The organism is Enterobacter sp. GER_MD16_1505_Eko_090, from assembly GCF_003331015.1.
GTDB lineage: Bacteria > Pseudomonadota > Gammaproteobacteria > Enterobacterales > Enterobacteriaceae > Enterobacter > Enterobacter roggenkampii.
The window spans coordinates 1-112,628 of the sequence record NZ_PUQF01000006.1; the positions used below are offsets into that span (position 1 = coordinate 1).

The window sequence follows — 112,628 nt, forward strand, 5'->3', positions numbered from 1 at the left end:
TGTGGTGTGTGTGTGGTTTTTTTATTTGTGGTGGTTGTTTTTTTTTTTTTCCCTTTTTTTTTTTTTTTGGGGGGGGTGTTGTTTTTTTTTTTTTTTTTTTTTTTTTTTTGTTTTTTTTTCCCCCCCCCCCCCACCCGACAACATGCCTGCACATAAAACAAAGCCCGGTTTCCCGGGCCTTGAACGCAACTGCACACTCAGTAATACGCTTGCAGCGTGCGCTGGCAGAGCGCCGAGCGCACGCAATCCTCTTTGGTGAAGCGTACCACCCCAATCATCTCATCTTCCTCAAAACGTGACATGGCGTCGCTTAATCCGGATTTCACGCCGGACGGCAGGTCGCACTGGGTAATATCGCCGTTAACGATAACCGTCACGTTCTCCCCGAGGCGCGTTAAAAACATCTTCATTTGCGCAGCGGTCACGTTCTGAGCCTCGTCAAGAATGACGACCGCATTTTCAAATGTACGTCCGCGCATATAGGCGAACGGCGCGATTTCCACCTTGCCAATCTCTGGCCGCAGGCAGTACTGCATGAAGGATGCACCCAGCCGCTTCACCAGCACGTCATAGACGGGCCTGAAGTACGGGGCAAACTTCTCCGAAATGTCACCGGGCAAGAAGCCGAGATCTTCATCAGCCTGCAGTACCGGACGGGTAACAATGATTCTTTCCACGTCCTTATGGATCAGCGCTTCCGCCGCTTTGGCTGCACTGATCCAGGTTTTCCCGCATCCGGCTTCACCGGTTGCAAAGATGAGCTGTTTACTCTCGATAGCATTCAGGTAGTGCGCCTGAGCCTCATTGCGCGCCACAATTGGAGAATTATCACGGCTGTCACGGGCCATGCCAATTGCTTCTACGCCACTCATCTGCACAAGCGAGGTGACCGATTCTTCTTCACGCTGTTTATGGCTACGTGAATCCCGTCTCAGCACACGTTTTGCTTCGCGACGAGCTTTGATCACTGCTTTTTGTCTTCCCATGGATAGCACCTTGAGTTGTTGGTATTCATCACACGCGCCAGCGTCGGCACGATTATGCGCACGAACATCAGAGGGTTGGCTTCCTTGTAAGCCATTGCTTGCACTATCGGATGACGATACGGAACAGCTACGCGCACCGTTCTGCACGTCGGTCGAATCAGATTCTTGAGGGAGGGGGGAAAATTTAGTGGTGAGGAAATCGCTGCCGGAGTCTGAGCCTCCGCGCCGGGTGCTGCGGTTGTTATGTTTACCTTGTCCAGTACAGGACGCAACCATTCGCGATCTCCATAGTGATTCAGCATCACTGCCGGGAACTACCGCTGTCTTATCTTAAGTACATCAGGAGTTATCATAAATGCAACATTTATTTTACCTGAATGCAACTTTTAGGACTGTCCCTACAGTTGAAATCAGTCTCATATAGAAATATTACAGAAATATAACAGCAGGATAGTCATATGAAAAAATAATGTCCCCGCGAACGGTTGCGGGGACAATTATCAGGCTTCAATAAGACCCTGCGCGAGATACGCGTTGCTGTCGCGCACGCCTGGCAGGGCAAAGAAATAGCCGCCGCCGATAGGTTTAATGTACTCTTCCAGCGCTTCGCCGTTTAAGCGCTTCTGTACCGTCAGGAACCCCTTCTCGAGATCGTGCTGATAGCAGACGAACAGCAGCCCCATATCGAGCTGACCGGAATTGGTCACGCCGAGCGAATAGCTGTATCCCCGACGCATCATCAGACTGGACTGCGTCTCTTTGGTACGCGGATTGGCCAGACGAATATGGCTGTCCAGCGCAATCACGTCGCCATTCGGATCGCGGGCGTAGTCAGGCACATCATGCTCGTTCTTCATGCCGAGCGGTGCCCCGCTTTGCTTATCGCGACCGAAGATCGTCTGCTGCTCTTTGAGCGGCGTGCGGTCCCAGAACTCCACGTGGAACTGAATAATGCGCACCGCCTGATAGCTACCGCCCACCGACCATGCCGGTTCGCCCTGATCGGCAGTGACCCACACCACCTCCTTCATGAGCGCGCTATCGTGGCTGTCCGGGTTGGCCGTGCCGTCCTTGAAGCCCAGCAGGTTCACCGGGGTCTCTTTCCCTTTGCTGCGGGCGGCGTGGTCAGAGATAAACCCTTCCCGCTTCCAGCGCACGCTCAGCAGATCCGGCGTGTGCTTAATGATGTCGCGCAGGGCGTGGATTACCGTGTCCTGCGTATTGGCGCAAATCTGCAGAAGCAGATCGCCGTGGCAGAGGGCGGCGTCCAGGGAATCATTCGGGAAACGCGTCATTTTTTGCAGCGCTTTCGGCTTCTGTTTTGCCAGCCCGTAGCGCGCGTCAAACAGCGATTCTCCCAGCGAAACGGTTATGGTCAGGTTATCCGGGGCAATGAATGGCCCCAGAATGCCGGAGTCCATTGGCGGCAGACGCGGGTTCGGCGTATCGGGCGCCGGTCCACCGGCGGTCAGAAACGCGATGCGCGTCGTCAGCAGGCGGAACAGGCGTTCCAGATCGGCTTTATCGCTGGCCAGCGAATCAAAGGCCACCAGCATCATCGACGCCTGCTGCGGCGTCAGAATGCCCGCCTGATGCTCGCCATAAAACGGCTGCGTCTCCATGCGGGCGTTGGGTGACAGCGTGCCGGGCGCGCTTTGCGGTTTCGCCGCGTGCGCCACCGGACACCCGCCAGCCAGAGCAAGCGCGCCCCCGAGCGCCCCCACCCCTTTTAACAACCGACGACGGGAAGGCTCAGCCACGTCGTTCTCGTTATGCTTATTCATCGTGCTTAGTCCAGACCCAGTACGCCACGCAGCAGGGAGAGATCTTCCGCCAGGGCGGTAATCGGGCCTTTCAGCGCGTTACGGTCGGCATCGGTCAGCTTATCGTAGGTCTCAAACCCGTCTTTGGTGCGGTACTTCGCCAGGATGGTGTCGACTTTTTTGAAGTTGGCGTCCACCTTGGCCAGCAGCTCGCCGTTCTCTTTCTGCAGCTGAGGACGCAGCAGGTTAACAATTTTCTGCGCGCCGTCGACGTTTGCCTGGAAGTCCCACAGGTCGGTATGGCTGTAGCGATCTTCTTCGCCGCTGATTTTGCTCGCGGCCACTTCTTCAATCAGACCGGCCGCGCCGCCCACCACTTTAGACGGCGGGAAGGCCAGCTCGCTGATGCGCTTTTGCAGCTCCAGCACGTCGCTGTTCAGCTGCTCAGCGTATTTCTCCATCCCTTTGGTGGAGTTGTCGCCAAACAGGGCTTTTTCCAGTCGGTGGAAGCCGGTAAATTTCGGATCGGCGGCCTTCTGCTCGTAATCGTCCTCACGGGCATCGATGCTGCCATCGAGGTCAGAGAACAGCTCGGCAATCGGCTCGATGCGCTCGTAGTGCTGACGGGTTGGCGCATAGAGGGATTTCGCTTTTTCGATATCCCCGGCCTTCACCGCATCGGTAAAGGCTTTGGTTGCCGTCGCCAGCTCCGCCGTCTCTTTCGTGACGTACGCCTTATACGCGGTAATTGCATCGCCCAGGCTCAGCACCGCAGCGCCTTTCGCCGCATCGGCCGTCGCTTCACCTTTGACGATGAGCTTCCCTTTCGGGTTGGTCAGCAGGCCGCAGGTCATCTCATACTCGCCCGGCTGCAGGTTGGCGGTCATCTTCTGGCTAAAGCCAGGGGCGATATTTTCACGCTCTTCCACCACCAGAACGCCTTTCAGGATCTCCCACTCCAGCGCCTTCTGGCTGTGGTTCTGAATAATAAACTGGGTTTTACCGCTGTTCACCGTGAGGGTCATCGGCTCACACTGCTTGTCGTTGACGGTGACCTTAACCTGTGGAACATCCGCGCCCCAGGCGGAGAAAGCAGAAGCGAACAGCGCGGCAATGCCTGCGCATAACGCACTACGACGGAACTGAATTGCCATGACTCTTCCCTTTAAAAGTATGTTGTCACTAAATCAAAAATTACGGCGCAACGCGCGACGCCTGCGTGCCGGTACGCGGCGGCATTGCGAACAGCACCAGCGCCGGAACCAGATAAATAAAGTACATCGCCACTTCGCTGACGCTCGGCGTTTCCTGATAGCCGAAGATACCTTCGAGCAGGGTGCCGGTCAGAGAGTGCGTGGAGAGAACGTTGCTGAGGTCAAACGCCACGTCCTGGAAGTGGTTCCACAGGCCCGCTTCATGGAAGGCGCGAATCGCCCCCGCCGCCAGACCCGCGGCCACCAGCAGAATAAACAGGCTGGTCCACTTGAAGAAGGCGCCCAGATTCAGGCGGATACCGCCCCAGTACAGCAGGAAACCGAGCACCACGGCCGTGGCGAGGCCCAGCACGGCCCCCAGCGGCGGCCAGATCCCCACATCCTGCTGAAACGCCGCCAGCAGGAAGAAAACAGACTCCAGCCCTTCACGCGCGACGGCGAAAAAGACCATCATAATGAGCGCCCAGCCGTGGTTGTTCCCCTTCTGCAGCGCGTTATCCACCGCCTGCTCCAGCTGCACCTTCACGTTACGCGAGACTTTACGCATCCAGAACACCATCCAGGTGAGGATCACCACCGCAATCACGGCGACGATACCTTCAAACAGCTCCTGCTCTTTCTGCGGGAACTCGCCGGTGGTTTCGTTAATGAGAATGCCCAGGCCCAGGCAGAGCGCCGCGGCAAGGAATACGCCGACCCACATGACGCCAATCCAGCGCCCGCGCTGGGTTCGCTTCAGATAACTGGCGATGAGGCTCACGATAAGGGCGGCTTCGAGCCCTTCACGTAACATAATGAGAAATGGAACAAACATGCCGACACCTTAAATGTTTATCGCGGTCAACTGATGCAAAGAAAGGTAAATTCTTGTGATAGTGATTATCATTACGACGGAAAGAAAAACAAGCGAAATGTGCGGTGTTTTGATGACGAGTTGTAAACGCAAAGCCTGATAATAGTGACGTACGTAACGTTCAGGTTTATAAGTTATAACGAAAATGCCCATTTACGCTGATTCAGGGCTGTGGCTAAATATCCGCCTCACAACCTAACTGAAAATAAACCATGTTTAAAATTGTCCATTTCCTGCTGGCGCTGGTGATTATTCTTGCGCTCGCCTGGCTTACGAGTTTTGACCGCCGGAAAATTCGGGTTCGTTTTGTTTTACAGCTGATTGTTATTGAAATTGCGCTGGCGTTCTTTTTCCTGCACGCCGAAAGCGGGTTATTCCTGATTAAATACGTCTCAGGATTTTTTGAGTCACTGCTCAAATTTGCTGGCGAAGGCACCAATTTCGTCTTTGGCGGTATGGGTGAAAAAGGGCTGGCGTTCATTTTCCTCGGCGTGCTTTGTCCGATTATTTTTATTTCCGCGCTGATCGGTATTCTTCAGCACTGGCGGATCCTGCCAATTTTTATTCGGGTAATCGGTACGCTGCTGTCAAAACTGAACGGTATGGGCAAGCTGGAATCCTTTAACGCGGTGAGCTCGCTGATCCTCGGCCAGTCGGAAAACTTCATTGCCTACAAAGGCGTGCTGGGCGATCTCTCCTCGCGTCGTCTGTTCACCATGGCGGCCACGGCCATGTCGACAGTCTCCCTGTCGATTGTCGGGGCGTATATGACCATGCTCGACGCCAAATATGTCGTCGCGGCGCTGATTCTCAACATGTTCAGCACCTTTATTATCCTCTCAGTCATCAACCCGGCGCGCCCGGAAGCGGAACCGGATGTTAAGCTCGAAAAACTGCATGAATCCCAGAGCTTCTTCGAGATGCTCGGCGAGTATATTCTGGCCGGTTTTAAAGTAGCGATGATTATTCTGGCGATGCTGATTGGCTTTATCGCGCTTATTAGCGCCGTTAATGCCCTCTTCTCCAGCGTATTTGGCATGAGCTTCCAGCAGATCCTGGGCTATGTATTTTATCCCCTGGCGTGGCTGGTAGGGATTCCGCTGAGCGATGCCTTAAACGCGGGCAGCATAATGGCGACCAAGCTGGTGGCGAATGAATTTGTGGCGATGATTGAGCTGCAAAAAATAGCGCACCAGATGTCCCCGCGCGGGCTGGGGATTTTATCCGTCTTCCTCGTCTCGTTCGCGAACTTTGCCTCCATCGGCATCGTGGCCGGGGCGATTAAGGGCCTGAACGAGCAGCAGGGTAACGTGGTATCGCGTTTCGGGCTGCGTCTGGTGTACGGCGCGACGCTGGTGAGTTTGCTGTCGGCGAGCTTTGCGGGGTTGGTGCTCTGATGCAATGCCGGGTGGCGCGCAGCGATCCCGGCCTACAAAACAACAACGGCGGGAATTCCCGCCGTTTTCATTAAAACTGCACGCACACCGGCTGATCGACACGCATCACCGACTCCTGCGCGAAGCGGGACTTATAAATCCCGCGTAACGCTTCGATGTTCTTCTCGCTCTGCGCATCTTTACCGTGGATCAGCATCAGCGCCTTGCTCGGCTCGCGCGCCACTTTTCCGTCGTTCCCCAGCCACTGCCCGCGGGCATCAAACACCGTTAAGCCATCGCGAAAGCGCGGCGTCACGTCCTGGTCAACAAACTGCTGCCACTCGTTGCTGGTAATCTGCGCCCCGGCAGGACGGTTTAAGCCGAAATAGAGCGTGGTTTGCTGCATCTGGCTATCCGCTTTGCAGGTCTCCACCGCCGCGTGTTGCGATGGCGCGCTGCAGCCCGCCAGCATCAATAATGCCGCCGCCATTAACCCTGTTTTGATTGTCATGCTTCGCTATCCTCATTGTTATAAGCACATGGATATCACAGGAAAAGACAGATTTTGGCAAGAAAAAAGCCGGGTGCGCTTGCGCTTACCCGGCCTACGGTTTTCCGTGGGAAAAATTATTCCGGCTGCAGCTTAGACGGCGGCGCGGAGTGGTAATGCGCGTCGGCTTCCGCAAAGCGTTTCTGCATGGAGGCAGACGGTGCTTTACCCAGCAGGCTGAAGACCACGATACCGATGCTGCCGAAGATGAAGCCAGGAATGATTTCGTACAGGCCCAGCCAGGCGAACTGTTTCCAGACGATAACGGTCACCGCACCGATAATCATCCCCGCCAGCGCGCCGTTACGGGTCATACGGGACCACATGACGGAGAACAGGACGACCGGACCAAACGCCGCACCGAAGCCCGCCCACGCGTAGCTCACGAGACCCAGCACGCGGTTTTCCGGGTTGGCCGCCAGCGCAATCGCCACCAGCGCCACCAGCAGCACCATAAAGCGCCCTACCCACACCAGCTCTTTCTGGCTCGCGTTTTTACGCAGGAAGGCCTTATAGAGATCTTCAGTGATTGCACTGGAGCAGACCAGCAGCTGACAGCTCAGGGTGGACATCACCGCCGCCAGGATCGCAGAGAGCAGAATACCGGCAATCCACGGGTTAAACAGAATCTGCGCCAGTTCGATGAACACGCGCTCGGCGTTCTGGTTCACCGCGCCCGCCTGCGCCGGGTTGTTATTAAAGTAGGCGATACCGAAGAAGCCGACCGCACACGCGCCCGCCAGACACAGAATCATCCACGTCATGCTGATGCGACGCGCATGAACGATGGTGTGATGAGAATCCGCCGCCATAAAGCGCGCCAGAATGTGCGGCTGACCGAAGTAGCCCAGACCCCAGCCCATCAGGGAGACGATGGCGACAAAGTTCAGCCCTTTCAGCATGTCGACGTTTTCAATGCTCTTCTGCTTGATCACTTCCAGCGATTCGCCAAAGCCGCCAACGGTGAAAATCACAATCACCGGGGTCAGGATCAGGGCAAAGATCATCAGACTCGCCTGCACGGTGTCGGTCCAGCTTACCGCCAGGAACCCGCCCACGAAGGTATAGAGGATGGTCGCCGCCGCACCGGCCCACAGGGCGGTTTCATAGCTCATGCCGAAGGTGCTTTCGAACAGGCGCGCGCCCGCCACGATGCCGGAGGCACAGTAGATGGTAAAGAACAGGAGGATAACCACGGCAGAGATAATGCGCAGAATGCGGCTGTTATCTTCAAAGCGTCCGGTGAAGTAGTCCGGCAGCGTCAGGGCATTATTGTTAGCCTCGGTATGCACGCGCAGACGGCCCGCCACCAGCTTCCAGTTGATCCACGCGCCCACGGTCAGACCGATGGCGATCCAGCTTTCCGAGATACCGGAGATAAAAATCGCACCCGGCAGACCCATCAGCAGCCATCCGCTCATGTCCGATGCGCCCGCGGAGAGTGCGGTCACCATCGGGCCTAAACTGCGTCCGCCCAGAATGTAGTCGTCAAAGTTTTTCGTGGAACGCCACGCCAAAAACCCTATCAGGATCATGCCAAAAATATAAACGAGAAATGTCACCAGCATCGGTGTGCTAATTGCCATTCAAATTCTCCAAAAGTGTCGAGCGACAACCATCCGGGTTGCCTTGTTATATGATCACCGGAACGAGGTGACGGTATCTTGTGTTTCGGTTGGGCGCGCTATCCTGCCGTATGCGCCCTCCGCTGACAAACGATTTAACACTGCATTTACATCAATTTCATCCCCGGTTTGATACGAGTTTCCTATAGGTTGCACTCGCTCACGCTTTTACGGGTTGCACCTTTGAAAAGTGTTAACTCCCGCATAAAACCAGGCTTTCCGCGACAAAGCCAGCACGTTTTTCCAGCTAACCATTCGTTAACAATCCATTCATTTTCTGGGTTGCAAACCAGGTCACATTTAACACGGTTGCACAAAGTTGCAACATGGTGGATATTTCACGCTAACGACCAAACACGATGAAAGCACAACAGGAGCTTTGGCATGGGTATGACCACCATGGGGGTTAAGCTGGATGACGCGACCCGCGAACGGATTAAGACCGCAGCAACCCGCATTGATCGCACGCCGCACTGGTTAATTAAGCAGGCGATTTTTAACTATCTCGAAAGACTCGAGAGCGACGAGGGCCTGCCGGAGCTGCCTGCCCTGCTCGCCGGTGCCGCCAATGAAAGCGAAGACGCGCCAGCCGCTGGCGACGAGAGCCATCAGCCGTTCCTCGAATTCGCCGAGCAGATCCTCCCGCAGTCCGTCAGCCGCGCCGCCATCACCGGTGCGTACCGTCGCGCCGAAACCGACGCCGTACCGATGCTGCTGGAACAGGCCCGTCTGCCGGAAGCTATTGCCGCACAGGCGCACAGCCTGGCGTACCAGCTGGCTGACAAACTGCGTAACCAGAAAACCGCCACCGGCCGCGCCGGAATGGTCCAGGGTCTGTTGCAGGAGTTTTCCCTCTCCTCACAGGAAGGCGTGGCGCTGATGTGCCTGGCGGAAGCGCTGCTGCGTATTCCGGATAAAGCCACCCGCGACGCGCTGATCCGCGACAAAATCAGCAACGGCAACTGGCATTCGCACATTGGCCGCAGCCCGTCGCTGTTCGTCAACGCCGCGACCTGGGGCCTGCTGTTCACCGGCAAACTGGTCTCGACCCATAACGAAGCCAACCTGTCCCGCTCCCTGAACCGCATCATCGGCAAGAGCGGCGAGCCGCTGATCCGCAAAGGCGTGGACATGGCGATGCGTCTGATGGGCGAGCAGTTCGTCACCGGGGAAACCATTGCCGAAGCGCTGGCGAACGCCCGCAAGCTGGAAGATAAAGGTTTCCGCTACTCCTACGACATGCTGGGCGAAGCGGCGCTGACCGCCGCCGACGCGCAGGCCTACATGGTTTCTTACCAGCAGGCGATCCACGCCATCGGTAAAGCGTCCAACGGTCGCGGTATTTATGAAGGCCCGGGCATCTCCATTAAGCTTTCCGCCCTGCACCCGCGCTACAGCCGCGCGCAGTACGATCGGGTAATGGAAGAGCTCTACCCGCGCCTGAAGTCCCTGACCCTGCTGGCGCGCCAGTATGATATCGGCATCAACATCGACGCCGAAGAGGCCGACCGTCTGGAGATCTCCCTCGATCTGCTGGAAAAACTGTGCTTCGAACCGGAGCTGGCGGGCTGGAACGGCATTGGCTTCGTGATCCAGGCCTACCAGAAGCGCTGCCCGTTCGTCATTGATTACCTGATTGACCTGGCCAGCCGCAGCCGCCGTCGCCTGATGATCCGCCTGGTGAAAGGGGCCTACTGGGACAGCGAAATCAAACGCGCCCAGATGGAAGGGCTGGAAGGCTATCCGGTCTACACCCGCAAGGTCTACACCGACGTCTCTTACCTCGCCTGCGCGAAAAAGCTGCTCGGCGTGCCGAACCTGATCTATCCGCAGTTCGCCACCCACAACGCCCACACCCTGGCGGCCATTTACAGCCTGGCCGGGCAGAACTACTACCCGGGCCAGTACGAATTCCAGTGCCTGCACGGCATGGGTGAACCGCTGTACGAGCAGGTGACCGGTAAAGTGGCGGACGGCAAGCTTAACCGCCCGTGCCGCATTTATGCCCCGGTAGGCACCCACGAAACCCTGCTGGCATATCTGGTGCGTCGCCTGCTGGAAAACGGCGCGAACACCTCCTTCGTTAACCGCATCGCCGACACCACGCTGCCGCTCGACGAGCTGGTCGCCGATCCGGTGCAGGCCGTTGAGAAGATGGCGGCGCAGGAAGGCCAGATTGGCCTGCCGCATCCGAAGATTGCCCTGCCGCGCGAGCTGTACGGCAAGGGTCGCGTCAACTCGGCGGGGCTGGATCTCGCCAACGAACACCGTCTGGCGTCCCTCTCCTCTGCCCTGCTCAACAGCGCGCTGCAGAAGTGGCAGGCGAAACCGATGCTGGAGCAGCCCGTTGCTGACGGCGACATGCAGCCGGTCATCAACCCGGCGGAGCCAAAAGACATCGTCGGCTACGTGCGTGAAGCCACCGATGCGGAAGTGGATCAGGCGCTGGACAGCGCGGTGAATAACGCCCCTATCTGGTTCGCCACCCCGCCGCAGGAGCGTGCCGCCATTCTGGAACGCGCGGCGGTGCTGATGGAAGACCAGATGCAGTCGCTCATCGGCATTCTGGTGCGCGAAGCGGGTAAAACCTTCAGCAACGCCATCGCCGAAGTGCGCGAGGCGGTCGACTTCCTGCACTACTACGCCGGTCAGGTGCGCGATGATTTCGACAACGAAACCCACCGTCCGCTCGGCCCGGTCGTCTGTATCAGCCCGTGGAACTTCCCGCTGGCGATCTTCACCGGCCAGATTGCCGCCGCCCTGGCCGCTGGCAACAGCGTGCTGGCAAAACCGGCAGAGCAGACCCCGCTGATTGCCGCACAGGGCATCAACATTCTTCTGGAAGCCGGCGTACCGGCGGGCGTGGTCCAGCTGCTGCCGGGCCGCGGTGAAACCGTGGGCGCCAAACTGACCTCCGATAACCGCGTGCGCGGCGTGATGTTTACCGGTTCGACCGAAGTGGCCTCGCTGCTGCAGCGCAATATTGCCACCCGTCTGGATGCGCAGGGTCGTCCTACTCCGCTCATCGCGGAAACCGGCGGCATGAACGCCATGATCGTTGACTCATCCGCGCTCACCGAGCAGGTGGTGGTCGACGTGCTGGCCTCCGCGTTCGACAGCGCAGGTCAGCGCTGCTCCGCCCTGCGCGTGCTGTGCCTGCAGGATGACGTGGCGGACCACACCCTTAAAATGCTGCGCGGCGCGATGGCCGAATGCCGCATGGGCAACCCGGGCCGTCTCACCACCGACATCGGGCCGGTGATCGATGCGGAAGCCAAAGCCAATATTGAAAACCACATTCAGGCCATGCGCGCGAAAGGCCGTCCGGTGTTCCAGGCGGTGCGAGACAACAGCGAAGACGCCCGCGAGTGGCGTTCCGGCACCTTTGTGCCGCCTACGCTTATCGAGCTGGCGAGCTTCGACGAGCTGAAAAAAGAGGTCTTCGGTCCGGTGCTGCACGTGGTGCGCTACAACCGTAACAACCTCAACGAGCTGGTTGAGCAGATCAACGCCTCCGGCTATGGCCTGACGCTCGGCGTGCATACCCGTATCGACGAGACCATCGCGCAGGTGACCGGCAGCGCCAAAGTAGGCAACCTGTACGTCAACCGCAACATGGTGGGCGCGGTCGTGGGCGTGCAGCCGTTCGGCGGTGAAGGCCTCTCCGGCACAGGTCCGAAAGCGGGCGGTCCGCTCTACCTGTACCGTCTGCTGGCGAACCGTCCTGAGAACGCGCTGGGCGTTACCCTGGCGCGTCAGGATGCGGAGTATCCGGTGGATGCGCAGCTGAAAACCGTGCTGACCCAGCCGCTGGACGCGCTGATTAAGTGGGCTGATAATCGTCCAGAGCTGCGTGCGATTGCGCAGCAGTATGGCGAGCTGGCACAGGCCGGTACGCAGCGTCTGCTGCCGGGGCCGACCGGCGAGCGCAATACCTGGACGCTGATGCCGCGCGAGCGCGTTCTGTGCGTGGCGGATAACGAGCAGGACGCGCTGGTACAGCTGGCCGCCGCGATGGCCACCGGGTGTGAAGTGCTGTGGCCGGACGATGCGCTGCATCGCGATCTCACCAAACAGCTGCCGAAAGCGGTCTCGGCCCGCATTCACTTCGCGAAAGCCGATGCGCTGCTGACGCAGCCGTTTGATGCCGTGATTTATCACGGTGATTCTGACCAGCTGCGCGAGCTGTGCGAGCAGGTTGCGGCCCGCAGCGGGGCGATTGTTTCGGTGCAGGGCTTCGCGCGCGGCGAAACCAACCTGCTGCTGGAACGCCTGTACGTGGAGCGCTCGCTCAGCGTCAACACCGCTGCAGCGGGCGGTAACGCCAGCCTGATGACCATCGGTTAATCGTGTAAACTCTCCCCGGTGGCGCTACGCTTACCGGGGCTACAAAACAACCGTAGGCCGGATAAGCGCAGCGCATCCGGCTTTTTTACACGGAGGGGATGATGAAAAGAGTATTTTTCGCAGGCGCAGCGCTGCTGCTGAGCGCCAGCGCGCTGGCCGACGAGTGCGACAAAGCGACCACCCAGCTTGAGCTGAATACCTGTAGCGCGCAGCAGTATCAGGCTGCCGACAAAAAGCTCAACCAGACCTATCAGGCCGCCGTCAAGCGTGCGGAAGCCCCTCAGCGCGAGCTGCTGAAAAAGGCGCAGCAGGCCTGGATTGCCCTGCGCGACGCGGACTGTGCGTTTATCGGTTCGGGGACGGAAGGCGGCAGCGTTCAGCCGATGATCGTGAATCAGTGCCTGGCGGAGAAAACCGTGGAGCGCGAGGCGTTTCTGGCCTCGCTGATGCAGTGTGAAGAGGGCGACTTAAGCTGCCCTCTCCCACCAGGGAACTAGCGCAAGCGGATCCCTTCGATAATCATCCGCTGCACGTTCTCCAGGGTGCTGTGGAAAAACGCTTCGTCCTGGAGCGTTTTACCGGTCACCGCCTCGACCTGGGCCGCAAAGTCAGCGTAATGCTGGGTGGAGGCCCAAATCATAAAGATCAGATGATGCGGATCGACCGGGGCCAGCTTTCCGCTGGCCACCCATCCGGCAATAATGGCCGACTTATCGTCCACCAGCTGTTTTAAATCTCCGGTCAGCTCCGCCTGCAACAGCGGCGCCCCCTGCAGCATCTCAAGACAAAACAGCCGTGATGCCTGCGGGTAATCGCGCGACACCTCCAGCTTCAGGCGTATGTACTCTTTGATCGCCACCAGCGGGGCCAGCTCCTCGCGGAACGCTTTCAGCGGCGCCAGCCAGATATCGAGGATCTGCTGCATCACCGCGACATAGAGCGCCTCTTTCGACGGGTAATAGTAGAGCAGATTGGTTTTGGATACCCCGGACTGCTCCGCCACCTGCTCCAGGCGCGTGCCGTGAATGCCAAACTGCGAAAAGGTCTCCAGCGCCGCGCTGAGGATCGCCTGCTTCTTGGCGCTCACCGCCTGCGAACGTTTACCTGGTGTTTTCACTGCGCCTTGTGTCATTCCCGCTCTCCTTATTCTGCGTTGCCCTCAGCATAGCAAAACCCCCGTCTCGCCACGACATCCTGCACCCCGATCGCGCATGAATGCCTGTTTTCTGTGCAATGTTTTTGACCAGTTAGTCCACATTTAATCACATCAAACCACCAACCTCTGATTAACACATTAATAATACTGCCATTTTCAAAACTGGCACTGCCTTTGCAAAAACACCGTTACACCTGCGACGTAATGAAGAGAGGTTCGTGATGAAAATTGGCGTATTTGTACCCATCGGCAACAACGGCTGGCTTATCTCGACCACTGCACCGCAATACATGCCGACCTTTGAGCTGAATAAAGCCATCGTGCAGAAAGCGGAGCACTACCATTTCGACTTTGCGCTTTCGATGATCAAGCTGCGCGGCTTCGGCGGCAAAACCGAATTCTGGGATCACAACCTGGAGTCCTTCACCCTGATGGCCGGGCTGGCCGCGGTCACCTCGCGGATCCAGATCTACGCCACCGCAGCCACCCTCACCCTGCCCCCGGCGATCGTGGCACGCATGGCCTCCACCATCGACTCCATCTCCGGCGGACGCTTTGGCGTCAACCTGGTGACCGGCTGGCAAAAACCGGAGTACGAGCAGATGGGTCTCTGGCCGGGCGACGATTACTTCTCTCGCCGCTACGACTACCTGACCGAGTACGTGCAGGTCCTCCGCGACCTGTGGGGTACCGGTAAAAGCGATTTCAAGGGCGACTTCTTCACCATGAACGACTGCCGCGTCAGCCCGCAGCCGTCGGTGCCGATGAAGGTGATTTGCGCCGGGCAGAGCGACGCGGGAATGGAATTCTCGGCGAAATACGCCGACTTCAACTTCTGCTTCGGTAAAGGGGTTAACACGCCTGCCGCCTTCGCCCCGACCGCCGCGCGCATGAAAGAGGCCGCCGACAAAACCGGGCGCGACGTGGGCTCCTACGTGCTGTTTATGGTGATTGCCGACGAAACCGACGACGCCGCGCGCGCGAAATGGGAGCGCTATAAGGACGGTGCCGACGAGGAGGCCCTGAGCTGGCTCACCGAGCAGAGCCAGAAGGACACCCGCTCCGGGGCGGATACCAACGTTCGCCAGATGGCCGACCCGACCTCCGCCGTCAATATCAACATGGGCACGCTGGTCGGCTCGTACGCCAGCGTCGCCAGAATGCTCGATGAAGTGGCGGCCGTTCCCGGTGCAGAAGGCGTCCTGCTGACCTTCGACGATTTCCTCACCGGCGTGGAAACCTTCGGCGAGCGCATCCAGCCGCTGATGCAGTGCCGCGCCCACATCCCTGTCGTCACGAAGGAGGTAGCGTAATGACAACCCTTAACGCACGCCCGGAAGCCATCACCTTCGCGCCCCAGCAAAGCGCACTGATCGTGGTGGACATGCAAAACGCCTACGCCAGCCAGGGCGGCTATCTGGATCTGGCGGGGTTCGACGTCTCCGCCACCCGGCCTGTGATTGAGAACATTAAAACCGCCGTCGCCGCCGCGCGCGCTGCGGGCATGCTTATCATCTGGTTCCAGAACGGCTGGGATGACCAGTACGTTGAGGCCGGTGGCCCCGGTTCACCGAACTTCCACAAGTCGAACGCCCTGAAAACCATGCGCAAGCGTCCCGAACTGCAGGGCAAGCTGCTGGCAAAAGGCGGCTGGGATTATCAGCTGGTGGATGAGCTGGTCCCGCAGGCGGGTGATATCGTCCTGCCGAAACCGCGCTACAGCGGCTTTTTCAACACCCCGCTCGACAGCCTGCTGCGCAGCCGGGGCATTCGCCATCTGGTCTTCACCGGCATTGCCACCAACGTCTGCGTGGAGTCGACCCTGCGCGACGGCTTTTTCCTCGAGTATTTCGGCGTGGTGCTGGAAGACGCGACCCATCAGGCCGGGCCGGATTTCGCCCAGAAGGCGGCCCTGTTCAATATCGAAACCTTTTTTGGCTGGGTCAGTAACGTTGCGGAGTTCTGCGACGCCCTGACTCCTCCGCTCGCCCGTATCGCCTGAGGAGACGCACGATGCCGAAATCCGTAATCATCCCGCCGGGCACCAGCACGCCCATCGCCCCGTTTGTTCCCGGCACGCTCGCCGACGGCGTGGTGTATGTCTCCGGCACGCTGCCGTTTGATAAAGACAACAACGTGGTGTTTATCAACGACCCAAAGGCGCAAACCCGCCACGTGCTGGAGACGATCAAAACCGTGATCGAAACGGCGGGTGGCACGATGGAAGACGTGACCTTCAACAGCATCTTTATTACCGACTGGAAAAACTACGCCGCGATTAACGAAATCTACGCGGAGTTCTTCCCCGGCGATAAGCCGGCCCGGTTCTGCATTCAGTGCGGGCTGGTGAAGCCGGACGCGCTGGTTGAGATCGCCACCGTTGCGCACATCGCGAAGTGAGGCAGGCATGAAACTTTCCGTCTCACCGCCCCCGTATGAGGGTGCGCCCGTGGTGGTCCTTATTGCCGGTCTCGGCGGCAGCGGCAGCTACTGGCTGCCCCAGCTGGCCGCGCTGGAACCGGAGTATCAGGTGGTGTGCTATGACCAGCGCGGAACGGGCACTAACCCCGACGCCCTGCCGGAAGGCTACAGCCTGGCACAGATGGCGGACGAACTGGCCCAGGCGCTGGCTGACGCCGGGATCGCGCGCTACAGCATCGTCGGCCACGCGCTGGGGGCGCTGGTCGGCCTGCAGCTGGCCCTCGACCGCCCCGACGCCCTCACCGCGCTGGTGTGCGTCAACGGCTGGTTGACCCTCAACGCGCATACCCGCCGCTGCTTTCAGATCCGCGAGCGCCTGCTGCATTACGGCGGCCCGCAGGCGTGGGTTGAGGCGCAGCCGCTGTTTCTCTACCCGGCAGACTGGATGGCCGCTCGCGCCCCCCGTCTGGAGGCCGAAGAAGCGCTGGCGCTGGCCCATTTCCAGGGAAAAGCCAACCTGCTGCACCGGCTCAGCGCCCTGAAAAAGGCTGACTTCAGCCGCCATGCGGCGCGCATTCGCTGCCCGGTCCAGATCATCTGTTCCGCCGACGACATGCTGGTGCCCTCTGTCTGCTCGTCTGAGCTGCAGGCGGCCATCCCGCACAGCCACAGCGCGGTGATGCGTCAGGGCGGCCATGCCTGCAACGTCACCGAGCCGGAAACCTTCAACACCCTGCTGCTGAACGGGCTGGCCAGCCTGCTGCACAGTCATGAACCCGCTTTATAAGGAGCCTTAATGAGCGAAGCCATTACCCCCGCCGCGCTGGAAACCCTGTTCACTGGCGCCCGCACCCATAACGGCTGGCAGGATATTGCCGTCACCGACGAGACGCTGCGCGAAATCTACGACCTGATGAAATGGGGGCCAACCTCGGCCAACTGCTCCCCGGCACGGATTGTGTTTGTGCGAAGCGCGGAGGGAAAAGAGAAGCTGCGCCCGGCGCTCTCCAGCGGCAACCTGGAGAAAACGCTCACCGCTCCGGTCACGGCGATTGTCGCCTGGGACAGTGAATTCTACGAGCGCCTGCCTGAACTGTTCCCGCACGGCGATGCCAGAAGCTGGTTTACCGCAAGCCCCGCGCTGGCGGAAGAGACCGCCTTTCGCAACAGCTCGCTGCAGGCCGCGTACATGATTTTCGCCTGTCGCGCGCTGGGGCTGGACACCGGCCCGATGTCGGGCTTTGACCGACAAAAGGTCGACGAGGCCTTTTTCACCGGCACGACGCTTAAAAGCAATCTTCTGATCAACATTGGCTACGGCGACCCGGGCAAACTTTACGGGCGCCTGCCGCGCCTGACCTTCGACGATGCCTGCGGGCTGGCGTAAGGAGCGATCATGACGACACCGGATAAGCAAACCTTTCGCGACGCCATGGCCTGCGTTGGCGCGGCGGTGAATATCATCACCACCGACGGTCCGGCGGGGATGGCAGGCTTCACCGCCAGCGCGGTATGCAGCGTCACAGATTCACCGCCCACCCTGCTGGTGTGCCTGAACCGCGGCGCGTCCGTCTGGCCGACGTTCAGCGAGAACCGCACGCTGTGCGTCAATACCCTCAGCGCCGGACAGGAGCCGCTCTCAAACCTGTTTGGCGGCAAAACGCCAATGGAAGAACGCTTCGCCGCCGCCCGCTGGCAGGCGGGCGACACCGGATGTCCGCGTCTGGAGGATGCGCTGGCCTCGTTTGACTGCCGCATCAGCCAGGTGGTGAGCGTTGGCACCCATGACATTTTGTTCTGCGACATCGTTTCGATTATTCGCCACCCGGCGCCGCAAGGGCTGGTGTGGTTTGACCGCGGCTACCACGCGCTGATGCGACCCGCCTGTTAAGGCGCTCTAAGGAGACAGACCATGTTCGGATTTCCCCACTGGCAGTTGAAATCGACCTCCACAGAAGCTGGCGTGGTCGCGCCGGATGAACGCCTCCCGCTCGGGCAGACGATGGTGATGGGCGTCCAGCACGCGGTCGCCATGTTTGGCGCCACGGTGCTAATGCCGATGCTGATGGGACTCGATCCCAACCTCTCGATTCTGATGTCCGGTATCGGCACCCTGCTGTTCTTTTTTGTCACCGGCGGGCGCGTGCCCAGCTATCTCGGCTCCAGCGCCGCCTTTGTCGGGGTGGTCATCGCCACCACCGGGTTTAACGGCCAGGGAATCAACCCCAACCTGAGCGTGGCCCTCGGCGGCATCATCGCCTGCGGTCTGGTGTATACCCTGATTGGTCTGGTGGTGATGAAGATCGGCACGCGCTGGATCGAACGCATGATGCCCCCCGTCGTCACCGGCGCGGTAGTAATGGCGATCGGTCTGAACCTTGCGCCGATTGCGGTGAAAAGCGTCTCCGGCTCGCCCTTTGAAAGCTGGATGGCCGTCGTGACCGTGCAGTGCATCGGTCTGGTGGCGGTCTTTACGCGGGGCATGATCCAGCGGCTGCTGATCCTGGTCGGGTTGATTGTCGCCTGTCTGGTATATGCCCTGCTGGCAAACGTTTTTGGTCTCGGCAAGCCGGTTGATTTTACCCTGCTGCATCAGGCCGCCTGGTTCGGCCTGCCGCAGATCACCTCCCCCACCTTTAACACCCAGGCGATGATGCTCATCGCCCCCGTCGCCGTTATCCTGGTGGCGGAAAACCTGGGTCACCTGAAGGCGGTCGCGGGGATGACCGGACGCAGCATGGACCCGTACATGGGCCGCGCGTTCGTCGGCGACGGGCTGGCGACCATGCTCTCCGGTTCCGTGGGCGGCAGCGGCGTTACCACCTATGCCGAGAATATCGGCGTGATGGCGGTGACCAAAGTCTATTCGACGCTGGTCTTCGTGGCGGCGGCGGTGATGGCGATGCTGCTCGGCTTCTCGCCGAAATTCGGCGCGCTGATCCATACCATTCCGTCACCGGTCATCGGCGGGGCATCAATCGTGGTGTTTGGGCTGATCGCCGTGGCCGGGGCGCGCATCTGGGTGCAGCATCGCGTCGACCTTAGTCAGAATGGCAACCTGATTATGGTGGCGGTCACGCTGGTGCTGGGCGCGGGCGATTTTGCCCTGACGCTGGGCGGGTTTACGATCGGCGGGATTGGCACGGCGACCTTCGGCGCGATCCTGCTTAACGCCCTGCTGAGCCGCCGGAAAAGGGATGTGGCACAAGGGGAAGCCATCACCCCGTCCACCTGATATGTGTTTCACTTTCTTGCCGGGTGACGCTACGCTTACCCGGCCTACAGTTGGAATGTAGGCCCGCGCAAGCGTAGCGCCGCCGGGCGAAACGGGCAGCGTGCGCGTTGTTAGCTATCTGCACCTTGTTCAGCACCTACCCCGGCAATCGCCTTACGTCGTTTTTTTAACTTCAACTCGCTCACCAGCACCCCGGCGACAATAAACGCCGCGCCCACCAGGGCCAGCAGCGGCAGACGTTCCCCGGCGAGTCGCCCGAAAATGCCCGCCCAGACCGGCTCGCCGGTGTAGATGACCGTTGCTCGCGTTGGCGATACGCTGCGCTGCGCCCAGTTCATGGTGACCTGGATAATGGCGCTGAAGATACCGAGCCCCAGCGCCACCACGACCAGGCCCGTGGACATCGGCGGCACGGACTCTCCTGCCGGTACCATGGTCGCAAAGGCCACCAGCGAGGCCGTGGCGAGCTGCACCACCGTCACCCGTTTGACGTCGACTTTGCCCGCCCACGCGCTGATCAGAATAATCTCCGCCGCAATGGCAATCGCCCCAATCAGGGTGATGATTTCGCCCTGTCCCAGCGCCAGAAGATTGTTTTCCGGCCCGGCCAGTAAGATCAGGCCGATAAACGCCAGCACGATGCCAATACAGGACATCAGACCCGGCAGCCGCCCCAGGCACAGCCATTGCAGTAGCGGCACCAGCGGCACATACATGGCAGTGATAAACGCGGATTTGCTGCTGGAGATGGTCTGCAATCCCCACGTCTGCAGGCTGTAGCCCATGGCTATCGCCACCCCAATCGCCACGCCCGCCTTAAGCTCTTTCAGCGTCAGACCCCGCAGCGTTTTAAGGGATATTAGCCCCACGGCTAACGCCGCCGTCGCAAAGCGAAGGCCGACAAAGAAGAACGGATCGCTGAGGGTCACCGCGTACTGAACGGCCAGAAACGTCCCGCCCCAAAACATGGTGATGAGAATGAGGATGGCTTCCTGTGGTTTTACGGAGAATTTAAAGCGTGAGACAGACATGCGGCACCAGCAAATGAGAACAATTCTGTAGTGTGCGTTGCCTTTGGTTACAGTTCAATGTTGCAGAAATAAAAAAACCGCCGGGGGAAACCCGGCGGCAGGGAGTCAACCCGGCGAATTACTTATTACCGCCATGGCTGTTTTTCCCCCCTTTCTTGCCAGCCTCAGATGCGCGCTGAGGGTCATTTTTAAAATTCCCCCCGCTATGCTGGCCACCTTTACGGCCTGCTTCTGATGCTCTTTCACGGTCTTCTGCGAAATTACCTGAACCACCACGATGGTTTGCCATCTCTAACCTCCAGAGTGTGAAACATTAGACATCATATTGCATTCAGTAAAAGAGGATTCTTTCACCTCGCGGCTCAAGGACAACGCCTTTATCTGTGCCGCGTGAAACTAAGCTTAGTGGAATGAGGTTATCCGGCAAGCCGAAGGTAATATCCTGCAACATGATCTCAGTCTTTCGGGTGAGATGACGCGGCGGTAATTCATAAGCCTTTCTTATCATTTTAAAAATCCGCACCGGGAAAGTTGTATCATTTTGCTACAAAGCCATTTTTCTCCTCATGTTGTTATAAATCAAATAAATGGCGTTCATTTTTGCAGTCTGGCTGTGATGACATATCTTTAAAAGAGCGCAGCGATCCGCTGTCAGAGAAACCAACGAGGAGTGAAGCAAAATGGCAAAAGTTCTGGTGCTCTATTATTCCATGTATGGACACATTGAAACCATGGCTCACGCGGTAGCAGAAGGTGCAAACAGGGTTGACGGCGTTGAGGTTGTGGTGAAACGCGTACCGGAAACCATGCAGGCGGAAGCCTTCGCGAAAGCCGGGGGAAAAACACAAAACGCCCCGGTCGCCACCCCGCAGGAGCTGGCGGATTATGATGCCATTATCTTCGGCACCCCAACCCGCTTCGGCAATATGTCAGGCCAGATGCGCACCTTCCTCGATCAAACCGGCGGACTTTGGGCATCCGGGGCGCTCTACGGCAAACTCGCCAGCGTATTCAGCTCTACCGGGACCGGCGGCGGTCAGGAGCAGACGATTACCTCAACCTGGACTACCCTTGCTCATCACGGGATGGTGATTGTGCCAATTGGCTACGGCGCGCAGGAGCTGTTTGATATTTCCCAGGTGCGCGGCGGTACGCCGTACGGTGCAACCACCATTGCCGGTGGGGATGGTTCACGCCAGCCAAGCAATGAAGAACTGTCTATCGCCCGCTATCAGGGTGAATACGTCGCGGGTCTGGCCAAAAAACTCAACGGCTAACACCCAACAGGAGGACAACCATGCCAACTCAAGAATCCAAAGCTCACCACGTGGGCGAATGGGCAAGTTTACGCAACACCTCTCCGGAGATTGCCGAAGCTATCTTTGAAGTCGCGAAATACGATGAAAAGCTGGCAGAGCAGATTTGGGAAGAAGGCAACGATGAAGTGCTGGTGCGCGCCTTCGAAAAAACGGACAAAGACTCGCTCTTCTGGGGTGAGCAAACCATCGAACGTAAAAACGTTTAAGTGTTTCCCCCCGCCATTACGCGGGGGGTTCTCTCTTACTTCGCCGCGTTATTCATCACCGCATTGAATTTATCAACAGGACAGAAGCCGTTCGCATCCACCGGGCAGCCCTTCAGCTCCAGCGTCACGCGCTGCGCCGGAGACTGCAGCGACAGCACGCTGGCGTTGCGCAGCTGCTCTGAGCTCTGATAGACATACTCAATTTTCATCAGCTCCTGGTTGGCATTTTTGTCATGCCAGCGCTGGAAGACAATCTTGCCGCCAATCGGGGTGCGCTCCTGCTGGTCGTGCAGCTGGTACGGTTTGAAATCGAGGGCGGTGAGCAGGGAAGCAATGTTCGAATCATGCCCCACCAGCAGGGTGATCTTAGGCGCTTTCGCCTGCTCGGTGACCAGCGTTTTATCGATATACTTCACCAGCGGTTTCGCCACGTTTTGCGCCACCTCGGTAGAGGTAAACAGCGAGTCCTGATAGCCGTTTTTCAGTTTCGACAGCACGCGCCACTGCTGGTCGGTTTTGATTTCGCCCCAGGCCACCTGGTCGGCCGGGAAGCCTTCGTAATACTGCAGCGTGAACGCGTCCACCAGCGAGTTGCCCACCTTCAGCGGCCCGGATACGCCAGGCTCTTTTTCATAGTCGGCGCTGAAGGTATCTTTCGCGTCCGCCAGCGAGCAGACCTTTTTCTCTTTGCAGGACGGCGAGTCGGCGTAGTTGGTCATCTGCTCCAGCAGCTTGTAGCTTTCACTAAGCTGCATTTTCTGCCGCTCGGACTCCATCGCCTTGAGCGCTTTTTCGCGGAATTCCGGCGAGTTATCGGTAATCACCGGATTGAATGTCGGGTCCATGGTGCCCATTTTTTCCTGATGGTGCACGGGCACATCGCAGCCCGGGAACGCGCCGGTAATGAAGAACTGCGCGGTGGCGACGGTGCGCTGCAGGCTGTTGGCGTAAGCATAAACGCTATCCGCCGGTGGACATTCTCCCGTCTTCACCATCCCCTGCTGCGCCAGCCACTCGCGCATGTAGTGCCCCATATACACCTCCAGCACGCCACCTTTGGTGGTGAGCTGGCCGCCCGGCACCTCCCACTCCGGCCACTGCTTCGGCGTGGACTGCTCCAGCACGCTGCCGTTATTGGCCAGCGGCGCGCGCAGATTGTGACGGCTCATGATTAAAACTTGCTCCAGCTGATACCCTTCCGGCGTCTCTTGCGCCTGTACGCCAAACGTTGCTGAAATGGAACCGGCGACTGCCAGCGCGAGTAGTGCTTTTCTCATCCCTAATTCCTCACTCGTTTTAAAATGTCGCGTTCAGTGTGACAGGTTCGTCACAATTTTCCGGGAAGCATTTCTCAAACTGATGATTAACGTGCTTACGGAGTGTGCCAATTAGTTTTATAATAAAACCACACCCCACCGGAGAATTCGCTGTGAAACGTACCCGCCTTGAAGAGAGCACCTGCCCCGTTGCCCGTTCGCTGGATATCATCGGCGACTGGTGGTCGCTGCTGATCGTTCGAGACGCGCTTCGCGGTATTAAACGCTTCGGCGAGTTTCAGAAAAGCCTCGGTATCGCGAAAAACATGCTGACCACGCGGCTCAAGCTGCTGGTGGACGAAGGCATCCTCCGGCTTCAGCCCGCCTCCGACGGCAGCGCCTGGCAGGAATATGTCCTGACCGACAAGGGACGCGCCCTGCAAACCGTGCTGGTTGCCTTGTCCCAGTGGGGCAATGAATTTTTGTTCGCGGAAAACGAATGCGGCACCGTTCTCGTCGATAGCGAACAGCGCAAACCGCTGCGAAAACTGATGCTTATCGCCGATGACGGGCGCGAACTGACGCCTGAAGAGATCGTGGCCAAACTCCCCTCCTGAGCCCACCCGCCAGGCAAAAGCAAAAAAATCTCGCCAATGTGGTTGCATTATAAAACCAAATGACAGAGAGTTAATTCAGTTTCATATTGAAACCAAATAACCCACTTTGCCTGAGGTAATGCATTATGACTACGCAAATCACCACCGCCCTGATCACGGGTGCCTCTTCCGGGATCGGTGCCGTCTATGCCGATCGCCTTGCCGCGCGCGGTGCCAACCTGGTCCTGGTCGCCCGCCGCGAGGATCGCCTGAAAACCCTCGCCGCCGACCTGCGCGCGCGCTACGGCGTGGCCGTCGATATTCTGGTGGCCGATCTCACCGATGAAGCCGGGATCCGCGCGGTGGAAGAGGAACTGCGCAGCAATACCGCCATTGATACGCTGGTTAACAACGCGGGCACCGCGCAGATGGCGCCGTTCCTCGCGGGCGAGGTGGCGCAGCATCAGGCCATCAATACCCTCAACACCACGGCGCTGATGCGGCTGACCTACGCCATTCTCCCGCGACTGGCGCGGAACAATCGCGGCACGCTGATCAATATCGCCTCGGTGTTATCGCTCCATGTCCGTGCGGGCAGCGCGCTCTACAGCGCCACCAAGGCCTGGGTACTGAGCTTTACCCGCGGACTGCAGGAAGAATTTGCCGACAGCAGCGTGCGCATTCAGGCCGTGCTGCCCGCCGCGACCGCGACGGAGATCTGGAGCCATTCTGGCGTCACGGTGGACGATCTGCCGGAAGGATCGGTGATGACCACCGACGATATGGTGGATGCGTCACTGGCGGGTCTGGATCAGGGCGAACCGATCACCATCCCGCCGATGCATGACGTCAGCCTGTGGGACCGCTACGAAGCGGCACGTCTCGAGCTGTTTAACAGCGCGCGCACCGGCATCCCGGCTCCGCGCTACGTAAAGCAGTAGCCTAACGCTCCAGCTGGTCGCCGTACTCGCTCATCCAGGCGGCCAGCGGAGAGAGTGCATCCTGCAGGGTTAACCCCAGCCCGGTAATCTGATACTCCACGCGCGGCGGGATCTCCGGGTAGACCGTCCGCGTCACCAGCCCGCGCTGTTCAAACAGGCGCAGCTGCTTCGTCAGCTCTTTCTGGGTGATGGGTGCAGCCGCCCGCAGCAAATCGCCAAAGCGGACAGGCGTGTTAATCACAATAAGACGATAAAGGATCGGGATTGCCCATTTGCCGGAAATCAGGTTTACAAACTGCGTCATCGGGCAGGTATAGGCCTCAGATTTTTTTTCACAGCACTCACCCAGCATTTCTGCCATAGCACACCTCTTGCCTCGTTAGTATCCATTTGGTACCTGGTTTCCTTTCTATACTAACGTTTCTATAGTGCTTTCTCCAGTGACATTTCAGGAGAAGAACATGGGTCGTTTAACCGATAAGTATACGTTGATTACCGGCGGCACCAGCGGCATCGGTCTTGCCACCGCGCAGGCGTTTATCGCCGAAGGGGCGCGCGTCGCCGTGACCGGACGCAACCCGGACACCCTCGCTGAAGCTGAGCGCATTCTGGGCGATAAGGCCTGGGTGATCCCGACCGATGCGGGCGATATCACCTCGCAAAAAGCGCTGGCGGAAACCCTCGCCGCCCGCTGGCCGCGCCTGGACGCGGTGTTTCTCAACGCCGGCGACGTGACGCACGCGCCGCTGGAAGCCTGGCAGGAAGAGGCCTGGGACCGTCTGATGAACATCAACCTGAAGGGGCCGTTCTTTTTAATCCAGGCGCTGCTGCCGCTGCTGAATAACCCGTCCTCGATAATCCTCTGCGGCTCCGTGAGCGCGCGCATCGGCCTGCCCACCAGCAGCGTGTATGCCGCGAGCAAGGCCGCCCTGCTGTCGCTGGCGCGCACGCTGTCGGCAGAGCTGCTGCCGCGCGGGATCCGCGTCAACGGCCTGAGCCCCGGTCCGGTGGAGACCCCGGCGTTTACGAAAACGGGCTTAAGCGACGAGGCGCTTAACGCGATGATGGCGGAAATCATCAAGCTGGTGCCGCTCGGCAGAATGGGCTCGACGACGGAGCTGGCAAAAGCCGCGCTCTATCTGGCCTCCGACGAGTCGAGCTACACGGTGGGAACGGAGCTGCTGGTGGACGGCGGAATGGGAAGTCTGTAATTCACAAGGCGCTGATGCCGGTGACCGCGCCGACATACAGCGCCGCCCACGCGCAGGCGGAAAGCAGGCTGACGGCGTAGACTTTGACGGCGTTAAGCCTGAGCATCCCCGCCGCCAGCGGCACGACATAGCGCAACACCGCCAGAAAGCGCGACGTAAACAGGGCGATGACGCCGTTCTTTTGTAGCTGATGCTGGACCCGTAAAAATGTAGCGGCATGCTTTGACGTGAAGCGCGTGACCAGCCGGGTGTGCCCCATCAGCTGGCCGATATGGTAATTCAGCATCGAACCTGCCGTCGCCCCCATCACCACGGCCAGCCACGCCAGCGCCGGGTGCATGTTCCCCTGGCTGACGGTAATGCCCGCCAGCAGCATCACCGAGGCGGGCGGCAGCACGGAGGAGATCAGCACCGTGGACTTGCTCAGCGCCATCACAAATAACAGCGCGAACAGATGTGCCGGATACAGCGCAAAATGATTCAGCAGATTATCAAGCCACGCCATTTTCTCTCCTCCGTTAATTATTTAATCCTCCATTTAAAATGAATAACCTTAAATAAACCCTCAACATTTTATTAATAAGATTTATCTAAACCGTTCTTAAACATTATTTAATTTTCTGAGCGCTAAATTTAAACCGGCGTATTATCCCTCTCGTTTTACAACGATCTCGTTATGGCGAGGCTCCTGTACAAATACACGTTATCGCTCTGGTAGGTTCGAGAGAACCGGCACAGGGTAAAACAGGCACTGTCGAATCAAGGCTTTGTCAGTATAACTTCCCTTGCGGGATACGGTGTACAGTGCTGAACCCAGGACGTGGGGATCTCCTCTTCGACATGCCCTGTCTTGCTCGCCCCTGAGAGATGTTATTATTCAAAGGGAATTCACTATGTCTTACGCTATTCACAACCAAAACCTGGCATTCAATGACAGCGCGGTCGCGCAATATATGAATACCGATTTTATCGTCCTCGATATTGCATTATGCGTGGCGCTGGCGCGCGAGCAATTCTTCAAAAAATTAAAAGACGATGATATTCCGTCGCATATTTTTATTGAAGACAATGGCCGCCTTGCGGGGATGGTTGCCGTGCGCAAACTGCTACAGACCACAGATACCGTACAGCCAATTAAAAGCCTGATGATTTCGCAGTTTTTGCAGGTCAAACCGGAGGATGAACGTGCCGATGTTGCCGGACTGCTGGCGCACGGCGACGCAGATGTCGTGCCCGTGGTGACCCACGGCAAACTCGTCGGCTGCCTGACCGAGCGCGAAATCGCCCATCTGCTGGAAGATGACGTCACCGAAGATGCCCAGCTTCAGGGGGCGACGCTGCCGCTGGAGAAGCCCTATCTGGAAACCAGCGCCTTCAGCCTGTGGAAGAAACGCTCCGTCTGGCTGCTGCTGCTGTTTGTCGCCGAAGCCTACACCAGCTCGGTCATCCAGCATTTTGAAGAGGCGCTGGAGTCCGCCATCGCGCTGGCATTCTTTATTCCGCTGCTGATCGGCACGGGCGGCAACAGCGGGACGCAGATCACCTCCACGCTGGTGCGCGCCATGGCGCTGGGTGAAGTTCATCTGCGCGACGTGGGCCGCGTACTGCGCAAAGAGATGACCACCTCGCTGATGATTGCCGTGACGCTCGGCATTGCCGGGTGTATCCGCGCCTGGATGATGGGGATCGGGCTGGAGATTACGCTCATCGTCAGCCTGACGCTGGTGTGCATTACGCTCTGGAGCGCGATTGTCTCGTCCGTCATTCCGATGGTGCTCAAGCGCTGCGGCATTGACCCGGCGGTCGTCTCCGCGCCGTTTATCGCGACGCTGATCGACGGTACCGGGCTGATTATCTACTTTAAGATCGCGCAATATACGCTGGGGCTGGAGTGATGTGATTCCTTGCCGGGTGGCGCTGCCGCTTACCCGGCCTACCCATCCCGTAGGCCCGTGCAAGCGCAGCGCCGCCGGGCAACAATCAGATAGCACCAAGCGCTCTCACCGCCTGCCCAAATGCCTCAATCGCCAGGGCAACATCCTCAGCCATCACCGATTCCGCCGGATGGTGGCTTATCCCGCCCTTACAGCGCACAAACAGCATCCCCACCGGCCAGCGTTCCGCCAGGGCGATGGTGTCATGCCCGGCGCCGCTGGGCAGAGATAACGAGCGCCCCTGCACCGATTCAACCGCGTCGCCCAGCAGGCGCTGCAAACGCGCATCGCACGGCGTGGCGGCGATCCGGTAAAACTCCTCGGCGCTGAAGCTCAGCCCGCGACGGGCGGCGATCGCCTGCGCCTGCGCCAGCAGTTCAGCGAGCAGCGCGTCCAGCGGGGCATCCTGCGGGCCGCGAATATCCAGCGAGAGCGCAACCTCGCCGGGGATGACGTTGACCGCGCCGGGCAGGCAGCGCAGTTCCCCGACCGTTGCCACCCGGTTGCCGCCCTGCTGCCGGGTGGTGTTTTCAATCAGCACCATCCACTCGGCGGCGGCGGCCAGAGCATCCTTACGATGGTTCATCGGCACGGTACCGGCGTGCCCGGCCTCGCCGGTGAAGCGGCAGTTGAGGCGGCGCGCGCCGTTGATGGCTTCCACCACGCCCAGCGCCAGCCCTTCCTGCTCCAGACACGGTCCCTGTTCGATATGCAGTTCCAGACAGGCGCTGAAATCCTCCTGATGGCGTGCCGCGAGCGCCACGCGAGTGGGATCGAGCCCCGCCTGCACCATCGCCTGCGCCACGCTGATGCCCTGGGCATCGCACGTCTCCAGCCAGCCCTGCGGCCAGGTTCCCGTCAGACCACGGCTGCCCAGCAGGGTGATACCAAAACGGGTGCCCTCTTCGTCGCCAAAGCCGACAATCTCGATGGACTGCGCCAGATGCCGCCCCTGCTTGTGCAGGTTGTCCACCACTTCGATGGCGGTGAGCACCCCGAGCATGCCGTCGTAGCGCCCGGCGTTGCGTACGGTGTCCAGATGCGAGCCGAGCAGCACCGCCTGCGCCCCCTCCTGCGCGCCCTCGTAGCGTCCACAGATATTGCCCACGCTGTCCTGCCAGACGGTCATGCCCGCCTGGCGCATCCACTCCCCAACCAGCTGGTTGGCCTGGAGATGCTGCGTGGAGAGATAGACCCGCGTCAGGCCGTCCGGGGTTTCGCTGATGGCGGCCAGCGCGTCGGCGCGCGCCATCACCCGCTCTGCCGCCGGGCTCATTGCGGCGTCTCGCGACGATAGTGGTCCCACGCGGCCTGCATGGCGGCCCCCTGCGTGGTGGTGAACTTCAGGTAGTTCAGCACCGACTCCAGCGCGCTCAGGGTAGTCATCACGCAGTCCTTGCGCGCGTTGTAGCCCATGGTGCCAATGCGCCACACTTTGCCGTGCAGCGGGCCAAACGAGGTACCGATCTCAATCCCGAAATCCTCCAGCATCAGCTTACGCACCTGGTCGCCGTTGATCCCCTGCGGGATGACCACGCCCAGCACGTTGTTCATCTTGTGCTTCAGGTCGCCGAAGGTCTCCAGCCCCATCGCCTGAATGCCCTTCAGCAGCGCATCGCCGTGCAGCCTGTGGCGGGCGATGCCGTTATCCAGCCCCTCCTGCAGGATCAGCCGCGCGCATTCGCGAGCGCCAAACAGCGCGGTGGTCGCTTCGGTGTGGTGGTTCAGCCGCTCCGGCCCCCAGTAGTCCATCACCATGCCGAGATCGAAGTAGTTGGAGTAGATCATCTCCTCGTCGCCGTCGCGGTGGGCGTCGGTGCGAATGCCCTCCTCCACGCACTTGCGGCGGCGGATTGCCTCTTCCATCCGCGCGCTCAGAGTGATCGGCGACGTGCCGGACGGGCCGCCGAGGCACTTCTGCATCCCGGCCGAGACGGCATCCAGCCCCCAGGCGTCGGTCTCCAGCGCGTTACCGCCGAGCGACGCGGTGGCATCGGTGTAAAACAGCACGTCGTAGCGACGGCAGATCGCGCCAAGCTCGGCGAGCGGCTGCAGCATGGTGGTGGAGGTGTCGCCCTGCACGGTCAGCAGCAGGCGCGGACGAATACGCTTAATCGCATCCTCCACCTGGTCCGGGGTAAACACCTCGCCCCACGGTACTTCGATGGTGTGCACCTCCGCGCGGCAGCGGCGGGCAATTTCGCACAGCAGGTGACCAAAGCGGCCAAAGACCGGCACCAGCACCTTATCTCCCGGGCGAATGGCGGAGACCAGAATGGCTTCAATTCCCGCGCGGGAGGTGCCGTCCACCAGCATCGTCCAGCGGTTCTCGGTGCGAAACACGCCGCGATAGAGCGCCATCACCTCGTTCATGTAGTGGGTCATGGCCGGATCGTACTGGCCGATCAGCTGGCTCGACATAGCGCGCAGCACGCGCGGGTCGGCGTTGATCGGCCCCGGCCCCATCAGCAGGCGCTGGGGCGGGTTGATTTGCGGAAAGTGTGCGATATCCATTATTCAGTCCTTATCAGTTGAGACCGCGCACGGAGGAGATGAACTGCTTCAGTTCCGTGGTCTGCGGGTTGGCGAACAGCGTTTTGCTGTCGCCCTGCTCCCAGACTTTCCCCTGGTGCATAAACACCACGCGGTCGCCCACTTCGCGGGCAAAATTCATTTCATGGGTAACCAGTATGAGCGTCATCCCCTCGGCCGCCAGCTGCTCCAGCACCTTGAGCACTTCGCCCACCAGCTCCGGGTCGAGCGCGGAGGTGATCTCGTCGCAGAGTAACACTTTCGGCGACATCGCCAGCGCGCGGGCAATGGCCACGCGCTGCTGCTGGCCGCCGGAGAGGCTCGACGGGTAGTAATCCAGACGGTCGCCGAGGCCAACCTTCTCCAGCATCTGCTGCGCCAGCGCCCGGCATTCGGCGGCGCTTTTCTTCAGCACCCGACGCGGGGCGAGCATCACGTTCTCCAGCGCCGTCATGTGCGGGAACAGGTTAAAGCTCTGGAACACCATCCCCACCGAGCGGCTGATTTCACGCGCCTGAGAATCCCGGTCGGTAATGGTCATGCCGCCCAGCTTGATGCTGCCGTCCTGATAGCCTTCCAGGCCGTTGATGCAGCGCAGGAGCGTGCTTTTGCCCGATCCGCTGCGCCCGATGATGGAGATCACCTGGCCCATGTCGATATCCAGATCGACGCCCTTGAGCACGTGGTTATCGCCGTAGTACTTCTGCACCTGATTAATGGTGATGAGAGGCATTGAATTTCGTCTCCAGATAGCGGCTGTAGCGCGACAGCGGATAACACAGAATAAAGTAGCCCAGCGCCACCAGCGCAAAGACCTTAAACGGCTGATAGGTCACGTTGGTCAGCATGGTCCCGGCCTTGGTCAGCTCGACAAAGCCGATAATCGATGCCAGCGCGGTCCCCTTGATCACCTGCACGGCAAAGCCGACCGTCGGCGCAATGCCGATGCGCAGCGCCTGCGGAGCGACCACGCGAAACAGGGTCTGGCCAAAGGTCAGCCCCAGACAGCGCGACGCTTCCCACTGCCCCTTCGGCAGCGCGCGAATGCTGCCATACCAGATATCGAGCAGAAACGCGCTGGTGTAAAACGTCAGCGCCAGCGAGGCGGCGGTCCACGGCGAGACGTCGATGCCGAACAACGCCACGCCGAAGAAGGCCAGGAACAGCTGCATCAGCAGCGGCGTGCCCTGAAACAGCTCAATATAGCCGCGGATGATGCGCTTCACCGTGCGTCCGCCCGTCAGGCGCAGCAGCAGGAGCGGCAGCGTTACCACCGCCCCGCCGACAAACGCCACCAGCGACAGCAGCACCGTCCAGCGCCCGGCCAGCAGCAGGTTGCGAATAATGTCCCAGTCGGTAAAGGTGGTCATCATGCCTGCACCCCCAGCCATTTGCGTCCTGCCGCCATCATCAGCTGGCGCAGGGTAATCGACAGCGCCAGGTAAATGCCGGTGGTCACCAGATAAACCTCAAAGCTTAAAAACGTTCTGGACTGGATCAGGTTGGCGGCGAAGGTCAGCTCTTCATACGAGACCTGCGACACCACCGACGAGCCGAGCATCACGATGATGCACTGGCTCACCAGCGCCGGGTAAATGCGCTGCAGCGCGGGCGGCAGCACCACGCGGATAAAGGTCTGCAGCCGGGTCAGCCCCAGCACGCGCCCGGCCTCCCACTGCCCTTTCGGCGTGACCTGGATGCCGGCGCGGATAATCTCGGTGCTGTAGGCGCCCAGGTTCACCACCATGGCCAGCAGCGCCGCTTCCCCCGCCGTCATCTTCAGGCCCAGATTCGGCAGGCCGAAGACGATGAAAAACAGCTGCACCACAAACGGCGTGTTGCGGATGATTTCCACGTATGCGCCCCAGATCCGGCTAAACCAGGTGGTGCGTCCGCTGCGGATCGCTGCCCCGACAATCCCTGTTGCCAGCCCGCCGACGGTTGCCATTACCGTCAGCTGAACGGTGACCCACAATCCCGCCAGCAGCGCCGGCCAGTGCGGCCAGAGGGCTGAAAAATCAAGTTGCTCCGTCATCGGCTCAGGCGCCAAGGTTTGCCGGCAGCGGGGCCTTCAGCCACTGCTCTGACAGGCCGTTCAGCGTGCCGTCCTTAATGCCCTGCTCGATCAGCGCGTCCACTTTTGCCTTCAGGGCCGGTTCGTTTTTCTTCAGGCCGATAAAGCACGGCGAATCTTTCAGCATAAAGCTCGGCACCGGTGCTTTATCCGCGTTCTGGCGCGAAATGGCTGCCACCACGAGGTTGCCTGTTGCCACGTACTGCACCTGGCCGGAGAGGTAGGCGGAGAGCGTGGTGTTGTTGTCTTCGTAGCGTTTCACGTTGGCATCTTTAGGCGCCAGGCCGGTCAGCACCATGTCCTCCACCGCCCCGCGCGTCACGCCGATGGTTTTTCCGCTCAGCGCGGCGGCGTCCTTCAGTTCAGCCCCTTTCGGGCCAAACACGCCGAGGAAGAACGGCGCGTAGGCGCGGCTGAAGTCGATCACCTTCTCGCGCTCCGGGTTTTTACCGAGGCTTGAAATGACCAGATCCACCTTATCGGTTTGCAGGTACGGCACGCGGTTGGCGCTGGTCACCGGCACCAGCTGCAGCTTGAGCTTCATCTGTTTGGCCAGATAGCGCGCCATGTCGATGTCATAGCCCTGCGGCTGCAGATCGGTCCCCACCGAGCCAAACGGCGGGAAGTCCTGCGGAACGGCAATGCGGATAGTGCCGCGCTTCTCGATATCCTGAAGCTGGTCAGCCTTTGCCGGCAGCTGTGTGAAGAGGCATGCGGCCCCGGCCAGTGCAATTAACAGTTTTTTCATGGTGCTTCCCCGTAACGTTAACATGAAACAAAAGATTCTTTGAAGGTGATTTTGCAACTAATGTGCCAGGTCAGGCGAAACGGGGGATATTGTCATAAAGCCTGATAAATCGGGGAATGGCGAAAAGGGGGCGCTCTTTTACGCCCCGTCTGATTGCACTGTTTTAATGCAAAGCACCAGCCTGATGCCCCATTATCGCTGTTCCAGCTCGTCCAGCTGCTGGTAGAGGGAGGCAATCTCGTGAATGCGCGGGCGGCCTTTATCGAGAATGTCATGCAGGAAGGCGTTCGCCAGCAGGTTGATCAGACTGTTGACCGACGAATAGCTGTCATAGGCGGAGACGCTGTCCAGCGGAGTGCAGAGCTGCCAGCTCGCCAGCGGGAACAGGCTGTGGGCCTGCGGCTCGCACATCAGCAGCACCGGAATACCGCTGCTCTGAAGCTGCTGCATCAGCGGGCGAATGATGCGCGGGCGACGGCGAAAGGCCATCATCACCACCAGATCGTCCGGCGTTAAGTCCACCAGCTCCTCGCTCAGGCTCTGCCCCGGCTGCGGCAGCACCAGCACCTGACCGCGCGCCTGCAGCAGCTGCTGGCGCAGGTGCAGCGCCGCCGGATAGGCGTTACGCATGCCGATAATGACGATGCGGCGCGCCCTGACCATGCAGGCCATGGCGTCGGCAAACTGCTGCGCGTCGAGGGCATTGACCCACTGGGTCAGGTTTGCCATCTCCTGCTTATAGTGGCGCGCCAGCAGCGTATTGCCCTGCACCGCATCGCGATTGTCGGTGAGCGGCATCCCGCTCTGGCGCAGGGTGCGCAGCTCGTCGCGCATGTCCTTATATTTCTCATAGCCCAGCCGCTTAAACAGACGGCTCACCGTGGCTTTCGACACCCCGCTCAGCTGCGCAAGCTCGGCGCTGTTGTAGCTAATCAGATCGTCAAAATGGTCGAATATAAAGTCCGCCACCCGCTGCTCCTGCGGCGACAGCGACGGGTATTGTGCTTTCAGACGTTCATCTAACTGTTCCATAGCGCCTCTGTAACTTTTGTTTCATTACATTGTACCTTTTTTGTATGTATTCATTATACGTGCCAGTTTACTGAAACTTTTCTTTCAGAACTGGAACAGCTTTTGCAGCACCTTGTGACTTTCAGAGTTACGAGGACGCTTCATGCAAAGTAATGTCTCCACGCACGGCATGGCCGTTGCGCCCCACCATCTTGCCAGCCAGAGCGCGCTGGCGGTGCTGCGCGAAGGCGGCAGCGCGATAGAGGCGATGGTCGCAGCAGCGGCCACCATCGCCGTGGTTTACCCGCATATGAACGGGCTGGGCGGCGATGGCTTCTGGCTTATCGTGCCGCCGGAAGGCGACCCCATCGCCATCGATGCCAGCGGCGCGGCAGGTTCGCGGGCAACGCTTGCCGCCTACGACGGTCTGGCGCATATCCCCCATCGCGGGCCCCGTGCGGCGCTGACCGTCGCCGGCACGGTAAGCGGCTGGGACGAGGCGCTGAAGGTCTCGCGCGAAATGACCGGCAAAACGCTGCCGCTGGCCCGCCTGCTGGCCGACGCCATTGACTATGCGCAGAACGGCACCCCGGTCACGGCCTCTCAGGCCCACGCCACGGCCAGCAAGTTCGACGAGCTGAAGGCCATCCCCGGCTTCGCGGAAACCTGGCTGGTGGACGGTAAGCCGCCGCAGGTCGGGAGCCGCTTTTACCAGCCCGCCATGGCCACGACCCTGACGCGTCTGGCGGAAGAGGGTCTCGACAGCTTTTATCGCGGCCCGCTGGCGGAAGTCCTGGCGCACGGCATGGAGACGCTGGGTCTCCCCGTGACGCTGGCCGATCTCAACGCCCACGCGGCCCGGCGCACCACGCCGCTGAAGCTGGAGCATCAGCAGGGAGAGATCTTTAACCACGCCCCGCCAACGCAGGGGCTGGTCTCGCTGGCGATACTCGGCATCACCGACCGCCTGAACATGGCGGAGGCCGACGACGCCGACACCCTTCACCGCATCGTGGAAGCCACCAAGCTGGCCTTTGGCCTGCGCGATGCCCACATCACCGACCCGCGCGCGCTGAAAACCGATGTTCAGAAACTGCTGGATCCCGCCGCCCTGCAGGCGCTTGCCGACAGGGTTGACGACAGTCGCGCGGCGCCGTGGGGCACCGGAAAAGGCCCCGGCGATACGGTGTGGATGGGGGTGATGGACAGCAGCGGGCTCGCCGTGTCGTTTATCCAGAGCCTTTATCACGAGTTCGGCAGCGGCGTGGTGCTGCCCGACACCGGCATCGTCTGGCAGAACCGGGGCGCATCGTTCAGCCTCGATCCCGCCCATCTTCTGGCCCTCGCGCCGGGCAAACAGCCGTTCCACACCCTGAACCCGGCGGCGGCGCGTCTGAAGGACGGGCGCGTGATGGTTTACGGATCGATGGGCGGCGACGGCCAGCCGCAAACCCAGGCCGCGCTCTTTACCCGCTACGTTGTCCAGGGCGTGCCCTTGCAGGAAAGTATTTCCCGCCCGCGCTGGCTGCTGGGGCGCACCTGGGGACAAACCTCTGACACCTTAAAGCTTGAAGGGCGTTTTTCACCCGAGACGGTCGCGCGCCTGCGGGCACTCGGTCACGAGGTGGAGCTATTCCCTGACTTTAGTGAAGCCATGGGCCACGCGGGCGCCATTGTTCGCCACCCCAACGGGCTGTTTGAAGGGGCATTTGACCCGCGCAGCAACGGCGCGGCCGCCGGATTCTGAGGAGAAAACAATGACGACACACCAACCCGACTGGCAGGCGTACCTGGCGCAAATGGAAACTGTACTCGGCGTGACGCTGGATGACGCCCGCCGCGCCGAGCTGCAGCTGCAGTTCAGCCGCATAGCCACCATGGCCGCCCCGCTGATGGCGCTGCCGCTCGACGACCGTCTGGAGATCGCAGGAGTGTATAAAGCATGAGGCTACACGAGATGAGTATCAGCGACATTCAGCAGGCGCTGAGCGCGGGCGAGCTGAGCGCCCATGAGATTGCCCGCCAGACGCTGGAGGCCATTGCGCGCGTTAACCCGCAGATCGGCGCCTGGACCGCCGTGACGGAAGCACGCATGCTCGCCGAGGCTGAGAACATCGACACCCTGCGGCGCGAGAAGCGCCCCCTGCCGCCGCTGGCGGGCGTGCCCTACGCGGTAAAAAATCTGTTCGACGTTGCCGGTCACACCACCCTCGCCGGGGCCGAGCTGTTCAGCCAGCGCCCCGCCGCGGCCGCCGACAGCTTCGCCGTGCGCCAGCTGCGCAGCGCGGGCGGGCTGCTGACCGGGATGGTCAATATGGACGCCTACGCCTACGGCTTTACCACCGAGAACAGCCACTACGGCGCGACGCGTAACCCGCACGATCTGACGCGCATTGCGGGCGGGTCGTCCGGCGGTTCAGCCGCCGCGGTGGCCGCCGGGCTGGTGCACTTTTCGCTCGGCACCGACACCAACGGCTCGATTCGCGTTCCGGCCTCCCTGTGCGGCATCTACGGCCTGAAGCCCACCTTTGGCCGCCTGTCGCGATCCGGCAGCCATCCGTTTGTCGCGAGCCTGGATCATATCGGGCCCTTTGCGCGCCGCGTATGCGACCTGGCGTCCGTGTACGACGCGCTGCAGGGCCGGGACACCAGCGACGGTTTTCAGGCAGAGAGCTCGCGGGAACAGACGCGCCCCCTGCTTGACCGCGGGCTTGACGGCCTGCGCTGCGCGGTGCTCGGCGGCTACTTCACCACCTGGTGCGACGCGGACGCCAGAGACGCCGTGGCGCGGGTGGCGAAGGCGCTCGACGTGCAGGATGAGCTTCAGTTTCCTGACGCCGAGCTGGCGCGTTCCGCGGCGTTTATCATCAGCGCCTCCGAAGGGGGAAATCAGTACCTGCCCGCGCTTCGCCGGGAGCCCGAGCGTTTTGAGCCGCACTCCCGCGAACGCCTGCTGGCCGGGGCGACGATCCCTTCCGCCTGGTACATTCAGGCCCAGCGGTTTCGCGCGCAGGCACGGCAGGCGTTTCACGCGCTGTTTGCACGGGCCGACGTGCTGATTGCCCCGGCAACGCCGCGCAGCGCCACGCGGATCGGCGAGCAAACCATGGAGATTAACGGTCAGCCGCTTCCCATCCGCGCCAGCATGGGGATGCTGACCCAGCCGATTTCGTTTTTAGGCCTGCCCGTGACCACCGTTCCGCTGCGCACCGCGCAGGGCGCGCCCATTGGCCTGCAGCTGATTGCCGCGCCGTTTAACGAGCAGGCCTGCCTGCGCGTCGCGCGGGTTCTGGAAGAGAGCGGCATCACCGATGCCCGCCCGGCGGAGATAGCAGCATGATGAATCACGATGACATTAACCTCCCGTGGGTGGTTGCCGAGGTGACGGCCGCGTTTTACCGCTATGAGGACGCGCTGGTGAGCAACAACGTTGCGGTGCTGGACGAGCTGTTCTGGCACGACAAAAACACGGTGCGGCTGGGGGCGGGGGAAAACCTGTACGGGATCGATGAAATCCGCGCCTTTCGTGCGGCGCGCCCCGCCGCCGGGCTGCAGCGGACGCTGCGCCACACCGTCATTACCACCTTCGGGGAGGATTATGCCGTGTGCAGCACCGAGTTTACCCGCGAGAGCACAGAACGCATTGGCCGCCAGCAGCAGACGTGGGTGCGGTTTGCCTACGGGTGGCGCATCGTGGCGGCGCAGGTGAGTTTGATGGTGTAACGCTGAAAAACCTGCCCGGTGGCGCTGCGCTTACCGGGCCTACGATGTCCCGTATGCCATGTGGGCCCTGTAGGCCGGGTAAGGCGCAGCCGCCACCCGGCAAAACATCGCACACTTACTGCTGAAACGGATGCACGTCCCGCCAGTGGTCGGCAATCTGCTGGCGGGTACAGACCCACACCCGCTCGTGCTGCTGCACATAATCCAGGAACCGCTGCAGCGCCCGAAAACGCCCCGGACGCCCGAGCAGGCGGCAGTGCATGCCGATGGACATCATCTTCGGCGCGCTTTCCCCCTCTTCGTACAGCACGTCAAAACTGTCCTTCAGATACGTATAAAACTGCTCGGCGGTGTTAAACCCCTGCGCGGTCGCAAAGCGCATGTCGTTCGCATCCAGCGTATACGGCACGATCAGGTGCGGTTTACGGGTGCCGTCGCTGCAGGCCACTTCCGTCCAGAAGGGCAAATCGTCGCCGTAGTAGTCGCTGTCGTAGTCAAAACCACCGTGCTCCACCACCAGCTGGCGCGTGTTGGGGCTGTCGCGCCCGGTGTACCAGCCCGCTGGCGGCTTGCCGAACAGGTCGGTCAGGACGTGCACCGCCTTGTGCAGGTGTTCGCGCTCCTGGCTGATGTCCATATTCTGATAGTGGATCCAGCGCCAGCCGTGGCTGACCACGTCGTAATCCGCCGCTTTGATCGCCTCAACAATCTCCGGGTGACGCGCCAGCGCCATCGCCACGCCAAAGACCGTCAGCGGCAGGCCGCGTTTCTGAAATTCATTGTGGATCCGCCAGAACCCGGCGCGGCTGCCGTATTCGTAGAGGGAGTCCATCGACATGTGCTTGTCCGGGTAGCTGGCCGCGCCGATGATGTCCGACAGGAACTGCTCGGACCCGGCATCGCCGTGCAGAACGTGGTTTTCCGCCCCCTCTTCGTAATTGAGCACAAACTGCACGGCGATGCGCGCCTGATTCGGCCACCGCGCGTGCGGCGGGTTGCCCGCGTAGCCGCGCAGATCCCGCGGATAATCCTGTTCGAAAAGCCCCATTGCCACCCCCAAAAATTAAAATGGATTCAATGCCTGAAAATGCCCGCTTAACGCTTTGTTCTCCGGGAACGCCAGATCCCCGTGCTTGCTGGTCGACAGCCCCAGCGCCACCAGCGACTCCACCATCTTTACCGCCGCGCTGACGCCGTCGATCACCGGCACGCGCAGCTCGCGGGTCAGCTCCTGCGCCAGGGTCGCCATGCCGCCGCAGCCCAGCACGATGGCACCGCAGCCATCCTCTTGCAGCGCCTGTATACAGCGCGCGCGCACTTTTTCCTGCGCCAGACCGCTGCCGTCTTCCAGCGCCAGCACCGGGAGATCGATAGCGTGCAGCGCCGCGCAATGGTCCTGAAAGCCATACTGGTGCAGAAGATGGCGGGCAATGATCAGCGTGCGCGGCAGCGTGGTAACCACCGAAAAGCGCGTCGCCACCAGCGTCGCCATATGCATGGCGGCTTCCGCAATGCCGACTACCGGCCCCTGCGCCAGCTCGCGCGCCGCCAGCAGGCCCGGATCGCCAAAGCAGGCGATGACGTGACCATCCACGCCCTGCTCCCTGCCTTTTTTGATCTGTTCCAGGACACCGACGGCGGCGATGGCCTCATCGAAGTGGCCTTCTATGGACGGCACGCCCGCGCTCGGGCAGACCGCGAGGATCTCCGTCCCCGGCGCCGCCACCGCGCGGGCCGCCGCGCCGATGGTTTCCGTCATGGCGAGGCTGGTGTTGGGGTTGATCACTTGTATACAGACAGACATTACGACTCCTTGTGGCCGGCAAACAGCCGGGCAAAATCAGGCAGGCACTCGCCCGCCCGCTCGAAGCAGAGGCTGGCGACGATATGTTCAAAATGGTGCATGAGGGCATCGCTTAGTGGCTCAAGCGCCTTCTGGCGCAGCAGATCCACAAGCTGTTCGTGATCGTTGCAGCGGCATCCCTGACGCCACGGCGCGCCCCAGGTGGCGATCACCAGCGAAGAACGCTGGCTCAGGCCGGTCACCATCTCCGTGAGCACCTGGTTGCCGGAGATAGCCTGCAGCTGAATGTGGAAATTGGCGGAGTGGCGAATCGCCGCCGGGCCGTCATAGGCCTCGTGCGCCTGCTGCTCCTGGCGAATGATGGCCTCCAGCGCGGCAAGGTGCGGCGGCTGACAGTGGGCCAGCACGTCCGGCAGGTTAGCGACCTCCAGCAGCGCGCGTGTGCGGAAGATTTGCCGCGCCTCTTCCACCGTGGGGCTGGCGACGTGTGCACCACGCTTGGGCGTCAGGCTGACCATTTGCACAGCGGCGAGTCGTTGAAGCACCTTGCGGATGCCCGTGCGGCTCACGCCAAAGACCTCTGCCAGCGCCTCTTCCGGCAATTTGCTCCCCGGCAGCAGCTGGTGTTCGACAATCGCGGTCATCAGCGCCTGGAAGATGGTTTCGTCTTTGTCATGCAGGTCTGGCGCGGTCTGCAGGGCGTTTATGTTGTTCATTCACCACTCCGAATTTTACTTTCCGTTATCGAATCGTATACATAAAAATAAAATATTGCATACAAGATTTATTATTTTGGCCTGGATCCTGCAACACCGTTTGCACTCCCACTCAACGGGTTTTCATTCACAGGAGCAGGTTTCATGCCAAACAGTCAAAACGCGCAGCAGGGTACGGCCGCTGATTCCGGTGCGGTTTACAGCCCACGTCTTTGCAATGAGGATCTGGCACCGACGCGTGACCAGAACTGGAGCTGGTACAACATCTTTTCGTTCTGGATGTCGGACGTTCACAGCATGGGGGGTTATGTGGTCGCCGCGAGCTTCTTTACGCTCGGGCTGGCAAGCTGGCAGGTGCTGCTCTGCCTGCTGGTGGGGATTTGCATCGTGCAGCTGTGCGCCAACCTGGTGGCCAAACCGAGCCAGATGGCGGGCGTGCCCTATGCGGTGATCAGTCGACAGGCGTTCGGCGTGTTCGGGGCCAATATCCCGGCGGTGATCCGCGGGCTGATTGCCTTCGCGTGGTACGGGATTCAGACCTATCTCGCGGCCAACGCCCTGATGCTGGTGGCGCTGAAGTTCTGGCCATCGCTCTCTTCACTCACTACCGGCGCATTCCTGGGCCTGTCGCATCTGGGTTGGATCTGCTTTGCCATTATGTGGGTCCTGCAGGCGATGGTCTTCTGGCACGGCATGAGCGCCATCAAGCGCTTTATTGATATCGCCGGTCCGGCGGTCTATGTGGTAATGCTGGCCCTCGCCGGCTGGATTGTATACAAGACCGGTTTTGACGGGATCTCCTTTACCCTCGCCAGCAAATCCCTGAGCGCGGGCGAGCAGACCTGGCAGATGATCACCGCGACCGCGCTGGTGGTCTCCTACTTCTCCGGCCCGCTGCTCAACTTTGGCGATTTCTCCCGCTACGGCAAAAGCATGGGTGAGATCCGCCGCGGCAACCGCTGGGGGCTGCCGTTTAACTTCCTGCTGTTCTCCATCGTCACCGTAGTGATTGTCTCCGGCACCCAGTCGCTGTTTGGCCGCATGATCACCGACCCGATCGAAACCGTCAGCCGCGTGGGCAACGATCTGGCCGTGGCGATTGGCCTGCTGACGATGATCACCGCCACCATCGGGATCAACATCGTGGCGAACTTCGTCTCACCGGCGTTTGATTTCTCTAACTGCTCGCCGCAGAAAATCAGCTTCCGCACCGGGGGCATGATTGCCGCCGTCGGCTCGATCCTGCTCACCCCGTGGAACCTGTTCAACTCGCCGGAGCTTATCCACTACACCCTGGACGTGCTCGGGGCGTTTATCGGCCCGCTGTTCGGCATTCTGATTGCTGACTTCTACCTGATTAAACGCGGCAAGGTGTCGGTTGACGATCTGTTCGACGACACGCCAAAGGGCAAATACTGGTACCGCAACGGCTTTAACCCGAAAGCCATTGGTGCGCTGATCCCGTCCGTTGCCGTGGGCCTGGTCATTAGCTTTATCCCGGCCCTGCATGAGGTGGCAAACTTCAGCTGGTTTATCGGCGTCTTCCTCGGCGGCGTGACCTACCGCTGGCTGGCGCGGGAAGAGCGCGAGACGGCAGGCGCGACGTCGTTTGGCTCCCGCGTGGCGACGCAAAAAGAGTAATCCCTCCCCTCTGGCCGCAGCGTATCTGCGGCCCGTTCATTCTGGCACCGTTCTTGCTGAGCTTTCCCACCCCGCTACGCACACACGAAGGCAGGAACCATGATGGAATACCAGACTGCGATACGCGGTGCATTTTTTGATATTGCCCGGGTCTGCGACAGCGCAGACGCCATTGCCCGGCACGCGCGCTACCTTGAGGACGGCCTGCTGTTTATCCAGAACGGAAAAATTCTGGCGCAGATGCCGTGGCAGGAGGGCGAGCAGTATCTTGATCCCCACAAGGGCTACACCGACCTGCGCGGCAGGCTGCTGCTGCCCGGTTTTGTCGACACCCACGTCCATTACCCGCAAACGGAGATGATCGGCGCCTTTGGCGAACAGCTGCTGGAGTGGCTGACCACCTACACCTTCCCGGTGGAGAGCCAGTTTGCCGATGAGGCCTACGCGAAAGAGATCGCCGAATTTTTCATTCAGCAGCTTGTGAGCAACGGCACCACCACCGCGCTGGTGTTTTGCACGCTGCATCCGGAATCGGTCGAAGCGCTGTTTACCGAAGCCCTGCGCCTCAATATGCGCCTTATCGCCGGAAAGGTGATGATGGACCGACACGCGCCGGACTACCTGAGCGAAGACGCGAAGCAGAGCTACCGGCAGACGCGGGCGCTGATTCAGCGCTGGCATCACCGTGGGCGGCTGGGTTATGCGATAACGCCGCGCTTTGCCCCGACCTCATCACCCGAGCTGCTTGCGGCGGTCAGCCTGCTCAGAGAGGAGTTCCCGGATACCTGGCTGCAGACCCACCTGAGCGAAAACCCCAACGAAGTGGCCTGGGTGAGCGATCTCTGGCCGGAGCATGAGCGCTATCTGGACGTGTATCACCACTACGGCCTGACCGGCGAGCGCAGCGTGTTTGCCCACGCGATCCATCTGCACCATAGCGAGTGGCAGTGTCTGCATGACACCGGCTCGGCGGTGGCGTTTTGTCCCACTTCGAACCTGTTTCTCGGCAGCGGGCTGTTTCGCCTGCCCGCCTGCTGGCAGCACAGGGTGCGAATGGGCATCGGCACCGACGTCGGCGCGGGCACCACCTTCAGCATGCTGCGCACCCTGGGCGAAGCCTATAAGGTCGGGCAGCTTCAGAGCTATCGCCTGCGCGCCAGCGAGGCGTTTTATCACGCCACGCTGGGCGGCGCGCACGCCCTCCGGCTGGATGACAAGATTGGTAACTTCGCGGCAGGCAAAGAGGCGGATTTTGTGGTTATCGACCCCAACGTCACGCCGCTGCAGCGCCTGCGCAATCGGCGCTGTCAGGATATCTACGAGCAGCTTTTCGTGCTGATGACCCTGGGCGACGAGCGCAACATCAGCGAGACCTGGGTCAACGGCGAGCGGGTATGGTCAGCTGCCCCGATAGGTTGACCATCCGCCGGGGGCAATCACAAACGGCAGATGGAAGTGTTCGTCTGCCGTTTCTCCCGTGACAAACTCAATGTGCGCGCAGGGATAGATCGTCTTCCGGCCGGTATCGCCAAACCACGCCCCGATCTCCGCCACCAGCCGATAGCGGCCCGCGGGCAGAGAGGGAACGAACGCGGCGATGCGCCCCTGGGCGTTGGTCACGCCCGTGGCCAGCGTCTTCCCGTCCTGTTGCAGATGAACCTTCACGCCCTCCGCGGGCTTGCCCGTCGAAATATCGAGAATATGGGTGCTGAGTGTGCTCATTCGTGAATGACTCCTTCCAGACGCAGCAGCGTAATTTCCCGCAGCTGTTCCAGCGCGGCACGGATTTCCTGCGCGTCGCTGTTCTCCAGCCGCGCGTGCAGGGCCTGTAATATCTCCTCGCCGCTGCGGCCCTTCGCGCGGATCAGAAAGACGCGTCCAAAGCGGGCTTCGTAGCGGGCGTTGCCTTCACGCAGCGCCCGGGCAAGAGCAGCATCGCGGTCATTCACCGCCCCCTGCTCCTGGCGCGACAGCGCCGCCTCCGCCGCTGAGCCCGCTGGTTTTTCCCCGATGCGCGGATGGGCGCTCAGGGCTTGCGCCAGCGCCGCTTCGTCCCAGTTTTGCATCAGCGATTTCGCCGTACTGAACAATTCGTCCCGGCTGGCGTAAGGCCGCCCGTGAACCAGCGCATCGGCCCAGCGGGGAAGCGCCACGCAGGGGTGAATCAGCGCTAACGCCTGTTCATGGGGAAGATGATTGAAGTCGTGCAGTGCGATCATAGTGTCTCCTTTATTGTCCTTCTCCAGGCTATTGCACAAACCACGCCACCCTGAGCACAGGCGTGAAACAGTCGATTCCACAAGGTCGGCCAGGAAATTTTTGATTCATAAAAAGGCACGCTCACCGCGTTTACGCACCTTAGCAGTGCAAACGTCTCCCTTACAACGCCGTTTTCGCCATGCTGCAGCCTGGTACGCAAATTGCTGACTGTCTTTACACCCTGCAAAAGGAGAGAAGCATGAAAGCAATCGTTATTGGCGCGGGTATTGGCGGCCTGAGCGCCGCCGTCGCGCTGAAGAAAGCGGGCATCGACTGTACCGTGTTTGAAGCCGTAAAGGAGATCAGGCCCGTCGGGGCGGCCATCTCCATCTGGCCTAACGGTGTGAAATGCATGCAGCACCTCGGCATGGGCGACATCATCGAGACCTGGGGCGGGCCGATGCGTTTTATGGCCTACAAGGATTACCGGCGCGGCGATACCCTGACCCGCTTTAGCCTTGCCCCGCTGGTTGAGCGTACCGGCGGGCGCCCCTGCCCCGTCTCGCGCGCTGAGCTTCAGCGCGAAATGCTGGACTTCTGGGGTCGCGACAAGGTGCAGTTCGGCAAGCGCGTCGAAGGCGTCCATGAAGACGACGCGGGCGTGAGCGTGACCTTCACCGATGGCACCACCGCCGCCGGGGATTTCCTGATTGCCGCCGACGGCAGCCACTCGGCGGTTCGCCCGTACGTGCTGGGATACACCCCGGAGCGCCGCTACGCGGGCTATGTGAACTGGAACGGGCTGGTAAAGATTGACGAAGAGATCGCCCCGGCGCACCAGTGGACCACCTTCGTTGGCGAAGGCAAACGCGTGTCGCTGATGCCCGTCTCCGGCGGACGCTTCTATTTCTTTTTTGACGTGCCGCTGCCCGCAGGCCTGGCGGAGGATCGCACCACCCTGCGTGCCGATCTCACGGGCTACTTCCGCGGCTGGGCGCCGCCGGTGCAAAAGCTTATCGCGGCGCTGGATCCTGAAACGACCAACCGGATTGAAATCCACGACATTGAGCCGTTCGACAGCCTGGTGCGCGGCAACGTCGCGCTGCTGGGCGATGCCGGGCACAGCACCACGCCGGATATCGGCCAGGGCGGCTGCGCGGCGATGGAAGACGCCGTGGTGCTGGGGGAATGCCTGCGTGAAAACCGCAACATCACGCTGGCGCTGCGGCAGTACGAGGCGCTGCGCTGCGACCGCGTACGCGACCTGGTGCTGAAGGCGCGCAAGCGCTGCGACGTCACCCACGGCAAAGATATGGCGTTGACGCAGGCCTGGTATCAGGAGCTCAAAGAGGAGACCGGAGAGCGCATCATCAACGGTCTGTGCGAGACCATTCAGGGCGGCCCGTTAGGCTGAACGCAAGAGGGACAACGATGAAAAGAGAACCGACCCCACCCGCCCACTGTACGTTTGAGCCAGAGGACTGGCTGCGTCTGGCGAAATGCTGGCATCCGGTCGCGCGCGCCTGCGACGTCGGTCCGGCGCCGGTCAAAGCGACGCTGCTGGATGAACAGCTGGTGATTTACCGCATTAACGATCAGGTCGTGGTCGCCCGTGACGTGTGCCCGCACCGCGGCGTGCCGCTGACGCTCGGCTTTCACGACGAGCACGGGATTATCTGCCCCTATCATGGCTTACGCTTTGGGGAGGACGGTCGCTGCAACCGTATTCCGTCCAGCCCCGACCAGCCCGTTCCGGCGAAGCTGAACCTGATTAACTACGCGGTCGAAGAGCGGTTCGGGCTGATCTGGACCTGCCTGGCCTTTGATCCGGATAACCCTGCGCCGCTGCCCACCATGCCGCACTGGGATCACGACGGATTTCAGCAGATTAACTGCCCGGCGTTTGAGGTGAACGGCTTCGCCGGACGTCAGGTAGAGGGTTTTCTGGACGTGGCGCACTTTGCGTGGATCCACACCGAAACCTTTGCCGACCCCAATAATCAGCTTGTGCCTGCCTATCAGCCGCAGGAGACGCCGTTCGGCTTCGTGGCGGATTACTGGAGCGCCGTGAGCAACTATCCCGCCAGTTCCCCCGTGCAGGCTCCGGAAGGGTTCCAGTGGCTGCGCCATTTTGAAATGCACCTGCCGTTCACCGCCACCCTGACGATTCATTTTCCGGGTGAATCGAGACTGGTGATCATGAACGCCGCGTCGCCGGTGTCATCGCGCGTGACCCGCATGTTCGCCCCTATTGCCCGCAATTTTGACCTGCATATTCCGGTGGAGGACGTGCATGCCTTCAACCTGCGGATTTTTGAAGAGGATCGCCTGATGGTCGAAACCCAGCGCCCGGAAAACCTGCCGCTGGACCTGACGCTGGAAGCGCATATCCCCGCGGATAAAAGCTCGATTGCCTATCGTCGGGGGCTGAAGAAAATGGGCTTTGGCGAGTTTTTCCTGGTATGACGGAGGCCAATATGCTGAGCGTGATTGTTGACGGGCTGTGGCGCGAGGGCGACAAAAGCCTCGCCGTCAGGCTGGTGGCTGATAACGGCGACGCGCTGCCGGCGTGGCAGCCCGGGGCGCACGTTGATGTCCACCTGCCCTGCGGCGTGGTGCGCCCGTATTCCCTGACCGGAGCATGTGGGGACGAGAGCTATCTTATTTGCGTGGGGCGTGAAACCGCCTCGCGCGGCGGGTCGCGCTACGTTCACGAGACGCTGCGTCCCGGGCAGAAGCTGATGATATCGGCCCCGCGCAACCTGTTTCCGCTGCAGCAGGCAGAGCGGGTTTTGCTGCTGGCGGCGGGGATTGGCATTACGCCGCTGTATGCGATGGCCCTGCAGCTGAAGGCGACCGGAACGCCGTTCACGCTGCATTATTACGTCAGAAACCGTGAAAGCGCGGCGTTTGGGCGCGAACTCTCCCGGCTCGGTGAGTGCCTCATTCATACCGCCAGCCCGCGCACAGCGCTGGCGGCACATCTCCCCGCGGCCGAATCGGGCCTTCACGCCTGGGTCTGTGGTCCAGCGGGTTTTATGGAAAAAGTGCGTGAGGTCGCCACGGCAAAGGGATGGGATGACGCCCATCTTCACAGCGAGGCGTTTCAGCCCGTTGCGCCCGCCGCAGGCGGTGAAGCCGGGGAGATCTTCACGGTCAAACTGGCCTCCACCGGGGAGCGCTGGCCGGTGCCTGCGGATAAAACCATCGCCCAGGTGCTGCAGGAAAATGGCGTGGCGGTCCCGCTTTCCTGTGAGATGGGGATCTGCGGCGCCTGCCTGACGCCGGTGATTGACGGTGCGGTGGATCACCGGGATAGCGTGCAGTCGGAGGCGGAAAAAGGCGCAACGGACCAGCAGGTGGCGCTGTGCTGTTCGCGAAGCTATTCCGGGGAGCTGGTGATTGGGCTGTAAAACGAAAAAACCCTGCGATATTGCTATCGCAGGGTTTTCAAATTTGGCGGAAGCGTAGAGATTCGAACTCTAGAACCCTTTCGGGTCGCCGGTTTTCAAGACCGGTGCCTTCAACCGCTCGGCCACGCTTCCAAAGTGAGGCGCACTATAAACATCTATTAGCGCCTTGTAAAGCAGGAATTTTTCGATTTTTCCCCACGGGCGTTTGACTGCGCAAAAAGTCACCCAAACGCTGACTTCACATCACTCTCCGCGACCTTGTACATACCGTAACACAGCAACGCTCATCTTTTTAAATCGCTCTGGTATAGAATGCCACAAAAATAGACGGCCATTTGTTGTGTAATTGTTATTAATCTGAATTTCCGCAGATTTAAGACATTACTGCCATGCAGTGTTACTGGTTGATGATGAAAATCAAAAATACGCTTTGCTTACATTTTCTGATGGCGTTTCTGGCCATTTTGTTTCTTTGTCTTCACCCGCTGGTGGCGAGCTTCGATCCGCCGCTTACCTTCCAGCCGCTGATTAAATCAATGGCGGGCACGCCTAAAGAACAGGCGGAAAAAATTGCCACTATTTCTCATGCCTTAGAAGGGAATGCAATTTTCTTCATTGGTGCGTCTGAAGTTGCGACGTCAGAAGATGAACATTACGCTGTCTATAATTACTTTAATAAGCAATTGCACAACCCCGTCGTGGCGTATGGCGATGCGTTTGTCGATGACGAAACGCAGTTTTTACTGTTCTCACGTTTTAAAAATAGCCTTAACGCAAACAGTAAAGTTGTTTTGCTGCTGGCACCTGACAGCTTTTACTCAAAAGGCCTGCCTCCCGCTATCTATGCCGATAATTTCCCGGGTTCTGTTTTTAATCCTTTGATGAAGGATCCGCAGGCACGCCCAATATTGGTTAATTATTTAAAACATATTGAGAGTAAAGAAATAAGCCATTTAACCTTTGGCCAAATGCGTGTCTTTGGCTGGCACCCCGATCTGATATGGGACGAGGTGAGTTTCCAGTTTGCCAACGTCTGCACCATGATAAAAAACGACTGGCTGGCGCTGCTTCACGTCACGCCCCGGACGGAACAGCCGTGGCCGCCACAGCCAACCACCCACATTGCCCCTGACTGGGATAAAGAGCTGGCGAATGCCCGCGAGTTAAATAAAAAGCGCCAGCAGAGCGCGGCCACCCTGTGGATGGACAAAACGATTTACGAGGAGGACGGTACGCGGCAGCAGTGGGATGACACCCCGGTCGTGCCTGCGCAAATCGCTGCCTTCAGTAAAACCGTCCAGCTGCTTAAAGAACACCACGTGCAGGTGATTGCTATCGTCGACCCGGTTAACCCCTGGGCGCTTTACAACACCGATACCTTCCGCCCGGTGGATAAGCAAATAAAAACCATTCTGGAAAAGAACCAGATCCCCTATTTAGATATGTACGCCATGCCTTATCAGAATGGCTGGAACTGGGATCGTTTGCACCCTTCCGAACTGGCCTGGGTTCCTATGATTCGCTTTATTGCACAGAGCTTTAAATAATGAAAATCGCGATTCGTCTTTTTTTCCTTTATCTCCTGCTGGCGATCACCATCGTCGCGTGGACCTCTGTCGATGACAGTATGAGTATGCAGCTGCATTTTGAATATCAAAAGTTCTGAGGCCGAATGATGTATAGCTCAGGAATGTTTTTTGTCTGTTTGTTTTCATCCGCCCTGGCGTTTGCGCTGGTCAATCGCCTATTACGCCATCGCCTGACGTATTTATCGGCATTATCCGTCATGGCCGCATTAGGCTGGGGCTATATTTTTCAGGGTGATTACCGTGTTCCCGCGGTCGTTTTTATCAGTTTTTATCTAGTCGCCGCGTTAAAAGAAAAAGGATGGTTAAAAACCTGGCAGGCGATTGTGTTAACGCTGCTTCCTTTATTTTTGGTGAAATTGCACCTTAATCATCATCTCGGCATGATCGGCCTCTCTTTTATGACATTCCGCGCGGTGGACGTGCTGCTCTATCGCAGTAAAAAAGAAGGGCAGAATTTCCTGCACTATTTCTGCTATCTGTTTATGCCCTTTATTATTCTGGCAGGCCCAATGTACCGCTGGCGGACATGGATGAACGACGTCAGCAAGCCCGTCTTTGCCCTTAACCGCGAACAGTTTTTAGTGGCGCTGGAGCAAATCATTACCGGCATTATCCAGAAGTTCCTGTTTGCCATGCTGGTTGATTCGCTGGTCGTACAGCCCTGGAGCCATAAGCCGTTTACGCTGACCGTGGGCGTGGTGATGTCGATTGCCTATAGCGCCTACCTCTACTTTGATTTTGCGGGCTACAGCAATATGGCCATCGGTGCGGGCCGCCTGTTTGGGCTCAACATCCCGGCAAACTTCAATATGCCGCTTCTGGCAAAGAACCCGCAGGATTTCTGGCGCCGCTTCCACATCAGCCTGTCTGAATGGCTGCGCGATGTGGTCTTTATGCCCGTTTATATGAACCTGATGAAGTTCAACTTTTTCCGTCAGAACAAAACGCTGGCGCAAAATATCGGTATTTTCTGCACCCTGTTTTGCATGGGGGCATGGAATGGCCTGGAACGCCATTACGTCATCAGCGGCGCGCTGTTTGGCGCCATTTCTGTCGCGCACAACATGCTGCTGTGGTCAGCCAAACGCAGCCCGGCGTTACACCGCGGGTTGCAGTATCCGGCTGTTGCGTTTTTAGGGCGCATTCTGACGCTGGGAAGCGCCGCGGGCGCCCTTTACATCTTTAGTGGAATGTCACCTCTATGAAAAATCTCTCCGATCTTCAGGAACTGCAGGATTTCTTGCGTGCGGCATTATGCGATCCCGCCTCCCCGCAGCAGCTGGCCATCAGCGGCAGCGACGAAGCCTTAAGCTGGCTGCAGCTTTCCGCTGCCGTGACGGACTGGGCGCAGCGCTATCAGCGTAGCCAGCCTGTTGCCGGTACGCCGGTCGTCTTGTACGGACACCAGCAGGCCGAGTTCGCCGTGGCGATTTATAGCTGCCTGCTGCACAACATTCCGTACATTCCGGTGGACTGCATTTACCCGCAGGAGCGCCTGCGGGAGATCTGCCATCTGGCCAGCGCCCCTTACTATTACGACGTCGCGACCCGGCAGTTCATCGCCACGGGTGAATCGGGCAAGGTGCTGGAGGAGCAGGATCTGGCCTACATCATGTTTACCTCCGGCAGCACCGGCAAGCCTAAAGGGGTGCAGATTGGGCGTGAAAGCGTGTGGCACTTCATGAAATGGGTCAGCCAGGACTTTTCGCTGCCGGAAAAACCGGTCCTGATGAACCACGCGGTGTTCAGTTTTGACCTCTCCCTGATCCCTTTGCTGGCGAATCTGGCGATGGGTGGACACATCGTGCTGAACGCCAAAGACGATATTCAGAAAGCGAACTGGCTGGAACGACTGAAAAGCAACGCCGTCTCCGCCTGGGTTTCCACCCCCTCTTTTGCTTACCAGCAGCTGCTTTCCCCGCAGTTCAACAGCGAGTATTTACCTGAACTCAACGTCTTTATCTTCATTGGTGAAGTGTTGAATAAAGCGCTGGTTAAACAGCTTCGCCGCCGCTTCCCGCAGGCCAAAATCATCAACTCCTATGGCCCAACGGAAGCGACCATCGCGACCACCGTGGTCGAGATCACGTATGCGATCCTGAACAGCGACAGCGCCGTGCTGCCGGTGGGGGTCATGATGCCTGAGAGCAGAATGGAAATTTCCGCCGAGGGCGAGCTGATTATCTGGGGTAAAAACGTCATGCGCGGCTACCTCGGCCTGCCGCAGGAGAACGCAGAAAAATTACTTCATCGGGAAAATGAAGCATTTCGCGGCTACCGGACCGGCGATCTGGGCTATGAAGCGGGGCTTATCTACTGCCAGGGACGCAACGACAGCCAGGTCAAACTGAATGGCTACCGTATTGAAATCAACGAAATTGAAAACCGCCTGCTGGCGATGTCCGGGATTAACGAAGCGGTGGTGATGCCACTGATGAAACCCTGCGGCAGCGTGCTGCGCATTGCCGCGTTCTGCGTGACGGAGCTGGCGCCGGATACCATCAAAACCTCGCTCTCGAAGGTAGTCCCCCACTACATGGTGCCGTCACAAATTATCGTAAAAGACGCTTTGCCGCTGAATCCTAACGGCAAAATTGACCGCAAGCTGCTGGACGCTTACGCCCGCACAAATTAATGACTCCAGGAACAATTATGGAACAAGAAATTCTCGCCCTGTTCGAAAAAGTGTTATCCCGTAAGGTGGGCTTTCACGATGAGCTGATTGAATCCGACATTCTCGACTCCATCCTGGCGGTCGATATGGTGCTGGAAGTGCAGGACGTTTACGGCTGCATGATCCCGCCGACAGACGTGGCGACGGTGCTGAAAACCCCGGCGGACCTGGCCCGCTATATTGAAGAAAACCGCTAAACGCCCCTGCTGTTAATCCTGCCCTGAAGGCTCTGGCGCATCGCGCCAGAGCCCAGACGCAAAATGAATATCCTTCACCGGAATTAAACCAACCGCTTTTGTGATTTCTCCTACACTTTAGGGGTCGTGTTGTTCTTAACAGAGGAGTCTGCGGTATGGCATTCGTAACCACGAAAGACGGCGTCAACATTTACTACAAAGACTGGGGTCCGAAAGAGGCTCAGCCCATTGTCTTCCACCACGGCTGGCCGTTGAGTGCCGATGACTGGGATAACCAGATGCTCTTCTTCCTGGCAGAAGGCTATCGCGTTATCGCTATCGATCGCCGCGGACATGGACGATCGGACCAGGTGAGTGAAGGCCACGATATGGATCATTATGCGGCCGATGCGTCAGCCGTGGTTGAAAGCCTTGATCTGCACAATGCCGTGCACGTCGGTCACTCCACCGGCGGCGGACAGGTCGCCCGCTATGTTGCGCGGTATGGACAACCACAGGGGCGCGTCGCCAAAGCGGTGCTCGTCAGCGCCGTCCCGCCTCTGATGGTCAAAACGGAGACGAATCCCGGCGGAACGCCGATCGAGGTTTTCGACGGCTTCCGCAAAGCGCTGGCGACTAACCGCGCCCAGTTTTATCTCGACGTTGCCAGCGGTCCTTTCTACGGTTTTAATCGCGATGGTGCCGACGTTTCGCAGGGTACGATCCAGAACTGGTGGCGTCAGGGTATGATCGGAAGCGCCAAAGCCCACTATGAGGGGATTAAGGCGTTTTCAGAGACCGACCAGACGGAAGATTTGAAAACCATCACCGTTCCCGTTCTGGTGCTGCAGGGCGATGACGATCAGGTTGTGCCGTATAAAAATGCCGCCCTTCTCCAGGACAAGCTGCTGGCGAACAGCGTGCTGAAAATTTATCCGGGCTTCCCGCACGGGATGCATACCACCCATGCGGATACTATCAACGCGGACATACTGGCCTTTATTCGCTCATAACGCCGCTTTTATTGCCGGGTGGCGCTGCGCTTACCCGGCCTACGCCACGATATCCCGCTCAATGCATGAACGCCACCCGAGGGTGGCGTTGTTTATTCCGCTTAGCGATTATCCAGCTGGGCGCGAACGTTGTTCAGCCCGGTGGTGTTGATGCGGTAAGGCTGCCCGTTCACGGATCGGATCAGCTTTTTGGCGCGGAGTTTTTTGAAGACGTTCAGCGTGCAGTCGCTCAGCACCAGCCCTTCACGGGTGTAGCACTCAACGGACGTGACGCGGCCAGAACTGTCGCGGACGTGCACAATACGTCCACCTTTGGCGAGAACGTGTAAGGTACGTTGTTCCTGACGGGATAAATTCATACTGGAAAACCTGTGTAATCATCATGCGTAAAAACGAGCCCACACCCGCAGGTGCGTGCGTAAGGTTTAAGCGCAGCGATAACCAGTCCGTCCTGAAAAGGGCGGGAAGCTGATTATCTGATGACAACATTCTCCAGCATCAAAGCCTCGGTAAGCGATGAAAAGGTATTTACGGGGTGAATGATAACGCCGGGGTTTTACAGGGAAATAACCGGGTCTTAAAAATGTGAGGCGGATCGGCTAATCCAAAAGAAAAACCCCAGGTTCACAAGTAACCTGGGGTTTATATCTGGCGGAAGCGCAGAGATTCGAACTCTGGAACCCTTTCGGGTCGCCGGTTTTCAAGACCGGTGCCTTCAACCGCTCGGCCACACTTCCTGAGTGAGGCGAACTATAAACACCTCACCGCGTGCTGTAAAGAGTGCCAGCAATCGTTCGCTGTAAAAATAGTCAAAACGTGTTTAATCGGTTGAACTGACAACACATCGACGATTTTATCAGCACAGGCCTAGTGTTTTTTGATGTACATGTCTTTCGTGTAATAGTACCCCAGCTTATCCGGCGTAAATCCGCCCACCCACGGTTTCACCAGGTGCGTACGGACGTAGTGATACACCGGAATGGCCGGCACATCGCGTCCCAGCAGATCTTCCGCCTGCTGGTAGAACTTACCTCGCTCTTCCGTTGTTTTGGCTTTTGCGGCATTCACCAGCGCCTGGTCGTATTCCGGATTGCTGTACTGGCTGGTGTTTTCGCTGTCGCCGGTGCGGAAGTTGTTCAGGAACGTCGCCGCGTCGTCGTAGTCGGCAATCCAGGCGTAACGCACCGCGTCAAAGTTGTGGGTGTGCATGGTATCCAGCATGGTTTTCCACTCCTGATTTTGCAGCTTCGCGTCCACGCCGAGGTTTTTCTTCCACATAGAGCTGGCGGCAATCGCGATGCGCTGGTGCGATTCAGAAGTGTTATAGAGCAGGTTGAAGCTCAGGGGATGGCTTTCGTTATATCCGGCCTCGTTCAGCAGTTTTTTCGCCTCGGCGATGCGCTTGTCCAGCGGCCAGCTGGCGTAATCCGGGTTCTGGAGCTTTACGCCGCCGATGTCCGGCTGGCTGATGAGCCACGCCGGGCGCTGCCCCTGCCCTAATACTTTTCCGGCAATGATGTCTTTATCGAGCGCCATGTTCAGCGCCTTGCGCACGCGGGCGTCGTTGAACGGCGGCCGGGTGGTATTGAATTCGTAGTAATAGGTCGCCAGCTGCGGAGAAACATCCAGCTGGCTGCCCAGGGTTTTCTTGAGCTGGGCAAACTGGTTGATCGGCACCGTGTAGACAATATCAATTTCGCCCGCTTTATAGCGGTTCACATCCGAGGCCTCGGACGTGATGGGCAGGTAGGTCACCTTGTTAATCACGGTGTGCGCGTTATCCCAGTAGCGCGGGTTGCGCTCCGCCACAATGCGTTCGTTGACCACCCACTGCGACAGCTTATACGCCCCGCTGCTGACGAAGTGCTCAGGCTTGGTCCACTTTTCGCCGAAACGGCCAATCAGCACTTTATCCACCGGCACAAGCGACGGGTGCGCCAGCATGGCGAGGAACGCCGCGTTTGGCTGGGTGAGCGTCACTTCCAGCGTGGTGTCGTTAATGGCTTTCACGCCCAGCGTGTCGGGGGATTTTTTCCCCTGAGCGATATCGGCCGCGTTGGCGATATGCATGTTGCCCGGATAGCTCGCGTATGGTGACGCCGTTTTCGGGTCAATCAGGCGCTGCCAGCTCCAGACCACATCCTCTGCGGTAATCGCCGTGCCGTCGCTCCAGGTGATGCCCGGACGCAGATGGAACGTCCAGACGGTGTTGTCCTTGTTCTCCCATTTTTCCGCCAGCCGGGGCTGGACGTCACCCGACGGGGAAACGCTCACCAGACCTTCGAATAAATCACTGATAATATTGAATTCGACGTCGCTTTCGACTTTATGCGGGTCGAGCGAAGCCGGTTCACTGCCATTATTCCTGACCAGTTCCTGTTTATCGGCCAGCGCGGTTCCTGCCGGCACGTTAGCCGCCCAGGTCGCCGTGCTGGCGCACAGGATCCCGGCGGTAAGTAAAGAGAGCGTAAAGCGCGTGCGTGTTTGTGGTTTCATGTCCTTCGCCTTATTGTCTGTTTTTGTGACGATCCGGAAATAACTCTTAGCGGCCTTATGGTAATAACGCAATAATTTTCAGTAACCTATAAGAGGTTGATCTGATTAATCGCGTCAAACCGCTGTTCATACTGGTGAAACGTATTTATGCAGAAGAAAAAACCAGGTCCCGCGCTAACCTGCTGAGTAAAGATGGGTAAAACCACTTTGAGAGTGACGCGCCGTTTCCTATTCTTTCCGTTAATTACATCTGTCATAAGAGAGTGACTCATGGATCGTATAATTACTTCCTCACGCGACCGCACATCGCTACTCAGCACCCACAAGGTGCTGCGCAATACCTATTTCATGCTCAGCCTGACGCTGGCGTTTTCGGCGATCACCGCCACCGCCAGCACCATGCTGATGCTGCCGTCTCCGGGGCTGATCCTGACCCTGGTGGGTATGTATGGTTTGATGTTCCTGACCTACAAAACCGCTGACAAACCGGTCGGTATTCTGTCCGCGTTTGCCTTCACCGGCTTCCTGGGCTACATCCTGGGGCCAATCCTGAACGCGTATCTGTCCGCCGGAATGGGTGACGTGATTGGTATGGCGCTGGGCGGCACCGCGCTGGTGTTCTTCTGCTGCTCGGCCTACGTGCTGACCACGCGTAAGGACATGTCCTTCCTCGGCGGCATGCTGATGGCGGGTGTTGTGGTGGTGCTGGTGGGTATGGTGGCCAACATCTTCCTGCAGCTGCCTGCTCTGCACCTGGCGATCAGCGCCGTATTTATTCTGATCTCTTCCGGCGCGATCCTGTTTGAAACCAGCAACATCATTCGCGGCGGTGAGACGAACTATATCCGCGCCACCGTGAGCCTGTATGTGTCGCTGTACAACATCTTCGTCAGCCTGCTGAGCATCCTGGGCTTCGCCAGCCGCGATTAAGCTGACCTGCTGAAACAAAAAGGAGAATGCCCCCGGCATTCTCCTTTTTTTATGCCTTAATCACCCCGGCAAATATAGGTGGGGTAACGCCGGTCCTGAATCAGCCATACGGAAGGCGAGAGTTCAGAGATCGTGAGATAGTAGCGTGCGGTCGGGCTGGCAAAGCTTCCCCACTGGGCATCAGGGGTGTTGTCATTGTGTCGACGCCAGGTCTTGGTGTAGCTCAGGACAATTACCTTATCATCGTCCCGTCGCTCCCACGTAAAATCCACGTCCCTGTCAACGATCAGGCTCTTACCTTCAGCCTTTGCAGCGCCTTTGTAGGTGGTCAGGCCGGTGCCGTTACGATGAAAATAGAACTGGGCAACGGCATTGACCTTCACTTCATTTGCCTTTCCTTGATTGCGCGTAAAATTAAACTCGGTGCTGCAGGTCAGCGCATCGCGCTTATAGGCTCCGCCGGTGTAGATAAAGAGCGCAAACGCCCCGCCAACGACTGCGCCACCCAGTCCGAACAGAAGTCTGTTTTTCATTCTTCCGCCCCGCTTTTATAGCGAATAGTTTTACACAGGCTGGCTTCACTCACCGGGCAGGCGCCGATGAAAACCTCATCGGCGGCGGCAAGCGAAAAGCGGGCGCTGAAATAATAAATGTTGTACTCCTCGCGCTCGCACGCGACGTTATTTTTCTTCAGCAGCTCGGCCAATTTTGATAACACCAGCGGTCGGCCATGATCGTTGATCACCCAGAGCCGACAGCCAGCTATTTTTTCCTTAACGGGTTTGAGTGTTGCGGGTACGGTTATCTCAAGCTGTCGGCTAAAAAACAGGCTAAACCCCACGACTGACGTCGTTAATACCGCTAAAACCAGCCACCACTTTTTGGATAAACGCTTATATCCTGACGGCTGCTCAACGGACGGCTGAGATACTTCGGGCGTAACGCTCTCTGCGGGCTTAAAAATAACGTCGGCGTCAAAGCGGAATCCAAACCGGGGCACGGTCACGATATAGTCGTGGCTGTCGCCCAGGGCGTGGAAGCTTTTGCGTAATTCACTTACCGCCTTATTGAGGTTATTTCCCGACGGCGTAAAGCCGAACTCCTCCCACACGCGAGTGATCAACTCTTCCCGGCTCAGGTCGCGCCCTTTATGACGAATAAACTCCTGTAAAAGACGAACGGCCGGAGCCGAAAGCGTTAATACAGACTCGGGTTGCCCAACAATACTTATTGCATGTGCTTCAGGATCGAATAACAACGAATTATTGCATATAAAAAACATCTTTTATTCTCGGCTGTTACCGCATGCTTTTTAATCCCTGATACAACGACAAGAAAATCGCCTCCTGAACTGATTGTTTTTTCATCAGAAGGAGTTTTCTCCCCATCCCGGGTCGCGGTATTTTCGCTTAACTATACAACCTTAAAGCCAGGAAAGCAGGATAAAAAACTGTATATAACGAGTTAATTAATACAAATTTTCACAAACCGCTGTTCTGGTTAAAGTTTCCCTGCCCTGAAGCAATACGTTAGCAGAGGGTGTCCCGTTGTGAATGCGCCGGGAATGAACTCAACGCAGGCGGACCGAAAGTGAAACAGAAAAATAGTGTGAATAAGACAACTGCCTTTTATATCGCCGCGCTGTCATTGCCATTTTTCTCAGAAATGGCACTGGCCAATATGAGCGTGTATCCCATGGAACTTAACGTGGATAAGTCCGGTGCGGCGCAAATTAAGGTGGCGTCAAAAACGGATGATATTCAGTTCATTCGGGTGAGGCAAAAGAAAATTCTTAATCCCGGCACGCCCCTGGAAAAAGAGATTGATGTGGCCTCGTGGAAAGAAGGTGGCGTTGTTGTCACACCGGAAAAATTCGCCCTTGCGGCAGGCGCAATGCGCGTGGTTCGCCTGGTATCGCTTGCACCACCGGAAAAAGAGACGACCTGGCGCGTCTATTTTGAAGGCGTAAAGCAGCCTGACAGCATTATTCCGGGCAAGGCAGAAAGCCCTGCGGCGACGGCAAGACTGGGCGTCAATGTGATCTGGGGCGCCCTGATCCATCTCGCACCGGAAAAAAGCGTGGTTTCACTGACGATTGACCCTCTCAGGGGAACGTTAAAAAACAACGGCACGTTGCGCGTGCCGCTCAGGGAGATCGGTGTTTGTGATGCGGATTCATCGTGTAGATGGATTAAAGAAGACGCGACGATTTATCCGGACACCGAACGGAAATTAAAAACGCTCACGAAGGTACAAGGCCAGAAATATAAATTCCGATACTTCAACTGGCTGAATAAAAGCGCTGAAGAAGCTGATTTACCCGTCGTGCAATAACACGACGCCACCGTAAAAACCCCACAGGGTTTGATTAAAGAGCCAGGGTGCTCATTTGTAAATATGGAGATATCAATGCGTAAGTACTTTAAACCTCTGATGATTGTTGCCGCGATGACCACGTCCGTTAGCGCGCTGGCGATTCAAAAAGATATTACCGTCAACGCCAGCGTTGATTCACAGCTGGATATGACTCAGGCCGATAACACGCCGCTGCCGGCAAGCATCGATATGCAGTACCTGCCTGGCCGCGGTCTGGAAAGCTACCGTCTGAATACCAAGGTGTGGTCTAACTCCGCCACCAGCAACGTGAAAGTCCGTCTGGTGAGCGCCGCGAAGCTGGCGAATGCCGACGGTGCTGAAACCATCCCTATGACGGTGAAGCTGGGCGATAAAACCCTCTCTACCGCAGATGTTGAATACACCGGTACCGAACTGTTCCCGGGGAGCATTGAAAACGGTTCTGCGGTACTGCCGCTGACCATTTCCCAGACCACCAAAGGCATTCTGAAAACCGGTCAGTACAGCGGCGTTGTCAGCCTGATGCTGACGCAGGCGACGACCACGGAAGGCGGTGCGTAACACCACAGCACCTAAGGAATAACGTCAGAGGGTGCCCACCCTCTGACGTCAGGATGATGTCGAGGCTCGTTCATGGCGTTTCACAGAAATACTCTCCTCTTTGTTGCTTTGTTACCCGCTTCCATCCAACTCGCCTGCGCCGGGCTGGCCGTCCCACCAGGTTTTGAAGATCTGGCAAAGACGCAGCGCCTGTGGACAGAGGTGAACCTCTACGGCGAATCGCTGGGCCTTTTTGAAACGGATATCACGCTTGAAACGGTGAGCTTTGTCGCACCTGAGACCGTGGTAGCGGCCATCAAACGCCGGTTTAATGACGCCCCATCCCTCGTTGCCACCGTCTCTGCCGCGCTGGCCGTTCCGCTTGCCCGTAACGGCAACCTGGCCTGCAGCAGCAACGGCTCCGCAGCGGGCTGCGATTACATCGATACCGATCGCGCGGCCATTATTTATGACGAGAATAACGCCCGCATTAACCTGTTCCTGGACAAGAAATTTCTGCCTAAGCAGACGGCAGAGAACGCATGGTATCAGCCCACGCACGGCACCGAAAATGCGCTGATCCATCAACAAAACATTAACTTCGTTGCCGACAGGGATTATCAGTCGGCCACCGTGCAGGGCAACGGCGCGCTGGCGCTCACCCAGGACGGCTATGTAAATCTCGACTGGACCTGGCTGGGGCAGCGTTCACGGCACCAGCAGCAGCAGGAGGTCACCGTCAACAACGCCTGGTTCCGCCAGGATATCCTGCGTCAGTACTACGTCCAGGCAGGCGAGATGGATACCCGCGATCTGTTCAGCAATGCCGGCGGAAATATCACCCTCAGCCAGCTGCCGCTGGGCAAAATTCGCGGCCTGCGCACGGGTTCAACACGGGCGTGGATGAACCCGGTTCAGCAGTCGAAGGGAACCCCTGTTACCGTGCTGCTTTCCCATGACGCGCGTATCGACGCCCGCCGGGGCAATCAGCTGCTGGCGAGCTTTTATCTGAATGCCGGGGCGCAAACCCTGGACACGCGCTCGTTCCCGGACGGGAGCTACACCGTGACGCTCTCCATCTATGAAAATAACCGGCTGACGCGCACCGAGCAGGTGCCGTTTACCCGAACCGGCATTACGCCATTCGACCGCGTCGAGTGGTTCCTGCAGGCGGGCGAAACCGACAACAGCGATCAAAACGAAGAGCGCCGCGCGGTTGCGCAGGCGGGCGTTCGTCTGCCCGTCACCCCGACGCTGGCGCTGACCAGCGGCGCAACGTTCAAGAAAAACCAGCGTTTCCTGGAGAACGCGCTCGACTGGAGCCGGGGCTTCAACGCGGGCCCGATCGATGGCGTGCTGAGTACCCGGTTTAGCTACCTCTACGGCAGCGAAGGCCAGCGCGGCAATATCCAGCAAATCAGCTACAACGACGGTTTTTCTTTGAGCGTCTATCGAAACGCGTTATCCGCTGAAAACTGCAACACCCAAAGCGCGGGATTTGACGCCGTGAACGGCTGTTATCGCACCCTCTCGGTGATGTTCTCCGTCCCGGTCGGCGCCTGGTATGCGAGCCTGGGCTATTCGGATAACCGCAACGAAGGCCGGTACGTTTCACGCCGGGAGCTGCCGGACAGTGACGATCGCCACGATGCGGGTTTGCCGTGGGAATCGGTCTATATGACCCGCACGCGCACGCGCGCCTGGCAGGCTGGCCTGAGCAATGCCTTCAGCACCCATGGCCTGAACATTAACAGCAGCATTAACCTGTTCATGCGTAACGATGACGCCCGCGAAGGCAGGGATAAAGGCGGCTACCTGAGCGTGAGCCTGTCCATGGCGCATAACCGCCAGGGCGATGCATCAAGCTACACCTCTCTGGGCGCGACATGGCAGCACCAGCAGCGTGAAAAAAACCAGCTGAGCTACAGCGTGGCGCATAACTGGTATGCCGATGCCCGCGGTGAAAATGAGTATGGCCTCAGCGCGTCGGGCATTAATAGCGACTCGCTGAATACCTCAGCCTATACGCGCCAGGGCGGACGATATGGCAACGGGAGTCTGACCGTCAGCGACGCCTGGGATCGTCAGGATCGTCGCCATACGCTGAGCAGCAGCGGCAACTACAGCTCGACGTTTGCGCTGTCCCGCTCTGGCCTGTGGCTGGGCCGCTGGAGCGACGGTCGCCCTGCTTCCGCCGTCGCGGTGAACGTGACCACGCCGGAAGATGCTCAGGATCCGCGCGTCGCCGTGTCGCTGGATAACGGCGGCAGTGCCGATATTCCAGGCAATAGCTGCGCCCTCTTCGCGGTGCCGGGCTATCAGCAGACAACGTTGACGGTTAACGAATCGCTGGATGTCTCACGAGGAGCCAGCAGTGAAATCACGCAAGGATCGGGCAGCAGAACGCTGTTTATGGTGCCTGGCAAACTGCTGCGCCGGGACGTGCAAACCACCGCAAGCTACACCTGGCTCGGCCAGTTAACCGACGAGCGTCATTCGCCGTTTATCGGCGGCGTGCCGCTGAACGTGAACGGCTGGAGCGACCTTGGCAACGGCGGGTTTAGCGCCCAAAGCGACGCCCTGCTGCATAACCTCTACCTGGTGCGTCAGCAGCAGTTTTATCAGTGCGCGCTGAACGTGAAGAGTATGCGCGACGTGGTGCGTTATGTCGGGTCGATCCCCTGTAAGGAGTTAACCTTCTCCGCCCTGCCGGATGCCGTCCAGCAGCAGGCACAGCTGATGCTGGCAGGACGGTCGGTCCCTGCTGGACCGACTGCCATGAACACCGATAGCCTCACTAAAGGGAAATGATGTGATTAAGTGCCTCTTTATTTTTCTGTTCTTAAGCCTGTGGGCCAGCCAGACGCTGGCAGGCTCTCCCGCGGGACGAAATACCAGCGTAGGGATCAGCTTCGATCGCACCGCGCCGCCCGCGCGTTTTGACATCTGGTTTCATGAATCGGGCGGCTTTGACGCCGCCGATCCGCAAAAGTGGGGGCGCAATACCCTGACCTGTCAGTCCCGTACCGATACCACGAACGGCGCCTGCATGAACTCACCGGTCTGGTTCTCGGCGAACCCGGCCGCGCCTTATGCCATCAATTTAGCGTTTAGCCATTCCCTTACCGGCAAGACGGTGAATATCAAGGTTTATGGCGATCACTACATGTTTATCAACAATAAAGTGTTCACCTTTGCCAGCTTTGTCACGGGAGGGACGACGGAAATTGCTAACTGGAACAGAGAGCCCTACTTCGATTTCTATATCGTGAAAAGCGAACTGGATAAGCTCGCCCTGCCGGGGATCTGGACCGCCACGCTGAAGCAGAACCTGCGCCAGTGGGGAAGCGCCGACTGCGGCGGCAACTTCAATGACGTGAATGTCGGCTGTCCTGGCTATCTCACCATCGCCAAATGGCAGGCAAATATTCGCATTGAGGTGGTCGACCCGGGAAACCAGCAGATTTACCTGCCAGCCTTTCCGCACTCCACGCCCATCGTTAACCTCAACCTGACCAACTTCCCGGGGCGCCCCGGGGGCAGCGAGATCAAGGGGGAAAACACGCTGGATATGTGCCTGTACGACGGCAAAAACAGCACCAGCACCCGCGCCTATCTGCGTTTTGAAGATGACGGGCTTCCCTCTGCGGGACGTGCCGAAGGCGCGTTTTCTATCCGGCGGCGCGGTGGAAGCCAGACGGATGCGCGGGACCGTCTCGACTATCAGGTCTCCGTTACCCATCCCGTCACAGGCGCAACCGAAACCGTCGCGAACGGTAAAACCGTAGTCTGGCAAGGCACTAACGATCCGCAGTATCTGCGTCAGGTCGTGCTGCCCGGCGGACGCGAGAGCGTACTGTGCATTCCTGCGCCAATTATCCTGAAAACCCCCGCGTTCGCCGCCAGCAGCAAAAACGCGGGCGACTATACCGGCACGCTGCGCGTCATCTATACGCCCAGCACGTTATAACGAGGTCACCGTGAGTTACGCCATTCTCGACAATAATCGATTTTACGCCGAAGGACTGCGCTATGCGCTGCTGCGTCGGGGCGTTCAGTTAGAAGTCCAGAGCGATACCGTACAATGGCAGCCAACGCTGCTTACCCGTCGCGTGATTGTCGTCCGCTGCCGTTTTTCCGTGGCGGCGACGCATCAGGCGCTGATCAATATTTTGCTCAGGCTGGAAGCCGCCCGCTGGAAAGGCAGCCTTTATCTGGTCTGCAACGAAAAGGGGTGGGCGCTGGCGACGCATTTACGCAAGCGTTTCAGTACGCTAACGCTTTATATCATCGACGACCGGATCGCCGTTGCCGATGCGGCGTATTTGCTGGCAAAAGAGCCACGTCGCGTTCGAAGCCTGGACTGCTGCCTGACCGTTCCTGAATTCAACGTGCTCGATCTGATGCTGACCGGGTTGCCGGTCCGCCACATTGCCATCGTGACGCACATGTCGGAGAAACAGGTTTCAACCCATAAATGCAACGCGCTGAAGAAGCTCAATGCCAACAACCTGCTTCAGCTGCTCCTGTAGGGCACGGTTTATCCTGAGCCCGCTTTTTTGCTACACTGTCGCCGATTTTTCACCTACGACAGAAGATTATGTTCATTTTTGCAGGCCAGGAAATTGAGACCGATAGCGAAGGCTATCTGAAAGATACAACGCTCTGGAGCGAACCGCTGGCGGAGAAAATTGCGGAAAACGAAGGGATTACTCTTTCCACCGAACACTGGGAAGTGGTGCGTTTTGTGCGCGAGTTCTATCTCGAGTTCAACACCTCTCCGGCCATCCGCATGCTGGTCAAGGCGATGGCCAATAAGTTCGGTGAAGAGAAAGGCAACAGCCGCTATCTCTATCGCCTGTTCCCGAAAGGCCCGGCAAAACAGGCCACCAAAATTGCCGGCCTGCCTAAGCCGGTGAAGTGTATTTAATACCGAATACCGAAGTTGACGTATTCGCGCCCCGGTTGATGGGGTTCCGTTAAGACCTTATCAACCCGCGCGCTGCGCGGCCCACCCGCTTTCAGCCACGCCACCAGCTTGTCAACCTGCTCCGCTTCGCCACAGGCGACCACCTCAACGCTGCCGTCATCCATGTTGCGCGCGTATCCCGTTAGCCCAAGCTCAATCGCTTCGCGCTGGGTACTGTAGCGGAAACCCACGCCCTGAACGACGCCGTGAACCCAGGCAATGGTGCAGACTTTAGACATTCTTCTTCTCCTTAACGTAGCGTTTTCGGCAAACAACCATAGTGCTGCCGGAAACGGGCGGTGAAACGAGAGCTGGACAGATACCCACATTGTAATGCGATTTCGCCGATCGGTAATCGGGTTGACTGTAACTGTGACAAAGCCACGGCCATCCTCACCTCCTCGACAATCTGGCGAAAACTCTGTGATTCCTCGCGTAACCGTCTGCGCAGCGTCGGCACGCTCAGGGCCAGACGGCTGGCGACGTCCTGCGCGGTCCAGGCTCTGGCGGGCGACAGCATAATGAACTGTCGCACCTGCTCGGTCAGGTTATTGCTTCGCTCGATAAGCAGCGGACCTGCCACGCCGTCATGCAGCAATGCCAGCAACAGACCGAAGGCCTGATGTTTTTGCAGCGCCTCCGGTAACTCCTGACGCACGGCGTGCAGCAGGTTATCCCACATAAACGCCAGCCCCTCGCTCAGCGGAGCGCAGAGCGAATGCAGCGTCGTGCGCGGCCAGGATTTCAGGTAATGCGCTTTAAACTCGGCAACGATTTCCGGCGATAACATCAGCAAGTCCGAGTGAAACAGACCGTTTGCAGGCTGATTGATGATCTCCATTGCCGTATTGGCAGGGATAATGATGAGTTCATTCCGGGTGGCCACCAGGCGGTTATCGTCCTGCACAATCACCTTACTGCCGTGAGTGATATGGCAAATCGCCGGAAAAAAGAGCTTAACCTGGTGCAGGCGATGCATTTTGCTGGCACTCACTTCACCCGCCGTGAGATGTTTATGTCGAAAATGGAACTCCTGCACCGGTTCATCCTTATCTGCTGTAGGTTGCGGTTAACTGCGCCTTTGCCAGAACGTGACTATTGAGCATAAAGCCGACCAGCGCGCCGCTGGCATTGTTGTCGATGGGCAGGGTATCCACGTCCAGCGCCCAGACGGTCATCTGATAGCGGTGAGGCTTATCGCCTGCGGGCGGACATGCGCCGCCGAATCCAGAATAACCGAAATCATTACGCCCCTGCACAGCGCCAGCAGGTAATTTTTCGCCATTTGGGTTACCGGCATCAGCGGGCAGCGTCATTGTCTTCACGGGAATGTTGGCTACTGTCCAGTGCCACCAGCCGCTGCCGGTAGGCGCATCCGGGTCATAGACCGTAATGGCAAAACTTTTCGCACCCGTGGGCGGATTTGTCCACGCCAGCTGCGGGGACTGGTTACCACCGTGGCAGCCAAATCCCTCAAACACCTGCTGTGGCGCTAACCGCCGGTCGCCGGAAATATCCCGGCTGGTCATGCTGAAAGGCGTTGCGGCTAAAACCTGAAAACTCATTGCCGTCAGAGCGGCTATTGTGATGACACTGCGCTTTTTCATGGGGGGTTTCCTTTGCTGAACTGGAATCCCACTGTATATCCCGCCGCAGTACCGTAATGTGCTTAAGCGATTTGATTTTGTGCCGAAACGCTCAACGGCATCCGCAGATGATTGCGCCTTGCTGAATGTGCTACTCTACGCGCCATTTCCCTGAAATCGACAGAACAGCAAATTATGAGTGTACGTTTAGTGTTAGCCAAAGGGCGCGAGAAATCCTTACTGCGCCGTCATCCCTGGGTCTTTTCCGGCGCGGTTGCCCGTATGGAAGGCAAAGCCAGCCTCGGTGAAACCATTGATATCGTGGACCACCAGGGGAAATGGTTAGCGCGAGGCGCCTACTCGCCAGCCTCCCAGATCCGCGCGCGCGTCTGGACATTCGATAAAGACGAAACCATTGACATCGACTTCTTCGTGCGTCGTCTGCAGCAGGCGCAGCAGTGGCGCGACTGGCTGGCTAAACGCGACGGGCTGGACAGCTACCGCCTGATTGCCGGTGAATCTGACGGCCTGCCGGGCGTGACCATCGATCGCTTCGGTAACTTCCTGGTGCTGCAGCTCCTGAGCGCCGGGGCGGAATACCAGCGCGCTGCGCTGATTAGCGCCCTGCAAACACTGTTCCCGCAGTGCGCCATTTACGACCGCAGCGATGTGGCGGTGCGCAAAAAAGAAGGCATGGAGCTGACTCAGGGGCCGGTCACGGGTGAACTGCCGCCTGCCCTGCTGCCAATTGAAGAGCACGGCATGAAGCTGCTGGTGGATATTCAGGGCGGGCACAAAACGGGTTACTACCTTGACCAGCGCGACAGCCGTCTGGCGACGCGTCAGTACGTTGCCGATAAACGCGTGCTCAACTGCTTCTCCTACACCGGTGGGTTTGCCGTTTCGGCGCTGATGGGCGGCTGTGCCCAGGTGGTCAGCGTGGATACCTCGCAGGAAGCGCTGGACGTGGCAAAACAGAACGTCGAGCTGAACAAACTGGACTTGAGCAAAGCCGAATTTATACGCGACGACGTCTTCAAGCTGCTGCGTAAATATCGCGACCAGGGCGAGAAGTTCGACGTCATCGTGATGGATCCGCCAAAGTTTGTGGAGAACAAAAGCCAGCTGATGGGCGCCTGCCGCGGATATAAAGATATCAACATGCTGGCCATCCAGTTGCTGAACCCGGGCGGGGTTTTGCTCACCTTCTCCTGCTCCGGCCTGATGACCACCGATTTATTCCAAAAAATCATCGCCGATGCCGCAATAGATGCTGGTCGTGATGTACAATTTATAGAGCAGTTCCGTCAGGCAGCCGATCACCCCGTGATTGCTACCTACCCGGAAGGACTGTATCTGAAAGGGTTTGCCTGTCGCGTCATGTAACTTGAAAAGAGAAATATTGCCCGCACATAACGTGTAAGTCGTATTTCCCGGGAGGTGACTATGATTGCCAGCAAATTCGGTATCGGCCAGCAGGTCCGCCACACTTTGCTCGGGTATTTGGGTGTGGTCGTGGATATCGACCCGGAGTATTCCCTTGATGAGCCGTCAGCAGACGAGCTGGCGGTGAACGCAGAGCTTCGCGCTGCACCCTGGTACCATGTGGTGATGGAAGGTGACGACGGGCAACCCGTCCACACCTACCTTGCCGAAGCGCAGCTAAGCAGCGAGCTGCAGGAAGAGCATCCGGAGCAACCCACTATGGATGAACTTGCTCAGACTATCCGCAAACAGTTACAGGCTCCGCGCCTGCGGAACTAAGCGTGTAAAAAAAGCCCGATGAACGGGCTTTTTTTTATTACTTCGCCAGCCCCAGACGGGGGATGTCGATCGCCGGACAGCGATCCATGACGACGTTCAGCCCCGCATCCCGCGCCAGCACGGCAGCCTGCTCGTTAATCACGCCCAGCTGCATCCACAGCGTTTTCGCCCCGACGGCGATAGCGTCCTGCGCCACTTCCCACGCCGCCTCGGAATTACGGAAGACATCGACCATATCAATTTTTTCCGGCACGTCAGCGAGCGTGGCATAACCCTGCTGGCCCAGTAAGGTTTTCCCGGCCACTTTTGGCGAGACCGGGATGACGTGATAGCCCTGATCGAGAAGGTATTTCATCACCCGATAGCTGGGACGATCGGGTTTATCGCTCGCGCCCACCAGCGCAATGGTACGCGTGGATGTCAGAATCTCGGCAATATCGTTCTCTTTCATGGTTTTTCTCCTGGCTTTTTTAAAAGTGTACGCCAAACCGCACATCTCAACCATCCATCCCATACCGATGCATGAGGGCAAAACGGCCAAATATGTCTATATGTTAGTAAACGTGATTATCGAAAAATATAGATACATTAATGCGGCGACAGGATTTCTGACGGGAGCCTTCTATGAAAACCGGTATTGCCACTGCTCTGATTGCATTAGTGATGCCGGTCTGCGTTTTTGCTACCACGCTCCGGCTCTCTACCGACATTGATCTCCTGGTACTGGACGGAAAAAAGGTCTCCAGTTCGTTATTGCGCGGTGCGGACAGTATCGAGCTGGATAACGGACCGCATCAGCTGGTATTCCGCGTAGAAAAATCGATCGGTCTGGCCAATCACGAGCAACGGATGTACATCTCCCCGCCGCTGATCGTCAGCTTTAATACCCGACAAATCAGTCAGGTGAATATTACCCTGCCACGCCTTGAAACGGAGAAGGAATCAGCGGCCTTCGACGCATCTCCCCGCATTGAACTGCTGGACGGGGATGCGATGCCGATTCCGGCGAAGCTGGATATTCTGGCGCTGACGACTTCACCGAAAGGTCCGGACTACGAGGCCGCGACGCAGACCTATAACAAAGCCGGTAAACGCGCGTCGCTTCCTCAGTTTGCCACCATGATGGCTGACGACAGTACGCTGCTTTCCGGCGTCTCTGAACTGGACGTCATTCCTCCCCAGTCCCAGGCCCTGACGGAACAGCGCCTTAAATTCTGGTTCCAGCAGGCCGATGCCGACACGCGGGCCCGGTTTTTACAATGGGCAAAACAACAACCTTCATCATAAGCCACATTTTTTACGCCTTTCTCTTGCAGCGTCAGACGGTTCCCGTCATCGTGTAGGCAGTTAACCTGATGGATATGATTATGGAACTGACAACACGCAGGCTCCCGGAACGCAAACACATTGCTCTGGTGGCGCACGATCACTGTAAACAAATGCTGCTTAACTGGGTTCGCCGCCATCAGTCTTTGCTGGAAAAGCACGCCCTGTCGGCGACCGGCACCACCGGTAACCTGATCCAGCGCGAAACGGGTCTGGAGGTAAACGCCATGCTGAGCGGCCCGATGGGCGGCGATCAGCAGGTCGGCGCACAGATTTCCGAAGGGAAGATTGATGTGCTGATCTTCTTCTGGGACCCGCTAAACGCGGTTCCGCACGACCCGGACGTCAAGGCCCTGCTGCGCCTGGCGACGGTGTGGAATATTCCGGTGGCGACAAACCTCTCGACGGCGGATTTCATCATCGAATCGCCGCAGTTTAACTCGCCGGTAGATATCCTTATTCCGGACTATCAGCGTTATCTTTCAGAGAGATTGAAGTAGCTTTTTTTGCCGGGTGGCGGCTACGCCTTACCCGGCCTACCCATCCTTACCCTTCGTCGTTATGGCTTCCGCGCCACCGGCACATCAATACTCTTCAAAATATCGACAAACACGGATGGATCCTCTTTATTGAACAGCAGCCACACGCGATGGCGCGCGCGGGTCATCGCCACATACAGCAAACGCCGCTCTTCGGCATCCGGAAAGTCTTCCGGCACCGGCAGCAGGGCCTGCTCCATGACCGACTCGCGGGCCGGGGCCGGGAAACCGTCGCTCCCCTCTTTCAGCCCCATAACAATCACATAGTCGGCCTGCTGCCCTTTGCTGGCGTGAATCGTCATAAATTCAAGCTGCAGCTTCGGCCAGCGGGTGGCCGCCTTTTCCAGCGCCTCGGGTTTGAGGTGATGGTATCGCGCCAGCACCAGGATACGTTCATCAGGCTTCGCGTAGCCGCTGAGCTTGTCCAGCAGCGGTTCCAGCTGGTCTTCCGCCAGCAGGGTCACGGCTTTTTTATCCCCTGCCCGCAGGCTATTGAGCGGCTTTGCCAGCTGATGCGGGTTCTGCTGGATAAAGCGGTTGGCGATTTCACCAATCCGTGAATTGAAGCGGTAGGTGGTGTCCAGATCGCTGCGATCGCCTTCGCCAAAATAGTGGTGGAATGCGGTCGTCAGCGAAAGCTGCGCCCCGCTGAAGCGATAGATGGCCTGCCAATCGTCACCCACCGCAAACAGCGAGGTATGCTTATTTTGCGCCCGTAGTGCCGAAAGCAGCGCTGCGCGCTGCGGAGAGATGTCCTGGAACTCATCCACCAGAATATGTTTCCACGGGCTGACAAAGCGCCCCTTCTCCAGAATGATGATGGCCTGGTGGATTAGGCCGGAAAAATCGACGGCATTTTCCGCTTTCAGCGCGGTTTTCCATGCCTTCAGCAGCGGCGCCATCAGCTTGACACGCTTTGAAAACAGATCGCGGATCGCCTCCGGCGCGCTTTCAATCATCTCTGCCTGCGTTCCGCCGTGCATTCGCATCAGGCTGACCCAGCGGTCAAGCCGTGAACCCAGCCGACGCGCCAGTTTGTCATCCTGCCAGAAGCTGCCTTCCGGCACGTCCCAGTTGAGCTCCTCCTCGAGCCACTGACGCCACCCTTTCGCCTGCGCCTTTTTCTCACTGCACTGCTGGCGCCACGTTTTGATAAACAGCGCCTGGCGCGCCTGCGCGTCGTTTTCCAGCTTACTGATAGCAGGCACTTTTTTACTGCCCTGCTGAATAATATGCAGGGCAAGGGCATGGAAGGTTCTGGCCGTGATATCCCGGGTATGCAGACGTTCCTGGATCCGTTCGTCCATCTCCTGGGCAGCCTTGCGGCCAAAGGCCAGAAGCAGAATTTGATCGGCGACCGCTTCCCCGGTCGTCAGCAGCCAGCCGGCACGCGCGACCAGCACCGACGTTTTACCGCTACCGGCCCCCGCCAGCACCAGCAGCGACTGCTCGCCGTTGACCACCGCGCGCGCCTGAGCCGGATTAAGCGGAGAAGACTCCACCGTACTGAAAAAGTCGGCGTATTGGGTGAGCATGGCGTCCGTCCAGGCCTGATTATGGGCGAGTCGGCTTTTATCCTTTTCATTCAGCCAGGCCTGGCACTGGCGCCAGGCGTCGCGACAATTGTCAAACTCCTCAAGACGCGCCACGGATAACGGCAGCGCCGAGAGCGCCTGCCGGATCTTTTGCTGCAACCCGGCGGTCTGCTGACGGGTGAGCCACGAATGCTGCGCGTTGCTTTGCGCGATATCGTCCAGCACCTTTTGAAGCACTCCGGCGGCAATCACGCTCATATCCTGACTCCACTGCTGCCAGAGCGCGTTCAGGTGATGATGGAAACGCTGGGTTTCTGCCCACTCGGTGCCGTGAAGACGCACGACTTTATCGTCAGGCAGTACGAACTCGAGTTCGCCCCACACCAGCCCGCGTTTGCAGTGGATAGCCAGAAGCTGATTAAACGGAATAAGGTATTCGTGGCGTTCCCCGGAGACTTTTACCCCGGCATTGAGGAGAACCACCCGGTCGTAAGGGTGTTGCGCCAGACGTTTGCCTAACGACGTTGCTTTCAGTTCCATGTTCCGCCAAATCCACGAAGAGATAATTTACCTGACAGTGTAACTGCCAGTTTTAAGGTGCTCCAGCCTAAAAAAACGTTACAATCATTGGGCGTTAATTTTATCGAAAGGAAGTGAGGGTTTATGCGTACCGTTCTGAATGTGTTGAATTTTGTGCTGGGCGGTTTTGCCACCACCCTTTCCTGGCTTTTTGCCACGCTGGTGAGCATCGTCCTGATTTTCACGCTCCCCCTGACTCGCTCCTGCTGGGAAATCACAAAACTCTCCTTCATCCCCTACGGGAATGAAGCCATCCACGTTGACGAGCTGAATCCGGAGAGCAAAAACGCCCTGATGAATACGGGGGGTACCCTGCTTAACATTCTGTGGCTGATTTTCTTCGGCTGGTGGCTCTGCATCATGCATATTTTTGCGGGTATTGCGCAGTGCATCACGATTATTGGTATTCCGGTGGGGATCGCGAACTTTAAGATCGCCGCTATCGCTCTTTGGCCCGTCGGGCGCAGGGTTGTTCCGGTCGAAGTGGCCCAGGCGGCGCGTGAAGCCAATGCGCGTCGTCGTTTTCAGTAACTAAGGACTGGCCGCGTTTATGCTAAGCCCACTGCTTCGCCGTTATACCTGGAACAGCACCTGGCTTTATAACGTCAGGATATTTATCGCACTTTGCGGCACGGTTGCCCTGCCCTGGGGGCTGAATGACGTCAAGCTCACCATCCCGCTCACGCTGGGCGTCGTGGCTGGGGCGCTGGCGGATCTGGACGATCGTCTGGCCGGGCGTTTACGCAACCTGGTCATCACGCTCGTCTGCTTTTTTATTGCATCAGCGTCCGTTGAGTTACTTTTCCCCTGGCCCTGGCTGTTTGCCCTGGGTCTGACGCTCTCAACCAGCGGGTTTATTTTGCTGGGCGGCCTTGGGCAGCGCTACGCCACTATCGCGTTTGGCGCCCTGCTGATTGCCATCTATACCATGCTGGGCGCATCCCTCTACGACCAGTGGTACCAGCAGCCTGTTCTGCTGCTGCTCGGCGCCATCTGGTATAACCTGCTGACCTTAACCGGTCATCTGATCTTCCCGGTTCGTCCTCTGCAGGACAACCTTGCCCGCAGCTTTGAGCAGCTAGCCCACTATCTGGAACTGAAATCCCGGCTGTTCGACCCGGATATCGAGGAAGAAAGCCAGGCGCCGCTCTACGATCTGGCGCTGGCAAATGGTCAACTGGTCGCCACCCTTAACCAGACAAAAGCCTCTCTGCTGACCCGTCTGCGCGGCGATCGCGGTCAGCGCGGAACGCGAAGAACCTTACACTACTATTTTGCCGCCCAGGACATTCATGAACGCGCCAGCTCCTCGCACGTCCAGTATGCCGCCCTGCGAGAGAAGTTCCGCTACAGCGACGTGATGTTCCGCTTCCAGCGCCTGCTCTCCATGCAGTCCCAGGCGTGCCAGCAGCTCTCGCGCTCCATTCTGCTGCGCACGCCCTATCAGCATGACCCACGTTTTGAACGCGTATTTAGCCATCTTGATGCGGCACTCGACCGCGTTCAGGCCAGCGGAACGTCACCGGAACACATTAAAGCGCTGGGCTTTCTGCTGAACAACCTGCGGGCGATTGACGCACAGCTGGCGACCATCGAGTCCGAGCAGGCGATGGCGCTTCCGGGCAGCGAGGTCGACAATCAGCTTGCTGATGACAGCGTGCACAGTGTTAGCGATATGTGGCTACGCCTGAGCCGCAACTTTACCCCGGAGTCGGCTCTCTTCCGCCACGCGGTGAGAATGTCGCTGGTGCTGTGCGTGGGTTATGCCTTTATCCAGATAACCGGGCTGCATCATGGCTACTGGATCCTGCTGACCAGCCTGTTCGTCTGCCAGCCGAACTATAACGCCACCCGACACCGCCTGGCGCTGCGTATTATCGGCACGCTGGTCGGCGTCGCAATCGGCCTGCCGGTGCTTTATTTCGTGCCTTCCGTCGAAGGGCAGCTAATTCTGATCGTGATCACCGGCGTGCTGTTTTTCGCGTTTCGCAACGTGCAGTACGCCCATGCCACCATGTTCATCACGCTGCTGGTGCTGCTCTGCTTTAATCTGCTGGGTGAAGGGTTTGAAGTCGCCCTGCCCCGCGTGATTGATACGCTGATTGGCTGCGCGATTGCCTGGGCCGCGGTCAGCTTTATCTGGCCGGACTGGCGTTTTCGCAATTTGCCGCGCGTGGTAGACAGGGCGATGAATGCCAACTGTCGTTACCTTGACGCTATTCTGGAGCAGTACCACCAGGGCCGCGATAACCGTCTGGCTTACCGGATAGCACGTCGCGACGCGCACAACAGTGATGCTGAACTGGCCTCCGTTGTCTCTAACATGTCAACGGAGCCGGGCGCCACGGCCGAGATTCGTGAGACAGCGTTCCGCCTGCTCTGCCTGAACCATACCTTCACCAGCTATATTTCGACGCTGGGGGCCCACCGCGAGAAGCTCACTAACCCGGCGGTTCTCAACCTCCTCGATGACGCCGTCTGCTATGTCGATGATGCGCTTCATCACCGCCCGGCCGATGAACCGCGCGTTCGACAGGCTCTGGATGAACTGGCTCAACGCATTGCGCATCTTGACCCGGGAAATGACAGCAAAGCGCCGCTGGTTCTTCAGCAGATAGGCCTGCTGATCGCTCTGCTGCCTGAAATTTGCCGGCTGCAACAGCACATCGCTACCTGGAGGAACGACTCTCCTGCGGCTCAGGCAGCGCATTAAACCACTCCGTCAGTTCCCGGCGGATACCTGCCGGGAGCGCCGCCTCATGCAGCCCTTCGATAGCCCCTTCCAGCGCAAAGAGCACTTTTATACTGAGTGCCTTATTCTTTGCCCGCATCTTCAGCCAGCTCGCTCTGGCGCCCAGCGCCCGCAGCGTTTCTTCATTGGTGATACCGGCTTCAAAGAGCAAAACTTCAAGCTGAAAGGTCAGGTTCGGCAGATCCTTAAGACGGGTTCGTTGATGACGCCGGTAGCGCTCTTTCCTTGCCGCACTGAGTGCAAACGAGGAGAGCTGAAGCAACCGCTCCCTGTCCTGCCATAATCCGTCATCCACACGATAATAGTTGAGCAGCACCGGGCGGCCTCGCTTCATCAACGTCAAGAAGGAGGAAGCATTTTTTACACAGTATTTTGCACTCTCTTCACACGCGCGAAGGTAAAGTTCGCCATCGGACACCATGGCAAAGACCGCATCATCGACCGCCAGGGTGTAACCGCCAAACAGCGCGCGATGATGAATCTCGCCCAACGGAGAGAGGTATTCCTGGGATTTATAAATCCGTTCATAAGATATCTTTTTCATGATATTTCCCTTCAAAATCATAGGCTAACAACGAAATTTCTTACTAGCGGATCCGTTAGCAGGAAAATAGGCAACTTATCGTCGTTGAGCAAGATGATTTTTCGAGGGGCATCAAGATTGAATGAATTTTGCGAGTCGCTTTCCGAAAATGAGGTTGATCTTTGGGCATACAGGGGTTACTGTATATCCATACAGTAACTACAGGGCTGGAATGAATATGCACACTTCAGGCTATGCAAATCGCGCAACCTCTCTCTCTTCTGCCGCAGGCAATGTCGCGCAGAATTCCGTCGAGCGTGTTTCCACAGGGCTTATCAGTGAAGTGGTTTATCGTGAAGACCAGCCCTTGTTAACGCAACTTCTTTTACTGCCATTATTACAACAGCTCGGTCAGCAATCGCGCTGGCAGCTTTGGCTCACGCCTCAGCAAAAGCTGAGTCGCGAGTGGGTTCAATCCGCAGGCCTTCCGCTGACCAAGGTCATGCAGATTAATCAACTTTCGCCTTGCGATACCGTTGAGTCGATGATCCGCGCGTTACGCACAGGAAATTACAGCGTGGTGATTGGCTGGTTACCGGAAGAATTGACGGAAGAGGAACATTTCCGGCTGACTGAAGCCGCTGAAGAAGGGAATGCGATCGGGTTCATTATGCGTCCGGTTCGATCGGATTCTTACCGCAGAGGACAACTTTCAGGGCTAAAAATTCACTCAAATTTGTATCATTGAGTCAAATTAAGATTTTTCCTGGAATTTTTTTTGACCGCAAGATGGGATTTTAGTTCCCGGCCTTAAAATTGCGGCAAGGCTTGTCTGGTGCGGTTCTCCTTAATTTTATTGCACAAAATTCGTTCAAAAAATGTTAAATAATCGGTATACGGAACTTTTTTTTTCATATGCCTGACGGACTTCACACTTGTAAGTTTTCAGCTACGTTGTAGACTTTACATCGCCAGGGGTGCTCGGCCTAAGCCGAAGATATCGGTAGATTTATATTTGACCACGCCCCCCGGTGAAGGATTTAACCGTGATTCTCTCTTGAGACTTTCATGGCGAATTTTGGATGATAACGAGGCGCAAAAAATGAAAAAGACAGCTATCGCGATTGCAGTGGCACTGGCTGGCTTCGCTACCGTAGCGCAGGCCGCTCCGAAAGATAATACCTGGTATGCTGGTGGTAAACTGGGCTGGTCTCAGTTCCACGACACCGGCTGGTACAACAGCAGCCTGAACAATGATGGCCCAACTCACGAGAGCCAGCTTGGTGCAGGTGCGTTCGGTGGCTATCAGGTTAACCCGTATGTTGGTTTTGAAATGGGTTACGACTGGTTAGGTCGTATGCCATACAAAGGCGACACCGTAAACGGCGCTTTCAAAGCACAGGGCGTTCAGCTGACCGCTAAACTGGGTTACCCAGTAACTGACGATCTGGACGTGTACACCCGTCTGGGCGGCATGGTATGGCGCGCTGACTCCAGCAACAGCATCGCTGGCGACGACCATGACACCGGTGTTTCCCCAGTATTCGCTGGTGGCGTTGAGTGGGCTATGACCCGTGACATCGCTACCCGTCTGGAATACCAGTGGGTTAACAACATCGGCGACGGCAACACCGTTGGTGTTCGTCCAGACAACGGCATGCTGAGCGTAGGTGTTTCCTACCGTTTCGGCCAGCAGGAAGAAGCAGCACCAGTTGTTGCTCCAGCGCCGGCTCCAGCTCCAGAAGTACAGACCAAGCACTTCACTCTGAAGTCTGACGTTCTGTTCAACTTCAACAAAGCGACTCTGAAACCAGAAGGCCAGCAGGCACTGGATCAGCTGTACACCCAGCTGAGCAACCTGGATCCTAAAGACGGTTCTGTAGTGGTTCTGGGCTTCACCGACCGTATCGGTTCTGACGCTTACAACCAGAAACTGTCTGAGAAACGTGCTCAGTCTGTTGTTGATTACCTGATCTCTAAAGGTATCCCAGCTAACAAGATCTCCCCACGTGGTATGGGCGAATCTAACCCAGTTACTGGCAACACCTGTGACAACGTGAAAGCTCGCGCTGCACTGATCGACTGCCTGGCTCCAGATCGTCGCGTAGAGATCGAAGTTAAAGGCATCAAAGACGTTGTAACTCAGCCAGCGGCATAAGTTATCGTCTTATAAAAAAACCCCGCAATGCGGGGTTTTTTATTGTCTGAAGAAAAGTAAAAAAACTACTTTTTACCCAACAGCGCCTGAAGGTCATTCTTCAGTGTCGACATCTGGTTGGCGTACTTCTCTTTATGTTCTGCATCCTCAATCAACTGCACGATGGTTTCCGACAGCGTTTTACCCCGTCGTTGTGCCAGCCCGGCCAGGCGCTGCCAGACAACAAATTCCAGGTCGATTGATTTTTTGCGAGTGTGCTGGTGCTCAGCATTAAAATGCCGTTTGCGTCGCGCGCGGATAGTTTGCTTCATCCGGTTTAACAACGCAGGATTAATGTGTTTCTCAATCCAGCCGTTGACCTGTACCGGTTCGTTTTCGAGGGTCAGCAAAATATCCACGGCTTCTTGCGCAGCGCTGGCTTCGATGTAGCAGGTGATCAGCTCCCCTTCACGGTGCTTTTTGACCAGGTACTTCCATTTCCAGCCGCTTTCGAGATTTTCCAGTTGTTGATATTTCATTGCGATCTCAGTGTTACCACGTAACTCTGTTCAGAATATCAGTTTTTTAGCAATCTGCTGAAAAGAAATCATATCCTGTGAGTGAATGCAGCCAATCACCCTGTCGAAATCCCCAATCCTGCTTGGGTAGAGCCCCCCGCTTACGGTATACTCCACGCTTTTACATCTGACTAAAAAACATCAACTTTGACCATTACGAAACTTGCATGGCGTGACCTTGTTCCGGATACCGAAAGTTATCAGGAACTGTTTGCACAGCCAGATCTCGCAAAAGAACACGAATTCATCCTTAGCGATACGCAGCCCCGTTTGCATTATGCGCTGGAGCAGGTATTAAGCCCTTGGGCAACTGCGCCTTTCATGCTGCTCAAAGCCCCGGAAGAAGCGGAATACCTGACGTTGTTCGGGGATGCCGTGCGTCAGCTAAAGCCGGAAGCGAACGCCGTTTTTGGCGGCCAGTATCGTATCGCTGGACATGATGTTACTTTCGAACCGGCGGCGCAGGCCGACGGCCTTTTTGCCGCTAAGGGCGAGGTGATTACCGCGAACTGGGTCGAGGCTGAACAACTCTTTGGTTGTCTGCGCCAGTTTAACGGCGAGCTTTCGCTGCAGCCTGGGCTGGTACATCGCGCAAATGGCGGTGTCCTGATCATCTCGCTGCGTACCCTGCTCTCGCAGCCGCTGCTGTGGATGCGTCTGAAAACCATCGTGCATCAGCAGCGTTTCGACTGGGTTGGCTACGATGAGTCTCGTCCTCTGCCTGTCTCGGTTCCGTCTATGCCGCTGTCATTAACCGTCGTGCTGACGGGCGACCGTGAATCGCTGGCAGACTTCCAGGAAATGGAGCCTGAACTGGCTGAACAGGCTGTGTATAGCGAATACGAAGACAATATCCAGATTGCCGATGCCGACGATATGGCGCAGTGGTGCCAGTGGGTGATGGCCGTTGCTGAACGTTTTGCGCTGCCAACGCCTGCGGCTGACGCATGGCCAGGCCTGATCCGCGAAGCGGTGCGTTATACCGGTGACCAGGAAACGCTGCCACTCTGCCCGCTCTGGATCGGCAAACAGCTGCGTGAAGTGGGCGTGGTGAGCGGTAGCGGTGCGTTCACCGGGGAGCAGCTCACCCAGATGCTGGCTCAGCGTGAGTGGCGGGAAGGCTATCTTGCTGACCGTATGCAGGATGAAATTCTGCTGGAACAAATTCTGGTGGAAACCGAAGGCGAACGCGTCGGACAGATCAACGCCCTGTCGGTGATTGAATTCCCTGGCCATCCGCGCGCGTTCGGGGAGCCGTCCCGTATTAGCTGCGTTGTGCATATTGGCGATGGCGAGTTTACCGACATCGAACGCAAAGCCGAGCTGGGCGGAAACATTCACGCCAAAGGCATGATGATCATGCAGGCGTTTTTGATGTCTGAACTGCAGCTTGAGCAGCAGATCCCCTTCTCCGCCTCGCTGACGTTTGAGCAGTCCTACAGCGAAGTGGATGGCGATAGCGCCTCTATGGCTGAACTGTGTGCCTTAATCAGCGCCCTGGCGGAAGTGCCCATCAATCAGAACATCGCGATCACCGGTTCGGTGGATCAATTCGGTCGTGCGCAGCCTGTGGGTGGCCTCAACGAAAAAATTGAAGGCTTCTTCTCTATTTGTCAGCAGCGCGGTTTAAACGGCAAGCAGGGTGTGATTATTCCGGCTCCCAACGCACGCCATTTAAGCCTCAGCCAGGAGATTCTGGATGCGGTTGAACAAGAGCAGTTCGCTATCTGGGCCATCGAAGGGATTGAGGATGCACTACCCTTACTGACAAACCTGGTATGGGATGGCGAAGGGCAAACCACCCTGATGCAGACTATCCAGGAGCGCATTGCTCAGGCAACACAGCAGGATGCTCGTCACCGTTATCCATGGCCGTTACGCTGGCTGGGCTGGTTTAGTTCGAACTGATCGGACTTGTTCAGCGTACACGTGTTAGCTATCCTGCGTCCTTCACTAAAATAAGGCTTACTGAGAACATGGTAGATAAACGCGAATCCTATACAAAAGAAGATCTTCTTGCCTCTGGTCGCGGTGAACTGTTTGGCGCGAAAGGCCCACAGTTACCGGCCCCGAACATGCTGATGATGGACCGTGTCGTGAAAATGACCGAAACCGGCGGCAACTTCGATAAGGGTTACGTAGAAGCAGAACTCGATATCAACCCGGACCTGTGGTTCTTCGGTTGCCACTTTATTGGCGATCCGGTAATGCCTGGCTGTCTGGGTCTGGATGCCATGTGGCAGCTGGTTGGCTTCTATCTGGGCTGGCTGGGTGGTGAAGGTAAAGGCCGCGCGCTGGGCGTAGGCGAAGTAAAATTCACCGGCCAGGTTCTGCCTACGGCAAAGAAAGTGACCTATCGTATTCACTTCAAGCGCATCGTTAACCGCCGCCTGATTATGGGCCTGGCAGATGGCGAAGTGCTGGTAGACGGTCGTCTGATCTATAGCGCAAGCGACCTGAAGGTTGGCCTGTTCCAGGACACGTCCGCGTTCTGATCGTGCTTTCGCACCTCCAGAAAGGCGAAACCTCCGCATTGCGGAGGTTTCTTTTTTGAAAGAGACGTTATCAGGCTATGAGTGCCCTGTCGCCGATGGCTTCTCGCCAGCCTCCAAGCCATTGTGACCTTTGATTTATCGTCTGATAAGGACACATTTCTTTAGAACGTCCAGCGATGCCGGCCTGATAACCACGTTGATGAGCCCGTTCCAGGCGATCTCGTTTCTGTCTCTTCATGCCTCGTTTCCCTCATTCTTTTGTCTGGTGGAAAGAAAACAGTGTCTGCACTATCTGCACAGGCACAGATAACGAATACCCCGAATTAGTCGCATCGTCAATGTTCAAAATTCATACGGGTGTCATATTTGTGAGCTAGCTGGAAGTTCATTTGTACAAAAATTGTGACGTGGCACAAGTAACAACCTGAGTTGAAAACGAAAAAAAACCGCAATCAGCGACAGACCGATTGCGGTTTCTGATGATGAATTTTACTTATGGCAGTCGGGAAATCTCTCTCGCGATACTGGCCGACTCCTGCGCCCATCCCTGAGCCAGGACTTTCACCATTTCGTCATAGCCATCTTTCTGCTGCTTCAGCTCCAGATGGAAAGGACGCTTAATCAGCTGCCCCTGATGGTTCAGCAACCACTCCCCGCTGATGACCACCGCACCGTCATAACGGCCGTGGAAGCCCGTTACGGTGACGTTCAGCGTATCCTGATCGTTACCCAGCGGCTGCGATGCGACTACCCACCCCGGAAGCTGACTGCCCAGGTTAGCCACCAGCGTGTTGCGCAGCTGCTGATCCAGCGGGCTGGCCCACAGGTTGTTGGTCGCAATCACGTATTTCACGTCGCTTGTCTGATAGACCACGCCGTTTCCTGCCAGATAATCCGGCACGGCGACCTGCTCAACCCACAGCTGGCGGTTCCCCTGGCTCGCCGTGCTTTGCCCGCCGCTGTGGGTTGCCACAGGCAGCTGATAATAGCTTTTATTATCTCCCCCTGAACTGCATGCCGTTAACAGCAGAGCGCCAACCATCAATAGCCATTTTTTCATTCTTTTGCCCTCTTCGGCTCAGGATCCTTTTTATCTTTCGCTTCGAACACCAGCGCATTGCTCTTCTCGTTGAGCGTTTTCAGCACCGGCTGCAGTTCACGCAGGACCTGATCAAGACGCTGCATATCTGCCACCATCTTGTTATAGGCCGCTGATCCCGGCTGGAAGCCCTGCATACTGCGGTTCAGCTCACGCAGCGTTTTCTGCATGTCCTGCGGCAGCTGCTGCATGCTCTGGCTCGCCGTAATCTTGTTGATGTTATCCAGCGTGGTTTGCAGACGGCGCATCGTTGCCTGGCTTTCGCTCAGCGAGTTTGTTGCCGCTTCAATCATCGGATTCAGTGGCAGATTGTTGATCTTATCCAGCGTCTCCATCAGACGCTGCTGGATCTGCGCCAGACCGCTGCTCACCGTTGGGATGATCTTGTAGCCACCGAATTCACGGATACCGGTAATCGGCGGTGCTTTCGGGTAGAAGTCCATATCCACATACAGCGCACCGGTGACCAGGTTGCCGGTTTTCAGCGACCCGCGCAGACCGCGTTCCATCAGCTGGGTGATATGAGTCGCGATATCCTGATTTTCACCAATCTGATTAAGCAGACGCTCTGGTTCAATGCGGATCAGTACAGGAATGCGGTAATCATCATCCAGCACCTGCTGAAGGCCCGGAACGAAGAACGGCACTTGCCCAACCGTACCGAGACGAATGCCGCGGAACTCAACAGGCGCCCCCGGCTGCAGGCCGCGAACGGAGTCTTTAAAGAACATCAGGAAGTCAACGTGATCGGTATAGAGCGCATCCTGAATGCTTTTTTGATCGTCAAAGAGACGGAACGCGGTGTTCTCTGCGACCGGCTGCCCTAAATCCAGGCCCTCCGGCACGTCAAAACTCACGCCGCCACCAAACAGCGTGGTCAGCGAACCCATTTCAACGCGCATGCCTGCCGAAGTCAGATCTACCGCGATCCCGCTGTCTTTCCAGAAGCGGACGTTGCTGGTGACCAGGCGATCGTTTGGCGCATTAATGAAGAGCTGATAGCTGATCGCGCGTTTCTGTGGATCAAACGTGCTTTTCTCAACCGACCCGACGCGGTAGCCGCGGAACAGAACCGGGTCGCCCGCCGTGAGCTGACCTGCTTTTTTGCTGTCGAGGATCACGCGGATGCCCTTGGCATCAGGCGGTGCAAGCGGCGGTGAATCCAGAAGCTGGTATTGGGCCGGCTGGTTACCCTTAGCGCCCGGCTGCAGCTCAATGTAGGCACCCGAGAGCAGCGTCCCCAGGCCGCTGATCCCTTCACGCCCCACCTGCGGCTTAACGACCCAGAAAACGGAATCGCCGTGCAGCAGTTTTTCCATGCCGGCATTCAGGCGCGCCTTAATCTCCACATGGGTTAAATCGTCGGTCAGGGTTGCGCTTTCCACCACGCCCACATCCACGCTACGGCTTTTGATGGTCGTTTTACCGCCCTCAATCCCCTCGGCATTGGTGGTTATCAGCGTCACTTCCGGCCCCTGATGGCTGTAATGATAAAACAGGATCCAGGCACCGATCAGCGCAGTCACGATGGGAAAAATCCACACCGGAGACCAGTTTTTGACCTTCTGCACTTTCGCCTCTCCACTCTTATTTTCCATGCTCTTACTCTTCCTCATGGCTTGATTCAGGCTCACGATCCCACGATAAACGAGGGTCGAAGGTCATGGCCGCAAACATGGTCATGATCACGACCAGTGCAAACATTAAAGCCCCCATCGCAGGATAAATACTCATCAAACCGCCCATCCGCACCAGCGCAGAGAGAACGGCGATGACAAACACGTCAATCATTGACCAGCGTCCGACAAACTCGACCACTTCATAAATCAGGTGCATGCGTTCGCTGTCGCGTTTCCCATGACCTTTCGCATCCCAACAGAGCCAGGCGATGGCGATCATTTTTAAGGTGGGCACCATAATACTGGCGATAAAGATGACGCCAGCGACCGGATAGGAACCTTCGCCCCAGAGCAGTATCACCCCGGCCAGGATCGTCGAGGGCATTTTGTCGCCGAGCAAATCGGTGATCATGATTGGCAGAATATTGGCTGGCAGATACAGCATGACGGACGTGACCAGCAGCGCCATCGTCCACTGCAGGCTATTTTTACGGCGCACGTGCCCTTTCGTTTCGCAGCGCGGACAAACGTCGAGATCGGCGGGCAGCACGGCGGTACAGCACGGGCACGAGCGAAGCCCCTGACGAATGCCGGGCACGCCGACCTTCACCGTCTGCGCAAGCGTCGGTGCCGGGGCGATATCATCCCACGCCCAGCGTCTGTCCACGCACTGGAAAGCGCGCAGCTGCAGGACGCAGTACAGACACCAGGGAATAAAGCTGCTGCCAATCCCCACGTCGCCGTAGGCCATCAGCTTCACGAAACTGACCAGGATCCCCGCCAGAAAGATCTCGGCCATCCCCCAGCTTTTGAGCTGAAACAGAATACGCGCAAGTCGGATTTTCAGCGGTGCCGGCATCCTGACGCGGTTCACCAGCAAAAGGATGACGACCAGGCAAAAAGCCGGGACTATCTGGACAAACAGGAGAAAGAAGGTCCCCAGGCTGGCGTAATCTTCCGAGAACATCACGCCCGGGATTTCAAGCAGATCCACCTGACTGGTGATCCCCCCCACCTTCATATAGATGAAGGGGAAGAGATTAGAGAGCAGCAGCATGAACAGTGCTGCCAGCGCGTAAGCAGTAGGACGCTGCCGCGGCGCGTCCCACTCGGTTGTCAACGTCGCGCCACAGCGTGGACACAGGGCTTTATGTCCGTGACCAAGCTCTGGCAACGCCACGAGCATATCGCATTGCGAGCATAAAATATGCCTGTCGGCATGGTGCTGGTCACACATATGTTATCCCTGTTTATGCGCCGTTTTTCAGAGACTCAAGGTACTCCCAGCGCTCAAAGGCGTCTTCCAGGGCTTTTTCAGCCGCGGACATTTCAGCCAATACTTTCTGAGTATAGTCATGCGATTGGGTAAAGAATGACGCATCAGCAACCTGTTTTTGCAGATCCTCAAGCGCAGCCTCCAGCTCTTCAAGCCGCTGCGGCAGCCCCTCCAGTTCGCGCTGCAGGTTATAGCTTAGTTTAGCCGAGGTTTTCTTGACAGTTTCTGCTTTTGTTACAGCAGGTTCAGAACTTATTTTGGACTTTGACTGCTTCGTCGCCAGCGACTGTGCCTGCTGCCCTTTTGCATCGTGATAACCGCCGACATATTGACCAATTCGCCCTTCACCTTCGAAGATCCAGCACTCGGTCACGGTGTTGTCAACGAACTGACGATCGTGGCTGACCAGCATCACGGTGCCCTGATAACCGTCAATCAGTTCTTCCAGCAGTTCCAGCGTTTCGACATCCAGATCGTTGGTCGGTTCATCGAGGATCAGCAGGTTGCTTGGCTTCAGGAACAGGCGCGCCAGCAGAAGACGGTTGCGCTCACCGCCTGACAGCGCGCGCACCGGCGTCATGGCGCGCTTCGGATGGAACAGAAAGTCCTGCAGGTAGCCCAGCACGTGGCGCGGCTTGCCGTTCACCATCACTTCCTGCTTGCCTTCGGCGAGGTTGTCCATCACCGTACGGTCCGGATCCAGCTCCGCGCGGTGCTGGTCGAAGTAGGCGACCTCCAGCTTGGTCCCGCAGTGAATGCGGCCGCTATCGGCCTGCAGCTGGCCGAGCATCAGTTTCAGCAGCGTGGTTTTACCGCAGCCGTTCGGGCCGATGAGCGCAATTTTGTCGCCGCGCTGAACCTGCGCCGAGAAATCGTTCACCAGCACTTTACCGTCAACCTGATAGTTAACATTTTCCATTTCAAAGACAATCTTGCCGGAACGGGACGCCTCTTCCACCTGCATTTTGGCGCTGCCCATCACTTCACGGCGTTCGCTGCGCTCGCGACGCATCGCCTTCAGGGCGCGCACGCGGCCTTCGTTACGGGTACGGCGGGCTTTGATGCCCTGGCGGATCCAGACTTCTTCCTGCGCCAGCTTGCGGTCAAACTCCGCATTCTGCAGCTCTTCCACGCGCAGGTTTTCTTCTTTTTCCAGCAGATACGTATCGTAATCGCCGGGATAGGTCACGAGCTTGCCGCGGTCGAGGTCGACAATGCGCGTCGCCATATTGCGAATAAACGAACGGTCGTGCGAGATAAAGATGATGGTGCCGCTGAAGGTTTTCAGGAAGCCTTCCAGCCAGTCGATCGCTTCGATATCCAGGTGGTTCGTCGGTTCGTCCAGCAGCAGCACCTTCGGCCCGCTGACCAGCGCACGACCCAGGGCCGCTTTACGCAGCCAGCCGCCGGAGAGCGCCGACAGCTCCATATCGGGTTCCAGACCGAGCTGCGCCAGTACTTCATTAATGCGGTTTTCAAGCTGCCACAGACCGTGGTGATCGAGCATCTCCTGCACTTTCGCCAGTTCGTTGAGGTTTTTGTCGCTCGGATCGGTCATCACCAGATGCGAAATCTCGTGATAGCGCTTCAGGTATTCAGCCTGCTCGGAGATCCCTTCCGCCACGAAATCGTATACGCTGCCGGTCACGTGACGCGGTGGATCCTGCTGCAGGCGGGAGACAATCAGATCCTGTTCGTAAACAATGCGCCCGTCATCCAGGCCCTGTTCGCGGTTAAGGATTTTCATCAGCGTGGATTTACCCGCGCCGTTACGGCCCACCAGACAGACGCGCTCGTTATCTTCGATGTGCAGCTCTGCATTGTCGAGAAGCGGTGAGTCGCTGAAAGAGAGCCACGCGCCGTGCATACTAATTAAAGACATTTATTTTTCCTTTCAGACCGCGGTAATCAACCAGCAGTTATGGATTTGACGGTTACGGGCAAAGTCCTGAGACAGCGTTTTTTGGCTGATTTCTTGTGCTTTCAGTCCCAGGGCTGCTAAGCCGTCATGATCCATACGGAAGCCGCGTTTGTTGTTCGAGAACATAATGGTGCCGCCTTTACGCAGCAGGCGCTTCAGGTCGGTCATCAGGCGCAGGTGATCGCGTTGAACGTCAAAGCTATCTTCCATACGCTTGGAGTTGGAGAAGGTCGGCGGATCGATAAAGATCAGGTCGAACTGCTCGTCGGTGTCGCGCAGCCAGCCCAGCACGTCAGCCTGCATCAGGCGATGCTGACGCCCGGTTAAGCCGTTAAGACGCAGGTTGCGCTCCGCCCACTCCAGATAGGTGCGGGACATATCCACCGTGGTGGTGCTGCGCGCGCCGCCCAGACCCGCATGCACGCTGGCGCTGCCGGTATAGGAGAAGAGATTCAGGAAGTCCTTGCCCTTGCTCATCTGGCCCAGCATGCGGCGGGCGATACGGTGGTCGAGGAACAGGCCGGTATCCAGATAGTCGGTCAGGTTGACCCACAGGCGGGCGTTATATTCGCCCACTTCGATAAAGTCGCCCTTCTCGCCCATCTTCTGGTACTGATTTTTCCCTTTCTGACGCTCGCGGGTTTTCAGCACCAGCTTGTTTGGCGCAATACCCAGCACGGCGATGGTGGCGGCAATAACGTCCAGCATGCGCTGACGCGCTTTTTGCGCATCAATGGTTTTCGGCGGCGCATATTCCTGAATCACCACCCAATCCGCGTAGCGGTCAACCGCCACGTTGTACTCCGGCAGGTCGGCATCATACAGGCGGTAGCATTCAATGCCCTCCTGCTTCGCCCACTTCTCAAATTTCTTCAGGTTCTTGCGCAGACGGTTAGCGTAATCTTCCGCCACGCCGGACGGCTTGCTGTCGGCCGCCTTCTCCGCCAGATGGTAGTTTTTCTGCACGCAGTCCAGCGGGCCGTTTTTCGCCTTAAACTGGCGGTCGGCACGCAGCTGCAGGCAGCTCAGCAGTTCCGGCGAGGCGCTGAACAGAGACAGGTTCCAGCCGCCGAAGTGGTCCTTCATGTTGCGGCCCAGCAGGCTGTGCAGGGCAATCAGCGCCGGTTCGCTGTCGAGACGTTCGCCGTATGGCGGGTTGCTGATCACGGTACCGTACGGGCCTTTTGGCAGCGGATTGGTCAGGTTCGCCACGTCTTTCACTTCGAAGGTGACCAGCTCGCCGATACCGGCACGGCGGGCGTTGCTGCGCGCGCGCTCAATGACGCGAGGGTCGCTATCGGAGCCGTAGAAATGAGAGGTATATTCCGCCAGCCCCTTACGTGCGCGGGTCTGCGCGTCGTCTTTGACCTCTTTCCAGAGCGCTTCATCGTGCTGCGCCCAGCCTTTGAAGCCCCACTGGCCGCGATGCAGCCCCGGGGCGCGGTCGGTGGCCAGCATGGCCGCTTCAATCAGCAGGGTACCGGAACCGCACATCGGGTCGAGCAGCGGCGTGCCCGGCTGCCAGCCGGAGCGCATCACAATGGCGGCCGCCAGGGTCTCTTTGATGGGTGCCATGCCGGTACGATCGCGGTAGCCGCGCAGGTGCAGGCCCGCGCCGCTCAGATCGAGAGAGATACTCGCCGTGTCGCCGTTCAGCCAGACGTTAATACGCAGATCCGGGTTTTCACGATCGACGTTCGGACGTTCCTTATTTTTTCGCGTAAAGCAGTCCACAATGGCGTCTTTTACGCGCAGGGCACCGTACTGGCTGTTGCGGATCTCGTCGTTCACGCCGTTGAAATGGACCGCAAAGGTGGCATTCGGGGTGAAGATCTCTGTCCAGTCGATCATCTGTACGCCGGTGTAGAGGTCAAGGTCGCTATAAACCTTGCACTCCTTCATCGGCAGCATGATGCGCGACGCCAGGCGGCTCCACATCAGGCTCTGGTAAATAAGCCGCGTGTCGCCCTCAAAATGGACACCACCCTGAACCACCTGACACTCTTGTGCGCCCAGGCTTTCCAGTTCAGTTTTTAACAGCTCTTCCAGCCCACGGGCCGTACTGGCAAACAGAGAATTCATATCGTCACTTTTACTCTTAGAAAATTGTCGCGCATTATAGCTAATATGGCGTGTATGTCATAAAGTTGAAGGCTTATTTTCATTCGAGGGAGTGTGCAGTGGCGACGTTATCCAGGCTTTTTATTCATCCGGTGAAATCCATGCGCGGCATCGGCGTCTCTCACGCGCTGGCCGACATGAGCGGATTCGCCTTCGATCGAATTTTTATGGTCACCGAGCCTGACGGTACGTTTATTACCGCACGCCAGTTCCCTCAGATGGTTCGCTTTACCCCTTCCCCGCTTCACGACGGTTTGCACCTTACCGCGCCGGACGGTTCCAGCGCGGTGATTCGCTTTGCTGATTTTGCGCCCGTCGATGCGCCAACGGAAGTGTGGGGGAACCACTTTACCGCGCGCATCGCCCCGGATGAAATTAACCGCTGGTTAAGCGGCTTCTTCTCCCGCGACGTGCAGCTGCGCTGGGTTGGACCTGAACTGACGCGTCGCGTGAAGCGACACGACGCCGTTCCCCTCTCCTTCGCCGATGGCTTCCCGTTCCTGCTGACGAACGAAGCCTCGCTGCGTGATTTACAAGGCCGCTGCAAAGCCAGCGTTCAGATGGAACAGTTCCGTCCGAACCTGGTGGTGACGGGTGCCGAGGCCTGGGACGAAGATACCTGGAAAGTGATCCGCATCGGCAGCGTCATTTTTGACGTGGTGAAGCCCTGCAGCCGCTGCATTTTCACGACGGTGAGCCCGGAGAAAGGCCAGAAGCATCCTTCCGGCGAACCGTTGAAAACCCTGCAATCATTCCGCACCGCGCAGGATAATGGCGATGTCGATTTCGGCCAGAATCTGATCCCACGCTCCAGCGGCGCGATCCGCGTCGGCGATGAGGTCGAAATTCTTGCCCGTGGGCCAGCAAGAGTGTACGGCTCGGGTCAGGAGGAGGAGCTTGTCGACGTTGAGACGAACGTCGCCTCTGCGGTAGATATTCACTGGCAGGGCAACGTTATCCGGGGTAACAACCAGCAGGTACTGCTTGAGCAACTGGAACAAGCGGGGATCCGCATACCCTATTCCTGCCGCGCGGGCATTTGCGGATGCTGTCGTATCAGACTGGTGGATGGCGAAGTGAGTGCGTTGAAAAAGTCGGCAATTGGAAATGACGGCACAATTCTGTGCTGTAGCTGCGTCCCGAAAACGTCCGTACAGCTGGAAGCTTAAACCGCCTGCTCGAGGCTGAAGGCATCCACGCGAAGCTGGGGCTTCAGCCTGTCGTTCATGACCTTAATGGCATCCCCGAGCTGCATCGTCCGCCCGGCAATCGTCACGCCAGGCTGGGCCAGCAGGCAGAGCGCGGCATTTTCGCCTGGCTCCACCACCAGCAGGCTCACCTCTTCTGCGGTATCGCTCAGGTTGACGCTGGCCGCATCGCCCGTTGCCGGGGTCCAGTTCATGCCGTGCGGCAGGAAATGCCAGCTCTTTGGCATTTGCGGCTTCAGGAAACGGATAGCCACCAGCGCATTTAATACCAGCTCGGCGCGCTGCTCTTTCGAGAGCACCAGATCGCGACATTTTTCCTCAAAGGAGAAATAAAGCGCAGCGTCGTCAACGCAAAAGCCTGACGGGGAAAAAGCGTCCGGGGTTAACATTCGGCGGGCAAAACGAGAGCGAAACAACATGCCATTGGCTAAGTCGAGCATCATTCGGTCATGCTCATCGCAAAAATACCAGCGCCAGTTATCGTCAGGTTTAATTCGCATGTTTCTCTCCCGTCCCCGAAACGTCCTGTACTAAAAATGTCCTGTTTGCCGCTTCGTTTATAACACCATTAATAAAAGACTATAATGTCTAAATAAGCAACAGTGACGGAATATAAAACAACCAGGGCTGGAAATAAAGCCCCGGTTGTCTGATTACGAGAAAAGATTAGATATGCGTAACGATTTCTTTAATCAGCGGCGGCCCTTTAAAAATAAAGCCGGAATAGATTTGCACCAGTGACGCACCCGCCGCCATCTTCTCACGCGCAGCAATCACGGAGTCAATGCCGCCGACGCCAATAATCGGCAGGCGGCCATTTAATTCCGCAGACAGGGCGCGAATAATTTCGGTGCTTTTTAATTGCACCGGACGGCCACTTAACCCACCCGCTTCGTCACAGTTTTTCATTCCCTGCACGAGGGAACGATCGAGTGTGGTATTGGTCGCAATTACACCATCAATATTATGGCGAACCAAACTGTCGGCAACCTGGATCAATTCTTCGGCAGAAAGATCCGGGGCGATCTTAACCGCGACCGGAACATATTTGTGGTGGATCGCCTGGAGTTCATTTTGCTTATTTTTAATGGCACTCAGAAGATCGTCCAGCGCTTCACCATATTGTAAGGATCGCAGGCCCGGGGTATTGGGTGAGGAAATATTCACCGCAATATAACCGGCATAGGCGTAGACTTTTTCCATACAAATCAGATAGTCATCTTTACCCTGCTCGACCGGCGTGTCTTTATTTTTGCCGATATTGATGCCCAGTATTCCGTCAAAGTGGGCTTTTTTTACGTTCTCGACCAGGTGATCAACACCGTGGTTGTTGAAGCCCATGCGGTTGATCAGCCCTTCGGCTTCCACCAGTCGGAACAGGCGCGGTTTGTCATTTCCCGGCTGCGGGCGCGGGGTGACGGTACCGATTTCAATGGAGCCAAAGCCCATCGCGCCCAGGGCATCAATGCACTCGCCATTTTTGTCCAGACCGGCCGCCAGACCCAGCGGATTTTTAAAAGTCAGCCCCATGCACTGCACAGGTTTTACCGGCACATGCTGGCGCACCAGCGCGGCCAGAGGCGTGCCGGTAATACGACGTAATTGCTGGAATGTAAATTCATGAGCGCGCTCAGGATCGAGCTGGAAAAGGGCTTTACGAACGAAGGGGTAGTACATGAACTCTCCTGGATTCCCGGTGTGCAAACCGGGAGGGGATTATGGGCGATCCCATCGCGAAAGGGAATTGACCTGCGGCAAAAAAAACCGCGTAAAACGCAATCGTTTACCTCCCCGTCCATTTCTTATGCACTTTTTCGCATTTTAATTGCAGATAAATCATTTAGTGGAATAAACGCGCGGTGTCACACTCCTTAAAATTGTTATGAATGTTAGATAAAAGCAAACAATTAGTTATAAGGAGGAAGTATGCGCGTCATTACCCTGGCCGGAAGTCCACGATTCCCTTCGCGCTCCAGCGCCCTGCTGGAATATGCCCGTGAAAAACTGAATGCTCTGGATGTGGAAGTGTGCCACTGGAACCTGCATAACTTCGAACCTGAAGATTTGCTCTACGCCCGTTTCGACAGCCCTGCGCTGAAAACCCTCATTGAGCAACTTAACGGCGCGGACGGCCTGATCGTAGCAACGCCCATCTATAAGGCCTCCTTTTCCGGGGCCCTGAAAACCCTGCTCGATCTGCTTCCGGAACGCGCGCTGGACGGCAAGGTGGTGCTGCCGCTGGCAACGGGCGGTACGGTTGCCCATTTACTGGCCGTGGATTATGCCCTGAAGCCGGTGCTGAACGCGTTGAAAGCGCAGGAGATCCTCCACGGCGTTTTCGCCGATGACTCGCAGGTCATCGACTATCAACACAAACCCCACTTTACGCCTAACCTGCAAACCCGCCTCGATAATGCTCTGGAAACGTTCTGGCATGCCCTGCATCGCCGGGATATCCAGGCCCCGGCGTTTGGTCAGCCTCAAGGAGTCGCACATGTTTAAAACGTTAACCCGCATCGGACTGGCCGGTTTGATGGCGCTTACCTCGCTGGCCCATGCCGCAGAAACGGCTCCGGAAAGTTTACGTATCGGGTATCAGAAAGGCAGCGTCAGCATGGTGCTGGCAAAAAGCCACCAGCTTCTGGAAAAACGCTTCCCGAACACCAAATTCTCCTGGGTGGAGTTCCCGGCCGGCCCGCAGATGCTGGAGGCCCTGAACGTGGGCAGTATCGATCTCGGCAGCACGGGCGATATCCCACCTATATTCGCCCAGGCCGCGGGAGCGGACCTCCTCTACGTTGGCGTTGAGCCGCCAAAGCCTAAGGCCGAAGTCATTCTGGTGCCTGAAAACAGCGACATTAAAAGCGTCGCCGATCTTAAAGGCCATAAGGTCGCTTTCCAGAAAGGTTCCAGCTCACACAACCTTTTGCTACGCGCTCTGCAAGAGGCCGGGCTTAAGTTCACCGACATTCAGCCCGTCTACCTGACTCCCGCTGACGCGCGCGCCGCGTTCCAGCAGAAGAACGTTGATGCCTGGGCCATCTGGGACCCGTACTACTCCGCCGCATTGCTGCAGGGTGGCGTTCGCGTGCTGAAAGACGGTACCACGCTGAAGCAGACCGGCTCGTTCTATCTGGCCGCGCGCCCTTATGCGGAAAAGAACGGCGCATTTATTCAGGGCGTGCTGGATACCTTTACCCAGGCCGATGCCCTGACTCAGAGCCAGCGTCAGGAGAGCATTGCCCTGCTGGCGAAAACCATGGGCTTACCTGAGCCGGTGATCGCGAGCTATCTCAACCACCGTCCGCCGACCACCATTACGCCGGTGGACGCACACGTCGCCGCACTTCAGCAACAAACGGCTGACCTCTTCTATCAAAACCGCCTGGTTCCAAAACAGGTCACTATTCGCGAACGCATCTGGCAACCCGCAGGCAAAGAAGGAGCTAAATCATGAGTCTGAATCTTTTCTGGTTTTTACCCACCCACGGTGATGGACACTATCTTGGTACAGAAGAGGGTTCACGCCCGGTTGACCATGGCTACCTGCAGCAGATTGCACAGGCGGCGGACCGAATCGGTTTCACCGGGGTGCTGATCCCGACCGGACGATCATGTGAAGATGCCTGGCTGGTCGCCGCGTCGATGATCCCGGTCACCCAGCGCCTGAAGTTCCTTGTGGCGTTACGCCCGAGCGTCGTCTCCCCTACCGTGGCGGCACGTCAGGCGGCCACGCTGGACAGGCTGTCCAACGGCCGCGCCCTGTTTAACCTGGTGACGGGCAGCGATCCACAGGAGCTGGCGGGCGACGGCGTGTTCCTCGACCATACCGAACGCTATGAGGCCTCCGCCGAATTCACCCGCGTCTGGCGACGCCTGCTGGAAGGGGAAACCGTCACCTTTGAAGGCAAGCATATTCACGTTCGCGACGCGAAGCTCTACTTCCCGCCGGTGCAGCAGCCGCGCCCGCCGCTCTATTTTGGCGGGTCGTCGGATGTAGCCCAGGATCTGGCGGCGGAGCAGGTCGACCTCTATCTGACCTGGGGCGAACCGCCTGAGCTGGTGAAAGAAAAAATCGCTCAGGTCCGCGCGAAAGCGGCCGCCCATGGCCGCAAGGTGCGCTTCGGTATCCGCCTGCACGTGATTGTGCGTGAAACCAATAATGAAGCCTGGCAGGCCGCTGACCGCCTGATTTCCCATCTGGACGACGAGACCATCGCAAAGGCGCAGGCCGCGTTTGCCAAAACCGACTCTGTCGGGCAGCACCGGATGGCCTCCCTGCACAACGGCAAGCGCGAGAATCTGGAGATCAGCCCGAACCTGTGGGCGGGCGTCGGTCTGGTGCGCGGCGGTGCGGGTACGGCGCTGGTCGGCGACGGCCCGACCGTGGCCGCGCGCATCAATGAATACGCCGAACTGGGTATCGACAGCTTTATTCTCTCCGGTTATCCGCACCTGGAAGAGGCGTACAAGGTCGGCGAGCTGCTGTTCCCGCATCTTGATGTCGCCATTCCGGAGGTTCCGCAGCCGCAGCCGCTCCAGCTGCAGGGCGAAGCCGTGGCAAACGAATTTATTCCACGCAAAGCCGCACAGAGCTAAGGAGGGACCATGTCTGCCACCTCACAAAAATGGCTGCTGCGCGCCGCGCCGTGGTTTTTACCCGTCGGCATTGTGGCGCTCTGGCAGCTCGCATCGTCCACCGGCTGGCTGTCGAGCCGCATTCTGCCCTCTCCGGAGGGCGTTGTAGAAGCGTTCTGGTCGCTGAGCGTCAGCGGAGAGCTGTGGCAGCATCTGGCGATCAGCTCCTGGCGCGCCGCGATCGGGTTTTCCATCGGCGGCAGTATCGGGCTGGTTCTGGGTCTGGTGAGCGGCCTTTCACGCTGGGGCGAGCGGCTGCTGGATACCTCCATCCAGATGCTGCGCAACGTGCCGCATCTGGCGCTGATCCCGCTGGTCATTCTGTGGTTTGGGATTGATGAGAGCGCCAAGATCTTCCTCGTGGCGCTGGGCACGCTGTTCCCGATTTACATCAACACCTGGCACGGCATCCGCAATATCGATCGTGGTCTGGTGGAGATGGCGCGCAGCTACGGCTTATCGGGTTTTTCCCTCTTTGTTCACGTGATTCTGCCGGGCGCCCTGCCCTCCATTATGGTCGGGGTGCGTTTCGCGCTCGGCCTGATGTGGCTGACGCTGATTGTGGCGGAAACCATCTCAGCCAACTCCGGGATTGGTTATCTGGCAATGAACGCCCGCGAATTCCTGCAAACGGACGTGGTGGTAGTTGCCATTATCCTTTATGCCCTGCTCGGCAAACTCGCTGACGTCAGCGCCCAGTGGCTGGAGCGCAGCTGGCTGCGCTGGAATCCGGCCTATACCCTTCAGGAGGCGAAAGCATGAATACTGCACGACTGAATCAGGGGACCCCGTTACTGCTGAACGGTGTCACCAAACGCTACGGCGATAACACCATTCTTAACGGGCTGGATCTGCATATTCCCGCCGGACAGTTTGTGGCCGTAGTCGGGCGCAGCGGCGGCGGCAAGAGTACGCTGCTACGGCTGCTGGCCGGACTGGAAGCCCCCAACGGCGGCGACATTCTGGCAGGAACGACGCCGCTTTCGAATATTCAGGACGATACCCGCATGATGTTCCAGGATGCACGCCTGCTGCCGTGGAAATCGGTTATCGACAATGTCGGGCTCGGTCTTAAGGGTAACTGGCGGGATGAAGCCCGCCAGGCGCTGGCCGCCGTTGGGCTGGAAAATCGCGCCGATGAATGGCCTGCTGCCCTTTCGGGTGGGCAGAAGCAGCGCGTGGCGCTGGCGCGGGCGTTGATTCACCGTCCGGGCCTGCTCTTGCTCGATGAACCACTGGGCGCGCTCGACGCCCTGACGCGAATCGAAATGCAGGATTTGATTGGTTCCCTCTGGCAGACGCACGGCTTTACGGTACTGCTGGTGACGCATGACGTGAGCGAAGCCGTCGCAATGGCCGACCGGGTGCTGTTAATAGAGGAAGGAAAAATCGGTCTGGATTTGACGGTGGATCTTCCACGGCCTCGTCGCGTGGGCTCGGCAAGACTGGCGGAGCTGGAGGCAGAAGTGCTGGATCGGGTGATGAAACGCGGGAGCACGGAGTTACAGCGAGCTAAGGCTAATGCCTGATGCCCTCACCCCCGGCCCTCTCCCACAGGGAGAGGGAGGGTAAACTTTTATTACGCTAACGCTTTAGCAATCTTCTCGTACAGATCGCCAGACAGGTTTTCCAGCCCTTTCAGCTGCTCAAGCGCGGCACGCATCTTCGCCTGACGCTTCTCATCGTAGCGTTTCAGACGGATCAGCGGCTCTATCAGACGCGACGCCACCTGCGGGTTACGGCTGTTCAGCTCGGTCAGCATTTCCACCATGAACTGATAACCGCTGCCGTCTTCGGCGTGGAATGCGGCCGGGTTGCTGCTGGCAAACGCGCCAATCAGCGAGCGCACGCGGTTTGGATTGCTCAGGGTAAAGGAACGATGCTTCAGCAGGCTGCGCACCTTGCTGAGCGCATCGGCCGCCGGGCTGGTCGCCTGCAGGATGAACCACTTATCCATTACCAGACCATCCTGATGCCACTTGTCGTCATACTCCTGCATCAGCGCATCGCGGCACGGCAGTTCGGCGGCAACGCTTGCGCCCAGCGCGGCCAGCGCGTCGGTCATGTTATCCGCCTCGTGATACTGCTTGCTCACCAGGGTGTTCGCCAGCTCGGTTTCACCAAACGCCAGATAGCGCAGGCAGGTGTTACGCAGAGAACGTTTACCAATGTCCGCGTGCTCAACGCGATAAGCGTCAAGCTTGTTGGCGTTATAAATGGCGAGGAACTCGTCCGCCAGTTCAGCAGCCAGCGTACGGGTCAGCGCTTCACGCACCGCCACGATCGCGATCGGATCGATAATCTCGAACAACTCCGCGATTTCCGTTGCTGACGGCAGGGTCAGAATTTCAGCGGCCAGCGCCGGGTCAATCTTCTCATCCAGCAGGATCGCGCGGAACGCGTCAGCCACGTGAACAGGCAGCGACAGCGGCTGACCCTGCTGGTGACGGTTTACGTTGATCTTGATGTAGGTCGCCAGCAGGCTTTGCGCCGCATCCCAGCGGGAGAAGTCGTTGCGGGCGTGACGCATCAGGAACGTCAGCTGCTGATCGCTCCACTTGTACTCCAGCTTCACCGGCGCGGAGAATTCACACAGCAGCGCAGGCACCGGCTGGAAGTAGACGTTATCGAAGATAAAGGTCTGCTCGGCCTGGGTCACGTTCAGCACGTGGTGTACCGGGTGGCCGCCCTTCTGCAGTGGAATGACTTTGCCCTCGTTATCGTACAGCTCAATGCTGAACGGAATATGCAGCGGGTATTTCTCTTCCTGCTCTGCCGTCGGCGGCGTGCGCTGGCTGATGGTCAGCGTGTACTGCTCGGTTTCCGGATTGTAGTCGTCTTTGACGGTAACAACTGGCGTACCGGCCTGGCTGTACCAGCGGCGGAAGTGGGAAAGATCGACATTAGAAGCATCTTCCATCGCCTGCACAAAATCGTCGCAGGTGGCCGCGCTGCCGTCATGACGCTCGAAGTAGAGCTGCATCCCTTTCTGGAAGTTCTCTTCACCCAGCAGGGTGTGGATCATGCGGATAATTTCAGCGCCTTTCTCATACACCGTCAGGGTGTAGAAGTTGTTCATTTCGATGACTTTATCCGGACGGATCGGGTGCGCCATTGGGCTGGCATCTTCCGCAAACTGCAGGCCGCGCATGGTACGCACGTTATTGATGCGGTTCACCGCGCGTGAACCCAGATCGGAGCTGAACTCCTGGTCACGGAAGACGGTCAGGCCCTCTTTAAGGCTCAGCTGGAACCAGTCGCGGCAGGTGACGCGGTTACCGGTCCAGTTGTGGAAATATTCGTGGCCGATGACGCGTTCGATATCGAGATAATCTTTATCGGTGGCGGTATCGGTGCGCGCCAGCACGTATTTGGAGTTAAAGACGTTCAGGCCTTTGTTCTCCATTGCGCCCATGTTGAAGAAATCAACGGCAACGATCATATAGATGTCGAGGTCATATTCGAGGCCAAAGCGCTCTTCGTCCCACTTCATGGAGTTGATGAGCGAGGTCATCGCCCACGGCGCGCGGTCCAGGTTACCACGGTCAACAAACAGCTCCAGCGCCACTTCGCGGCCTGAGCGCGTTTTGAAGGTGTCGCGCAGCACGTCGAAGTCCCCCGCCACCAGCGCAAACAGGTAACACGGTTTCGGGAACGGATCCTGCCACTGAACCCAGTGACGGCCATTCTCCAGCTCGCCTTCGCCTACGCGGTTGCCGTTGGAGAGCAGGAAGGGATACAGGGTTTTATCGGCGATGATTTTGGTGGTGAAGCGCGCGAGGACGTCCGGGCGGTCGAGATACCAGGTAATGTGGCGGAACCCTTCCGCTTCACACTGGGTACACAGCGCCACGCCTGACTGGTAAAGCCCTTCCAGCGCGGTGTTGGCGGCCGGGCTGATTTCATTCACGATGCGCAGCGTAAACTGTTCCGGCAGGTTGTCGATGACCAGCTGGTTGTTTTCTTCTTTATAGTCTGACCAGGCTTCATCATTAATATGCAGGGAGACCAGCGTCAGGTCTTCGCCATCCAGACGCAGCGGCACAGCAGTTGCGCTGTGGCGCGTCACCTGACTCACCGCCGTGACAACGGTTTTAGTGGCATCCAGGTCAAAAGTCAGATCGATTTCGCTAATCAGATAATCCGGCGCACGGTAGTCGTGGCGGTATTTGGCTTGTGGCTGTTGTGTCATAGAAAACCTTATGCATCGTTTGTCGAGTAACGTTTCAATATATTCCTGTTGCGCAAAACGCGCTATGCAGAATGTTCATCTTTTCAGGGTCAACACCTTTTTTTGCTACATTTGTATAACACGGGGCACAAAATGCCCTCGACCATAAAACGCGCTTATGTTGTGATCGGGGTTCAATAAATCACTAAACAAGGTATACTCCGGAGTTGTTTATTGTACTAAACGCTCCTGTGAGAGGATGCTACTGCGCACCTATGACTCAATTCGCTTCTCCAGTTCTGCATACGTTGCTGGATACCGACGCGTATAAACTGCACATGCAGCAAGCCGTTTTCCACCATTACTATGACGTTCATGTCGCGGCGGAATTCCGCTGCCGTGGCGACGACTTGCTCGGTATCTACGCAGACGCCATTCGTGAACAGGTCAATGCTATGCAGCATCTGACGCTGCAGGACGAGGAATATCAGTGGCTTTCTGGCCTGCCTTTCTTCAAAGCCGACTACCTGAACTGGCTGCGCGACTTCCGCTATAAGCCGGAGCAGGTCACCGTGGTTAACGATAACGGCAAGCTGGATATTCGCCTTTCAGGTCCGTGGCGGGAAGTGATCATGTGGGAAGTGCCGCTTCTGGCGGTAATCAGTGAACTGGCTCACCGCTACCGTTCCCCGGAAACGGGCGTAGCGCAGGCGGTGGCCTCGCTGGAAAAGAAACTCGCTGACTTCTCCACGCTGACCGCAGGGCTGGACATGTCCCGCTTCCGCCTGATGGACTTTGGCACCCGCCGCCGTTTTTCGCGCGACGTACAGGAGGCCATCGTTAAACGTCTGCAGCAGGAGCCGTGGTTCGTGGGCACCAGTAACTACGATCTGGCCCGTCGCCTCAATCTGACGCCCATGGGTACCCAGGCGCACGAGTGGTTCCAGGCGCATCAGCAGATCAGCCCTGACCTCGCCAACAGCCAGCGCGCAGCGCTGGCCGCATGGCTTGCGGAGTACCCGAATCAACTCGGAATTGCCCTCACGGACTGTATTACGATGGATGCCTTCCTGCGCGACTTTGGACCTGAATTTGCGGAGCGTTATCAGGGGTTGCGCCACGATTCCGGCGATCCGGTTGAGTGGGGTGAGAAGGCGATTGCCCATTACGAGAAACTGGGCATTGACCCGATGAGCAAGGTGCTGGTCTTCTCCGATAATCTCGATCTGGCGAAAGCCGTCGAACTCTATCGCCATTTCAACGCCAGAGTGAACCTGAGCTTCGGGATCGGTACCCGGTTAACCTGCGACATTCCTCAGGTAAAACCTCTGAATATCGTGATAAAGCTGGTGGAATGTAATGGCAAACCGGTGGCGAAACTCTCCGACAGCCCGGGCAAAACCATCTGCCATGACAAGGCGTTTGTCCGCGCGTTGCGCAAAGCCTTCGATCTTCCCCAGATCAAAAAAGCCAGTTAAGCGCTTAAGGGAGCCTTCATGGCTCCCCTCTTCTTATTTATTTCTCAATTCTTCCCTTTTGACCGCGAAATTTACTTGTCTGATAGCGGATGGCAGGTAACATAGATATCCCCCCATAAGGGTGGACAAGTGTTTATTTTTTCCGACTATTAACAGAGAGAATATTATGAGCGTTGTGCCTGTAGCCGACGTACTCCAGGGCCGTGTCGCCGTTGACTCAGAAGTCACCGTGCGCGGATGGGTGCGTACCCGCCGAGATTCTAAAGCTGGCATCTCCTTCCTTGCCGTCTATGACGGTTCCTGCTTTGATCCTGTACAGGCCGTCATTAATAATTCTCTGCCCAATTACAATGATGACGTTCTGCACCTGACGACGGGCTGTTCCGTTATCGTCACCGGCGTGGTCGTGGCATCCCCGGGCCAGGGTCAGAGTTTCGAAATTCAGGCTTCTGCCATTGAAGTCACCGGCTGGGTTGAAGATCCGGATACCTATCCGATGGCGGCTAAACGTCACAGCATTGAGTATCTGCGTGAAGTGGCGCACCTTCGTCCACGTACCAACCTGATTGGTGCGGTTGCTCGCGTACGTCATACGCTGGCGCAGGCGCTGCATCGTTTCTTCGATGAGCAGGGTTATTTCTGGGTGTCTACCCCGCTGATCACCGCGTCCGATACGGAAGGCGCCGGTGAGATGTTCCGCGTCTCAACGCTGGATCTCGAAAACCTGCCGCGCACCCCGGAAGGTAAAGTGGACTATGACAAAGACTTCTTTGGTAAAGAGGCCTTCCTGACCGTATCCGGTCAGCTCAACGGCGAAACGTACGCCTGCGCGCTGTCTAAAATCTACACCTTTGGCCCTACCTTCCGTGCCGAAAACTCCAACACCAGCCGTCACCTGGCGGAATTCTGGATGCTGGAGCCTGAAGTGGCGTTCGCCAACCTGGACGATGTCGCGGGTCTGGCGGAAGCGATGCTGAAATATGTCTTCAAAGCGGTGCTGGAAGAGCGTCCGGACGACATGAAATTCTTCGCCGAGCGCGTAGACAGCGACGCGGTAGCCCGTCTGGAGCGCTTCGTCTCTGCCGATTTTGCGCAGGTGGACTACACCGACGCGGTGGCGATCCTCGAGAAATGCGGTGAGAAGTTCGAGAACCCGGTTTACTGGGGCGTAGACCTGGCGTCTGAGCACGAGCGCTATCTGGCCGAGAAGCATTTCAAAGCGCCAGTTGTCGTTAAAAACTACCCGAAAGACATTAAGGCCTTCTATATGCGCCTTAACGAAGACGGTAAAACCGTGGCAGCGATGGACGTCCTGGCGCCGGGCATCGGTGAAATCATCGGTGGCTCTCAGCGTGAAGAGCGTCTGGACGTGCTGGACGCGCGTATGGAAGAGATGGGTCTTAACCCTGCGGACTACAGCTGGTACCGCGATCTGCGTCGTTACGGTACCGTACCGCACGCCGGTTTTGGTCTGGGCTTTGAGCGTCTGATTGCCTACGTGACCGGTGTGCAGAACGTTCGTGACGTGATTCCGTTCCCACGTACGCCACGTAACGCCAGCTTCTAATCGGTAAAAGACTAAAATGGCCAGCCTGTGCTGGCCATTATTTTATCCTGTATTGTCAGTTTTCGTCAGCGTAAAGTCAGCATCTTCAAACCTTCACCCCGTCACAACCACTACCTGTTACGTTTTGTTTCCGCGAAATATCCAGCCACAAAAAATAAACCCCATTCTTATTGCGCTTATTACATCCCCAAGCAATAGCACAAATTTCAACCAATTTTACAGCCATCCAGAAGGCTTTTCGGCGTCATAAGAAAAAACGAGTCGTTTATCGTCTGTTTATATGAATTGCCTTTATCCAAATTAATCATAAGGAATTCATATATATAGGATAGATGCTGTCGCTTAATTCACCAGGGCGTTCTGAAGTTTGAGGTGGTTCACAAAGTTCCCAAAAATACACATTTAGTTACATATATTTTCTTTTGGTTACTCAATCTTGAGAATTGTAGCACTTTCAGGCTAGCGAAACGCTTCGGCGAATGGAAAGATGCCTGTCAGATACATAAAGACACCAAACTCTCATCAATAGTTCCGGAAATATTTATTGACAGAATTTATTGACGGCAGTGGCGAGTGTCATAAAAAAACCAATGAGGGTAATAAATAATGATGAAGCGCAATATTCTGGCAGTGGTAATCCCTGCCCTGCTGGTAGCCGGTGCAGCCAACGCTGCAGAAATCTATAACAAGAACGGCAACAAGCTGGACTTCTACGGTAAAGTTAACGCCGAGCACGACTTCGTGACTTCCGGTGATAGCACAAACAATAGCGACGCTACTTACGCGCAGATCGGTTTCAAAGGCGAAACTCAGATCAACGACCAACTGACAGGTTATGGCCAGTGGGAATACCGTTTCGTGGCTAGCGATGCAGAAAACTCTGCACAGAAAAACAAAAACCGTCTGGCTTTCGCTGGTCTGAAAGCGGGCGACGCTGGCAGCATCGACTACGGTCGTAACTACGGTATCGTTTACGACGTAGAATCTTACACCGATATGGCGCCGTCCTTCTCTGGTATGACCTGGGGCGGTAACTATGTTGATAACTTTATGACCAGCCGCAGCACCGGTCTGCTGACCTACCGTAACAGCAACTTCTTCGGTCTGGTTGACGGCCTGAGCCTGGGCGTTCAGTACCAGGGCAAAAACGACCGTGCTGACGTTAAAACCTCTAACGGTGACGGCGTAGGCTACTCTCTGGGTTACGATTTCGGCGAAGGCTTCGGTGCAATCGCATCTTATAGCAACGCTAACCGTACTCTGGATCAGAAAGCTGACGGCGAAGGCGACAAAGCTGAAGCATGGGGTCTGGGTCTGAAATACGATGCCAACAACATCTACCTGGCAACCACCTATGCTGAAACCCGTAACACCACCCGTACCGGGTCTGATGGCGATGCTGGTTTTGCTAACAAAACGCAGAACTTCGAAGTTGTTGCTCAGTACCAGTTCGATTTTGGCCTGCGTCCAGCAATCTCCTACGTGCAGACCAAAGGTAAAGACCTGGCTGGCGTGACCAACTCTAAAGGCACCTTCAAAGGTGGCGATGCAGATCTGGCTAAATTCATCCAGGTTGGCGCAACTTACTACTTCAACAAAAACTTCAACGTGTGGGCTGACTACTACATCAACCTGCTGGACAAAGACACAGACTACGCGCAAACCGTTGGCGGCCTGAACGGCAACGACGATATGGCAGCTGTGGGTGTGACTTACCAGTTCTAATCAGTACACCACTTTGTTATATGCTTAATGAACAGGGCTTCGGCCCTGTTTTTTTATGCCTGACAGAAAATAATGGCGACTTTTGAAAAGCCGCACGCTTTTCGTCGCAAACGGTTGGCATTTTGTAAATCTACCGTTAACCTGATAGCGGATTTCACTTCTGTAATCACAATGGAACTTCGTCATGTTTGAGAACATTACCGCCGCTCCTGCCGACCCGATTCTGGGCCTGGCCGATCTGTTTCGTGCCGACGACCGCCCTGGCAAAATCAACCTGGGTATTGGTGTATATAAAGATGAAACCGGCAAAACTCCGGTACTGACCAGCGTTAAGAAAGCTGAGCAGTATCTGCTGGAAAACGAAACCACCAAAAACTACCTCGGTATTGATGGTATCCCTGAATTTGGTCGCTGCACCCAGGAGCTGCTGTTCGGTAAAGGCAGTGCAATTGTGAGTGACAAACGTGCCCGTACGGCACAGACCCCGGGCGGTACCGGCGCGCTGCGCGTGGCGGCGGATTTCCTTGCGAAAAACACCTCTGTGAAGCGTGTCTGGGTAAGCAATCCAAGCTGGCCGAACCACAAGAGCGTATTTAACTCTGCGGGTCTGGAAGTGCGTGAATACGCCTACTACGACGCAGCAAACCACTCTCTGGACTTTGACGGCCTGCTGGCGAGCCTGAGTGAGGCGCAAGCAGGTGACGTGGTGCTGTTCCACGGCTGCTGCCACAACCCAACCGGTATCGATCCAACGCTTGAGCAGTGGGAACATCTGGCGAAGCTGTCCGTAGAAAAAGGCTGGCTGCCGCTGTTTGACTTTGCCTACCAGGGCTTCGCCCGTGGTCTGGAAGAAGATGCCGAAGGCCTGCGCGCGTTCGCCGCAGTGCATCAGGAGCTGATCGTTGCAAGCTCCTACTCCAAGAACTTTGGTCTGTACAATGAGCGTGTAGGTGCCTGTACGCTGGTTGCGGCTAACGATGAGACCGTCGATCGCGCGTTCAGCCAGATGAAATCCGTTATCCGCGCTAACTACTCTAACCCGCCGGCACACGGTGCCTCTGTTGTTGCGACTATCCTGAGCAACGATGCGCTGCGCGCCATCTGGGAACAAGAGCTGAACGATATGCGTCAGCGTATTCAGCGCATGCGCCTGCTGTTTGTGAACACCCTGGCGGAGAAAGGCGCGGATCGCGACTTCAGCTTTATCATCAAACAGAACGGCATGTTCTCGTTCAGCGGCCTGACCAAAGAGCAGGTTCTGCGTCTGCGTGAAGAATTCGGCGTGTACGCCGTGGCGTCTGGCCGCGTGAACGTTGCAGGCATGACGCCTGACAACATGGCGCCGCTGTGCGAAGCGATTGTCGCCGTACTGTAATTTGCGCCCACAAAAAAGCCTGCATTATGCAGGCTTTTTTTATTCGGGTTACCAGACAGGCATTTCATCCTGAAGGAACGGATTATGGAGCCGTTCATAGCCCAGCGTCGACATCGGACCGTGCCCAGGGATAAACGTCACATCATCACCCAGCGGCAATAACTTCTGTTTAATCGACTGAATCAGCTGCCCGTGATCGCCGCGCGGAAAATCGCTGCGTCCTACGCCACCTTTGAAAATCACATCGCCGGAGATCAGCAGACGGGACTGGTCATCAAAGAAGACGATATGGCCTGGCGTATGCCCAGGACAATGCAACACCTGTAAAGTCACATTCCCTATGCTAACGCGTGCTCCTTCATTCAGCCAGCGATCGGGCGTCAGGGGCTGACACTCATCCAGGCCAAACATGCGGCTTTGGGCAGGTAATCCCTGCAGCCAGAACTCATCTTCTTTTTCCGGACCGACAATCGGCACGCCGTAGTGTTCAGCCAGTTCAGCCGCTGCGCCCACATGGTCGAGGTGACCATGCGTCAGTAAAATCTGCATGAGCGTCACGCCGCTGTCGGCGACTTCCTGCTTGATCTTCTCAGCGTCACCGCCGGGATCGACAAGCGCGGCCAGTTTAGTCTGTTCGCACCAGATGAGTGAACAATTCTGGGAGAACGCGGTAACCGGAATAATACGATAGTTCATACTGCTCCTGTGTTTCGTTATTACCAGTGCCGAACCGGACCGGTATCAATATGCACAAAGTTGCTGCTGGGGTAATATCCTACACCACCTGCGCGCATAGATAACGCAGCTTTGCGAATATTGGCTAACGAAACGCCTTCAATATGGAAATCCATTGCCTGTCCCTTCGTGTGATAGCTCTTTTTGGCTACCCCGCGACTGTGGGCGCGCAGTTCATTATTGGTATCAACAGAGCGATAACCAGAAATAAGCTGCACCGGCTTGCTGGTGCCCAGCAGGCCCTGAAGGCGGTAAAGCTGATCAAACAGTCCTGGATCGATGGCTTTTATTTTATTCGCGCGGAAATCACGGAAAAAATGGTTAAGTCTTGCTAATTCATCCTGAATATAGCCTCTGCCATCGAAGAACTCCGCTTTTAGCGACTCACCGGTATGGAGATTGTTGAGCGTTAAAACTCGCGGACGAGGTGTCGAGAGGGTGGCAAATGCTGGCGTCGGCAAGATGGCCGCTGCGCCAAGCGCAACACCACCTAACGCCAGCAGTTTGCGGCGATTAGCGTCAAATTTGTCCATGATAATCAGGTCTACAGGTAAAAGAAATCGTAATATGCATAGCGCACGAAGGGCACCTTAACTGGCAAAACCGGGTACGTCAAGGCGCCCAACCCCAGTGAATACGCGGCTTGTAGCGATATAGCCCCTTATTCACCCTAACTTACGACAATCATTTTTCCCGAACTGCTTCATTTACCTGATTAATTGTTCCGCTTTTGGCAAAATTTGTGCGCCGGATCGCGCGGTGAGATCATAATTGTAAATATCTGTACGGTACTGAGTCCGCCCGTCTTCGCCAACAAACGCCGTCAGATAGTAAAGATTGACCGGAATATTGTGTCGAATATTAACATAACGCGTATCCCCCTGCTTCAGGGCATCCGAAATGCGCGTATCGTTCCAGCCCGCATCCTGCAGCAGCATATTGGCCAGCTCCGAGGCTTTGTTCACGCGCACGCAGCCAGAACTCAGCGCGCGCGTATCTTTCTGGAACAGGTTGTGGTTCGGCGTATCGTGCAGATAGATAGCGTCAGAACTCGGCATATTGAATTTGTAACGCCCTAAAGAGTTATGCGCCCCGGGTGCCTGCTGGAAACGGAACGGCAGATTAGAAGCCGTGATTGTCGACCAGTCGACCATATAAGGATCGATAGCCTCTTTACTGTTCCATCCACGCATCACCGTATAGCCATGACGTTCCAGATAACCCGGATCGTTCCAGACCTTCGGCAGAATGTCTTTACGCGCCAGCGTCGGCGGCACGTTCCACGGCGGGTTAACGACTACGTTATTGAGCGCGCTGCTCATCATCGGTGTTTTGCGATCCGGACGCCCGACAATCACGCGCGACGCCAGTTTTTCGCTACCGTCCTGGTAATAGACCAGGGAATACGCCGGAATGTTAACCATAATGCCGGTAGAAAGGGTTCCCGGCAGCAGGCGCAAACGCTGGATATTGAGCGCCAGCACCCCTGCCCGCTGCGCAGGCGATACGTTCAGCCAGTCTCGCGTCGTCTGGCCAATGACGCCATCGGCTCCCAGTCCCTGAGCGGCCTGGAATTGCTTCACTGCCGCAACCAGCTCGCGATCGTATGCTGCGGGTTTATTGCTGACGGCAATCGCTTTTTTCTCTTTCACGGGCGCTGACGGGCTGACCGCCGCGTTTTGCGGATCGTCGCCTGGCAGGGCGATATGTGGCCCGCCTTCAAGAAGACCCGAGCGCGTCAGGATCTCGCGCAGAGCAGGCACATCGCTGCTCCACTGCCCCGGACGCAGCGTCGCGGCGCCGCGCATCTGCGGCCATGGGCGCGAGTCGCCCACCAGCGCGAGGAGCGACTGGTGAAGCGTGGCGTATTGTGGATGCGCCGGTGCGAGGCTGGCAATAAAGCGCGGCAGTTCGCCATTATCGAGGGCTAACTGCCACTGGTTAATCACCGACAGCGCTGGCGTCGCGAGCTTATACGGCTTATCGCTGTACAGCCAGCGGTTGCCATTGACCGGAATACCCGCCACGAACTGCAGGTAACCCATCATGGCATCGGAAAGCACCACATCTCTCGCCTGCCCTGTTACGGCAGGATCGGTTAACAGTTCAACCCACTTTGTAAACTGCGGCTGAAACCCTGCAATTGCGACCTCCGCCAGCTGTTGCTGGAAGGCGCGCACGGCATCGCGGTTTTCCCACATCGGTTTCATATCGCGGGCGGCATAAAGCAGCGTGAGCTGATTGAGATAGACAGGCGTGTAGCCTGACGGCAGCCCCGACTGCAGCTGCTGGCTGAGCGATTCGGCGTCGATGCCTTCCGGCAGCGGCTTAATACCGGCCATGATAGCCGTCGCCGGAGATTGCTCCAGCGGCTGGGACAACGACGTAGGCTGCGAGCCTGTCGTTGCCGAGCTGTCAGTCGGCACAATTTCAGGCTCGTCGGCCTGGGCGGTTAACAGTGGAGCAAACATCACTGCCAGGCATAGACTTAGCGCCGACAGCTGACGACCACATTCTTTCTTAAGCAACATCCCTTGCCCCCTGTTTTCACGACATGCCCATCACGTTGGGGCTTTCTTTCATTATAGGTAGACGGCTAAGCTGTTGCCTTACCTTATGTAAAGAAGTTTAAAGATAACGCAGCCCTAAGCACAAGTTAAGTTTAAAAAAAAAGCGGCGCCAGAGCGCCGCTTCGGATCGGAAAACGCGTCAGGAAGCGTCCGCCGTGGTTTCTGGCAGTGACTCTGGCGGCTGCGGCGCAAAGCCACGCAGCCCCACAACGTGGACGTGTTCGCTGTTCTGGAACACTTTACGCACCAGCTTGTAGGTTGTCCCTTTTTCAGGACTGATGTTTTCCGGTGCCGCAATGATGAGCTGCATATCGAGACGTTCGCAAAGCTCAAACAGCGTGGCAATGGAGCGCGCATCAAGACGCGCAGCCTCATCCAGGAACAGCAGTCGGCATGGTGAGATGTCTTTGCCGCGCAGGCGACGCGCTTCGTCTTCCCAGCTCTGTACCACCATCACCAGAATTGACATACCGGTACCGATCGCTTCACCGGTTGAGAGCGCCCCGGATTCCGCACGCAGCCAGCCGTCTGAACCACGGTTAACCTCTACCTCCATTTCCAGGTAGTTACGGTAATCCAGCAGCTCTTCACCGATGGTTTGCGGCGTACGCTGGCCCATATCAATCTGCGGGTTCAGGCGCTGATACAGTTTCGCCAGCGCTTCAGAGAAGGTCAGACGGTTACTGTTGAACAGATCCTGATGCTGTTCGTGCTGCTCAGACAGCACTTCCAGCAGGGTGGCATGCGCTTCGCGCACGTTAACGTTGAGGCGCACGCTGTTCACCTGGCCAAACGACACGCTCTGCAGACCCTGGTTGAGCTGGCGGATACGGTTCTGCTCGCGCTGAATGGTTTTGCGGATGATATTCGCCACGCTGCGGGAGCTGATCGCCAGCTTCTGCTCGCGAGAGGTCAGCTCTTCCGTCAGACGCCCCAGCTCGATTTCCATCTGCTCAATGGCTTCGACCGGATCGTCGGTACGGATAATGTCCTGACGAATACGCTCGCGCAGGTGCTGGTAAACCGCCACAAAGAACTGGATTTTACGTTCAGGGCGTTTCGGATCCTCCGACATACGCAGCACGTCGCGCAGGTGTTCGTTATCCGCCACCGCCAGACGCAGCGCACCCAGCGCCTTATCCGACATGGAACGCAGCTCATCGGCAGAGAGATACGCCAGCTCGCGACGGTGCAGACGACGCTCAACGTTATTGTCTTTCACCATGCGCATTACCGCGCACCAGCCTGCCTTGGCGGTCACGACCTGCTCGCGCATCTCAAAGTAGTCGCGCTCCAGCTTGCGCAGGCGACGGGTCAGGTTATCCATTTCTGCTTCGCAGAAGGTCAGCGCTTTTTCCAGCTGATTGCGACGCGCGCGGTTATTGCTGAGCTGAGCATGCAGCTCGTCACGACGAATGCGCGCGCGCTCTTCCGCCCCGCTGTCGGCACGAACGCCGATATCCTGAAGCTCTTTCTGCAGGTCGTTTAACAGCTCTTTCTTGGTGTCGAAGGAGCTTTTCAGCGAGGCCAGCACCTGGTTGTACTGGTTCAGCTGAGCGGAGTGGCTGCGCATCGCTTCGCGGGCGCGGGTACGCTCCGCTTCCGCCTGCTCAAGGCGCTGACGCAGCTTTTCATTCAGATCGCTGTTACCGCTCAGCATTTCCGCCGAATCGGAGTAGCCGAAATGGGCGCGACGCTGCACCACTTCCGTCAGGGCAAACGCCTGCTGACGCGCTTCGCGCTGCACCTGCTGTGACCAGGCATAATCTTCTTTTAACTGCTCGAACTGTTCCGGGTCGCTCTGCAGGACAGAGACAACCGGCTCCAGCTTCGCCAGCTGATTGCCGTGCTGCTGCACGAAGCGCGCGGCTTCCTGCGCTTCATCCAGACGCTCCTGGATCTCATCCACGCGGTCGGCCAGCGTGTCGTCTGCCAGCAGATTCAGACGCGGCAGAATACGGTTAAGGGCCGCGACGCCCTCTTTTGCCTGCTCGAACTGGACGCGACTCTGCTGGTTGTCGCTTTCATGACTGGCAATCGCCCGCTCCAGCTCGCCACGGCGGGTATTGAGTTTGCGAATTTCCGCTTCAGGGTCGGCTTCGAAGGCCACGGCCAGATGGCTGCCGATAAAGCGGCTAAACGCCTGATGCAGGCGCTGGGTTTTCTGCACGTCAAACGACAGCGTCGCAAAACGTTCAGACAGCGTCTCACGCTCGGCGTGCAGGCTTTCGATGCGGCTTTCACGCGCGGCGCGGCCAAACAGCGGCAGTTCCGGGAAGCGGGAATAGCGCCACTGACGGTCGGCGATTTTCACCACCACCGCTTTTTCCAGCTCGTCGACGCTGAACACGCTGTCATCGAACGACTGCGGATCCCCTTCGATCAGGTAGAGATCTTCCGGGCAATCTTCCAGACCGGCAAGCTGCTCAGAAATCAGCGACAGATCCGGCACCACGATCGCGTTACGCGACGGGCCATACAGTGCCGAGAAGTAAGGCGCATCGTCCAGGCCGACATCGTCGTAAATCTCAGACAGCAGTACGCCGCCAAAACGCTCCGCCAGGGCATTGAGACGCGGGTCTTCCGCACCGCCCGGCTGGCTTAAGCGCTCAATTTCTTCGTCGACGTCACGCTTGCGCGCGCCCACTTCATCACGCTCAACAATCGCCTCGCGCTCGCGCTCCAGCAGCTGCTGCAGGTATTCGGTCACTTCCTGGCTGGATTCGAACTGCTCGCCGCACTGCTCACTGAGCTGGTTAAGGCTGCTCTGGGCCGCCAGCCAGACCGGGGCACGCTGCAGAAGCGCTTGCGAACGGGACTGAAGCTGTTCCAGCTCCTGACGCAGGGTCATACGCTGTTCGCTGGCGCTGGAAACCGTGTCTGAAAGCGCAGCGATACGCGCCTCGAGTTCCTGATGCAGGGCCTCAAGCTCGTCAAAATCGTAATGTTTGCCCTGACGCTTGCAGAATTCGGCCAGCAGACGCTCGGCCTCCTGCTGCTCGCGCAGGCGCTGTTCCAGCTCGTTCAGACGCATACGCAGCGGCTGAACCTGCTCGGCCAGATGGCGCTGGTTCACGCCGTCACGCAGCAGCTCGCGGGCAACGTCCCAGGCTTCGTTACGCGCCAGCGGGCCGTTAATCGCCACAACCAGCTGATAGGCCTGCTCAAACTGGCTGTGCGCCGTTTGGGCGACGCTCATTTTCTGTTCGAGGGACAGCAGTTTCTCAGTGGCTTCCTGCTCTTTGGCCTGGAAGGTATCCAGCCACTCGTCGGCGCTTTCCGGCGTCAGGTCTGGCAGATGGCACAGCTCTTTCGCGCGCTGTAAGGCCTGCAGTGCCTGGGTGTACTGGATCGCGCGCGTCTGCTGCACGTCCAGCGCCTGCTGATAATCGGCAAGCTGGCTTTTCAGCTCATCCACTTCCAGCTCGGCCGCTTCGGCGCGGGCTTCGTTCTCTTCCTGCATCTCGGCGGCTTCGGCCACCACTTCATTTTGCTCTTCAAGACGAATTTGCAGCTCGTCGAGGTCCGCTTCATAGCGCTCGATTTTCTCCTGCTGACGCAGCGCGGTCTGCACCAGGTTCAGGTGATCGCTGGCGGCCTGGTAATCGGCTTCCAGGTCACCTTCAGCACCGTTGTGCTCACCGAGCTCGCGCGCCATTTCGACGTGCTTGTACTGCTCGGCCACCAGCTGTTTGCGGGAGGTAAACAGCTCGCGGCGGTATTCTAATGCCTGATCGAGGTGGACGCGGCGCTCGTTGGCGTGGCGCATGTAGTCCGCCGCCACGTAGTTAGTGGCTTCGCTGATCAGGTGTTTAAACAGATCGCGGTCAGACTGGGTCACGCGAATCGCTTCCAGCGTCATGCGGTTTTCACGCAGCGCCGCCTCCATGTCCTGGAAGGCCTTACGCACGCCGCTGTTTTCCGGCAGCAGGTAGTCGCGCAGGGAGCGGGTAATGGCGCTGGAGATACCGCCGTACAGGGACGCTTCGATCAGGCGGTAGTATTTGCTACGGTCTGATGCGGTACGCAGACGACGCGCCACCACGCCGAGATCGAACATCAGCGAGTGGTAGTCTGTAATCGAGTTGAACTGTTTGAACTGCACGCCTTCGATCGCTTCGAGCTTATCTTTCAGCTCCTGCAGCGTCAGCACGCGCGCCTGGCGCTCGTTCAGGGTTTCCGTCAGCAGCGCCGTCGGCTGCACAGACGTTGGCAGCCCCTGGATGGCGAACGGTTTAATGTCGACTTTACGGTCGCGACCGGCAACCTGCTGCAGGCGTACGCCCACCACCACGCGCTGATGGCGGGAGTTAATGACGTCCAGAACCGAATAACAGACGCCGGCCTTCAGCTTACCGTGCAGGCCTTTATCACGGGAACCGCTTGTGGCCCCCGCTTCGGTGGTGTTACGGAAGTGAAGCAGCGTCAGATCAGGGATCAGCGCCGTGACAAACGCCGCCATGGTGGTGGATTTACCCGCCCCGTTACCGCCGGAGAGCGTCGTCACCAGCTCATCCAGATCGAACGTTCGGGCAAAGAAGCCGTTCCAGTTAATCAGCGTCAGTGAGCGAAATTTACCGCGTTCAATCATTACTCTTCCTCCCCGCTATCCGGCAGATTCTCTTCATGCTCATCATTGAGCTGCAAATGGTTTTCCACCGGCATCGCTTCACCGTCGCGGATCATGC

The 112,628-nt window shown here is 57.7% G+C and carries 105 protein-coding genes, 2 tRNA genes, 1 pseudogene and 1 riboswitch (1 of these 109 running past the window's edge); of the genes and pseudogenes, 57 read left to right on the forward strand and 51 right to left on the reverse strand.

All coding sequences use genetic code 11. The annotated features are described in order from the left end of the window. Window positions 1-197: 197 nt before the first annotated feature. The 4 genes from phoH to efeU form a co-directional block, all read right to left on the reverse strand. On the reverse strand, window positions 198-986 hold the full coding sequence (phoH, locus tag C6A40_RS08195; RefSeq protein ID WP_024908976.1) for a phosphate starvation-inducible protein PhoH: 789 nt from the start codon (window positions 984-986) through the stop codon (window positions 198-200). Between the two features lie 500 nt (window positions 987-1,486). After that, entirely contained in the window at window positions 1,487-2,770 is a 1,284-nt protein-coding gene (gene efeB, locus C6A40_RS08200; protein ID WP_045334692.1) for an iron uptake transporter deferrochelatase/peroxidase subunit, read from the reverse strand. Between the two features lie 5 nt (window positions 2,771-2,775). Beyond that, entirely contained in the window at window positions 2,776-3,903 is a 1,128-nt protein-coding gene (efeO, locus tag C6A40_RS08205) for an iron uptake system protein EfeO (protein ID WP_045334694.1), read from the reverse strand. Between the two features lie 40 nt (window positions 3,904-3,943). After that, window positions 3,944-4,777, reverse strand: a complete 834-nt coding sequence (gene efeU / locus C6A40_RS08210; RefSeq protein ID WP_008503506.1) for an iron uptake transporter permease EfeU — start codon at window positions 4,775-4,777, stop codon at window positions 3,944-3,946. 251 nt (window positions 4,778-5,028) lie between these two features. Between efeU and C6A40_RS08215 the strand changes: the two genes are divergently transcribed. Further along, complete coding sequence (locus C6A40_RS08215; protein WP_021240801.1) at window positions 5,029-6,213, forward strand: NupC/NupG family nucleoside CNT transporter; 1,185 nt, start codon at window positions 5,029-5,031, stop codon at window positions 6,211-6,213. 70 nt (window positions 6,214-6,283) lie between these two features. Here the strand turns inward: C6A40_RS08215 and C6A40_RS08220 are convergent, their stop codons facing one another. Both C6A40_RS08220 and putP read right to left on the reverse strand, forming a co-directional pair. Continuing rightward, entirely contained in the window at window positions 6,284-6,703 is a 420-nt protein-coding gene (locus C6A40_RS08220; RefSeq protein ID WP_032651277.1) for a DUF3574 domain-containing protein, read from the reverse strand. 116 nt (window positions 6,704-6,819) lie between these two features. Further along, window positions 6,820-8,328 (reverse strand): sodium/proline symporter PutP, encoded by a 1,509-nt coding sequence (gene putP / locus C6A40_RS08225; protein ID WP_008499815.1) that lies wholly within the window; start codon window positions 8,326-8,328, stop codon window positions 6,820-6,822. Between the two features lie 423 nt (window positions 8,329-8,751). Between putP and putA the strand changes: the two genes are divergently transcribed. Next, complete coding sequence (gene putA, locus C6A40_RS08230; protein ID WP_023343736.1) at window positions 8,752-12,714, forward strand: trifunctional transcriptional regulator/proline dehydrogenase/L-glutamate gamma-semialdehyde dehydrogenase; 3,963 nt, start codon at window positions 8,752-8,754, stop codon at window positions 12,712-12,714. A 101-nt stretch (window positions 12,715-12,815) separates the two neighbouring features. Beyond that, the gene (locus tag C6A40_RS08235; RefSeq protein ID WP_032651270.1) at window positions 12,816-13,211 is read left to right on the forward strand and encodes a lysozyme inhibitor LprI family protein; all 396 of its coding nucleotides are present in this window, start codon (window positions 12,816-12,818) and stop codon (window positions 13,209-13,211) included. Here C6A40_RS08235 and rutR read toward each other — a convergent pair. Then, window positions 13,208-13,846 (reverse strand): HTH-type transcriptional regulator RutR, encoded by a 639-nt coding sequence (rutR, locus tag C6A40_RS08240; protein ID WP_008499819.1) that lies wholly within the window; start codon window positions 13,844-13,846, stop codon window positions 13,208-13,210. The genes C6A40_RS08235 and rutR overlap by 4 nt on opposite strands. A gap of 245 nt (window positions 13,847-14,091) precedes the next feature. On the opposite strand from rutR, the gene rutA reads away from it, so the two are divergent. Genes rutA through rutG form a run of 7 tightly spaced genes read left to right on the forward strand, consistent with a single transcriptional unit; the run spans window position 14,092 to window position 19,526 of the window. Next, on the forward strand, window positions 14,092-15,183 hold the full coding sequence (gene rutA, locus C6A40_RS08245; protein WP_045334697.1) for a pyrimidine utilization protein A: 1,092 nt from the start codon (window positions 14,092-14,094) through the stop codon (window positions 15,181-15,183). Continuing rightward, window positions 15,183-15,872, forward strand: a complete 690-nt coding sequence (gene rutB / locus C6A40_RS08250) for a pyrimidine utilization protein B (protein ID WP_045334700.1) — start codon at window positions 15,183-15,185, stop codon at window positions 15,870-15,872. Before rutA ends, rutB begins: the two co-directional genes overlap by 1 nt. An 11-nt stretch (window positions 15,873-15,883) precedes the next feature. Next, complete coding sequence (gene rutC / locus C6A40_RS08255; RefSeq protein ID WP_008499822.1) at window positions 15,884-16,270, forward strand: pyrimidine utilization protein C; 387 nt, start codon at window positions 15,884-15,886, stop codon at window positions 16,268-16,270. A gap of 7 nt (window positions 16,271-16,277) precedes the next feature. Beyond that, window positions 16,278-17,078: a pyrimidine utilization protein D gene (gene rutD / locus C6A40_RS08260; RefSeq protein ID WP_045334704.1), complete on the forward strand. Its 801-nt coding sequence runs from the start codon at window positions 16,278-16,280 to the stop codon at window positions 17,076-17,078. 9 nt (window positions 17,079-17,087) lie between these two features. Next, window positions 17,088-17,678, forward strand: coding sequence for a malonic semialdehyde reductase (locus tag C6A40_RS08265; protein ID WP_032651257.1), 591 nt, complete (start codon window positions 17,088-17,090; stop codon window positions 17,676-17,678). A 9-nt stretch (window positions 17,679-17,687) separates the two neighbouring features. Then, window positions 17,688-18,182: an NADH-dependent FMN reductase RutF gene (rutF, locus tag C6A40_RS08270; protein ID WP_045334707.1), complete on the forward strand. Its 495-nt coding sequence runs from the start codon at window positions 17,688-17,690 to the stop codon at window positions 18,180-18,182. Window positions 18,183-18,203: 21 nt separating this feature from the next. Next, window positions 18,204-19,526 (forward strand): pyrimidine utilization transport protein G, encoded by a 1,323-nt coding sequence (gene rutG / locus C6A40_RS08275; protein ID WP_114191260.1) that lies wholly within the window; start codon window positions 18,204-18,206, stop codon window positions 19,524-19,526. 110 nt (window positions 19,527-19,636) lie between these two features. Here rutG and C6A40_RS08280 read toward each other — a convergent pair whose 3' ends face one another. After that, entirely contained in the window at window positions 19,637-20,557 is a 921-nt protein-coding gene (locus C6A40_RS08280) for a DMT family transporter (RefSeq protein WP_045334713.1), read from the reverse strand. Between the two features lie 118 nt (window positions 20,558-20,675). Beyond that, window positions 20,676-20,846, reverse strand: a complete 171-nt coding sequence (locus C6A40_RS08285; protein ID WP_013097201.1) for a general stress protein — start codon at window positions 20,844-20,846, stop codon at window positions 20,676-20,678. 391 nt (window positions 20,847-21,237) lie between these two features. Between C6A40_RS08285 and wrbA the strand changes: the two genes are divergently transcribed. Both wrbA and C6A40_RS08295 read left to right on the forward strand, forming a co-directional pair. Continuing rightward, a complete protein-coding gene (wrbA, locus tag C6A40_RS08290) occupies window positions 21,238-21,834 on the forward strand; it encodes an NAD(P)H:quinone oxidoreductase (protein ID WP_008499831.1) in 597 nt (198 codons plus the stop codon). Window positions 21,835-21,854: 20 nt separating this feature from the next. Further along, on the forward strand, window positions 21,855-22,082 hold the full coding sequence (locus C6A40_RS08295; protein ID WP_008499832.1) for a YccJ family protein: 228 nt from the start codon (window positions 21,855-21,857) through the stop codon (window positions 22,080-22,082). A gap of 35 nt (window positions 22,083-22,117) precedes the next feature. Here C6A40_RS08295 and agp read toward each other — a convergent pair whose 3' ends face one another. Beyond that, a complete protein-coding gene (agp, locus tag C6A40_RS08300) occupies window positions 22,118-23,359 on the reverse strand; it encodes a bifunctional glucose-1-phosphatase/inositol phosphatase (RefSeq protein ID WP_045334716.1) in 1,242 nt (413 codons plus the stop codon). Window positions 23,360-23,511: 152 nt separating this feature from the next. Here agp and C6A40_RS08305 point away from each other — a divergent pair, with 152 nt between their 5' ends. Together C6A40_RS08305 and C6A40_RS08310 are read left to right on the forward strand one after the other, a co-directional pair. Further along, window positions 23,512-23,955, forward strand: a complete 444-nt coding sequence (locus C6A40_RS08305) for a winged helix-turn-helix transcriptional regulator (RefSeq protein WP_008499834.1) — start codon at window positions 23,512-23,514, stop codon at window positions 23,953-23,955. A 125-nt stretch (window positions 23,956-24,080) separates the two neighbouring features. Further along, window positions 24,081-24,875, forward strand: coding sequence for an SDR family NAD(P)-dependent oxidoreductase (locus tag C6A40_RS08310; RefSeq protein ID WP_023343730.1), 795 nt, complete (start codon window positions 24,081-24,083; stop codon window positions 24,873-24,875). A 1-nt stretch (window position 24,876) separates the two neighbouring features. On the opposite strand, the gene C6A40_RS08315 is transcribed toward C6A40_RS08310, so the two are convergent. Further along, window positions 24,877-25,236 carry a winged helix-turn-helix transcriptional regulator gene (locus tag C6A40_RS08315; protein WP_008499836.1) on the reverse strand — a complete coding sequence of 120 codons (360 nt, stop codon included), beginning with the start codon at window positions 25,234-25,236 and terminating at the stop codon, window positions 24,877-24,879. A gap of 100 nt (window positions 25,237-25,336) precedes the next feature. Between C6A40_RS08315 and C6A40_RS08320 the strand changes: the two genes are divergently transcribed. Further along, complete coding sequence (locus tag C6A40_RS08320; RefSeq protein WP_021240816.1) at window positions 25,337-26,086, forward strand: SDR family oxidoreductase; 750 nt, start codon at window positions 25,337-25,339, stop codon at window positions 26,084-26,086. A gap of 1 nt (window position 26,087) precedes the next feature. On the opposite strand, the gene C6A40_RS08325 is transcribed toward C6A40_RS08320, so the two are convergent. Then, complete coding sequence (locus C6A40_RS08325; RefSeq protein ID WP_045334718.1) at window positions 26,088-26,591, reverse strand: DedA family protein; 504 nt, start codon at window positions 26,589-26,591, stop codon at window positions 26,088-26,090. Window positions 26,592-26,749: 158 nt separating this feature from the next. Then, window positions 26,750-26,919, forward strand: a riboswitch (M-box (ykoK) riboswitch). A gap of 60 nt (window positions 26,920-26,979) precedes the next feature. Between C6A40_RS08325 and C6A40_RS08330 the strand changes: the two genes are divergently transcribed. Continuing rightward, a complete protein-coding gene (locus tag C6A40_RS08330) occupies window positions 26,980-27,981 on the forward strand; it encodes a magnesium transporter (RefSeq protein ID WP_021240818.1) in 1,002 nt (333 codons plus the stop codon). Between the two features lie 85 nt (window positions 27,982-28,066). Here the strand turns inward: C6A40_RS08330 and hpxK are convergent, their stop codons facing one another. From hpxK to hpxU, 7 genes are all read right to left on the reverse strand, one after another. Beyond that, on the reverse strand, window positions 28,067-29,296 hold the full coding sequence (gene hpxK / locus C6A40_RS08335; RefSeq protein ID WP_045334719.1) for an allantoate amidohydrolase: 1,230 nt from the start codon (window positions 29,294-29,296) through the stop codon (window positions 28,067-28,069). Continuing rightward, on the reverse strand, window positions 29,293-30,534 hold the full coding sequence (locus C6A40_RS08340) for a pyridoxal-phosphate-dependent aminotransferase family protein (protein WP_032651243.1): 1,242 nt from the start codon (window positions 30,532-30,534) through the stop codon (window positions 29,293-29,295). Before C6A40_RS08340 ends, hpxK begins: the two co-directional genes overlap by 4 nt. A 13-nt stretch (window positions 30,535-30,547) precedes the next feature. Beyond that, window positions 30,548-31,285, reverse strand: a complete 738-nt coding sequence (locus C6A40_RS08345) for an amino acid ABC transporter ATP-binding protein (protein ID WP_023327069.1) — start codon at window positions 31,283-31,285, stop codon at window positions 30,548-30,550. Then, window positions 31,266-31,922 (reverse strand): amino acid ABC transporter permease, encoded by a 657-nt coding sequence (locus tag C6A40_RS08350; protein ID WP_071882588.1) that lies wholly within the window; start codon window positions 31,920-31,922, stop codon window positions 31,266-31,268. Before C6A40_RS08350 ends, C6A40_RS08345 begins: the two co-directional genes overlap by 20 nt. Next, a complete protein-coding gene (locus tag C6A40_RS08355) occupies window positions 31,922-32,587 on the reverse strand; it encodes an amino acid ABC transporter permease (RefSeq protein WP_023327067.1) in 666 nt (221 codons plus the stop codon). The genes C6A40_RS08350 and C6A40_RS08355 overlap by 1 nt, the downstream gene beginning before the upstream one ends. A 4-nt stretch (window positions 32,588-32,591) precedes the next feature. Beyond that, window positions 32,592-33,374: a transporter substrate-binding domain-containing protein gene (locus C6A40_RS08360; protein WP_041910577.1), complete on the reverse strand. Its 783-nt coding sequence runs from the start codon at window positions 33,372-33,374 to the stop codon at window positions 32,592-32,594. A 192-nt stretch (window positions 33,375-33,566) separates the two neighbouring features. Continuing rightward, window positions 33,567-34,406 carry a MurR/RpiR family transcriptional regulator HpxU gene (gene hpxU, locus C6A40_RS08365; protein WP_045334720.1) on the reverse strand — a complete coding sequence of 280 codons (840 nt, stop codon included), beginning with the start codon at window positions 34,404-34,406 and terminating at the stop codon, window positions 33,567-33,569. Between the two features lie 142 nt (window positions 34,407-34,548). On the opposite strand from hpxU, the gene hpxW reads away from it, so the two are divergent. Genes hpxW through hpxZ form a run of 4 tightly spaced genes read left to right on the forward strand, consistent with a single transcriptional unit; the run spans window position 34,549 to window position 38,108 of the window. Next, window positions 34,549-36,132, forward strand: coding sequence for an oxamate amidohydrolase (gene hpxW, locus C6A40_RS08370; protein ID WP_045334721.1), 1,584 nt, complete (start codon window positions 34,549-34,551; stop codon window positions 36,130-36,132). Between the two features lie 10 nt (window positions 36,133-36,142). Next, complete coding sequence (gene hpxX, locus C6A40_RS08375) at window positions 36,143-36,331, forward strand: oxalurate catabolism protein HpxX (RefSeq protein WP_045334723.1); 189 nt, start codon at window positions 36,143-36,145, stop codon at window positions 36,329-36,331. Further along, window positions 36,328-37,725: an AtzE family amidohydrolase gene (locus tag C6A40_RS08380; RefSeq protein ID WP_045334724.1), complete on the forward strand. Its 1,398-nt coding sequence runs from the start codon at window positions 36,328-36,330 to the stop codon at window positions 37,723-37,725. Before hpxX ends, C6A40_RS08380 begins: the two co-directional genes overlap by 4 nt. Continuing rightward, window positions 37,722-38,108 (forward strand): oxalurate catabolism protein HpxZ, encoded by a 387-nt coding sequence (gene hpxZ, locus C6A40_RS08385; RefSeq protein ID WP_008499851.1) that lies wholly within the window; start codon window positions 37,722-37,724, stop codon window positions 38,106-38,108. Before C6A40_RS08380 ends, hpxZ begins: the two co-directional genes overlap by 4 nt. Before the next feature lie 115 nt (window positions 38,109-38,223). Here the strand turns inward: hpxZ and puuE are convergent, their stop codons facing one another. The 3 genes and pseudogenes from puuE to C6A40_RS08400 form a co-directional block, all read right to left on the reverse strand. After that, window positions 38,224-39,156: an allantoinase PuuE gene (gene puuE / locus C6A40_RS08390; protein ID WP_045334725.1), complete on the reverse strand. Its 933-nt coding sequence runs from the start codon at window positions 39,154-39,156 to the stop codon at window positions 38,224-38,226. Further along, window positions 39,044-39,912 (reverse strand): annotated as a pseudogene (locus tag C6A40_RS08395) (aspartate/glutamate racemase family protein); the annotation flags it as partial. The gene puuE and the pseudogene C6A40_RS08395, both read right to left, overlap by 113 nt. Then, window positions 39,912-40,628 (reverse strand): GntR family transcriptional regulator, encoded by a 717-nt coding sequence (locus tag C6A40_RS08400; RefSeq protein ID WP_045334727.1) that lies wholly within the window; start codon window positions 40,626-40,628, stop codon window positions 39,912-39,914. The gene C6A40_RS08400 and the pseudogene C6A40_RS08395, both read right to left, overlap by 1 nt. 144 nt (window positions 40,629-40,772) lie before the next feature. Between C6A40_RS08400 and C6A40_RS08405 the strand changes: the two genes are divergently transcribed. Beyond that, the gene (locus C6A40_RS08405; protein WP_008499855.1) at window positions 40,773-42,269 is read left to right on the forward strand and encodes an NCS1 family nucleobase:cation symporter-1; all 1,497 of its coding nucleotides are present in this window, start codon (window positions 40,773-40,775) and stop codon (window positions 42,267-42,269) included. A 99-nt stretch (window positions 42,270-42,368) separates the two neighbouring features. Continuing rightward, window positions 42,369-43,688, forward strand: a complete 1,320-nt coding sequence (guaD, locus tag C6A40_RS08410) for a guanine deaminase (RefSeq protein WP_045334730.1) — start codon at window positions 42,369-42,371, stop codon at window positions 43,686-43,688. Here guaD and uraH read toward each other — a convergent pair. Then, window positions 43,668-43,991: a hydroxyisourate hydrolase gene (uraH, locus tag C6A40_RS08415; protein WP_045334734.1), complete on the reverse strand. Its 324-nt coding sequence runs from the start codon at window positions 43,989-43,991 to the stop codon at window positions 43,668-43,670. The two genes, guaD and uraH, sit on opposite strands and share 21 nt — an antisense overlap. Next, window positions 43,988-44,488: a 2-oxo-4-hydroxy-4-carboxy-5-ureidoimidazoline decarboxylase gene (gene uraD / locus C6A40_RS08420; protein WP_045334737.1), complete on the reverse strand. Its 501-nt coding sequence runs from the start codon at window positions 44,486-44,488 to the stop codon at window positions 43,988-43,990. The genes uraH and uraD overlap by 4 nt, the downstream gene beginning before the upstream one ends. A 239-nt stretch (window positions 44,489-44,727) precedes the next feature. Between uraD and hpxO the strand changes: the two genes are divergently transcribed. The 3 genes from hpxO to C6A40_RS08435 are packed head-to-tail and all read left to right on the forward strand — an operon-like array spanning window position 44,728 to window position 47,881. After that, the gene (gene hpxO, locus C6A40_RS08425) at window positions 44,728-45,882 is read left to right on the forward strand and encodes an FAD-dependent urate hydroxylase HpxO (RefSeq protein WP_008499860.1); all 1,155 of its coding nucleotides are present in this window, start codon (window positions 44,728-44,730) and stop codon (window positions 45,880-45,882) included. 17 nt (window positions 45,883-45,899) lie between these two features. After that, window positions 45,900-46,934: a molybdenum cofactor-independent xanthine hydroxylase subunit HpxD gene (gene hpxD, locus C6A40_RS08430; protein WP_045334740.1), complete on the forward strand. Its 1,035-nt coding sequence runs from the start codon at window positions 45,900-45,902 to the stop codon at window positions 46,932-46,934. Window positions 46,935-46,945: 11 nt separating this feature from the next. Beyond that, the gene (locus tag C6A40_RS08435) at window positions 46,946-47,881 is read left to right on the forward strand and encodes a PDR/VanB family oxidoreductase (RefSeq protein ID WP_045334787.1); all 936 of its coding nucleotides are present in this window, start codon (window positions 46,946-46,948) and stop codon (window positions 47,879-47,881) included. A 44-nt stretch (window positions 47,882-47,925) separates the two neighbouring features. On the opposite strand, the gene C6A40_RS08440 is transcribed toward C6A40_RS08435, so the two are convergent. Beyond that, a tRNA-Ser gene (locus C6A40_RS08440) sits at window positions 47,926-48,013 on the reverse strand. 278 nt (window positions 48,014-48,291) lie between these two features. Between C6A40_RS08440 and C6A40_RS08445 the strand changes: the two genes are divergently transcribed. The 5 genes from C6A40_RS08445 to C6A40_RS08465 all read left to right on the forward strand — a co-directional run bounded on the left by C6A40_RS08445 (window position 48,292) and on the right by C6A40_RS08465 (window position 53,333). Continuing rightward, window positions 48,292-49,428, forward strand: coding sequence for a D-alanyl-lipoteichoic acid biosynthesis protein DltD (locus C6A40_RS08445; protein ID WP_045334790.1), 1,137 nt, complete (start codon window positions 48,292-48,294; stop codon window positions 49,426-49,428). A 128-nt stretch (window positions 49,429-49,556) separates the two neighbouring features. After that, complete coding sequence (locus C6A40_RS08450) at window positions 49,557-50,675, forward strand: MBOAT family O-acyltransferase (protein WP_023343711.1); 1,119 nt, start codon at window positions 49,557-49,559, stop codon at window positions 50,673-50,675. After that, entirely contained in the window at window positions 50,672-52,105 is a 1,434-nt protein-coding gene (locus C6A40_RS08455; RefSeq protein ID WP_045334743.1) for an AMP-binding protein, read from the forward strand. The genes C6A40_RS08450 and C6A40_RS08455 overlap by 4 nt, the downstream gene beginning before the upstream one ends. 17 nt (window positions 52,106-52,122) lie before the next feature. Continuing rightward, on the forward strand, window positions 52,123-52,341 hold the full coding sequence (locus C6A40_RS08460) for an acyl carrier protein (protein ID WP_008499867.1): 219 nt from the start codon (window positions 52,123-52,125) through the stop codon (window positions 52,339-52,341). 155 nt (window positions 52,342-52,496) lie between these two features. Further along, window positions 52,497-53,333 carry an alpha/beta fold hydrolase gene (locus C6A40_RS08465; protein ID WP_008499868.1) on the forward strand — a complete coding sequence of 279 codons (837 nt, stop codon included), beginning with the start codon at window positions 52,497-52,499 and terminating at the stop codon, window positions 53,331-53,333. Between the two features lie 101 nt (window positions 53,334-53,434). Here the strand turns inward: C6A40_RS08465 and C6A40_RS08470 are convergent, their stop codons facing one another. The 3 genes from C6A40_RS08470 to C6A40_RS08480 all read right to left on the reverse strand — a co-directional run bounded on the left by C6A40_RS08470 (window position 53,435) and on the right by C6A40_RS08480 (window position 55,829). Continuing rightward, window positions 53,435-53,692 carry a YjhX family toxin gene (locus C6A40_RS08470; RefSeq protein WP_008499869.1) on the reverse strand — a complete coding sequence of 86 codons (258 nt, stop codon included), beginning with the start codon at window positions 53,690-53,692 and terminating at the stop codon, window positions 53,435-53,437. A 290-nt stretch (window positions 53,693-53,982) separates the two neighbouring features. Further along, window positions 53,983-54,070: transfer RNA gene (locus C6A40_RS08475), tRNA-Ser, on the reverse strand. Between the two features lie 130 nt (window positions 54,071-54,200). Beyond that, complete coding sequence (locus C6A40_RS08480; RefSeq protein ID WP_008499904.1) at window positions 54,201-55,829, reverse strand: ABC transporter substrate-binding protein; 1,629 nt, start codon at window positions 55,827-55,829, stop codon at window positions 54,201-54,203. Window positions 55,830-56,099: 270 nt separating this feature from the next. Here C6A40_RS08480 and yccA point away from each other — a divergent pair, with 270 nt between their 5' ends. Then, window positions 56,100-56,759, forward strand: coding sequence for an FtsH protease modulator YccA (gene yccA, locus C6A40_RS08490; protein WP_008499905.1), 660 nt, complete (start codon window positions 56,100-56,102; stop codon window positions 56,757-56,759). Window positions 56,760-56,815: 56 nt separating this feature from the next. Here yccA and C6A40_RS08495 read toward each other — a convergent pair whose 3' ends face one another. Both C6A40_RS08495 and C6A40_RS08500 read right to left on the reverse strand, forming a co-directional pair. Then, complete coding sequence (locus C6A40_RS08495; protein ID WP_045334749.1) at window positions 56,816-57,292, reverse strand: hypothetical protein; 477 nt, start codon at window positions 57,290-57,292, stop codon at window positions 56,816-56,818. Continuing rightward, window positions 57,289-58,041, reverse strand: coding sequence for a winged helix-turn-helix domain-containing protein (locus tag C6A40_RS08500; protein WP_008499907.1), 753 nt, complete (start codon window positions 58,039-58,041; stop codon window positions 57,289-57,291). The genes C6A40_RS08495 and C6A40_RS08500 overlap by 4 nt, the downstream gene beginning before the upstream one ends. A gap of 308 nt (window positions 58,042-58,349) precedes the next feature. On the opposite strand from C6A40_RS08500, the gene C6A40_RS08505 reads away from it, so the two are divergent. From C6A40_RS08505 to tusE, 6 genes are all read left to right on the forward strand, one after another. After that, window positions 58,350-59,093 (forward strand): fimbrial protein, encoded by a 744-nt coding sequence (locus C6A40_RS08505; RefSeq protein ID WP_045334753.1) that lies wholly within the window; start codon window positions 58,350-58,352, stop codon window positions 59,091-59,093. A gap of 75 nt (window positions 59,094-59,168) precedes the next feature. Continuing rightward, window positions 59,169-59,675 (forward strand): CS1 type fimbrial major subunit, encoded by a 507-nt coding sequence (locus tag C6A40_RS08510; RefSeq protein WP_021240847.1) that lies wholly within the window; start codon window positions 59,169-59,171, stop codon window positions 59,673-59,675. Window positions 59,676-59,747: 72 nt separating this feature from the next. Next, window positions 59,748-62,465, forward strand: coding sequence for a TcfC E-set like domain-containing protein (locus C6A40_RS08515; RefSeq protein WP_045334756.1), 2,718 nt, complete (start codon window positions 59,748-59,750; stop codon window positions 62,463-62,465). 1 nt (window position 62,466) lies between these two features. After that, entirely contained in the window at window positions 62,467-63,624 is a 1,158-nt protein-coding gene (locus C6A40_RS08520) for a CfaE/CblD family pilus tip adhesin (protein ID WP_052686620.1), read from the forward strand. Between the two features lie 10 nt (window positions 63,625-63,634). Further along, complete coding sequence (locus tag C6A40_RS08525) at window positions 63,635-64,186, forward strand: LuxR C-terminal-related transcriptional regulator (protein WP_008499912.1); 552 nt, start codon at window positions 63,635-63,637, stop codon at window positions 64,184-64,186. A 68-nt stretch (window positions 64,187-64,254) separates the two neighbouring features. Further along, window positions 64,255-64,584, forward strand: a complete 330-nt coding sequence (gene tusE / locus C6A40_RS08530; RefSeq protein WP_045334759.1) for a sulfurtransferase TusE — start codon at window positions 64,255-64,257, stop codon at window positions 64,582-64,584. Here tusE and yccX read toward each other — a convergent pair. Genes yccX through C6A40_RS08545 form a run of 3 tightly spaced genes read right to left on the reverse strand, consistent with a single transcriptional unit; the run spans window position 64,581 to window position 66,230 of the window. Beyond that, the gene (gene yccX / locus C6A40_RS08535) at window positions 64,581-64,862 is read right to left on the reverse strand and encodes an acylphosphatase (protein WP_008499914.1); all 282 of its coding nucleotides are present in this window, start codon (window positions 64,860-64,862) and stop codon (window positions 64,581-64,583) included. The two genes, tusE and yccX, sit on opposite strands and share 4 nt — an antisense overlap. 11 nt (window positions 64,863-64,873) lie before the next feature. Next, window positions 64,874-65,662, reverse strand: a complete 789-nt coding sequence (locus C6A40_RS08540) for an AraC family transcriptional regulator (RefSeq protein ID WP_045334762.1) — start codon at window positions 65,660-65,662, stop codon at window positions 64,874-64,876. Between the two features lie 10 nt (window positions 65,663-65,672). After that, window positions 65,673-66,230 carry a kinase inhibitor gene (locus C6A40_RS08545; RefSeq protein WP_021240852.1) on the reverse strand — a complete coding sequence of 186 codons (558 nt, stop codon included), beginning with the start codon at window positions 66,228-66,230 and terminating at the stop codon, window positions 65,673-65,675. Window positions 66,231-66,404: 174 nt separating this feature from the next. Here C6A40_RS08545 and rlmI point away from each other — a divergent pair, with 174 nt between their 5' ends. Both rlmI and hspQ read left to right on the forward strand, forming a co-directional pair. Further along, window positions 66,405-67,595 carry a 23S rRNA (cytosine(1962)-C(5))-methyltransferase RlmI gene (rlmI, locus tag C6A40_RS08550; RefSeq protein ID WP_021240853.1) on the forward strand — a complete coding sequence of 397 codons (1,191 nt, stop codon included), beginning with the start codon at window positions 66,405-66,407 and terminating at the stop codon, window positions 67,593-67,595. Window positions 67,596-67,655: 60 nt separating this feature from the next. Then, window positions 67,656-67,973 (forward strand): heat shock protein HspQ, encoded by a 318-nt coding sequence (hspQ, locus tag C6A40_RS08555; RefSeq protein ID WP_008499919.1) that lies wholly within the window; start codon window positions 67,656-67,658, stop codon window positions 67,971-67,973. A gap of 37 nt (window positions 67,974-68,010) precedes the next feature. On the opposite strand, the gene C6A40_RS08560 is transcribed toward hspQ, so the two are convergent. Beyond that, window positions 68,011-68,424, reverse strand: coding sequence for a CoA-binding protein (locus C6A40_RS08560; protein ID WP_008499920.1), 414 nt, complete (start codon window positions 68,422-68,424; stop codon window positions 68,011-68,013). A gap of 173 nt (window positions 68,425-68,597) precedes the next feature. Between C6A40_RS08560 and csgI the strand changes: the two genes are divergently transcribed. Further along, entirely contained in the window at window positions 68,598-69,260 is a 663-nt protein-coding gene (csgI, locus tag C6A40_RS08570; protein WP_008499921.1) for a curli synthesis inhibitor, read from the forward strand. Window positions 69,261-69,340: 80 nt separating this feature from the next. Beyond that, window positions 69,341-69,799: a methylglyoxal synthase gene (mgsA, locus tag C6A40_RS08575; protein WP_114191267.1), complete on the forward strand. Its 459-nt coding sequence runs from the start codon at window positions 69,341-69,343 to the stop codon at window positions 69,797-69,799. A gap of 59 nt (window positions 69,800-69,858) precedes the next feature. Here mgsA and helD read toward each other — a convergent pair whose 3' ends face one another. Beyond that, window positions 69,859-71,913: a DNA helicase IV gene (gene helD / locus C6A40_RS08580; protein WP_045334764.1), complete on the reverse strand. Its 2,055-nt coding sequence runs from the start codon at window positions 71,911-71,913 to the stop codon at window positions 69,859-69,861. A gap of 123 nt (window positions 71,914-72,036) precedes the next feature. On the opposite strand from helD, the gene C6A40_RS08585 reads away from it, so the two are divergent. Beyond that, window positions 72,037-72,483: a YccF domain-containing protein gene (locus C6A40_RS08585; protein ID WP_023335159.1), complete on the forward strand. Its 447-nt coding sequence runs from the start codon at window positions 72,037-72,039 to the stop codon at window positions 72,481-72,483. Between the two features lie 19 nt (window positions 72,484-72,502). Continuing rightward, window positions 72,503-74,665 carry a YccS family putative transporter gene (yccS, locus tag C6A40_RS08590; RefSeq protein ID WP_045334767.1) on the forward strand — a complete coding sequence of 721 codons (2,163 nt, stop codon included), beginning with the start codon at window positions 72,503-72,505 and terminating at the stop codon, window positions 74,663-74,665. Here the strand turns inward: yccS and C6A40_RS08595 are convergent. Beyond that, the gene (locus tag C6A40_RS08595; protein WP_045334769.1) at window positions 74,622-75,248 is read right to left on the reverse strand and encodes a TfoX/Sxy family DNA transformation protein; all 627 of its coding nucleotides are present in this window, start codon (window positions 75,246-75,248) and stop codon (window positions 74,622-74,624) included. The genes yccS and C6A40_RS08595 overlap by 44 nt on opposite strands. Before the next feature lie 217 nt (window positions 75,249-75,465). Between C6A40_RS08595 and sulA the strand changes: the two genes are divergently transcribed. Beyond that, the gene (gene sulA, locus C6A40_RS08600) at window positions 75,466-75,975 is read left to right on the forward strand and encodes an SOS-induced cell division inhibitor SulA (protein ID WP_023618859.1); all 510 of its coding nucleotides are present in this window, start codon (window positions 75,466-75,468) and stop codon (window positions 75,973-75,975) included. A 354-nt stretch (window positions 75,976-76,329) separates the two neighbouring features. Continuing rightward, window positions 76,330-77,385 carry a porin OmpA gene (gene ompA, locus C6A40_RS08605; RefSeq protein ID WP_008499928.1) on the forward strand — a complete coding sequence of 352 codons (1,056 nt, stop codon included), beginning with the start codon at window positions 76,330-76,332 and terminating at the stop codon, window positions 77,383-77,385. Window positions 77,386-77,450: 65 nt separating this feature from the next. Here the strand turns inward: ompA and matP are convergent, their stop codons facing one another. Then, entirely contained in the window at window positions 77,451-77,903 is a 453-nt protein-coding gene (gene matP, locus C6A40_RS08610; RefSeq protein ID WP_008499929.1) for a macrodomain Ter protein MatP, read from the reverse strand. A gap of 186 nt (window positions 77,904-78,089) precedes the next feature. Between matP and C6A40_RS08615 the strand changes: the two genes are divergently transcribed. Together C6A40_RS08615 and fabA are read left to right on the forward strand one after the other, a co-directional pair. Next, window positions 78,090-79,850 (forward strand): AAA family ATPase, encoded by a 1,761-nt coding sequence (locus C6A40_RS08615; protein ID WP_023343697.1) that lies wholly within the window; start codon window positions 78,090-78,092, stop codon window positions 79,848-79,850. 68 nt (window positions 79,851-79,918) lie between these two features. Beyond that, window positions 79,919-80,437 carry a 3-hydroxyacyl-[acyl-carrier-protein] dehydratase FabA gene (gene fabA / locus C6A40_RS08620; protein ID WP_008499931.1) on the forward strand — a complete coding sequence of 173 codons (519 nt, stop codon included), beginning with the start codon at window positions 79,919-79,921 and terminating at the stop codon, window positions 80,435-80,437. A gap of 70 nt (window positions 80,438-80,507) precedes the next feature. Here the strand turns inward: fabA and rmf are convergent, their stop codons facing one another. The 6 genes from rmf to rlmKL form a co-directional block, all read right to left on the reverse strand. Beyond that, entirely contained in the window at window positions 80,508-80,675 is a 168-nt protein-coding gene (gene rmf / locus C6A40_RS08625; protein WP_013097261.1) for a ribosome modulation factor, read from the reverse strand. Between the two features lie 255 nt (window positions 80,676-80,930). Further along, entirely contained in the window at window positions 80,931-81,497 is a 567-nt protein-coding gene (gene pqiC / locus C6A40_RS08630; RefSeq protein ID WP_008499932.1) for a membrane integrity-associated transporter subunit PqiC, read from the reverse strand. After that, window positions 81,494-83,134: an intermembrane transport protein PqiB gene (gene pqiB / locus C6A40_RS08635; RefSeq protein ID WP_008499933.1), complete on the reverse strand. Its 1,641-nt coding sequence runs from the start codon at window positions 83,132-83,134 to the stop codon at window positions 81,494-81,496. The genes pqiC and pqiB overlap by 4 nt, the downstream gene beginning before the upstream one ends. A 4-nt stretch (window positions 83,135-83,138) precedes the next feature. Further along, on the reverse strand, window positions 83,139-84,392 hold the full coding sequence (pqiA, locus tag C6A40_RS08640) for a membrane integrity-associated transporter subunit PqiA (RefSeq protein ID WP_008499934.1): 1,254 nt from the start codon (window positions 84,390-84,392) through the stop codon (window positions 83,139-83,141). A 13-nt stretch (window positions 84,393-84,405) separates the two neighbouring features. Beyond that, a complete protein-coding gene (locus C6A40_RS08645) occupies window positions 84,406-86,313 on the reverse strand; it encodes an ABC transporter ATP-binding protein (protein ID WP_025912950.1) in 1,908 nt (635 codons plus the stop codon). Window positions 86,314-86,325: 12 nt separating this feature from the next. Then, entirely contained in the window at window positions 86,326-88,434 is a 2,109-nt protein-coding gene (gene rlmKL, locus C6A40_RS08650) for a bifunctional 23S rRNA (guanine(2069)-N(7))-methyltransferase RlmK/23S rRNA (guanine(2445)-N(2))-methyltransferase RlmL (RefSeq protein WP_021240859.1), read from the reverse strand. A 98-nt stretch (window positions 88,435-88,532) separates the two neighbouring features. Here rlmKL and C6A40_RS08655 point away from each other — a divergent pair, with 98 nt between their 5' ends. After that, window positions 88,533-89,642: a YcbX family protein gene (locus C6A40_RS08655; protein WP_045334773.1), complete on the forward strand. Its 1,110-nt coding sequence runs from the start codon at window positions 88,533-88,535 to the stop codon at window positions 89,640-89,642. Here C6A40_RS08655 and zapC read toward each other — a convergent pair. Together zapC and pyrD are read right to left on the reverse strand one after the other, a co-directional pair. Then, window positions 89,639-90,181 (reverse strand): cell division protein ZapC, encoded by a 543-nt coding sequence (gene zapC, locus C6A40_RS08660; protein WP_032651189.1) that lies wholly within the window; start codon window positions 90,179-90,181, stop codon window positions 89,639-89,641. The genes C6A40_RS08655 and zapC overlap by 4 nt on opposite strands. A gap of 166 nt (window positions 90,182-90,347) precedes the next feature. Continuing rightward, a complete protein-coding gene (gene pyrD / locus C6A40_RS08665; RefSeq protein ID WP_008499939.1) occupies window positions 90,348-91,358 on the reverse strand; it encodes a quinone-dependent dihydroorotate dehydrogenase in 1,011 nt (336 codons plus the stop codon). 249 nt (window positions 91,359-91,607) lie between these two features. Here pyrD and ssuE point away from each other — a divergent pair, with 249 nt between their 5' ends. Genes ssuE through ssuB form a run of 5 tightly spaced genes read left to right on the forward strand, consistent with a single transcriptional unit; the run spans window position 91,608 to window position 95,848 of the window. After that, window positions 91,608-92,183: an NADPH-dependent FMN reductase gene (gene ssuE / locus C6A40_RS08675; RefSeq protein WP_008499940.1), complete on the forward strand. Its 576-nt coding sequence runs from the start codon at window positions 91,608-91,610 to the stop codon at window positions 92,181-92,183. Next, the gene (locus C6A40_RS08680; protein WP_045334775.1) at window positions 92,176-93,138 is read left to right on the forward strand and encodes a sulfonate ABC transporter substrate-binding protein; all 963 of its coding nucleotides are present in this window, start codon (window positions 92,176-92,178) and stop codon (window positions 93,136-93,138) included. The genes ssuE and C6A40_RS08680 overlap by 8 nt, the downstream gene beginning before the upstream one ends. Next, window positions 93,135-94,280: an FMNH2-dependent alkanesulfonate monooxygenase gene (gene ssuD, locus C6A40_RS08685; protein ID WP_045334777.1), complete on the forward strand. Its 1,146-nt coding sequence runs from the start codon at window positions 93,135-93,137 to the stop codon at window positions 94,278-94,280. Before C6A40_RS08680 ends, ssuD begins: the two co-directional genes overlap by 4 nt. A gap of 9 nt (window positions 94,281-94,289) precedes the next feature. After that, on the forward strand, window positions 94,290-95,081 hold the full coding sequence (gene ssuC / locus C6A40_RS08690; protein WP_008499943.1) for an aliphatic sulfonate ABC transporter permease SsuC: 792 nt from the start codon (window positions 94,290-94,292) through the stop codon (window positions 95,079-95,081). Continuing rightward, entirely contained in the window at window positions 95,078-95,848 is a 771-nt protein-coding gene (gene ssuB, locus C6A40_RS08695) for an aliphatic sulfonates ABC transporter ATP-binding protein (protein WP_045334779.1), read from the forward strand. The genes ssuC and ssuB overlap by 4 nt, the downstream gene beginning before the upstream one ends. A 50-nt stretch (window positions 95,849-95,898) precedes the next feature. Here the strand turns inward: ssuB and pepN are convergent, their stop codons facing one another. Continuing rightward, complete coding sequence (gene pepN / locus C6A40_RS08700) at window positions 95,899-98,511, reverse strand: aminopeptidase N (protein WP_032651183.1); 2,613 nt, start codon at window positions 98,509-98,511, stop codon at window positions 95,899-95,901. Between the two features lie 254 nt (window positions 98,512-98,765). Here pepN and pncB point away from each other — a divergent pair, with 254 nt between their 5' ends. The 4 genes from pncB (at window position 98,766) to aspC (ending at window position 104,635) form a co-directional block, all read left to right on the forward strand. After that, on the forward strand, window positions 98,766-99,968 hold the full coding sequence (pncB, locus tag C6A40_RS08705) for a nicotinate phosphoribosyltransferase (protein WP_045334149.1): 1,203 nt from the start codon (window positions 98,766-98,768) through the stop codon (window positions 99,966-99,968). 166 nt (window positions 99,969-100,134) lie between these two features. After that, entirely contained in the window at window positions 100,135-101,535 is a 1,401-nt protein-coding gene (gene asnS / locus C6A40_RS08710) for an asparagine--tRNA ligase (RefSeq protein ID WP_021240867.1), read from the forward strand. Between the two features lie 606 nt (window positions 101,536-102,141). After that, window positions 102,142-103,260 (forward strand): porin, encoded by a 1,119-nt coding sequence (locus tag C6A40_RS08720; RefSeq protein WP_045334147.1) that lies wholly within the window; start codon window positions 102,142-102,144, stop codon window positions 103,258-103,260. A gap of 184 nt (window positions 103,261-103,444) precedes the next feature. Further along, window positions 103,445-104,635: an aspartate transaminase gene (gene aspC / locus C6A40_RS08725; protein WP_008499949.1), complete on the forward strand. Its 1,191-nt coding sequence runs from the start codon at window positions 103,445-103,447 to the stop codon at window positions 104,633-104,635. Between the two features lie 48 nt (window positions 104,636-104,683). Here aspC and C6A40_RS08730 read toward each other — a convergent pair whose 3' ends face one another. From C6A40_RS08730 to mukE, 5 genes are all read right to left on the reverse strand, one after another. Continuing rightward, window positions 104,684-105,331, reverse strand: coding sequence for an MBL fold metallo-hydrolase (locus tag C6A40_RS08730; protein ID WP_045334146.1), 648 nt, complete (start codon window positions 105,329-105,331; stop codon window positions 104,684-104,686). A gap of 20 nt (window positions 105,332-105,351) precedes the next feature. After that, the gene (locus C6A40_RS08735; protein WP_008499951.1) at window positions 105,352-105,903 is read right to left on the reverse strand and encodes a YcbK family protein; all 552 of its coding nucleotides are present in this window, start codon (window positions 105,901-105,903) and stop codon (window positions 105,352-105,354) included. A gap of 174 nt (window positions 105,904-106,077) precedes the next feature. After that, window positions 106,078-107,901, reverse strand: a complete 1,824-nt coding sequence (gene ldtD / locus C6A40_RS08745; protein ID WP_045334145.1) for a L,D-transpeptidase — start codon at window positions 107,899-107,901, stop codon at window positions 106,078-106,080. A 178-nt stretch (window positions 107,902-108,079) separates the two neighbouring features. Continuing rightward, window positions 108,080-112,531, reverse strand: a complete 4,452-nt coding sequence (mukB, locus tag C6A40_RS08750; protein WP_025912942.1) for a chromosome partition protein MukB — start codon at window positions 112,529-112,531, stop codon at window positions 108,080-108,082. After that, window positions 112,531-112,628, reverse strand: partial view of a chromosome partition protein MukE gene (gene mukE, locus C6A40_RS08755; protein WP_008499954.1) — the end only. 607 nt of this gene lie beyond the right edge of the window; 98 of the gene's 705 nt are visible here — the last part of the coding sequence; its start codon lies beyond the right edge, outside the window — the gene reads right to left on this strand; its stop codon occupies window positions 112,531-112,533. Before mukE ends, mukB begins: the two co-directional genes overlap by 1 nt.

What these genes read in the sequence shown, in the direction of transcription:
- C6A40_RS08730 (WP_045334146.1), bottom strand. Translation starts at nt 105,331, where the DNA reads ATGAACTATCGTATTATTCCGGTTACCGCGTTCTCCCAGAATTGTTCA.
- C6A40_RS08720 (WP_045334147.1), top strand. Translation starts at nt 102,142, where the DNA reads ATGATGAAGCGCAATATTCTGGCAGTGGTAATCCCTGCCCTGCTGGTA.
- C6A40_RS08350 (WP_071882588.1), bottom strand. Translation starts at nt 31,922, where the DNA reads ATGACCACCTTTACCGACTGGGACATTATTCGCAACCTGCTGCTGGCC.
- C6A40_RS08355 (WP_023327067.1), bottom strand. Translation starts at nt 32,587, where the DNA reads ATGACGGAGCAACTTGATTTTTCAGCCCTCTGGCCGCACTGGCCGGCG.
- uraD (WP_045334737.1), bottom strand. Translation starts at nt 44,488, where the DNA reads ATGATCGCACTGCACGACTTCAATCATCTTCCCCATGAACAGGCGTTA.
- ldtD (WP_045334145.1), bottom strand. Translation starts at nt 107,901, where the DNA reads ATGTTGCTTAAGAAAGAATGTGGTCGTCAGCTGTCGGCGCTAAGTCTA.
- C6A40_RS08345 (WP_023327069.1), bottom strand. Translation starts at nt 31,285, where the DNA reads ATGCCTCTCATCACCATTAATCAGGTGCAGAAGTACTACGGCGATAAC.
- helD (WP_045334764.1), bottom strand. Translation starts at nt 71,913, where the DNA reads ATGGAACTGAAAGCAACGTCGTTAGGCAAACGTCTGGCGCAACACCCT.
- C6A40_RS08380 (WP_045334724.1), top strand. Translation starts at nt 36,328, where the DNA reads ATGAGGCTACACGAGATGAGTATCAGCGACATTCAGCAGGCGCTGAGC.
- rlmI (WP_021240853.1), top strand. Translation starts at nt 66,405, where the DNA reads ATGAGTGTACGTTTAGTGTTAGCCAAAGGGCGCGAGAAATCCTTACTG.
- C6A40_RS08735 (WP_008499951.1), bottom strand. Translation starts at nt 105,903, where the DNA reads ATGGACAAATTTGACGCTAATCGCCGCAAACTGCTGGCGTTAGGTGGT.
- agp (WP_045334716.1), bottom strand. Translation starts at nt 23,359, where the DNA reads ATGAGAAAAGCACTACTCGCGCTGGCAGTCGCCGGTTCCATTTCAGCA.
- pqiA (WP_008499934.1), bottom strand. Translation starts at nt 84,392, where the DNA reads ATGTGTGACCAGCACCATGCCGACAGGCATATTTTATGCTCGCAATGC.
- C6A40_RS08340 (WP_032651243.1), bottom strand. Translation starts at nt 30,534, where the DNA reads ATGGATATCGCACACTTTCCGCAAATCAACCCGCCCCAGCGCCTGCTG.
- C6A40_RS08280 (WP_045334713.1), bottom strand. Translation starts at nt 20,557, where the DNA reads ATGTCTGTCTCACGCTTTAAATTCTCCGTAAAACCACAGGAAGCCATC.
- yccX (WP_008499914.1), bottom strand. Translation starts at nt 64,862, where the DNA reads ATGTCTAAAGTCTGCACCATTGCCTGGGTTCACGGCGTCGTTCAGGGC.
- C6A40_RS08560 (WP_008499920.1), bottom strand. Translation starts at nt 68,424, where the DNA reads ATGAAAGAGAACGATATTGCCGAGATTCTGACATCCACGCGTACCATT.
- csgI (WP_008499921.1), top strand. Translation starts at nt 68,598, where the DNA reads ATGAAAACCGGTATTGCCACTGCTCTGATTGCATTAGTGATGCCGGTC.
- hpxZ (WP_008499851.1), top strand. Translation starts at nt 37,722, where the DNA reads ATGATGAATCACGATGACATTAACCTCCCGTGGGTGGTTGCCGAGGTG.
- C6A40_RS08455 (WP_045334743.1), top strand. Translation starts at nt 50,672, where the DNA reads ATGAAAAATCTCTCCGATCTTCAGGAACTGCAGGATTTCTTGCGTGCG.
- C6A40_RS08220 (WP_032651277.1), bottom strand. Translation starts at nt 6,703, where the DNA reads ATGACAATCAAAACAGGGTTAATGGCGGCGGCATTATTGATGCTGGCG.
- mukB (WP_025912942.1), bottom strand. Translation starts at nt 112,531, where the DNA reads ATGATTGAACGCGGTAAATTTCGCTCACTGACGCTGATTAACTGGAAC.
- ssuB (WP_045334779.1), top strand. Translation starts at nt 95,078, where the DNA reads ATGAATACTGCACGACTGAATCAGGGGACCCCGTTACTGCTGAACGGT.
- pqiB (WP_008499933.1), bottom strand. Translation starts at nt 83,134, where the DNA reads ATGGAAAATAAGAGTGGAGAGGCGAAAGTGCAGAAGGTCAAAAACTGG.
- C6A40_RS08315 (WP_008499836.1), bottom strand. Translation starts at nt 25,236, where the DNA reads ATGGCAGAAATGCTGGGTGAGTGCTGTGAAAAAAAATCTGAGGCCTAT.
- sulA (WP_023618859.1), top strand. Translation starts at nt 75,466, where the DNA reads ATGCACACTTCAGGCTATGCAAATCGCGCAACCTCTCTCTCTTCTGCC.
- uraH (WP_045334734.1), bottom strand. Translation starts at nt 43,991, where the DNA reads ATGAGCACACTCAGCACCCATATTCTCGATATTTCGACGGGCAAGCCC.
- hpxX (WP_045334723.1), top strand. Translation starts at nt 36,143, where the DNA reads ATGACGACACACCAACCCGACTGGCAGGCGTACCTGGCGCAAATGGAA.
- ompA (WP_008499928.1), top strand. Translation starts at nt 76,330, where the DNA reads ATGAAAAAGACAGCTATCGCGATTGCAGTGGCACTGGCTGGCTTCGCT.
- putA (WP_023343736.1), top strand. Translation starts at nt 8,752, where the DNA reads ATGGGTATGACCACCATGGGGGTTAAGCTGGATGACGCGACCCGCGAA.
- putP (WP_008499815.1), bottom strand. Translation starts at nt 8,328, where the DNA reads ATGGCAATTAGCACACCGATGCTGGTGACATTTCTCGTTTATATTTTT.
- ssuE (WP_008499940.1), top strand. Translation starts at nt 91,608, where the DNA reads ATGCGCGTCATTACCCTGGCCGGAAGTCCACGATTCCCTTCGCGCTCC.
- wrbA (WP_008499831.1), top strand. Translation starts at nt 21,238, where the DNA reads ATGGCAAAAGTTCTGGTGCTCTATTATTCCATGTATGGACACATTGAA.
- rutG (WP_114191260.1), top strand. Translation starts at nt 18,204, where the DNA reads ATGTTCGGATTTCCCCACTGGCAGTTGAAATCGACCTCCACAGAAGCT.
- C6A40_RS08515 (WP_045334756.1), top strand. Translation starts at nt 59,748, where the DNA reads ATGGCGTTTCACAGAAATACTCTCCTCTTTGTTGCTTTGTTACCCGCT.
- rutR (WP_008499819.1), bottom strand. Translation starts at nt 13,846, where the DNA reads ATGACACAAGGCGCAGTGAAAACACCAGGTAAACGTTCGCAGGCGGTG.
- efeO (WP_045334694.1), bottom strand. Translation starts at nt 3,903, where the DNA reads ATGGCAATTCAGTTCCGTCGTAGTGCGTTATGCGCAGGCATTGCCGCG.
- C6A40_RS08265 (WP_032651257.1), top strand. Translation starts at nt 17,088, where the DNA reads ATGAGCGAAGCCATTACCCCCGCCGCGCTGGAAACCCTGTTCACTGGC.
- asnS (WP_021240867.1), top strand. Translation starts at nt 100,135, where the DNA reads ATGAGCGTTGTGCCTGTAGCCGACGTACTCCAGGGCCGTGTCGCCGTT.
- hpxU (WP_045334720.1), bottom strand. Translation starts at nt 34,406, where the DNA reads ATGGAACAGTTAGATGAACGTCTGAAAGCACAATACCCGTCGCTGTCG.
- rutC (WP_008499822.1), top strand. Translation starts at nt 15,884, where the DNA reads ATGCCGAAATCCGTAATCATCCCGCCGGGCACCAGCACGCCCATCGCC.
- C6A40_RS08510 (WP_021240847.1), top strand. Translation starts at nt 59,169, where the DNA reads ATGCGTAAGTACTTTAAACCTCTGATGATTGTTGCCGCGATGACCACG.
- rmf (WP_013097261.1), bottom strand. Translation starts at nt 80,675, where the DNA reads ATGAAGAGACAGAAACGAGATCGCCTGGAACGGGCTCATCAACGTGGT.
- C6A40_RS08645 (WP_025912950.1), bottom strand. Translation starts at nt 86,313, where the DNA reads ATGTCTTTAATTAGTATGCACGGCGCGTGGCTCTCTTTCAGCGACTCA.
- pqiC (WP_008499932.1), bottom strand. Translation starts at nt 81,497, where the DNA reads ATGAAAAAATGGCTATTGATGGTTGGCGCTCTGCTGTTAACGGCATGC.
- C6A40_RS08450 (WP_023343711.1), top strand. Translation starts at nt 49,557, where the DNA reads ATGTATAGCTCAGGAATGTTTTTTGTCTGTTTGTTTTCATCCGCCCTG.
- C6A40_RS08325 (WP_045334718.1), bottom strand. Translation starts at nt 26,591, where the DNA reads ATGGCGTGGCTTGATAATCTGCTGAATCATTTTGCGCTGTATCCGGCA.
- hpxK (WP_045334719.1), bottom strand. Translation starts at nt 29,296, where the DNA reads ATGAGCCCGGCGGCAGAGCGGGTGATGGCGCGCGCCGACGCGCTGGCC.
- hpxW (WP_045334721.1), top strand. Translation starts at nt 34,549, where the DNA reads ATGCAAAGTAATGTCTCCACGCACGGCATGGCCGTTGCGCCCCACCAT.
- C6A40_RS08680 (WP_045334775.1), top strand. Translation starts at nt 92,176, where the DNA reads ATGTTTAAAACGTTAACCCGCATCGGACTGGCCGGTTTGATGGCGCTT.
- aspC (WP_008499949.1), top strand. Translation starts at nt 103,445, where the DNA reads ATGTTTGAGAACATTACCGCCGCTCCTGCCGACCCGATTCTGGGCCTG.
- tusE (WP_045334759.1), top strand. Translation starts at nt 64,255, where the DNA reads ATGTTCATTTTTGCAGGCCAGGAAATTGAGACCGATAGCGAAGGCTAT.
- pepN (WP_032651183.1), bottom strand. Translation starts at nt 98,511, where the DNA reads ATGACACAACAGCCACAAGCCAAATACCGCCACGACTACCGTGCGCCG.
- C6A40_RS08495 (WP_045334749.1), bottom strand. Translation starts at nt 57,292, where the DNA reads ATGAAAAACAGACTTCTGTTCGGACTGGGTGGCGCAGTCGTTGGCGGG.
- C6A40_RS08585 (WP_023335159.1), top strand. Translation starts at nt 72,037, where the DNA reads ATGCGTACCGTTCTGAATGTGTTGAATTTTGTGCTGGGCGGTTTTGCC.
- ssuD (WP_045334777.1), top strand. Translation starts at nt 93,135, where the DNA reads ATGAGTCTGAATCTTTTCTGGTTTTTACCCACCCACGGTGATGGACAC.
- C6A40_RS08320 (WP_021240816.1), top strand. Translation starts at nt 25,337, where the DNA reads ATGGGTCGTTTAACCGATAAGTATACGTTGATTACCGGCGGCACCAGC.
- C6A40_RS08295 (WP_008499832.1), top strand. Translation starts at nt 21,855, where the DNA reads ATGCCAACTCAAGAATCCAAAGCTCACCACGTGGGCGAATGGGCAAGT.
- C6A40_RS08405 (WP_008499855.1), top strand. Translation starts at nt 40,773, where the DNA reads ATGCCAAACAGTCAAAACGCGCAGCAGGGTACGGCCGCTGATTCCGGT.
- fabA (WP_008499931.1), top strand. Translation starts at nt 79,919, where the DNA reads ATGGTAGATAAACGCGAATCCTATACAAAAGAAGATCTTCTTGCCTCT.
- mgsA (WP_114191267.1), top strand. Translation starts at nt 69,341, where the DNA reads ATGGAACTGACAACACGCAGGCTCCCGGAACGCAAACACATTGCTCTG.
- zapC (WP_032651189.1), bottom strand. Translation starts at nt 90,181, where the DNA reads ATGCGAATTAAACCTGACGATAACTGGCGCTGGTATTTTTGCGATGAG.
- C6A40_RS08470 (WP_008499869.1), bottom strand. Translation starts at nt 53,692, where the DNA reads ATGAATTTATCCCGTCAGGAACAACGTACCTTACACGTTCTCGCCAAA.
- C6A40_RS08480 (WP_008499904.1), bottom strand. Translation starts at nt 55,829, where the DNA reads ATGAAACCACAAACACGCACGCGCTTTACGCTCTCTTTACTTACCGCC.
- efeB (WP_045334692.1), bottom strand. Translation starts at nt 2,770, where the DNA reads ATGAATAAGCATAACGAGAACGACGTGGCTGAGCCTTCCCGTCGTCGG.
- C6A40_RS08310 (WP_023343730.1), top strand. Translation starts at nt 24,081, where the DNA reads ATGACTACGCAAATCACCACCGCCCTGATCACGGGTGCCTCTTCCGGG.
- C6A40_RS08285 (WP_013097201.1), bottom strand. Translation starts at nt 20,846, where the DNA reads ATGGCAAACCATCGTGGTGGTTCAGGTAATTTCGCAGAAGACCGTGAA.
- C6A40_RS08465 (WP_008499868.1), top strand. Translation starts at nt 52,497, where the DNA reads ATGGCATTCGTAACCACGAAAGACGGCGTCAACATTTACTACAAAGAC.
- C6A40_RS08500 (WP_008499907.1), bottom strand. Translation starts at nt 58,041, where the DNA reads ATGTTTTTTATATGCAATAATTCGTTGTTATTCGATCCTGAAGCACAT.
- C6A40_RS08360 (WP_041910577.1), bottom strand. Translation starts at nt 33,374, where the DNA reads ATGAAAAAACTGTTAATTGCACTGGCCGGGGCCGCATGCCTCTTCACA.
- yccS (WP_045334767.1), top strand. Translation starts at nt 72,503, where the DNA reads ATGCTAAGCCCACTGCTTCGCCGTTATACCTGGAACAGCACCTGGCTT.
- rlmKL (WP_021240859.1), bottom strand. Translation starts at nt 88,434, where the DNA reads ATGAATTCTCTGTTTGCCAGTACGGCCCGTGGGCTGGAAGAGCTGTTA.
- C6A40_RS08215 (WP_021240801.1), top strand. Translation starts at nt 5,029, where the DNA reads ATGTTTAAAATTGTCCATTTCCTGCTGGCGCTGGTGATTATTCTTGCG.
- hpxD (WP_045334740.1), top strand. Translation starts at nt 45,900, where the DNA reads ATGAAAAGAGAACCGACCCCACCCGCCCACTGTACGTTTGAGCCAGAG.
- C6A40_RS08445 (WP_045334790.1), top strand. Translation starts at nt 48,292, where the DNA reads ATGAAAATCAAAAATACGCTTTGCTTACATTTTCTGATGGCGTTTCTG.
- rutF (WP_045334707.1), top strand. Translation starts at nt 17,688, where the DNA reads ATGACGACACCGGATAAGCAAACCTTTCGCGACGCCATGGCCTGCGTT.
- ssuC (WP_008499943.1), top strand. Translation starts at nt 94,290, where the DNA reads ATGTCTGCCACCTCACAAAAATGGCTGCTGCGCGCCGCGCCGTGGTTT.
- C6A40_RS08235 (WP_032651270.1), top strand. Translation starts at nt 12,816, where the DNA reads ATGAAAAGAGTATTTTTCGCAGGCGCAGCGCTGCTGCTGAGCGCCAGC.
- C6A40_RS08400 (WP_045334727.1), bottom strand. Translation starts at nt 40,628, where the DNA reads ATGAACAACATAAACGCCCTGCAGACCGCGCCAGACCTGCATGACAAA.
- rutD (WP_045334704.1), top strand. Translation starts at nt 16,278, where the DNA reads ATGAAACTTTCCGTCTCACCGCCCCCGTATGAGGGTGCGCCCGTGGTG.
- C6A40_RS08435 (WP_045334787.1), top strand. Translation starts at nt 46,946, where the DNA reads ATGCTGAGCGTGATTGTTGACGGGCTGTGGCGCGAGGGCGACAAAAGC.
- rutB (WP_045334700.1), top strand. Translation starts at nt 15,183, where the DNA reads ATGACAACCCTTAACGCACGCCCGGAAGCCATCACCTTCGCGCCCCAG.
- C6A40_RS08460 (WP_008499867.1), top strand. Translation starts at nt 52,123, where the DNA reads ATGGAACAAGAAATTCTCGCCCTGTTCGAAAAAGTGTTATCCCGTAAG.
- guaD (WP_045334730.1), top strand. Translation starts at nt 42,369, where the DNA reads ATGATGGAATACCAGACTGCGATACGCGGTGCATTTTTTGATATTGCC.
- C6A40_RS08545 (WP_021240852.1), bottom strand. Translation starts at nt 66,230, where the DNA reads ATGAAAAAGCGCAGTGTCATCACAATAGCCGCTCTGACGGCAATGAGT.
- C6A40_RS08595 (WP_045334769.1), bottom strand. Translation starts at nt 75,248, where the DNA reads ATGAAAAAGATATCTTATGAACGGATTTATAAATCCCAGGAATACCTC.
- puuE (WP_045334725.1), bottom strand. Translation starts at nt 39,156, where the DNA reads ATGGGGCTTTTCGAACAGGATTATCCGCGGGATCTGCGCGGCTACGCG.
- phoH (WP_024908976.1), bottom strand. Translation starts at nt 986, where the DNA reads ATGGGAAGACAAAAAGCAGTGATCAAAGCTCGTCGCGAAGCAAAACGT.
- matP (WP_008499929.1), bottom strand. Translation starts at nt 77,903, where the DNA reads ATGAAATATCAACAACTGGAAAATCTCGAAAGCGGCTGGAAATGGAAG.
- C6A40_RS08330 (WP_021240818.1), top strand. Translation starts at nt 26,980, where the DNA reads ATGTCTTACGCTATTCACAACCAAAACCTGGCATTCAATGACAGCGCG.
- rutA (WP_045334697.1), top strand. Translation starts at nt 14,092, where the DNA reads ATGAAAATTGGCGTATTTGTACCCATCGGCAACAACGGCTGGCTTATC.
- yccA (WP_008499905.1), top strand. Translation starts at nt 56,100, where the DNA reads ATGGATCGTATAATTACTTCCTCACGCGACCGCACATCGCTACTCAGC.
- pncB (WP_045334149.1), top strand. Translation starts at nt 98,766, where the DNA reads ATGACTCAATTCGCTTCTCCAGTTCTGCATACGTTGCTGGATACCGAC.
- hspQ (WP_008499919.1), top strand. Translation starts at nt 67,656, where the DNA reads ATGATTGCCAGCAAATTCGGTATCGGCCAGCAGGTCCGCCACACTTTG.
- hpxO (WP_008499860.1), top strand. Translation starts at nt 44,728, where the DNA reads ATGAAAGCAATCGTTATTGGCGCGGGTATTGGCGGCCTGAGCGCCGCC.
- pyrD (WP_008499939.1), bottom strand. Translation starts at nt 91,358, where the DNA reads ATGTACTACCCCTTCGTTCGTAAAGCCCTTTTCCAGCTCGATCCTGAG.
- efeU (WP_008503506.1), bottom strand. Translation starts at nt 4,777, where the DNA reads ATGTTTGTTCCATTTCTCATTATGTTACGTGAAGGGCTCGAAGCCGCC.